This window comes from Mycolicibacterium wolinskyi (assembly GCF_002101965.1).
In the GTDB taxonomy this organism is placed as follows: Bacteria; Actinomycetota; Actinomycetes; order Mycobacteriales; family Mycobacteriaceae; genus Mycobacterium; species Mycobacterium wolinskyi.
The window spans coordinates 57,172-172,152 of record NZ_LQQA01000009.1 but is presented as its reverse complement, the minus strand read 5'-3'; the positions used below and the strand labels follow the sequence as shown (position 1 = coordinate 172,152).

Below are 114,981 nucleotides of genomic sequence, written 5' to 3'. Positions count from 1 at the left end.
CTTGACGAGCTGGATATAGGCCGCGCCGCTGTCGAGCACGCGGGGCTGCTTCCACACCTCGACCGGGAAGCTCACCATCACGATCGATTGCCCGAGATGCACCAGGGCCTTGGCGTCTGCGGGCATGCCCTTGAGCGGAAACCGCGCGTCGACATAGACCATGATGTCCTCGAGCCGTGCCATGCCTGCGTCGTAGAGGTCCTGCATCTCCTCCATCGTGGAGTTGAGACGCTTCTGATAGCGCTCCTCTTCGGTGGGCAGGCACCAGTCGCTGAACCGCTCCAGGTCGGCGAATTCTTCGGGCAGCTTAGACATTTGCGGGATCCTTCGTGGTCTTCGTGTGGGCCGCACCGTTGGCGGAACCGTTCCCGTTGGCCAGTGATTCTTTGTACCGGTCGACGTACTTGTGCGCGGTGTGGTGCAGGTGGCGCAGCAGGATCTCCTGGTCGCACAGCGGGAAGTCGAGGACGGCGCGGGTGCCGATCTGCGTCTGCGTGGCCTCCAGCGTGTTGGCGTCCTGAAACGCGTACTCCTTGAACGTCACCGCGGCAAGTTCCTGAGAAAGCCGCTCGCGCAGGTTCTTCGGCGGTACGAAGTACAGGTCGGCCTCGAAGATGTGGGTGTCCACACCGGTAGGCCAGTAGTTGTAGGTCAGATACCAGCCCGGCACCCAGAAGAGCAGGGTGAAGTTCGGGAAGAACTCGAATGAGTCCTGGCCCCAGGTCTTGTGCCGACCCGGATTGATCGCCGGCGGCAGCTCATCGGGCAAGATGCCCTTGATGTCGGGGCGATCCCACGGTCCGAACAGGCCACTGTGCAGGATGCGCTCGATGGGCTTGACCATCTTGAGGTCCTTCGGCGGGCTCATGCCGCCCCAGGACGAGATCATCGAGTGATCGCCCTTGATGTCGTAGTGCAGCGCCTCGAAGCCGAACTTGGCCAGCTTCTCGGCCTCCTCCTTCTCCGCTTGCTTCATGTGCAGGATCGGCGCGTGGTAGAACTCGACGAACGCATCGATGAACAGCTTCCAGTTGGCTTTGATCTCCGAGCGGTAGCTGTAGTGCTCGGTCATCTCGTGGAACGGATAACCCTTGAGGCCTTGGCCGAACTCGCCCAGGTACTCCTCGAGCGACACCGCGTCGTCGTCGAAGTTGACGAAGATGAAGCCCTCCCACACCTCGCAGCGCACCGGCTTGAGCGGGTAGTCGGCCTTGTCGACATCGAAGAACTCCTGCTCCTGCTGGATGAAGGTCAGGTCTCCCTTGAGGTTGTAGCGCCAGGCGTGGTACTTGCAGACGAACTGGCGGCAGCTGCCCGAAACCTCCTCGCCCGGGTAGTCGTTCCACACCAGTTTGTTGCCGCGATGGCGGCACAGGTTGTAGAAGGCCCGGATCTGGTCGCCGTCGTTGACGATGATGATCGACGTGCCCGGGCCGACCGACGGCAGCTCACGGGTGATGTAGCTGCCCTTCTTGGGAATCAGCTCCACACGGCCCATTTGCAGCCAGGTCTTTCGGAAGATGGCCTGCTGCTCCAGCTTCCAGTGTTCGGGATCGATCGAATCCTCGTAGTTGACTGGCCCGGTGCCCAATTCGGGCCAGTTCTCGGTCCAGCTGCCGGCGGCCGGCTTCGGGAAAAACGCCACGGGATTTACCTACTTTCTTTCCGAGATTAGTGGCCGGACTCCGGCGCGATTCCAAAAGTGTTGTAAGCCATGGCCATCAGGCCATAGCCGCCGACGGTGAAAACCAGGTCCATGCGCTGGCGGTCGTCCAGTTTGTCGCCGAGGGCTGCCCAGGTCTCGTCCGAGATGCGTGACTGCTCGTCGAGTTCGTCGACCGCATCGAGCACGATCTGGTCGAATGCGTCGACGGCCGTGCCTTGCGCGACGCCTGCGATGTCGTCGTCGGTGAGACCTTCGGCCTTGCCGATGAAGGCGTGGTGGGCCCACTCGTACTCGCAGTGCCTGCGGTGGGCGATCCGCAGGATCGCCAGCTCGCGAAGCCTGGGGTCCAGGGTCGAGCGGAACAAGAGGTGGTTGCTGAACCGAAGAAACGCCTTGGTCAGTGCCGGATGACGGGCCAGCGTCGACAACGCGACCCCCGCTCCCTGGGGGTTCAGTCGTTCCTCGGGCAGCATGACCGACAGCGCGCGACGGACGTCGTCATCCCACTCGTCGGCGGGTAATGGGGCCAGGCCCACGGACGCTTCTCCTCTCGGCGGCGCTCCGATGACTCTCACGGGCGAGAATCAGGTTCTCATTTCCGACTAACAGGTTTCCATCTTTTCTCGAAGCGGTCAATGGGAAGTCCTCGTGGCGGGTCATGACCAGCGTGTATCCGCTCGTCAACAATGGCAGACATTGATTCTCTCTACGCGAGAAGCTAGTTTTCTGTACTAGAGAACCTGGTGAGCACACGGGAACGGAGCACCGCCATGCAAAAAGACGACATGATCTTGATCAGCGTGGACGACCACATCATCGAGCCGCCGAACATGTTCAAGAACCATCTGCCTGCGAAATACCGCGATGAGGCGCCACGGCTCGTGCACAATCCCGATGGCAGCGATACCTGGCAGTTCCGCGACACCGTGATCCCCAACGTGGCGCTCAACGCCGTGGCGGGCCGGCCGAAGGAGGAGTACGGCCTGGAGCCGCAAGGTCTCGACGAGATCCGTAAGGGCTGCTATGACCCCGACGAGCGGGTCAAGGACATGAACGCGGGCGGGGTGCTGGCGACGATGAACTTCCCGTCGTTCCCGGGCTTCGCCGCGCGGCTGTTCGCCACCGAGGATGCCGAGTTCTCGCTGGCGCTCGTGCAGGCCTACAACGACTGGCACATCGACGAATGGTGCGGGTCGAATCCGGGCCGCTTCATACCGATGGCGATTCCGGCGATCTGGGATCCGCAACTGTGCGCCGACGAGGTGCGACGGGTGTCGAAGAAGGGCGTGCACTCGCTGACGTTCACGGAGAACCCGTCGACCCTGGGCTATCCGAGCTTTCACGATCTGGAGTATTGGAAGCCGTTGTGGGAAGCCCTCGTCGAGACCGACACGGTGATGAACGTGCACATCGGGTCCTCGGGCAAGCTCGCGATCACCGCGCCGGACGCGCCGATGGACGTGATGATCACCCTGCAGCCGATGAACATCGTGCAGGCCGCCGCCGATCTGTTGTGGTCGGCACCGATCAAGGCCTACCCCGACCTCAAGATCGCGCTGTCCGAAGGCGGCACCGGGTGGATCCCGTACTTCCTGGACCGGGTGGACCGCACCTACGAGATGCACTCGACCTGGACGCATCAGGACTTCGGCGGCAAGCTGCCGTCCGACGTGTTCCGTGAGCACTTCATGACGTGCTTCATCTCCGATCCGGTCGGCGTCAAGAACCGGCACCTGATCGGCATCGACAACATCTGCTGGGAGATGGACTACCCGCACTCAGATTCGATGTGGCCCGGTGCGCCCGAGGAACTGTGGGCGGTGTTCGACACCTATGACGTGCCCGCCGACGAGATCAACAAGATCACGCACGAGAACGCCATGCGGCTCTACCATTTCGACCCGTTCAAGGACGTTCCCAAGGACCAGGCCACGGTCGGCGCTCTGCGAAAGTCCGCCGAGGGCCATGATGTGTCCATCCGGGCCCTGAGCAACAAGGAGAAGACGGGCACGAGCTTCGCCGACTTCCAGGCGAACGCCAAAGCCGTGTCCGGCGCCAAAGACTGACGAGGAGACCGCGAGTGTCGGGTGGTATGAACTTCGAGCTGACCGAGGACCAGGAGCTCATCCGGAAGTCCGTGGCCGAGCTCGCGGGCAAATTCGATGACCACTACTGGATGACCAAGGACCAGGCGCACGAGTTCCCGCAGGAGTTCTACGACGCCATCGCCGGCGGCGGCTGGCTCGGGATGACGATCCCCGAGGAGTACGGCGGACACGGTCTGGGGATCACCGAGGCCACGATCCTCGCCGAGGAAGTGGCCCGATCCGGCGGCGGCATGAACGCCGCGAGCGCCATCCACATGTCGATCTTCGGTATGCAGCCGGTCGTGGTCTTCGGCTCGGATGCGATGAAGGCCGAGACGTTACCGCGGATCGTCAACGGGGACCTTCATGTGTGCTTCGGTGTCACCGAACCCGGTGCGGGCCTGGACACGTCGCGTATCACGACATTCGCCAAGCGAGACGGCGACAGTTACCTGGTCAACGGACGCAAGGTGTGGATCTCCAAAGCCCTTGAGTCGGAGAAGATCTTGCTTCTCACGCGGACGACACCCAGGGACGAGGCGGCCAAACCGACCGACGGGCTGACGCTGTTTTTCACCGACCTCGACCGCGACCACGTCGACATCCGCCCCATCAACAAGATGGGGCGCAACGCCGTTTCGTCCAACGAGTTGTTCATCGACGACCTCCGCGTCCCGGCCGAGCACCGGATCGGCGAGGAGGGCAAGGGGTTCAAGTACATCCTGCACGGGCTCAACCCCGAGCGGATGTTGATCGCCGCCGAAGCGCTGGGCATCGGCCGGGTCGCGCTCGACCGGGCGGTCAAGTACGCCAACGAGCGAGTGGTGTTCGACCGGCCGATCGGCATGAACCAGGGCATCCAGTTCCCGCTGGCCGACTCGCTGGCCCGCCTCGACGCCGCCGAACTGATCCTGCGCAAGGCCACGTGGCTCTACGACAACGGCAAGCCGTGCGGCCGAGAGGCCAACATGGCGAAATACCTCTGTGCCGACGCGGGATTCGCGGCCGCCGACCGTGCCCTCCAAACACATGGCGGGATGGGCTATTCGGAGGAATACAACATCTCGCGGTTCTTCCGGGAATCGCGATTGATGAAGATCGCCCCGGTGAGCCAGGAGATGATCCTAAACTTCCTGGGCGCCAACGTTCTCGGCCTGCCCAAGAGCTACTAGAGGAAGCGTTACGAATGAGGACCTATTTCGACCTGACCGGGCGTTCGGCCCTCGTCACGGGGGCAGGTGCCGGCATCGGCGCCGCCGTGTCCGAGGCGCTGGCCGCCGCGGGCGCCGCCGTACTGGTCACCGATATCAGCGGTGACGCGGCAGCGCGGGTTGCGGAGCGCATCAACGCCGCGGGCGGGAAGGCCGACAGCGCACCGCTCGACGTCAGTGACCGCGACGCCGCCGTCGCGGCCACCGAGCGTGCGGCGGGGCTCGGCGAGGGCAAGCTGCACATCCTGGTCAACAACGCCGGCGTCACCTCGCCTGCGATGTTCCCCAAACTCACTGACGAGACGTTCCGGCTCACCTTCGACATCCACGTCATGGGGACGTTCCACGTCACGCAGGCCGCACTGCCGCACATTCCGACCGACGGCACCGGACGCGTCATCAACGTCACCTCGTCGGCAGGCATCACCGGGACCCTCGGTCAGGTCAACTACTCGGCGGCCAAGGCCGGTCTCATCGGGTTCACCAAGTCGCTCGCGCGGGAACTCGCGCCCAAGAACATCATGGTCAACGCCTTGGCGCCGTTGGCCGCGACGCCGATGACCGAGACCATCCGCACCAACGAGAAATTCGCGGCCAACATGATGAACCGCATCCCGCTCAAGCGTTGGGCCGAAGCCGACGAAGTTGCGGGCGCGTTCGTCTTCCTGGCCTCCGATGCCGCGTCGTACATCACCGGCCAGGTGCTGCCGGTCGACGGCGGCATGGTTATGTGACGGGCATGCCCCACGACACACCAGGTAGTGCAGGTCCGCTGGCCGGGATCACCATCGTCGCGCTCGAGCAGGCGGTATCCGCGCCGATGTGCACGCGGGTGCTGGCCGACTTCGGCGCCCGCGTCATCAAAGTGGAAAACCCCAAGGGCGGGGATTTCGCGCGGGATTACGACGAAGTTGTCAACGGCCTTGCGGCGCATTTTGTCTGGGCCAACCGCGGCAAGGAATCCATCACGCTCGACCTGAAGTCGACCGGTGGCATCGATGTGCTGCACCGGTTGCTGGACCGGGCCGACGCTCTGGTGTCGAACCTCGCACCCGGTGCGATGGCGCGGATGGGGCTGTCTCCGGCCGAGCTCTCGCAACGCCATCCACAGGTGATCCCGGTCGAGATCGACGGGTACGGCACCGGCGGACCGCTGTCGCACAAGCGTGCCTACGACCTGCTGGTCCAGGCCGAATCGGGGGCCTGCGCGGTCACCGGCTATCCGGACATGCCGGCCAAACCCGGCCCGCCCGTTGCCGACATCTCGACCGGCCTGTACGCCGCGCTGTCGATCATGGCGCTGTTGATCGGCCGAGCCCGGCAACCGTCCGATGCCCCGGCGCCCGCGGTGGCCGTGAGCCTGTTCGACACCATGACCGACATCATGGGCTATCCGCTCACCTACACCCAGCATTCGGGCATCGACCAACAACCCCTTGGCATGAGCTCGCCCGCGGTGTCGCCGTACGGCGCGTTCCCCACCCGCGACGGCCAGACGGTCGTGCTCGGCACCACCAACGACCGGGAATGGCAGCGGCTGGCCCGGGAGATCATCGACCGGCCCGATCTGGCCGACGACCCGCGCTTCGCGACCAACTCCGACCGCTGCGCGAGCCGCGACGTGCTCAACGACGCGATCGGAACCTGGTGTGCGCAGCACGATCTCGCCGAGATCCAGCAGATCGCCGACGAGGCGGGCATCGGGAACTCGCGGTACAACCGGCCCAGCGAGGTGATCGCACACCAGCACCTCAAAGACCGGGACCGGTGGCGGACCGTCGCCACGCCCAACGGCGACATCTCGGCGCTGCTGCCGCCGCCGGTGATCTCCGGCCACGAACTGCCGATGGGCGCAGTTCCCGGCCTCGGCGAACACACCGATGCCATCCTGGGCGATATGGGCCTGTCAGCCGAGGACATCGCAGCCTTGCGGGAGCAGGGCGCGATCGGCCCGGCCTACCCGACGTCCCAGATACCGAGAGCGGAGCAGTCCAATGCGTGAAACCGTCATCGTCGAAGCCGTCCGCACCCCCGTGGGCAAACGTAACGGCGGACTGTCCGGCATGCATGCCGCCGATCTGTCCGCGCTGGTGCTCAACGCTCTGGTGGAGCGGGCGGGCATCAGTCCCGAGATCGTCGACGATGTCGTCTGGGGGTGTGTGTCCCAGGTCGGCGACCAGTCCAGCAACATCGGCCGGTACTCGGTGCTCGCCGCGGGCTGGCCCGAGCACATACCGGGCACCACGGTCAATCGAGCCTGCGGTTCGAGCCAGCAGGCCCTGGACTTCGCGGTGCAGGCCGTGATGTCGGGGCAACAGGATGTCGTCGTGGCCGGGGGAGTCGAGGTGATGAGCCGCGTGCCGCTGGGCGCGGCCCGCGCGACCGGACAGCCGTATGGCCCGAAAGTGCTTGACCGGTACCGGGATTTCTCGTTCAACCAGGGCATCTCGGCCGAATTGATCTCGCAGAAGTGGGGATTCGACCGGACCCGGCTCGACGAGTACTCGGCCGGCTCGCACGAGCGTGCCGCGGCCGCGCAGGACGCGGGCGCGTTCGAGACACAGATGATCACGGTGTTTCCCGATGACGGTGACCCCGTGATCGCCGATGAGGGCGTGCGGCGGGGAACCACCGTCGAGAAGCTCGCGGGGTTGAAGCCGGCTTTCACCGAGGACGGCGTGATCCACGCGGGCAACTCGTCGCAGATCTCCGACGGAGCGGCCGCGCTTCTGGTCATGACCGCGGAAAACGCTGTGACGATGGGCCTTTCGCCGATTGTGCGCTATCGCGCGGGTGCGGTCACCGGTGCCGATCCGGTGCTCATGCTGACCGGCCCGATTCCGGCCACCGAAAAGGTGCTGCGTAAGGCCGGTGTGGGTCTCGACGAAATCGGCGTCTTCGAGGTCAATGAGGCGTTTGCGCCGGTGCCGCTGGCGTGGCTGGCCGAAACCGGTGCGGACGAAGCCAAACTCAACCCGCTGGGCGGCGCGATCGCGCTGGGTCATCCGCTTGGGGCGTCGGGTGCCGTCCTGATGACCCGAATGATCAATCACATGCGCGACAAGGGAATTCGTTACGGCCTGCAGGCCATGTGTGAAGGCGGGGGCACCGCCAACGCGACGATCGTCGAACTTCTCGCCTAGTAAGGGGCCAACGCATGCAGCGAAACCTTTTCACGGAAGACCACGAGGCATTCCGCACCCTGGCGCGCGACTTCGTCGAGAAGGAAGTCGTGCCGCAGTACCCCGAGTGGGAGAAGGCCGGCCGCATGCCGCGCGACGTCTTCAAGCAGATGGGTGAGCTCGGCATGCTGGGCATGGCGATCCCCGAGGAGTACGGCGGCGCGGGCATCGCCGACTATCGCTACAACGTGGTTTTGCAGGAGGAGGCCGCCCGGGCGCTGGTCACCCTGTCGACCGTACGTACTCAGCTTGAGGTGATCCTGCCGTACTTCCTGCACTACGCGAACGACGAGCAGCGCCAGCGCTGGTTCCCGGGATTGGCGGCCGGGACACTGTTGACGGCGGTCGCGATGACCGAGCCGGGAACCGGCTCCGATCTCGCCGGCATGCGCACGACCGCTGTGCGGGACGGTGACTCCTATGTGCTCAACGGCGCCAAGACATTCATCACCGGTGGCATCCAGGCCGATCTCGTTGTCGTCGTGGCCCGGACCTCCACCGACCCGGACAATCGGCGAAAAGGTTTGACGCTGTTGGTCGTCGAGGACGGCATGCCGGGCTTCGAGCGTGGCCGTGAGCTGGAGAAGATGGGCTGCAAGGTCCAGGACACCGCCGAGCTGTCCTTCACCGACGTCCGGGTCCCCGTGGCCAACGTGCTGGGGGAGGAGGGCGAGGCATTCAGCTATCTGGGGCACAACCTGCCGCAGGAACGGTTGACCGTCGCCGTCGGATCGGTGGCCCAAGCGCGGTCGGCGATCGCCGCGGCGATCGACTACACGAAGGACCGCAAAATATTCGGGGCCTCGGTCTCATCTTTTCAAAACACCAAGTTCGAACTCGCGGCGTGCTCGGCCGAGGTCGAGGCCGCGCAGGCGATGCTGGACCGGGCGGTGGCTCTGCACGTTGACGGCGAGCTGTCGGGGGCCGACGCGGCCCGCGTCAAATTGTTCTGCACCGAGATGCAGGCGCGGGTCATCGATCGTTGCCTACAGCTCTTCGGCGGGTACGGCTACATGATGGAGTACCCCATCGCCCGGCTGTACACCGATGCCCGGGTCGCGCGCATCTACGCGGGCACCAGTGAGGTCATGAAGGTCATCATCGCGAAATCTCTCGGGCTGTGACCTGCGCCATTCACGCCATGTGACGGCTGTCAAGATTTACCCTCTCTGAGACACTTGTCACAGCGCCCAAACCAACCTACTGTGTGTTCACTAGGTTGGTTGGACGAAGGAGTTCGGTGACGCCTCCCGATGGATCGTCTGAGGCCGTAAGGCCCTACGCGACACTGCTCGCCAAAGGGGAAGACCGCAGGCAGCGGATCCTTTCGGTGGCCGAGAGGCTGTTGGCGCGCAACGGGTGGCGAAACACCTCGCTGGCACAGATCGCCAAGGAAGCCGGTGTCACGCCGGCTGGTCTGCTGCATCACTTCGAGTCCAAAGAGCAGTTGCTCAACGCGGTGCTCGATGCCCGTGACGACGACGACGATGCGCACGCCGACCGGTCGGGCGACCTCGCTGACGAGATCAAGCGGGTGGCCGAGCGGTTTGTCCGGGCACCTGAACTCGTCGGCACGTTCACCGTGTTGTTGGTGGAGAACATCCAGCCCGATGCTCCACTGCACGATCGTTTGCTGAAACGTCAGCAGGATGCGCGGGACATCGTCGCTGACATCATCCGCCGCGGTCAGCTCAGTGGCCGCTACCGCACAGATTTCGACCCGGTCACCAAGGCCGTGGAGATACTCGCCTTCGTAAATGGAATGGAGACCTCATGGTTACTCGATCCCTCACTGCCGCTGGCGGACGTGTTCAAGGGGTACGCAGAGATGCTGGCCCGCGAGATCGAGGCGCCGTCCGGCCGCAGCGCAGCGGCCGGCCTGTGAGATTGGAGGACGACATGAGGTATCGGCTCGACGTCGTCGCACCCTGTGTGGTCGACGCGGTGCGGTTCGCGGGTGGCTGGCTCGTCGACCGGGTCATGGCGGGGTGGGATGTCACGGTGCTGATCGGTGCTGACGAAGACGTCCGGCCGCTGGAGATCCTCGGCGTCGACACCATGGACCTGGAGAGCGTGCTGGTGTCCTGGCAGGACCGGCCACACCCCCAGACCGTGGCGGTGGCGGCCGATCTGTTCAACTCTGACGAGCGCGTCCGGCGGGGAGTTCTCGGAGCGCTCGAGCAGGGACGGACCGAGGTGACGCTGTGGGGCGAGCAGTGCCCGGCCGATCTGAGTGTCGATCCCGTGCGTCACGAATTATCGGCTGCTGCACGGGCTTTCAAAGCCCAGGCGCTTGCCGCGGTCAAACACCCCGAGGCCGCGGCCGTCGGCTACACCGAAGCTTTCCGGTGCGGCACGATGATCAGCCGGTCGGTTCCGGCAGATCTCATTCCCGCCAGCTGACGCCTGCCGCTTGCAGTCAAGCGGCAAGTTGTGCCGGATGAAGGCGATCGGGTCGCGACGGCGGAGCCAGCCCGCACCGCCGTGGGCGATCTTCGCCGACCTGTGCGATCCGAACCGGCAACCGGTACGTCCCTGGCTGCATCTGCGCGACGACGAAATGCCACCCGCCATCGTCGAGTCCGTCCGCCCACACCGTGTGGTCTGGTCATCACTGTGGGTCCGAAGGCCGGACGCACAGGTCCGTTTCGACCTTGAAGCCGAGCCCGGCGGAGGCACGTATCTGCGCTGGACGCTCTACGTCGATGACCCGATCCCCGACGCCGAAATGACTCGGCACATGTGTAAGCGGATCGGTGAACTCATCAACGCCAACCTCAGACACACCTACGGGCAGTGAATCTCGATATCGTCAGGCGACAAATGTGGGCATCGCAGCCCAGCCGCGGACCGCGGCGGTTTCCGAGGGTACGGCGTTGGGCCAGTCGACCTCCCACTGTGGGAAGCGTTTGAGGATCTCCTCGAGTGCGATGCGGCCTTCGAGCCGGGCCAGCGCGTTGCCCATGCAGAAGTGTGTGCCGGCGCCAAAGGTCATGTGCGAGCGCTGCTCCCGGTGAATGTCGAAGACGTCACCGTCCGGCGCGAACCGGCGGTGGTCCCGGTTGGCTGCGCCGACGAGCATCAGCATCGCAGACCCCTCGGGCACGGTCTGGCCGTAGTACTCGACGTCACGGGTGACGCATCGGGCGATCTGCAATGCCGGTGGCTCCCAACGTAGGATCTCCTCGATTGCCTGAGGAATCAGGGATGGATCCTCCACCAGCTGCCGGCGCTGATCCGGATAGTCGGCCAGCGTCTTGCCGGCCCAGCCGATCAGCCGGGTGGTGGTCTCAGAACCGGCGGTGGCGATGACCGTCAGATACAGCAGGAGCTCATCGCGGCGAAGCTTGCGGACGGTGCCTGTCTCGTCCGCGAATTCGGCGTTGAGCAGGTCGGTCATGATGTCGTCGGACGGGTGTTCGGCGCGCCAGTCGATGAACTCCGCGAACACCTCACCGGTGGCCAAAGCGTCGACGGTCTGCCCTTGCAGGATTTCCTCACCGTGGTCGGTGATCTGGCGCTGCCGCTCCTCGGGGATACCCAGCAGCATGCCGATGACGCGCATCGGCATCTGCTCGCCGAGATCGTTGACGAAATCGAACTTTTCGGAACCGACCAGTGGATCCAGGCAACGCGCGGTGAACTCGCGGATCTGCGGTTCCAGCGCGAGCACCTTACGCGGGGTGAACATGCGCGACAGCAGGTTGCGGTGGATGTTGTGGATCGGTGGATCCTCGAAAATGAGAGTGCCCGGCGGGATCTCCATGCCGGATTTGATGATCTCCAGCACGGCTCCCCGGCCCGAGATGAACGTCTCGTGGTCGATGACGGCTGCGTTGACGTCGTCGTAGCGGCTCAGCGCGAAGAAATCATGCTGCTCGTTGTAGTACAACGGCGCTTCTTCTCTGATCCTCGCGAAGACCGGGTAGGGGTTCATGTTGAGGTCGACGTTGTACGGGTCGTAGTAGACGTCGGATTCGGTCGGTGCCGTCGGCACGGCCATGGGATCTCCATCCGGTGGGCTTGAGCAAGTCGTGTCGAGTGGGTTCGGGCCAGGGGCACTCAGCGGTTGGTGAGGGCTACTGTGCACCTGCTTAGCAGGTGAGCTGACGCTCGGTCAATGTTTCTCGCTTCGAGGCGGTGAACTGGGTGAAAGGTTCGGTCGCATTTACGATCAGTCGAAAGAATGTAAACATGGTGTCACGCCAGAAGGACAGAGGACAATGACCGCTGAAGAAATCGTCCGCGCCGAGATCGCTGCGTGGGGCAGCAACGACATCGACGAAGTCATGAGCCACTTCGCCGAGGAGGCCACATTCGACATCGGCCCCGACTGGCCGAAACTGTCCGGGCGGGACGCCATCCACGAAATGATGAAGGTGTTTTTCGCCGGCGGTAAGTGCGTCGACCTCGAGATCCGACATCTCGCTGTCGATGGGAATGTCGTGTTGATGGAGCGCCGCGATCACTGGATTGTGGACGGGAAGCAGATGAGCTGGCCGGTCATGGGAGCCTACGAGGTGAAGGGCGAAAAGATCACGGCGTGGCGGGAGTACTTCTATCCGCCGAAGGACCCCAGCGCCGACGGCAGTGCATAGCTCACGTCGATGATCACCTTGCCGATCGCCTGCCCATCGGCGACGTGCCGCAGCGCCGCGGCGGTCTCGGCCAGGGGATAGACCGCGCCGATGTGTGGCTTGACGCCGCCGGTGGCCAACAACTCGCGCAACTCGGACTCGTTGCGCGCGAACTCGTCCGGCGGGATGTCCTGGAACTGGAATCCGACGATCTGGATGCCTTTGACGAGCACTAGGTTCAGCGGGATCTGGGGAATGCTGCCGGATGCGTAGCCGACCGTGACGAACCGGCCACCGCGGCGCAGCGATCGCAACGCGGGTTCGGACAGCTCGCCCCCGACCGGATCGATAACGGCATGTGCACCGGCGGGCAGTGCCTCACGCAGCGTCGTGCGCAGCGGGCCGGTGGCGTGATTGACGAGCTGGGAGGCTCCGTAACGAGCTGCTACGCAGAGCTTTTCGTCGGATGACGCCACGGCCGTCACCCGCGCGCCGAGCGCTACCCCGAGCTGAACCGCGGCGAGCCCCACCCCGCCGCCGGCGCCCAGCACGATCACGTCGTCGCCTGGCCGAACCTGCGCCACCGACCGCAGCGTGTGATAAGCCGTGCGGTGCGCGACGCCGAACGCCGCCGCGGTGCGGTCGTCCACGCCGTCGGGAATCCTGGCCAGCGCTGCGCTGCCGACGCAGACCTCCTCGGCGAACGCGCCGAACATTCCCGTGCCGGTGACGCGGTCACCCACCGCGAAATCGACGGTGTCCGGCGCGACTTCGGTGACCACCCCGGCGAATTCGCTGCCCGGCACAAAGGGCACCGGCACGTTCACCTGGTACTGGTCGGCCACCAGAAGCACGTCGGGGAAGTTGACCGCCGCCGCGCCCACGCGGACACGAAGCCGCCCCGGCGCCAGAACGGGTGAGGGCAATTCCTCGACACGAACCGCCTCGGGTGGCCCGTACTCCCGGCAGACGGCGGCTTTCACCGGTAGTCGGTGGACTCGGCGAGTTCTGCGGCCGAGGCCATCAGGTCGGTCACGACCGGCCCGAAGGCCAGCAGCTTCTCGTCGTCACCGGCGCGCTGGAAACCCTGTTCCAGCACGATCGCAAGCTTCCACTTGGCCAGCACGAGGTAATAGTCCAAATCGTCGACCTGGCGTCCCGAAACGTCGGCATAGTGTGTGACGACCGCGTCACGCGACGGCATGCCGCGCATGTCGACGTAGCTCATCTCAGAGGCGGCCGGCATATCGGTATCGGCGGGCCAACTCTGCACCATCCACGCGAGATCGAGCTTGGGGTCGCCGACCGTGCCCATCTCCCAGTCGACGATCGCCGCCAGACGAGCAGGCGCACCGTGCCGGTACATGACATTGGCGAACTGATAGTCGCCGTGCATCAAGCCCGGGATGAAGTCGAGTGGCCGATGGGCCCGCAGCCAGCCGGTGGCCACCTCTAGCCCCGGCAGCTCGCGCTTCTTGATCCGTTCGAGGAAGCCGATCCAGCGGTCGACTTGCCGCTCGTGATACCCGTCCGGCCGGCCGAGGTCGGCCAGGCCCCGCGCCTTCCAGTCCACTTTCGACAGGAGCGCGATGCCTTCGGCGAGTTGGTAACTCAGGCCGGACCGGGTGCTGACGTCGCTGTCGAACGGTTCGGGCCAGGTGCCGTGCCTGTCCATCGGCGACCAGCCGTCGACGAAGCCCATCAGGTAGAACGGCCGCCCCAGCACTTCGGGATCCGCGCACACGGCCACCGCGGCGGTGTGCGGGACATCGGTCCCGTCGAGCGCCTCGATGATGCGCCACTCCCGCAGGATGCCCTTGTCGCGGTCGGGCGGAGCACCCGGCGGCGGCATCCGAATGACGCACCGCTCCTCGCCGCGGCGCAGCTCGTAGATCACGTTCTGGGTTCCACCCGACAGGAAGCGCGCGGTCAGCGGTTCGCCTTTGCCGGGCAGGCCGGCGTTGTCCATCCAATCGGCAAGCCGCGCAACGTCGATACCGCTCACAGATTGCCGACCTCGGCTTCCAGGTAGTCGGCGAACCGTGCCCGCGCCGCTTCCCGCTTGCGGGGTATCCACTCGGTGGGCCACGTGTCGTCGGTGGGCTCGTAGTCGCGCAACACCTGCCGGGCGACCGTGGTCTTGTGCACCTCCGTCGGCCCGTCGGCCAGGCCCATCACGGCCGCGCCGGTGACCATCCCGAGGAACGGCATCTCATTGGTGACTCCCAGCGCACCGTGCACCTGCATTGCGCGCCAGGCGATGTCGTGCAGAACGGTCGGCATCACGACCTTGACGGCGGCGATGTCCCTGCGAACCTTCTTGTAGTCGTTGTACTTGTCGATCTCCCACGCGGTGTAGAGCACCATCAACCGGAACTGCAACAGCTGTGCATACGAGTCGGCGATGTAGCCCTGCACGAACTGTTTGTCGGACAGGCGGCTGCCCTGTGTCTCGCGGCTCAGCGCACGTTCACACATCATGTCGAGCGCCTTGCGGGCGAGACCGATGGTGCGCATGGCATGGTGGATCCGGCCACCGCCCAGCCGGGTTTGGGCGATGACGAACGCCTGCCCCTCGCCACCCAGCAGCGCCTCGTTCGGTACCCGGACGTTGTCGTAGTGGATCAGCGCATGCGAGCCCTCGTCGTCGCGTTCGCCGTACAGGCCGACATTGCGGACGATCTTGACGCCAGGGGTGTCGGTCGGCACGAGGAACATCGACATGCCCTGATAGGCGCTGACGTCAGGATTGGTCACGACCATCACGATCAGGAACGATGCGGTTGCGGCGTTGGACGAGAAGAACTTCCAGCCGTTAATCACCCAGTCATCCCCGTCGCGCACCGCCCGGGTGGTGAACAGGGTCGGGTCGGCGCCGGCGTGCGGTTCGGTCATCGAGTAGCACGAGAACAGCTCACCGTCGAGCAGCGGCCGAAGATATCTCTGCTTCTGCTCGTCGGTGCCGTAGTGCGCGATGATCTCGGCATTGCCGGTATCCGGTGCCTGGCAACCGAATACGATCGGAGCCCATTGCGAGCGGCCCAGGATCTCGTTGAGCAGCGCGAGCTTGAGCTGACCGTAACCCTGGCCGCCGAGTTCGGGACCCAGGTGCGTGGCCCACAAACCTCTCTGGCGGACTTCGTCTTTCAGCGGGGCGATCGCCTCGCGCCGTTTGCCCTCGAGCGGGGTGAACTGCTGGTGGGGCCAGACGAGGTCGAGGGGTTCGACGCGGTCGCGAACGAACGCATCCGTCCAGTCGAGCAGCTGCTGATACTCGGCGTCGGTCTCGAAATCCCAAGCCATATCGCCTCCTTGCGATCTAGGATCTGATGGTGTTGAAGCCTGCGACCAGCGCGGCGATATCGCCGGTTACCACGTCCGAGAACGACCGGTCGCCGTAGCTGCCACCGGCCCAGTGCCGCACGCCTTCGCTCACGAGGATCTGGGCCAGATGCGACAGGTGAGCCACGTCGACATGGGCCGCGAGCTTGCCGTCGGCCTGCGCCCTGGTGAACAGCTCACCGAACATGTCCGCGCCCAGCGCATCCGGATCGGCGTCGCCGGTCAGGATGCGGTGCTCGTGGCGGTAGCCCTCGAGAATGGTCTCGATGATCAACTCCGGCGGGTTGCGCGCCATCGACCGCTCCAGGTTGCGCAGCGCCTCGGCGATGACCGGCACCACCTCATAGTCGGAGCTCAGCATCGATTGCACGCGCATCTGCGCAGCGCGGGTCGACAGCAGCCCCACCTCGAAGAGGACGTCCTCTTTGCCCGGGAAATAGAAGTAGAACAGCGCGCGGGACACGCCGGCGGCCCGGCAGATGTCGGCGACGGTCGTGCGCGCGTAGCCGTTGGTCCGCCACAACGCCATCGCCGCCTGCACCAAACTGCGTTTGGTCTCGTGAGAGCGGGCCCGCTGATACGACGCGCGACGCTGACCACCGTCAACGGATGGCGGCGCGACAGCCTTGGGCATACGCGAACTGTAACAGCGGTTTTGTCCAGTGGGAATAGTTGACGTTCGTCTAACTAACTTGAACTTCCCCCGCGAACCTCCGCGCGGATACGCACCGCCCGGCGCGGCCGCATTGACGCAATACAGGTGCTATGGAAATCTGATACTCAAGAATGAGAGCCGCATTCTCGCGACGGCGGCTGGAACGGGAGAAACACATGGCGATCGACCCAACCGGTATCGATTTCTTCCGCGATGAACGATTGGTCGACAACCCGTACCCGTTCTTCGAGGCGTTGCGTGACAAGTGCCCGGTCACGCGCGAGGACCACTACAACGTGACGATGGTGACGGGCTGGGACGAAGCCGTCCAGGTCTACAACGACGAGGAGACCTTCTCGTCGTGCATCTCGGTGACCGGCCCGTTCCCGGGGTTCCCGGTACCGCTGGAGGGCCGCAGCGGTGAGGAAGTCACGGCGCTCATCGAAAAGCACCGCGACGAATTGCCGTTCAGTGACCAGCTGCCGACGCTCGATCCGCCGACGCACACCAATCACCGGTCGCTGCTGATGCGGCTGATCACACCGAAGCGCCTCAAAGAGAACGAGGACGCGATGTGGCAGCTTGCCGACGAGGTGCTCGACAACTTCCTCGCGCCCGGCGAGGGCGAGTTCATCAAGGGCTTCGCCGGTCCCTTCACGCTCTTGGTGATCGCCGATCTGCTGGGCATACCCGACGAGGACCGGGAGTCATTCGTCAGCGGCATCAAGCAACATTCCGGCGGCGGTGTCGGCAGCACCAGCAAGGAATCGTTGTCGCACAGTCCGCTGGAGTTTCTCTACGGGCAGTTCGCCGACTACGCGTCGGATCGCCGGGCCAACCCCCGCGATGACGTTCTGACGGGTCTGGCCACCGCGACGTTCCCGGACGGGACGCTTCCCGATGTGGGCGATGTCGCGCGCGTCGCGACGAACGTCTTCTCCGCCGGCCAGGAAACCACGGTCCGACTGCTGAGTACCGCGCTCAAAGTGCTCGGCGAGCAGCCCGAGATCCAGCAGCGCCTGCGCGACGACCGCAGTCTCATACCGAATTTCATCGAAGAGGCCTTGCGCATCGAAAGCCCGGTGAAAGGCGACTTCCGGCTATCGCGCTGCCCGGTAACCGTCGGGGAGACCGAGCTGAGTGCGGGCACCACGGTGATGGTGCTCAACGGGGCGGCCAATCGCGACCCGCGCCGATTCGAAGATCCGGACACGTTCGACCCGGCGCGTAAGAACGCCCGCCAGCACCTCGCGTTCGGCCGCGGCATCCACAGCTGCCCCGGTGCGCCGCTGGCCCGCGCCGAGACTCGCGTCGGCCTCGAGCGTCTGCTCGACCGCACGACCGACATCCGGATCTCCGACGCCAAGCACGGCCCTGCGGGGGAGCGGCGCTACACCTACATCCCGACGTTCATCCTGCGCGGCTTGACCGAACTGCATCTGGAGTTCGACACCTGATGCGGGTCAGGGTCGACGAGGACCGTTGCGCCGGCCACGGTATGTGCCTGACGCTGTGCCCCGAGGTCTTCGAGATGTCAGACGATGGTTGGGCGGTCGCCGACCCAGAAGGCGTGCCCGCCGGACTCGAGGACGCCGCCCGCGAGGCGGTCGAGAACTGCCCAGAACGGGCGATCAGCGAGATCAACGACTAGAGAAGGATATTCGATGGCAAGAGGCTATGTAATCATCACCGAGGACATCAAGGATCCGGCGGGCATGGGCGAGTACGCGAAGCTGGCGCAGCAAGCCATGGCAGGCGCGACCATCGTCGCCGTCGACCAGAAACCGGAAGTCGTCGAGGGCACCTGGCACGGCACCCAGACCGTCGTGCTCGAGTTCGAGTCCGTCGACGCCGCCCGCGAGTGGTACTACTCCGACGCCTACCAGAAGGCGGCCAAGGTCCGCCAGAGCGCGGCTGACTGCAACGGCGTGATCCTCTCCGGCTTCCCCGCCTGACCTCGGCGGCCGCAGTGCGCTACAGCATCACCCACCCGATGCACACCCATCCGTATCATCCGGATCTGGTGAGCGGCAACGGGATCGCGGCGGTGGCGACTGCGGCCGAAGCCGCCGGCTTCGATGGGTTCGGGTTCACCGATCACCCCGCCCCGTCGCAGCGCTGGCTGGACGCGGGCGGCCACGACGCGCTCGATCCCTTCGTGGCGATGGCGTTTGCCGCGGCCGGGACGACGACGCTGCGCCTCGTGCCCAACATCGTCGTTCTGCCGTACCGAAACCCGTTCGTGGTCGCCAAATCCGGCGCCACCCTCGACCTGCTGTCGGGTGGTCGGTTCACCCTTGCGGTCGGCGTGGGCTATCTCAAGCGCGAGTTCGCGGCGCTCGGCGTGGCATTCGACGAGCGCACCGAGCTGTTCGATGAGGCGCTCGAAGTCATCCGTGCCGTGTGGACCACCGACGACCTGACGTTCGAGGGCAAGCACTTCAGCGCTCGGGGCATCACGGCGCACCCGCGCCCGGTGAGCCAGCCGCATCCACCGATCTGGATCGGCGGCAACACCTCCGCCGCGCGGGCACGTGTCGCGAGGCACGGTGACGGTTGGTGCCCGTTCGCCGCGCCGCCGGGCCTGGCGCAGACGGCCGGAACCGCGGCCCTCGATTCCCTGGACAAGTTGGCAGCCGGGATCGACGATCTTCGTGTCCGGTTGGATACGGCCGATCGAGATGCCGCGTCAATCGACATCGTGTTCAACAACTTCGACGGCGGCAATCCGGGTGACGAGGATTTCAATGCCGACGCTTACCTGGCCGGTGTGGAGAAGCTGTCCGCACTCGGGGTGACCTGGCTACATGTGTCGCTCCCGGGCGACAGCTTGGCCCACGCGCTCGAAACCGTCGAAAGTTTCGGGAAATCCGTCATCGCGGCGTAGCTCGCGAGGCGCGTCTCCGGGTGCTGTGTCGGTCGGCCCGCCTAGTAGCGACATTGTCGCTGAAAACGCCTCCTGCGTAACATCCTTCGCCTCCGTACCATGCTGTCGGCAACAGCAAGCACTCTGACCCCTCCAGCCTCCTGCGGATCGCGAATTGTGTTGCCCGCCTTGCAGCGACAATGTCGCTGATAGCCGGGCACGCAACCATCGGGGCTGGTGAGCGCTACGATAGCGGTGTGTCTCTTGTGGTTTCACATTCCGGGACGGGTGCTGCCACTGTGGCGGATGTGGCGGTTTCAGCGACAATGTCGCTGATAGCCGGGCCGACCGTCACCATGCCCGTCCGGCGCCGCGCGGCGTGAAAACCGCCGGGTACGAAGACGAACCGCAACGACTACTCGTCGTCTATCGAGATGGCCTGGCGCGGGCACTGCCGGACGGCCTCGCGGACGGCGGCCTCGTTCTCCGGCGTCACGTCCTCCTGCAGGACGTGCAGATAGTCTTCGTCGTCGAGATCGAACACCTCGGGGATCACGCCCATGCAAACGCCGTTGCTTTCGCACAGGCCGAAATCGACGTGGATTTTCTTGGTCATGAGCGCAATACCCTCACGGGCACATGCGAATAACCCGCCACGTTCTGCATGTGCACGCGCTGTAGCCCGTCCCACTGCACTTCGTAGCGCGGCATGAAGTCGAGGAGTTTCTCCAGGGCGATCGCGCTCTCCATGCGGGCCAGTGCCGCCCCGAGGCAACTGTGAATTCCGTAGCCCAGCCCCAGATTCTGCGCTTCGGTTCGGTTGCGGTCGATGTCGAAGGCGTCGGCATTCGTGAACGCATCGGGGTCACGGTTGGCCGCCGCGCTGATCAGGAATACCGGCTTGCCGGCCGGGATGGTGCCGCTGGGAACGTGTGCCTCCTTGAGCGTGTAGCGCACGTTGTACTGCACCGGGCCCTCGTAGCGCAGGAGTTCCTCGACCGCAGCCGGAACCTTGTCGCGGTCGTCGAGCAGCTTCTGCCACTGTTCGGGGTGACGTGCGAACAACACCATCGCCGTACCGACCAGCTTGGTCACGGTCTCGGCGCCCGCGCCGCCGAGCAGGGTCGCGAAGCCGGTGATCTCGATGTCGTCCAGGCGGCGCATCTGGCCGTCCTCGCCCGGGATCTCGGCGGCGATCAGCCGACTGATCATGTCGTCCTGCGGGTGCTCGCGCCGCTTCTGCACGAGCGAGTAGTAGTAGATCGCGGTGTCGATGTTGGCCTGTATCCCGGCCTCGGAGTAGCCGATCTGGCCCGGTTCGCGCGACAGGCTCGTGTCGATCCAGTGCCGGACCTGCTGACGGTATTCCGGGTCGACGCCGGCCATCCGGGTGATGACCTCGACCGGGAACGGGCCGGAGAAGTCCTGCACGATGTCGAACTCGTCGGAGTCGATCATGGCGAGGTAGTGGTCGATCTGCTCGACGATGGTGTCCTTCTGCGCCTGAATGGCCCGTGGCGTGAAGGCCTTGTTGAGCAGGCTGCGCATGTGCCGATGGTCGGGCGGATCCATGAAGATGATCGATTTCTGCGGCGGCTCATCGCCCTGGACCATCGCCAGATCGCAGCCGCGCGACGACGAGAAGGCCTCGTGGTCCTTCAGTGCCGCCGCGACGTCCTCGTGCCGCGTGAGGGCGTAGAAGTCCTGCTCCGCGCTGTAGTACAGCGGGGCCTCCTCGCGCATCTGCCGGTAGATGTCGAAGGGGTTGTTGAAGTAGTCCTCCGAGAACGGATCGAATATCACCTGAGGCTTGGTCATGGGCTCCTCCTCCACGGCGGGCTGGTGCCGGAAGCGCACTGAGAGGCGTTACGGGAAACTGCTGAACTGTAACGGTAACAGTAATCCGTTTGGGAGTCGTTGAAAAGCACGAAATAGGTGTTGATCAGGTCGCGATCGGCGCGCGGCCTTACTTCAGTGCCGCGCTGACCGTCGCGTCGAGCAGACCCAGATCAGTGCCCAGCTCAGCGGCTGTCGTGCGTACCACGGCGACGTCCTTGCCGATGAACTCGCCGACCCTGGTGATGAACGCATCGGCCGATCCCGTCGCGGCGATGCCGCTGAGCGCGCGGCTGCCCGCACTGCCGTGCGTGAGTGCGGTCAGCAGCGTGGATTCGTCGATGCCGAGCTCACTGCCGAGGCGGACGCCTTCCGCGACCAAGCCGATCTGGGCCGCGAACAACGTGTTGTTGACGAGCTTGACCCGTTGGCCCGCTCCGATCGGGCCGACGTGCAACACCGGATCGGCGTATGCGGCCACGGCCGGCCGGGCTCGCGCGACGGCATCGTGGGAGCCGCCCATGAAGACCGTCACCGTACCGGCGGCGATGTCGTGCGGACCTCCGCTCACCGGGGCGTCGACGACGGCGACGTCGTGTTCGGCTGCCCGGCGCGCGATCTCCTCGGCAGTGCGCGGACTCCCGGTGGTGTGCAGCACGATGACCGATCCGGGCCGCATGGCGCCGACCAGGTCATCGTCGAGGCAGATCGCGCGCACCTGCTGGTCGGTGAAGACGCACACGATCACGACGTCGGCGTCTCGGCCGGCGTCCACGGATCGGGACACCGGATGCGCACCCAATTCGGCTGTGGCGGCGCGTTTGTCGTCGGTGCGGCCCACCGCCTGCACGTCGTGCCCGGCTGCGACGAGGCGTTGCACCATCGGCGTGCCCATCCGGCCGGCACCGATGAAACCGATACGCATCAGCGCGGGTGGTTCATGAGAGCCAGCGCCGCATCCGCCGCGTCGAATACGGCGCCCTGAGGCGCCGATGCGGTGTCGGCAAGACTTGCCGCGTGCCGGCAATCCTTCTGCAGCAGCGCGCCGGCGATGGGTGCCAGGTTGTCGAGCGTGCCGCCGAACATCGCGATGCTGTTCAGCGCCTTGCTGGTCGCCGAGCCTCGCGTGATCACCTCACACAGCGCCGAACGTGGAACACCGAGGGCTTCACCGAGTTCCAGTGCGCTCATCGCCGCACCCAGATTGGCGCTGAACAGCAGATTGTTGAGGATCTTGGCGACCTGGCCCGCGCCGACCCCGCCGAGGTGCACGATGGGATCGGCGTAGGTGGCGAACACCGGGCGGGCGCGTTCGACAACGTCGGCGTCACCGCCGACCATCACGAGCAGCGTGCCCGCCGTGGCCGCGGGTTCGCCACCGCTGACCGGTGCATCAATCACCGAAATACCCTGAGCGGCAGCCTGTTCGGAGATCTCGGCGCACGTGTCGGGATGCACTGTCGAATGGATGGCGATGATCCCGCCGCGCGCCAGGCCGGCCAGGACACCGTTTTCGCCGCCGAGCACCTGCCTGACGTCGTCGTCGCCGACGACGCACAGGCACACGAGGTCACTGGCCGCGGCCAGTTCGGCGGGGGAGCCGGCGACCTTGGCCGCGGTGTCGGCGAACGGTTCGACCGAGGCCGGCCGGCGCGCCCACAGCGTGGTTTCGTAGCCGCCCTCGACGATCCGGCGAGCCATCGGGGCTCCCTGGCTGCCCAATCCGATAAATCCGACTCGCATCAACCTGCCTCCACTTCCGTTGCGGTGCGGGCGGAACCTGCCACGCACTCATCGGCAAACGACAAAACCCTGCGGTGATACGTGCTGGCGGTCAGTCCGACACTCAGGTTGTGACCGCTTTCGGCGACCTCGCCGACATCCACCCGCGGTGCGGCACGAAACAGCGCGGCGATCTTGGCGAGCGCGTCGGCGTCGGACTCCCAGACGTTTTCGTGATCGCCCGCCAGGAACTGCACCGGCACCGTGACCTGCGCCGCAAGCTCCGGAAAGTCGTGGGATGCCCAAGTTTTGACGACATCGGCCTCGTACAGCGTGCCGCCTGCCGACAAGCCGTTGCCCAGCACGTCGCCGGGGTACAGGCGCTCCGGTTGCCACAGCAGGTCGCGCAGCCCGCGCGGACGATGGTCGACGGCCGCGTTCTTGAGGATGTCACGAGCTCCGGACCGATACCGCAGCCCGGTGCCGGCCAACGACACACCAAGAACGGATCCGGTGACCGCCATCCGCACCGCCAGTTCGCACCCCATCGAATGGCCCAGCAGAAACACCGGCTCCGGGCCCGCGATGCGCTCGACCGCACCGAAGGCCAATGCGACACGTTGATCGGGGTGTGCCATCGCGTCGGGATAGGCGGCCGACGCGCCGTAGCCGGGACGATCCACCGCGACCACGGTGAAGCCGCGCTCCACCGCCGCCCGGAGCAATGACAGCTCGGGATGGCCGGGGCAATCGAAATAGGCCGACGTCGTGGCGCCGCCGTGCAGTGCGACGACGACGGCGCGCGAGTCGGCCGCCTCGGCGACCAATGCCGACATCGGCACGCCGTCGACCATGACGACTCTGGGGTGCGGGGCGCTCCTGGCCATGGTCAGTCGTCCGTCCGCAGCAGCAGCACGCCGCTTGGGGTCAGTCCGCCCGAACTCGCCACGGCCACCTTGGCGTTCGCGACCTGCCGGTCGCCGGCCTCGCCGCGCAATTGCGTGACGGCCTCGTGGATCAGGCCCATGCCGTGCGTGCGGCCGTGCGACAACTGACCGCCGTGGGTGTTGAGCGGAATGATGCCGTCGCGCGCGATGTTGTGGCCGCCGTCCAGAAAGTCCTTGGCCTCGCCGATACCGCAGAAACCAAGTCCTTCTAGCCAGGACAGGCAGTTGAAGGTGAAGCCGTCGTAGAGCTCGGCAACGTCGACATCGCTGGGCCGCAACGAGGTTCGCGACCACAGGTGCGCGCTCTGGCCGAGCACCTGTGGTTCGTGGGTCAGTGTGGTCTGGTCCCAGTCGAGGCGTTCGATGATCTGAGTGCCGACCGCCTCGAACCGGATGGGCGGCTTGGCCAGATCGCGCGCGGCGTCTATGGCCGACACGATCACGGCCACCGCGCCGTCGCACGGCACGTCGCAGTCGTAGAGGCCGAACGGCGTCGTGATCGTGCGGGCCGACAGGTAGTCGTCCATCGTCATCGGATCGCGGTAGATCGCGGTGGGGTTCAGCGCGGCGTTGGCTCGCTGGTTGAGCGCGATCCAGCCGAGTGTTTCGCGGGTGGTGCCGTATCGGTCGAAATGCCTTCCCGCGTTCTGCGCCAACGTGTGTGCGGCCGAGGTGGCGCCGTATGGGTGTTGCCAGCTGTTGGTGCGGCCGCTCATGGGCGGCGACATCTTGCCTTCCTTGACGAGCTGGCCGAACGTCGCCTCCCACAGCGTGCGGAAGCACAGCACGTGCCGGGCCATGCCGGTCGCGACGGCCATCATCGCGGCGATGACCGAGCCGCCGGGACCGAACGTGTCCATGCCGCCGTTGATCCACGTCGGCCGCAGTCCGAGCGCGCCCTCCAGCGCGCTGACGCCGCCCTCGCCCATGCCGGCCATGTCGAGGCCGGGATAGGTCGACAGCCCGTCGATGTCGTCGAACGTCAGGCCGGCGTCGGCGACCGCCTCCGCGGCGGCTTCGATGGTCAGCGACAGCGGCGGGACCATCAGCCGGCGGCCGATCGTCGACATCCCGATGCCGGTGATCGCGGAGTGGTCCTCGAACTTCTTCTCGGTCAGCATCGGCCGGACGTACTTGCCGATGTCCTGGGGCGCGATCTCGTCGACCGGGGACGGAACGGGGGTGGTGTCGGCGGACGGTTTGAACACCGGCAGCCAGACGTCCTCGACGTGCTGGAAGTCGACCTCCACCGGCTGCCCGAGCTTCAGGGTCTCGGGGTCGCAGTCGACGATGTTGGTGGTCAACCGGACTCGCGGATCCTCGGCGACGGCGACCTCGGCGACCACATACGGCGGTGGCAGGTCTGGGAAGCCGAACCGGTGGTTGATCGTGAACCCCGCCAGCGAACCGCGTCCCGACACCTCGCGCACACCCAGGTCACGACCGCGGCAGTAACGGCACACCGGCTGCGGTGGATGGATGAGCGCATTGCAGTCCTGGCACTCCTGCAGCCGCAGCACGCCGTCCGCACCTGCGGTCCAGTAATACTCGTTCAGCGCGGTGACGGATGGGAGTGGACGCCCGGGTATCTCTGCCAAGTCGGCCTATCCCTTCTCGCCGGCGGGGCGCCGCCGCTTGTCTTTCAACTCGATGATCGCGTGCACCGGGCAATCCAGTAGCGCCCGCTTGACGGCATCCTCGTCCTCCGCAGGCACCGCGCCGGTGCCTTCCAGCGACGCGTATCCCCAATCGTCGAGCGGGAAGTACTCCGGTGCGTGTTTCGCGCACAATCCGAAGCCGTCACACATCGTGCGGTCGAGCTTGACCTTCATACCGCCATCACCGCCTCCAGTCGCTCCACCTCGTACGGTCGCATCGCCGTGAATGCCGCGGATTTGCAAGTACGGCAAGAGTTATCAAGGTGGCGTTGCACCACATCCGGGAACTGTGCGAGCAGGCTCGCAGCGACGTTGGCCGCCCCGTCGAGAGTCGCGCAGGCCCCGCGGCCGCGCAGCACGACAGACCACCGGCGCAGCCGCGCCACGTCGTCCTCGGTGGCCTCGCCGTCCCGCAATGCCGTCGCGACCGCGGCCATGGCCGCCGTGCCGTTGAAACAGGATCCGCACTGGCCGGCGTTCTCACGGTCGAAGTAGGCCAGCACGGCCGCGGCGACGGCCACCGGGCAGTCGTCGGTGAGAATGCTGATGGCGCCGCACCCCAGGCCGCTGCCGAGCCCGCGGACGGTCTCGTGATCGAGGGTGGCGCCGAGGATGTCGCGATTGAGCAGGCCGGCGAAGTAGCCGCCCATGAGCGCACCGCTGACCTTGGCGGGCGATACACCGTGCAAGGTCAGAAGATCGGCGAATGCGACACCGTGCGGCAACTCGTACAGAGCTGGCGGGCGCCCGGCTCCGGTGATCGTGGCGAGGAAGGTTCCCGGTGAATCACCGGTTCCCACCGAGCGGAATTCGGCGGCACCATGCTGATGGAGATAGGCGAGGTGGGTCAACGTCTCGACGTTGCTGATCAGGGTGGGCAGGCCGTCGACGCCCTCCTCGAACGGCCGCGGCGGCTTGTCGGTGGGTTTGGCCGGCCCGCCGTTCACGACGTGCACGGCAGCGGTCTCCTCACCGGCGACATAACCCGGGGCGACCGTGACCAGTTCGACTGCGGTGGAGCCGAATTCGTCGCTCAGCTCACCGAGGGCATGCTGCACGCAATGCGCGGCCGCGGCGTCGGACACGTACACCACAGCACGATCGGCAGCGATGATACCGGCGGCCAACCGCAACCCGTCGAGGACGGCGTGCGGGCGGTTCCGCAGCAGCCACCGGTCCTTGACCGATGCCGGCTCACCTTCCTCACCGTTGGCGATCACGACGGCCCCGCCCGCATCATGGCCGTTGTCACGCACTGTACGCAGCTTCACCGCAAGGGGAAACGCCGCACCGCCACGCCCGAGCAGCCCACTGGCGGTCACGGTGTCGAGAAGCTCGTGCGGGTCGTCAAGGGGGCCATAGCCTCCCGCCGTCGTGTAATCGGCGAGGGTCTCGGCCTCGGTGCGCAGCAGCCGCGGCGTCAACCCGGGCCAGGCCGCCACCGTCAGATCGGTCGTCATGGTCACATCCCGTCCCCGGCTAGGCTTACCGGCATGAGAACTGCGGTGGTGCGAGTCGGAGTGGACCCGGCGGGGGAGCTCGGGCCGCAGCAGCTAGCCGACGGCATGGCGGTGCTCCGGGAACTGCTCGTCGAGCGTGGTGCCGACGTGCTGGACAACCAGCTGGCCGGCCTTCCGGCGCACCGACGGGAAGTGGAGGTCCTCATCGCCGGAGACGATGCGCGGCAGCTGCAGACTGTCGCGATCGATCTGTGCGCCAAGGCCTTCGGTACGACGCCCGCGGCCGGCGTGGTGACTTTCGTCAGCCGCGGTACCGACGAGGATGCCCGCGGGGTGCTCGCCGGGTTCGGGCTGTCCGGCGAGATCGCCCGGTCGGTCGATCCGGACGGCTGGGACGTCGTGAGCGTGACGCTGCGCAAGGCCGACCTGGAACGCATCCCGGAAAGCCGCATCCACACCGCACTGGAAGCCTCGCTCAACTGCGAGGTGCACATCCGAACGGTCTGAGGCCGTCACGACTTCAGGAATTCCAGAATCGCGGGTGCGGCCTGCACCCACGTGTCGAACATGTTGAAGCGCTTGACCTTCCCGGATGCGCGTGCCTCGCCGGCCCGCTCCCAGGCGTCCTCGGGCCACGGCGGATCGATCAGCTTGGAGCCCTTGATCAGGCAGCTCACCTCCAGTGAGGTGCGCTTGGGATGGTCGAGGTCGTTCTCGCCGCCCCGGATGATCAGCGTCGGAACCTTGATGTTGTCGAACATCTCGTCTTCGACGCCGGGGATGGTCTGACCCGGTTTCGGTACGAAGGCATTGAGCCAGCGCAGCATCAGCTTGAGGAACTCGTCGGAGTCCTGGGCCAGGATCCGGTCGCGGTTCGCCGGGTTCTCGGCGATCCGTTCCTTCCATTCGTCAATGTTGGCAACGGCTTTCATTCCGGCGCCGCGTACCGCGAGGATGCTCGGCACGATGTAGTAGGAGCCCAGGACGAACGAGCCGTACACGCCTCCGACGATGTTCCACACCACGAGCTTGGTGACGATTTCGGGATAGAGCATCGTCGTCAGCATCGAGTCGCGAGCGCCGCCCGAGCCGCCGGCGATGATGCACGGCCCGATACCGAGTTTCGAGATCAGCGTGTAGAGCGTCTCGGCCCGCATGTGGGATTCGCTCTGGCCGTAGAACTGCACGTCGGACTTGCCGCAGTTGGGGCGGTCCCACAACAGCACGCGATAGCCGCCTTTGACGAGCGCCTGCGCCAGCGGCCGCAGCCCCGGGATGTCCTTGCTGAACCGACCGCCCGGGGTGAGCGCGATGAAGTCACCCTCTTTGCCGAGGATCTCATAGACGACGTTGCCGCCGTTGATCTCTATGGACTTCTCGCCCCGCTTGAGGTCCGGGGTGCCAAGGATCGTCGCCGTATCGCTCATGCCATCACCAACACTTCATCACCCACGACCCGCACCGGGTAGGTACGGATGCTCCATTCCGGCTTGACCGCGGTGGTGCCGGTTGCCAATTCGAAACCCCATTGATGCCAGGGGCAGTAGATGTACTCCATGTCGCGCACCATGACCGCATCGCCTGGTGCGGTCTCGTCGACGACGGTGCGTCCCCGCGCCCGGCCCGCGCACAACGGACCGCCCTCGTGCGGGCAGTAGTTCGCGATGGCGTAGAACGTGCCGTTGACGTTGTACACGCCGACACCGTGGCGGCCGATCGGCACCAGTTTATGTGTGCCGGGCGGGATTTCGTCGACGGTGGCGACGACGTGCTCGCGTCCCTGTGCGAGCCGGGGCGGTTTCTGCTCGGCCAATTTCAGAACACCCGCACCTGGCCCTCGAGGACCGGAACGGTCTCGGGCAATTTGTAGGTCTCAATCCCGTTGCGGAACATGATGGCCTCGCGGGCGTGGTCGGGGAGATGTTTGACGAGCCAGCGCGGATCGTCGAACGTCCAGTGCGGGTAGTCGCTGCTGTAGAGCAGGATCTTCTCGCACTCCATCCATTCGAAGGCGCGCGACAGTTCGGTCTTGTCCTCGGGATAGTCGAGAGGCTGGGTGGTGAACTTGATGTGGTCCTTGACGTACTCGCTGGGTTTGCGCTTGATGTCCATCCACGACTTGCGCGCTTCGTAGATCGCGTCCATGCGCCACATGAGCGGCAGGATCCAGGTGAACGCGTGCTCGACGAACACGATCCGCAGCGTGGGGAACCGGTCGAACACGCCGTCGAAGATCAGGCTCATCACCTGATTGGCCGCCAGCAGCGAGTAGGTGACCATGAAGTCGTGGTTGTAGCTCGGCAGCCCCACCGGCGGAATCGGGAGTGTCTCGTATTCGCCGCGCGACAGGTGGCAGCTGACGGTGATGTCGTGTTTGGTGGCCGCGGCCCAGATCGGGTCGTATTTCGGATCGCCCCAGGATGGGCGCGGTTCAGCCTTCATGAGAACCTGCGCCATATAGGGATGTTCGGCCCACTTCTCGATCTCGGCCACTGCGGTGTGTGGTTCCTCGATCGCGACACAGATCGAACCCCGCCACCGCTCATGCCAGTTGTTGTGGCTGTCGAGCCAGTGGTTGGCCAGCCATTGGTTGATCGCGGTGCAGTACGCCGCGGTGGCCTCACCCAGCCTCGCCTCGGAATGGGTGGGCTCCAGGATCGCGATGTCCGAGCCGGCCTCCATGACGAGCTGGCGTAGGGCCATATCCGGGTCACTGCAGGCGAATTCGCCGTCCGGCGGGAATGCGTCGACGCGCATCGCGTAGGCGTGCGCGTAATCCGGTGCGTCGTAGTAGATCTGTTCGCCGACGGGGTGGCTGCGGAAGTACTTGCTGCGCCAGGGTTCGGGAATGTACTCGAGCAGTTCGCCACGCTTGGGCATGGGGTGGACGTCGGAATCCACGCACCGCACCGCGATTCGCTCGGCCGCGGGCACCCGCGGGTTCGCCGTAATCGTCATCTCACAAGCCTCCCTCTACTGTGCCGCCACGGCCGACGATGTGAGTGCGCTCTGCAGGCCGTAGAGCTCGGCGGCGTTGCGCCACAACAACTTTTCGCGTTGTTCGGTGGTGAATGCGGCCGGTACGCGGGGTTCGTTGAGCTGCCAGTGCGGGTAGCTCGACCCGAACATCACCATGTCTTCCTTGCCGGTGAACCCGAACCATTCGCCGGCGAACTCGACATCTCCGGGCCCGTCGAGCGCGCCTTGCACGAAGTAGACGTGCCCGGGCAGGTAATCGCTCGGCATTTTCGGCGCCCACGGCGTTTGCTCAAGGTGGGGACGGCCGAAGCAGTCCATGCGCCACATGAACGGCGTCAGCAGATCGGCGGCGCCGTCGGCCCACACGAATCTGAGCGTCGGTGTCCGTTCGAACACGCCCTCGGCGATCATGTTCATCAGGTGGTAGAGGTAGTTGAGCGCCATGAAGCCGAGGTACTGCTCGTAGGTGCGCGTCTTGCCCGACGGCGTCGGCGCGAACTGGATGCCCGCACCGCCTTCGATGTGGACGGCCACCGGCAGTCCGGCGTCGGCGGCAGCGTCCCACAGCGGCCAGAATTGCGGCTTGCCGTACAGCTCGCGCGATTGCATCGGAATGCCGATCTGCACGACGCGCGGATGGTCCTGGTACTTCTTGATTTCGCGCAGCGCCCCGGTGATGTCGTCGGGGTTGACGCGGATCGTGCCGCGGAACTTCTCGCCGTGCTCGTCGTGTTCGAGCCAGCGCGCCACCATCATCTCGTTGTGCGCCGCGGCCAGCGCCGTGCCCAGATGACGGTCCGGCATGATGCCGCGCGTCATCGGGTGCAGGATCGCGATGTCGACGCCGCGGTCGTCGAACAGGTGCTGAGCCGCCAGATCCGGGTCCGATCCGGGGTACTGGCGGTCCGGTCCCTTGGTGCCCTTGGCGTACTCGCCGCCGGGCGCGCCATACCAGTTCATCTCATAGTCGGGAAAACCGCGGCTGGCGAACGGTTCTCGCAGGAAGTTCTGCCGCAAGTCCTTGTTGGACCCGAAGAAGATGTGCACGCTGGTGTCGATGACGGGGGATTGGGTTCCGTCGCTGTGCTGGATCACCAGGGCTGCCTCCAATGACGGTGTGCCGACGACACCGGATCTCTTTGCAGTTTAGATCGATATTCTTCAATAGCAAGAACATAGTTCTCACTCAAGCCGGCGGATCCGTCGCTGGTGAACGCTACTGCTGACCAGCTGCATAGCGTCGGCCCAGGGAGAACCGGTGTTTGCTTGGCGAGAACGACAGATCATCTAAAGAGAATGCTATTCTCATCGCGACGTGACAGTGCAGCAGGAGGCGGCGGGTGCTACTCGAATTCGATGCCGATCAGCGGCTATGGCAGGAGACCGTGCGCGATGCGGTCACCAAGCAGTGCCCGGCCACGCTGGTCCGTGAAGTTGCCGAACAGGATGTCGATCCGACGCCCCTGTGGAAGAGCTATATCGACCAGGGCTGGACGGAGCTCACCGATCCGGAGAACGCCGTCGAGCTCGCGATCGTCCTGGAAGAACTCGGTCGCGCCACCGATCTGACGCCCTATCTCGCGACGATGACGCAGTTCGCGCCGCTGGCGGGGGACCGGTTCGACGCCGCGCATGCCGGCACTGCCGTCTACAGCGGGGTGGCCGCCCACCGCGACGCCTCGGGCTGGGTGCTGACCGGCACCGCCCATCACGTCCTCGACGGTGACCGTGCCGAGTCGCTCGCGGTCGTCACCGACGCCGGTGTGTTCCTGATCGACGCGGGCAAGGCCGTCGTCCGCCGCAGCCCGATATTCGATCCGGTACTGCATGTCGCGGAGGTGTCGTTCGACGACGTCCACGTGCCGGACACCGACCGTGTGCACGCCGACACCGACAAGGCTCGGCATCTGGCGTTGACCGGGATGGCGGTGACCACCGTCGGCGCCTGCCAACGGGTCCTCGACCTCGCGCTCGAGCACGTCAAACAGCGTCAGCAGTTCGGGGTGGCGATCGGGTCGTTCCAGGCCGTGCAGCACAAGGCCGTCGACATGCACGTCGCGATCGAACGTGCCCGCGCCCTTTCGTACTTCGCCGCACTGACCATCGCGGCCGACGATCCCCGGCGCCGGCTGGCTTCGGCGATGGCCAAGGCCGCGGCGGGGGAGTGCCAGGCCATCGTGTTCCGTCACGGCCTGCAGTTGTTCGGGGCCATGGGCTTCACGTGGGAGAACGACGTGCAGTTCGCGTTGAAGCGGGCCAAGGCGGGCGAGCTGCTGTTGGGCGGCGCGGCCGAACACCGCGCGGTGATCGCCGCCGAGTACCGCACGAGCTACAGGGGTCTGTAAATGCAGCTGACATTCGATTCCGACGTCGAGGAGTTTCGCGCCGAGTTCGCCGCGTTCCTCGATGCCAACCTGCCCTCCGAGGCGCAGACCTTGGAGCGGCCCCGGTCGGTGTCGCACATGCCGCAGTGGGCACGCGACTGGCAGCGGCTGCTGTTCGACAACGGCTGGCTGCTGCCGGCCCAGCCGCCCGAGTTCGGCGGACGCAACGCCAGCGTGGTGCAGACTTTCGTCCACCTCGATGAGCTGTGCCGGCGGCGGATCTACCACAGCTTCAATCCGCAGGGCGTCAATATCATTGCGGCGTCGCTGCTTACGTTCGGCTCGGACGAGCAGAAGCGCCGCTGGGCGGTGCCGGTGCTGCGTGGTGAGCAGACGGCGTCCCTGGGCATGAGCGAACCGAGCGCCGGCTCCGACCTGGCGTCGCTGCGGACCCGCGCGGTGCTGGACGGCGATGAGTTCGTGGTCAACGGACAAAAAGTGTGGACGTCTGGCGCGCACGACGCGGACTTCCTGCTGACCTTCGTCCGTACCGACCCGGATGCACCGAAGCACAAGGGAATCAGTGCGCTGATCATCCCGACCGACACCCCTGGTGTGGTGTGCCGGCCGTTCGCCGACATGACCGGTCAGGAGAACCTCGACTTCAACGAGGTCTTCTTCACCGATGCCAGGGTGCCCGCCGAGAACCTCGTCGGGCCGCTCAACGGCGGCTGGGGTGTGGCCAACGGATCGCTCGGCCATGAGCGCACCATGATGTGGCTGGGTTTTGCCGACCGCATCGACAACATGCTCGCCGATTTCGAGCCGCGTACGGAGCTCGAGCGTGACCAGTACGCCACCACGATCATGGACTACCAGGCGTTGCGGGCCATGGGTTCGGCCGCACTGGCGAAGGCGTCGCGTGGCGAGGCGGACACCGCGTCGGTGTCGGTGCTGAAGCTGTTCGGCTCTGAGGCTGAGCGCAACGCATTCGAAAACGCCTTGACCGCAGCCGGTCCCGACGGGTTGATCCATCCTTCGACCACCGGCCCGTACGAACACATGAACCTCGACCACTATTTCGCGAGCTGGTTCGAGCGCTACGCCCGCAGCTTCGGCGGCACCATCGCCGGTGGCACGTCGGAGATTCAGCGCAACATCATCGCGACCCAGGTTCTCGGCCTGCCGCGGCGCTGACTTTCGCTCCATTGTCACGCTGGAGTGGCTCTCGACGCCGGGAGCCACTCCAGCGTGACAATCGGGTGTGGCGAGAGTGCCACGAGTCGGCTCGTGACGCGGAACAAAACTTAGGTTACTGTCGGCGTGATGTTCACGCTGCGGTTCGACATGCGAGCTCCCGGCGGACCTGCCACCACTGGTGACCTGTATGCCGCGGCAATTGAGATGTGCGCATGGGCTGAGACGCGCGGTGCCGTACTGGCGGTGCTGTCAGAGCACCACGGTACTGCCGACGGACACCTGGCCGCCCCACACATCCTCGCCTCCGCCATCGCGGCCCGCACCGACGATCTGCGTATTCTCCTTGCGGCAGTTCCGATCCCGTTCTGGGACCCGGTTCGCCTGGCCGAGGAGATCTGTGCCCTCGACACCATCAGCCGGGGCCGGATCTCGTACGCATTCGGCGTCGGCCACCGGGCCGAGGAGTACGAACATTTCGGGCTCGATATGCGGGCGCGCGGGAAGCTGGCCGACGAGCGGCTGTCACTACTGCTGCAGCTGCTCACCGGCGAAACCGTCGACTATGACGGCAGGCGGATCTGCGTGTCGCCGGGTTGCGCGGCGCGTCCGTACCTACTTGTCGCCGGGGGTAGCCGCGCGGCCGCACGGCGGGCCGCTCGACACGGGCTCGGGCTCATCTCGCAGACCGCCGCACCGGGGTTGAGGGAGTACTACGAATCCGAATGCCGGGCCCATGGCCACGAACCTGGTTTGGCGCAATTTCCCGTGGCGGGCTCACCCACCGCGGTGTTCGTCGCCGACAACGTAGACCGGGCCTGGGATGAGTTGGGCGCCCATCTGCTTCACGACGCGATCACTGCGGCGTCGTATCGCCACGGCGATGACACGGTCGCCAGCATCTCCCGTGCCGACGCTGTCGCAGCACTGCGACAGGCGGGCGGACCGTATCGCATCCTGACGATCGATGAGGCAGCCGACTACATCCGCGCCGGAATGCCGTTGCCTCTGCATCCGCTGTGCGGCGGGATACCTCACGAGACTGCGTGGCCCTATCTGGAACGGGCCGTCATGGCCGCCGAACGTGTGTGAGGAGATTGTGTGACAACGCCTTTGCGTGTGGTCGTCTGGTCAACGGGTGGTGTCGGGTCGATCGTGATCGATGCGATAGCCCGGCGGCCGGACCTGGAACTGGCGGGTGTGTGGGTGCACTCTGAGGCAAAGGTCGGTCAGGATGCCGGCACGCTCGCCGGGGGTGCGCCGCTGGGTGTTTTGGCCACGAACAACGCCGACGCCCTGATCGCACTGCAGCCCGACTGTGTCGTGTATGCCGCGAGCGGGCCCGACCGTGATGCCGCCGCGGTGCCAGACTACCTGCGACTGCTCGATTCGGGAATCAACGTGGTGTCAACAACTTCCACGGGACTGATCTATCCACCGGCGTACTATTCGACGGACTGGCGGAATCAGTTGGAGGCGGCAACCAAGACCGGGAACGCCTCGTTCTACGCGTCAGGTGTCTTTCCCGGGTTCGGATCCGATCACTTGGCGCTTGTATTGGCAACGCAGTCCAAGAAGATCGACCGCATCACGGTCTCCGAGGTTTCCCTCAATGACCACTATCCGGTGGCGGACGTGATGATGGACGGCATGGGATTCGGCCGTTCACTCGATTTCGAGCCGATGCTCAAAACGCCAGGGTTCATCGAGATGGCATGGAAAGCACCGATCTACCTCATGGCCGATGCGCTCGGCGCCGAGGTGTCGGAGATCCGTGGAACGCTCGACCGGTGCATCACCGACCGCGGCATCGAGGTGGCGTTCGGAACCATCCCGGCGGGCACGTGCGGCGCGGTACGCACCCGCGCGGCCGGTGTTCTCGACGGCCGTGAGGCGATCGTGATCGAACACATCATCCGGATGTCGCGCGACGTCGCACCGGACTGGCCGACCTCGGAGTTCGACGCGGCCTACCGGGTGGACGTCGAAGGCGACCCCGACATCCACTGCGCGATGAACCTGGGTGACGCGGCAGGACACGGCGCCGGCCGGGCTGCCATGGCCGCCACGGCGATGCGCGTGGTCAACGCAGTTCCGCTCGTGGTGGATGCGCCTGCGGGCCTGCTGAGCTCGCTGGACATTCCGATCACATTGCCGCGGTACGTATTCGCTTGACCGGCGAGCAGACGCGCAGGTACCCAATGGGACGCGATTTCGGGTACCTACGCGTCTGTTCGCGCTCATGAGGTCAGCGGCGGACGGCGATGCCCCGGAGTACGGTGTCGCGAGCCAGGATCAGCGCATTGCGTGTGCCTATCTGCTGAAGGATGTTCTCGGGGATCCACTGCTCACCGATGATGCACCGGGTCAACATGTCCGCGGTCGGGCTGTCGACATGTATCTCGCCGGCGCGAATCCCTTCGCCCAGCAGAGCTTTCATCTGACGGATTCGGGTGGTGAAGGACCATGCGGGGTTGGCCGTGTCGGGCGGGGAGTGACGCAGCCACGCCAGTTGGATGCGGAATTCGTCGGGAAACTGGTCGAGCGCGTTGATGTTCAGCCAGCTGAGGGCATCGAGCTTCTGCACCGTCGTGGAGTTCGACCGGACGATGTCGGTCCAGGCCCCGCCGACCTTGTGGCCGAACTCCAGCATGATCGACATCAGCAGCTCGTCTTTCGAGCCGATGATGCGGTAGACGGTCCCGGTACCTAATCCCGCCGCGGACGCGATGTCGCGGATCGTCGTCATCTCATAGCCACGGCGACCGAACTCCGTGCGCGCCACTGCACGCAGATGGGCGGCCTTGAGGTCGGTGTCGTCCTCGGTGCCGTCCCAACTGTCGATGACGGCTTGCGCCGCGGCGAAGGCCTCCGACCGATCGAGCTCGGTATCCGACGGAGGATCGACGGCGAGACCTTGCAGGGCGATCCGGCTTTTCAGCGTGGCCACCTGGTCGGGGGAGGCCTTGTGCCGGATGACGTCGAGGCCGACATGCAGCATGCTCTGGCACAGTCGGTCGGCCAGGGTCTGAAGGTCGACGTCGGACCGGATGTCACCGCTCCAGCGGCCGGCACGTAGGGCCTGCAACATCGCCGCCTGGATCTTCGACGGTCGGCGGGCAGTCAGTTCGATGAGTTCGGGGTCTGCGCTCGGCCCCTCGAAGAACGACATCTGCAACGCGGCCCGATGTTCGACCGCGCACCGGGCGATGGCGCATCCGAGCGCCGTGATCTGTTCGGTTGCGGGACCGGTGTCAGGCTCGTCGAGGCGTTCCAGCGCGAAGTCGCCGATGCGATCCAGATCGGCATGATAGAGCCGGATCAGCTCGACGAGGATCGCTTCCTTTGATTCGAAGTGGTGATAGAGGCTGCCCGCGAGAATGCCTGCCGCATCGGCGATCTGCTGCAGCGAGCTGCGCAGTCCGGTGGTGGCGATGACGGAGTTCGCCGTCTTGAGGATCTCGGTACGTCGCGTGGGATCGGCCGCGGCGGCGTCGGGAACGGCGGTGAGCTTGGCCGCGACCGCGCTCTTCCTGGTCGACGGACGGCCGCGTTTGGGGTTTCGCCCTGCAGCCACGGCCATCGCCCCTCCTTCGTGTGCGCCGACAGAGACCGGAACTCGATCCTACCGATCGGCCACCGAACTGCGGGGTTTCGGGAACGCGATGTCGGCGTTGTCGGGCATGGCACTGATGCCGCGTCGGTCACACACCTGCAATACCTCGTCGACGATGGAATCCGGCACGATGAAGGCGTCGGTGGAGGACAGTTCGTCCAAGTGTTTCTCGATGTCTTCGGCCGAGGGCTCACTGTTCGCGTCGGCCAGCCAGCCGTCGCTCAGGCCGACGAACACCCGAGCGTAGCGGCCGGCGCACGCCGAGTAATTGCGGTGCGTGAAGGAGCAGCTTCCGCTTGCCAGGAACGTCACCAGCGGCACGACCAACTCGGGACGAATGGCACGCATGAAGCCGGACTCCGCGAGGAACCTCTCGTCTCCGACCGTCTCGGTGACCATTCGTGAAAAGCCCGTCGGTAGAACGGTATTTGAACTGATTCCGTACGCTGCCCCTTCGATCGCGATGACGTTGGACAGGCCGACGAGCCCGGTCTTGGCTGCGGCGTAGTGGGCCTCCATCGGTTGTCCGAAATTGCCTGCCGACGATGAGATGAACACGAATCGCCCGTAGCGCTGCTTCATCATCACCCGGTATGCGGGTTGGCTCAGATAGAAACCGCCGTCGAGATGCACCCGAAGCATGCGCCGCCAGTCGTCCACGCTGAGTTGTTCGAACGGAATGCTGTTGAAGATGCCTGCGTTGCTGATCACGGCATCGAGCCGGCCGAAGTTCTCGATGGCCGAGTCGACGATCGCCTGTCCACCTTGGGCAGTGTCCACCGACTCGTACGACGCAACCGCCCGACCGCCGGCTTTCGTTATCTCCTCCACGACTTGGCCGGCGACGCTGGTATCCGAGCCTTCGCCGTGCATGGTGCCACCGATGTCGTTGACGACCACCGACGCGCCGCGGCGAGCCAGATCGATGGCATAGAGCCGGCCCAGCCCGCGTCCCGCGCCGGTCACCACGGCAACCTGGCCGGTGAAGTCGATCATGTTGCACTCCTCGCTCATTCGCGTTCCGCAGGCCTGATGATTGACTTCCGGTCGGGCCGAACTCTACGGTGGAACAGATATTTGGTCAACGTCTTGGTGGAGGTGGTCGGTGCCCGGCGAACACTCCGGCCTCGGCATGCTGGCCTCTGCTCTCGCCGGCCGCCCGGTGGCGGTGGCCCCACTTGAGCCAGGTGAACCGCCGTGGACCGACGGTCAAACCATCTACGTCGCCCCCTCGGAGCCCGCGCGTGACCAACTCGAATCGGTGGCGGTGCAGGCGTCGCTGATCGCCGCGGGGAGCCTGGCCCCAGAGGTCGTCGGCGCCATGGTTCGCCATCCACGTCTGACGAAGCGTTATCTGGCCGTGGAAGGCCATCGCGCGCTGCTGGCCAACGGTTCGCTGCTGCCGGGCATTCTCGGGTCTCTGGCCGACCACGAGATCGGCAGCCGAAGTGATTCGGCCACAACGTCACTGGCGATCGCCTCGGGCAAGGACGCGCTCGACGATCCACCCGCGGTGTTCGGTGTCCTCCGGCCGAAGAAGGTGCTGGCGGCGAGCAGTCGTGCGGACCGCCATCCCGATCACGAGACGCCCGGACACGTGCCGCGCGGACGCGACAGCAAGCAGGCGCTCGAGGAACTCGACGACGGCGAGGTCGACGACACCGACGAACCCGATTTGTTCACCAGCCCCGTCGGCGGCGGGGGCGCGATCGGCACATGGCTCAAGAAGCTGTTGTCCTCGGCGCGCAAGACCGGCAAGGGCGGCGGACCGCCCGGCGCCGATTCGCCGACGCATCGCGTCAACTCGGCCAAGCGTGGCTCGAACGCAGTGGCGTCGTTGGCATCTGCGCCTACCGAGGAGACCTCCGATGTCGAAGCGGACGGCTTCACGTATCCCGAATGGGACGTCAACCGAAAGAGCTACCGTCCGGACTGGTGCACGGTGCGTGAGGTCGAGCCGCGGGCGAAGGCGTCCGCCCCGCAGGCCATCGACGCCGCCATCGGGGTGCGACGACCGCTCGCGCGCCTGGGGATGGGCCTGCACCGACGTCACCGTCAGTCCCAAGGCGACGACATCGACATCGATGCCGCGATCGAGGCACGAGTGGAAGCGCGGGCGCGGTCGGTGCCGGACGAGGACGTCTATCTCGACAGCCTGCGCCGTCGTCGCGATCTGTCGGTGCTCGTGCTGCTCGACGTGTCGGGTTCCACGGCGGAGCCGGGCACCGCCGGACGCACGGTGCATCAGCAGCAGCGGGAGGCGGTGGTCAATTTGACGGTCGCGCTGCACGACCTCGGCGACCGGGTCGCGCTGTACGCCTACTGTTCGCAGGGCCGCAAGGATGTGACGATGGTGCCGGTCAAGCGGTTCGACGACCACCTCGACGCCCGGACCATCGGGCGGCTCAACAGCCTTGAGCCCGGGGCGTATTCGCGCTTGGGCGCTGCGATTCGCCACGGCTCGGCGATGTTGGAGTCCCGTGGTGGCACCTCCCGGCGACTTCTCGTGGTGGTGTCCGACGGCCTGGCCTACGACCACGGCTACGAGCGGGCCTATGGCGCCGCCGACGCGCGCCGGGCGCTGACCGAGGCGCGGCGACGGGGAACCGGCTGTGTGTGCCTGACCGTGGGGGCGAGCACCGACGTCGTATCGCTGCGCAAGGTGTTCGGCAGCGCGGCCCACGCGACGGTCGGCCGCCCCGACCAGCTCGCGGGCGTGATCGGCCCGCTGTTTCGTTCGGCCCTGCACGCAGCTGAGATCCGACGGAGGGCGGCTTGATGGCACTGTCCCGCAATGGAGTTGAAGAAGTGAACATTGCACCGCTTCAGGCTGAAACGGCACGGCCCTATTACACGCCGGTCGGGAACGAGGAGTCGGTCTTCAAGGCCGCCTACCGTCAAGGGCTTTCGATCGTCCTGAAGGGTCCGACCGGCTGCGGCAAGACTCGTTTCGTCGAGGCGATGGCCCACGACCTCGGTCGGCCGCTGATCACGGTCGCATGCCACGACGATCTCACTACCGCCGACCTCGTCGGCCGCTACCTGCTACGCGGCGATGAGACGGTGTGGGTGGACGGTCCGCTGACCCGTGCCGTGCGGGACGGTGCGATCTGCTATTTGGACGAGGTGGTTGAAGCCCGCCAGGACACGACCGTGGTGCTACATCCGCTCGCCGATCACAGGCGGCAACTGCCCATCGAACGCCTCGGTGTCACGCTGGCCGCCGCGCCGGGTTTCGGCCTGGTGGTGTCCTATAACCCGGGCTACCAAAGCGTTCTCAAGGATCTCAAGGACTCGACGCGCCAGCGGATGGTCGCGATCGAGTTCGGTTTCCCAGCAGTCGACGTCGAGGAGAAGATCGTCGCACACGAAGCGGGTGTCGATTCCGCCACCGCCGCCGAGCTGGTGCGCTTCGGTCAGGCGATCCGGCGGCTGGAGACCGGGGGACTGCGCGAAGTCGCGTCGACTCGGGTGCTGATCGCTGCGGGCCGGCTGACCGCCGAGGGTTTGTCCTTGCGTGAGGCGGCCCAGGCGGCGATCGCGGGCCCGCTCACCGACGATGCCTCGGTGAGTCGCGGTTTGGCGGAGATGATCGAGGTCTACCTCGGCGCGGCCGGTCATTGACGCTGCACAGCAGCGCCGTTAGTGTCTGAACAAATATTAGGTTTCTCGATCCACAACCGAACCCGCCCAGGAGGTTGGATGTCGTACGAGAGCACCGCGGAGCCCATCAAGGTCGGCTACCTGATGGACTTCAAGCTGCCGCCGGGGTTCCCGGAGGAACTGCGGGCCTCATTTACCCAGACTTTCGACCTCGTATTCGCCGAGGCCGTCGAGCAGGGCCTGATGGACCGTCCGGTGCAGATGGTCTACCGCGAGGTGGAGGGGCTGCCGAAGGGCTCGGTCAAGGCGGTCATCGATGCCTACGGCGAACTCGTCGACGAAGGCTGCCTGGTGGTGTTCGGACCCAATATCACCGACAACTGCGTGCCGGTGCGCGAGGCGATCGAGGAGCGTTTCAAGGTGCCGGCGATCAGCGTCACGGGAACCGACGATTGGCTCGGGGAATGGACGTTCGCCTTCCCTCAAGGGTCGATGACCGACGAACCGATCTTCATCGCCGACCTCGTCGCCAAGCGGGGCCTTACCGATGTCGGGGTGCTCGTCGAGCAGAACCTGATCGGTGACAGCTATCTGAAGAATCTGCGAACTGCCTGTGCCCGCAAGGGTATTCGCATCGTCGCCGAAGCCGCGATCGCGCAGACGGCGCAGGACATCAACGCCGCGGTGAGCACACTGCACGAAGCCAAGGCCGAGGCGATCGTGCATCTCGGCTTCGGTTTCGGAATCGTCTTCATCAACCCGGCACTTGAGGCCGTCGACTGGGATCCACCGCGCTTCACCACCACCGCATTTCAGAACGCGTGGGTCAATCCGATCATGTGGCAGGCGTTCCTCGGCTGGGTCGGAGTCGACCAGTACGACGAGGGCAACCCGATCGGGCAGGCCTGGCTCGACCGATATGCGAAGAGATACAACGGAAGCCGCCCCGAGTACTGCGTGTCCGTCGTCAACCATGACGTCGCCGCCACGCTGGTGCGCGCCTTCACCGACGCGCATCCGCTGAGCCCGCGCGGGGTCAAAGAGGCGCTCGAGCGCGTCAAGATGATGCTCGCCGCTTCCGGGGCGCCCGGAACCCGGGTGTCCCTGGGCAAGTGGACCCGACGTGCCTGGATGGGCTCGGGATATCTGGTCGCCCGCACGCTGGACCCGGACGGGGTCAATTCGCATCTCGTTGACCGCTTCGGTGCGGAGTGACGGCATGACCGTCCAAGAAGAGCACGCGCCGGCGCCGGCCAGGAACCGCGGCAGCCTGGGTTCGTGGCTGGCGGGCATCGGGTTGCTCGCGTTCGTCGGGCTGTTCCTGGCCGTTTCGCGCACCGAACTCGACCCGCGCGTGGCCAATCCGAATGTGGAAGGCAGACCGCGTCCGGTCGAGTATCTGTTCGGGTTCGACCATTGGATGTGGATCGTCCAAATCGGAACTGCCCTGTTACTCGTGACGCTCGTCGTCATCTTCATCATCGGCTGGCGACGCAACCCGGGCAGTCCCGTGATGCTGATGGTCATCGTCACCACGTTGATCGTGTGGCAGGACCCGATCATGAACTGGGCGCCGTTCGCGGTGTACAACCCCGATCTGCTGCACTGGCCGGAATCGTGGCTGCTGATCATGATGTCGCCGACCGTCGAACCGTTCATCGTGTTCGGCTACGTGACGTTCTACTTCGGCCCCTACTTCGTCGCGGTGTGGATCCTGCGCAAGCTGCAGGCGAAGCGGGATCCCGCGGCGTTCGTCTGGCGTCATCCGTTGATCAGCCTCGGGCTGTTGATCCTGGTGATCGGTTTCGTGTTCGACGCGGCACTCGAGATCGGTTCGATCCGCACCGGCATGTACATCTATTCGCAGGTAATTCCGTTCGGGTCGATCTTCGTCGGCACGCCATTCCAGTTCCCACTGATCTGGGAGTCCCTCGCGGTCACCTTCGTGATGATCCCCGCGGGCATCCTGGTCTACCGCGACGACACCGGAAAGTCGGTCGCGGAGAAGCTCGCGGCCAAAGCGAGAATTTTCCCCACGAAGCCCGTGCTCGGCACGTTCCTGGTGATGTTCGCGATCATCAACGTCGCCTACTTCACCTACGGCGCGTGGTTCTGGGCCATCAAGGCCAGCGGGCAGGCCACGGCGGTTGCCTGCCCCTGGCCGTATCCCGAGGCGAAAGTCTATGACCCGCAAGGGTATTACCGGGCGAATGGCGCAGAAGGACCGTACTCGGTTGGCAAGTGGTCCACGTGGCAGCAAGGGCCGTTCGGCAACGTCGACGTCGAGCTGGGTTCGACGAGCGATCGGTGCGCACCGGAGCACGCTCATGGCTGAGCTTCGCAGTGTCGTCATCACCGGCGCCTCTCGCGGGCTCGGTTTCGCCTCGGCCACGCGCCTGTATGGCGAGGGGTGGCGCGTGGTCGCGGCGATGCGGAACCCCGACCGGGGCATGCCACTGTTGCGCGAGGTGACCGGAGCCGTCGAGGACGACGACCGCCTGATCGGGGTCCAATTGGACCTCACCGATGCCGCGTCCGTCACCGCGGCGGCCAAGTCGATCGAAGCGGCCGTCGGCGCGCCGTACGCCGTCGTGCACAATGCCGGAATCTCCGCCGCGGGGATGGTGGAGGAGACGCCGGCCGATGTGTGGGAGCGGATGTTCGCGACGAACATCTTCGGCCCGGTCCAGTTGACCAAGGAGCTGTTGCCGTCGATGCGGGCCGCCGGGACCGGTCGCATCGTGCTGGTGTCCAGCCAGGGTGGTGTGCGGGGAATGCCTGCGACCGCACCGTATTCCGCAGTCAAGGGCGCGCTCGAGCGGTGGGGCGAGTCGATGGCCGGAGAGGTCGCACCGTTCGGGATCGGGGTGACGGTGATCGTCACGGGTACCTACGACACCGAGATCATCACCGACGCCGGCACCACCGACTGCCGTCAACTCGACGGACCGTATGCCCGCCATCACCAGACCATGGACAAGCGCGGCCGTGCGGCGATGCGGATGGCAGCGCGCTCTCCCGACAAGTTCGCCGCCGGGCTGGCGAAAGCGCTCGACAGCTCGAAACCGTTCGTCAAGACCGCAATCGGACCCGATGCACGAATGTTGTTGATTGCCAGCCGGTTACTCCCTTCAGCGGGACTGCACCAGATGACACGGGTGATGATGGGGATTCCGCGGTTCGGTGCTCTGCGACCGCAAGGCAGGAGCGATGACTGAATCGAGGATGTTGATCGACGGCAAGCTCGTCGACGGCGAGGCCGGGACGTTCACCAACATCAACCCGGCCAATGAACAAGTGCTGGGCGAGGTGTCGGATGCCTCAAAGGCCGACGTGCACCGGGCCGTCGACGCCGCCCGGCGGGCGTTCGACGAGACCGACTGGTCCACCAACCACGGGTTCCGCAAGCAGTGCCTCGAACAGTTGCACTACGCGATCGAGGGCGAAATCGAGGAGCTCCGTGAGGAACTCATCGCCGAGGTCGGTGCTCCACGAGCCGTCACACACGGCCCGCAACTCGACGCCCCACTGGTCGACGGACTCAAGTACCCCGCCCGGCTCATCGAAACTTTCCCGTGGGAAACCGATCTAGGCGACACCGTGGTCTCGGTCACCGGCGTCAACACCACCCGCAAGGTGTGGCGCGAGCCGGTCGGCGTGGTCGGCGCCATCACGCCCTGGAACTTCCCGTTCGAGGTGACGATCAACAAACTGGGTCAGGCCCTGGCGACCGGCAACACCGTCGTGCTCAAGCCCGCGCCCGACACTCCGTTCAACGCCACGCGACTCGGCAGGCTCATCGCCGACAACACCGACATCCCAGCGGGTGTGGTGAATGTCGTGACCGCTTCCGACCACCTCGTCGGCGAGGAACTCACGTTGTCTCCCAAGGTGGACATGATCTCGTTCACCGGCTCCACGGCCGTCGGCAAGCGGATCATGGAGAAGGGTGCGGCAACGATGAAGCGGCTGTTCCTCGAACTCGGCGGCAAGTCGGCGACCATCGTGCTGGACGATGCCGATTTCAACACCGCCTGCCTGATCGGCATCGGCCCGCTGATGCATGCCGGGCAGGGCTGCGCGGCGCCCACCCGGATGCTGCTGCCGCGGTCCCGCTACGACGAGGGTGTCGCGATCCTCACGACCATATACGAGAACGTTTCCGCCGGCGACCCGCAGGATCCCGGCACCATCTGCGGCCCGGTGATCTCGGCCAAGCAGCAGGCCCGCATCCTCGGCTACATCCGCAAAGGTGTCGACGAAGGCGCCACGATGCTCGTCGGCAGCACCGAACCACCGAAGCGGTTCGACAAGGGATTCTGGGTCAACCCAACGCTTTTCACCGACGTCGACAACGCGATGACCATCGCGCAAGAGGAGATCTTCGGTCCGGTCCTGGTTGTCATCCCGTACGAGGACGACGACGACGCGGTCCGCATCGCCAACGACAGCCCGTACGGGCTCGCCGGCAACGTCATGTCGGGCTCACTGGAGCGTTCGCTTGCCGTGGCACGCCGGCTGCGTGCCGGGTTCATCGGCCTCAACGGCACTGCAGGGTACGGCGCGGATACCCCGTTCGGCGGCTACAAGGAGAGCGGCGTAGGACGCCAGAACGGTGTCGCCGGATTCGAGCAGTACACCGAGATCAAATCCGTCGCGTATCCGGCCGGCTAGGAGCAGCATGGAACAACTTTTTGACGACCTGGAGGACTTCGGGTCCTTCGACGATGCCGTCTCCGGTGATGTCCGGGACCCCTACCCGGAACTCGCCAGGCTGCGGCGCGAGGAACCGATCCAGCGGATCGACATGTCCGCGATGCCCGGGGAAGAGGGCAAACCCGTCTTCATCGTGTACCGCTACGAGGACGCCCAGCAGATGCTGCGGGACAACGTGACGTTCTCGTCGTCCGGCGTCATCGCCGCCTTCGGCCCGGTGCTCGGTGAGCGCGTGATGCTGGGCATGGACGAACCGGTACACGGCCGGCTCCGCTCGCTGGTATCGAAGGCGTTCTCGCAAAAGGCCTTGGCGCGCTGGGAAGACGAACTGGTCGGGCGCGTCGGCAACGAACTCATCGACAGGTTCGCGGACAACGGCAAGGCCGACCTGGTCAAGGAGTTCACATTCGACTATCCGAGCCGGATCATCGCGGGCCTGCTGGGGCTGCCGGAAGAGGACTATCCGCAATTCCAACGGTGGTCCATATCGCTGCTGAGTTGGATCATGAACCCGGAACGCGGACTGGCTGCGTCGGCTGCGCTGTGCGAGTACTTCGCACCGATCCTCGAGGCCCGTCGCGCCGAGCCGAAGGAAGACATGATCAGCCTGCTCGCCGAGGCCGAGATCGTCGGTGAGAAGCTCACCGACGAGGAGATCTTCTCGTTCCTCCGGCTCCTGCTGCCCGCGGGCGTGGAGACCACGTACCGCTCACTGGGGAACCTGCTCTTCGGATTGTTTTCGGACACAACGCAGCTGGACGCGGTCCGCGCCGACCGGTCGCTGCTGCCGCAGGCCATCGAGGAAGCAGTGCGTTGGAATCCGCCGCTGCTGACCATCACCCGCACCACCACCCGCGATACCGAACTCGGCGGCGTTCACATTCCTGCGGGGTGTTCGGTGCTTCCGATGCTCGGTTCGACGAACAGACAGGAAGATCGATGGGAAGACCCCGACGAGTTCGACATCTTCCGCACTCCGAAGGGCAACCTCGGCTGGGGACACGGTGTGCACGTGTGCCTGGGTATGCATCTCGCGCGCCTCGAAATGCGCACTGCCGTCAACCTTCTGCTGGACCGATTACCCAACCTGCGGCTGGACCCGGACGGCGACGACCCCCATATCCGCGGGCAGGTGTTCCGTTCCCCGACGTCGCTGCCCGTCCTGTTCGACCCGCGAGCAGACGCGTGTGTACCCGGGTAAGCGTTTTCCAGGGTACCTGCGCTGGGGGCACCTCCCGCTTGCGGGGGACTGCTCGCGCTGAGAAAGTGACCAGGAGAGAAACGTGACCGACTTCGACAACGTGGATTTCTTCACCGACGCGGCGCTCATACCCGACCCGTACCCGTACTTCGATCACCTGCGCTCGAAATGCCCTGTAACCCAAGCCACCCCGTTCAACGTGCTGGCGGTCACCGGCTACGACGAGGCCCTGGCCGTCTACAAGGACCCGGCTTTCTCGTCGTGCGTCTCGGTCGCAGGACCGTTCTCGGGATTGCCTTTCGGGCCGGGGGACAGCGACGACGTCTCGGACCTGATCGAGCAGCACCGCGGTCAGGTTCCGATGGCCGAGCACATCACCTCGCAGGACCCTCCGCTGCACACCCGAACTCGCGGCCTGCTCAGCAGGCTCATCACGCCCAAGCGCCTCAAGGAGAACGAAGACTTCATGTGGCGGCTGGCCGACCAACAGCTCGATACCTTCATAGAAAAGGGTGGCTGCGAGTTCCTCGCCGACTACGCCAAACCCTTCTCGTTACTGGTGATCGCCGACCTCCTGGGTGTGCCGCACGACGATCACGACGAGTTCAAGTCGGTCTTTGCGCTCGAGACGGTCGGGGAGTTGGGCAAGGACGCACCGACATCGCACAACCCGTTGGAGTGGCTCAATGACAAGTTCTACGCCTATATCGAAGACCGACGGCGCTCACCGCGCGAGGACGTGCTGACCGAACTGGCGCAAGCCAAACACGAGGACGGATCGACGCCCGACGTCGAAGACGTGATGAACCTGTCGACGTTTCTGTTCGCCGCGGGCACCGAGACGACGACGAAGCTGGTCAGTTCGGCGGTCAGATTCATCGGCGACAACCCGGGATTCGAGAAAGAGCTTCGTGATGACCGCAGCAAGATCCCCGCTTTCCTGGAGGAGACGCTGCGGCTGGAGAGCCCGGTCAAGTCGCATTTCCGGATGGCGCGCACCACCACGAAGATCGGGGAAGTCGAGGTGCCGGCGGGGACCACCGTCATGCTGCTTCCCGGGGCATGCAATCGGGATGAACGAAAGTTCGACGATCCCAATATGTTCCGCCCGGACCGGCCCAACGTGCGTGAGCAGATCGCGTTCATCCGCGGGGCCCACTCCTGCCCGGGTGCGCCGCTCGCGCGTACCGAGGGCCGGATCTCGCTGAACCGGATCCTCGACCGCATGAGCGATATCACCATCTCCGAAGAGCACCACGGCCCACCCGGCAACCGTGACTACACCTACGAGCCCACCTTCATCATGCGCGGGCTGAGCGAACTGCACATCACGTTCACCCCGATCACCTGAACCGGCGAGCAGACGCAGACTCGCACAGAACCGTCGCTGATTGTGCGACTCCGCGTCTGCTCGCGAGAAGAAAAGGAGCACAATGACCGGAAAACTCGACGGCAAGGTCGCGTTCATCACCGGCGCGGCCCGCGGGCAGGGACGCGCCCATGCGATCGCGATGGCGCGGGAGGGTGCTGACATCATCGCGGTCGACATCTGCCGCGACATCCCTTCCAACCCTTACCCGTTGGCCACACCGGAGGACCTTGCCGAGACCGAACGGGCGGTCAAAGAACTCGGGCGTCGCATCGTCGCGCGGGTGGCCGACGTTCGTGAGCGCCACGAGTTGCGCGATGCCGTCGAGGCGGGGATCGCGGATCTCGGCGGGGTCGACATCGTCGTCGCCAACGCCGGCATCCTGCCTATGGCGATGGGCAATCCTGATCCGATGGGATTCGTCGATGCGTCGGACGTCGATCTGGTGGGCGTGATGAACACCGTCGCGGTGGCGATCCCGCACCTGCCCGACGGTGCGTCGATCATCGTCACCGGGTCCACCGCCGGGATGATCCGCGGCACGACCACCAGTCCGGACATGGGCCCCGGCGGTGCCGGCTACGGTTGGAGCAAGCGCATCGTCATGGAGTACGTCGACGAGATGTGTCTTCACCTGGCGCCGCGGATGATTCGCGTCAATGCCATCCATCCGACCAACTGCAACACTCACCTGCTGCAGAACGAGGGCATGTACGGCGTGTTCCGGCCCGACCTCAAAGCCGAGGGCAAGACGCCGACCCGCGAGGACGCCGAACCGCTGTTCTCGCTTTTCCAGGCCATGCCGATCCCCTACATCGAACCTGAGGACACGGCCAAGCTCGGTGTGTTCCTGGCCAGCGACGACAGCCGCTACATCACCGGGCAGCACATCCGCGTCGATGCCGGCTCACTTCTCAAGTGGCCCAACGGACCTGGGGGCTAGCGGTCAGTCGGGTCGGTGCAGGAACCCGTGCAGGACCGCTTGAACGAGTTCATCGACGATCGCCTCGCGCGACGGGGGTGTGTTCCCGAAGAACGTCGACCGCAGTGCCACCATGCCGACGATCATCGCGACCGTCGAATGGGCGGGCAGATCGGGCTGGCCCGAATGCAATCCGCGCAGGCGCATGCCCTCGGTGCTGATCTGGCCGAGCACCTGCAGCGCTCGCCGGATGTCGGCGATGCCGGCGCTCTCGATCTCGTCCTCGCTGAGTCCGTCCGACGCGACGAGTGTCAGCAGGAGCCCTTTGTGGTCGACGAGAACGTCGTAGAGCCGGCCGACGAACTGTCGGGACAACTCTTGTTCGTCGGTCTCCGCGGGGTCGATGGCGCGCCAGGTCTCACCGAACTCGTCGACGAACTGGGTGAACGGCAGCACCAGAGCTTCCCGGAAAAGCCCGGCTTTCGAGCCGAAGTGGCGAAACAACAGGTACTCGGTGACGCCGGCGGCCTCGGCGATCTCGCGGGTTGTCGTCGCGCGGTAATCCTGGCGGGCGAACCGCTCGCGAGCGGCGTCCAACAGGAGTCGGCGCACTTCGCCGCGCGGCCGCCGGACGGCCTCGACCTCGACGGCGGTCTGCTTCTTCGACGTACTTCGCTGGGACACCGACATTCACCATAGTCCGGCCTTGACCGTGCCGTTCGTAATAGTGTCCACTATTAAAGTTGGGTTCGGCGTCCGAAGGAGGCAGGTGTGGGCGCAATCATCATGCTCGGCACCCTTTTTGGTTTGATCGCCCTGATCGTCGGCCTGGTGCTGTATTTCGATCCCGAGGCGCGTCGTGCCGACTCGGAGGAGGATCGGTGAACGTCCAGTTCCTGATCAACGCCGGTGTCGCATTCGCCTACGTCACCGGTTTGGGATTTCTCGCGACCGGTATCTACTTGAGCTACCGGCGCGGACGGCTGCATCCCTTGCTCCTGCTGTGCATTTCGGCGCTCTCGTTCTCCTGGATCGAGGCGCCGTACGACTGGGCGATGTATGCGCAGTTCCCGCCGGCGCTCCCGCGCATGCCGTCGTGGTGGCCACTCAACATGACGTGGGGCGGGCTGCCTTCGGCGGTACCCGTCGGCTACATGGGCTACTTCGTGCTGCCCGCCATCATCGGTGCGGCACTGGGGCGCTGGGTGTGTCGGACACGGCAGTGGCGTCGTCCGCAGACACTACTGGTGGTGGGCTTCGCGGTCGGGTTCTGCTGGGCGTTGTTCTTCAACGCGATCATCGGGGCACGGCTCGGCCTGTTCTACTACGGCTATGTGATCGAGGGGCTGGCGCTGTGGGAGGGCACCAAGCACCAGTACCCGGTCTACGACGCCATCGCGATGGGTGTGCAGATGATGGTGTTCACCTATCTGCTGGGCCGCACCGACTCCGACGGCCGCAACGTCATCGAGATGTGGGCGGACAAGGTCTCCAAAACCCGCCTGCAATCGGCGCTGGTGTCCGTTCTCGCGGCGATCGTCGTCGGACACGCCGTCTACGCATCGGTCTTCGCGCCGCATCTGGTGACGAAGCTCGGTGGGTGGGTCACCGAAGGTCCCACCGAGCAACTGTTCCCCGGCGTCCCCAATCAACCCAGATAGCGAGCAGGCTGTGTCAGTCGACCCGACGACCGAGTTGTATTACGACCCATTCGATTACGACATCGACGATGATCCCTATCCGGTGTGGAAGCGGATGCGGGCGCACGCCCCGTTGTACTTCAACGACAAGTACGGCTTCTACGCGCTGAGCCGCTACGACGACGTCGCGCGCGCCCTGCCGGATTGGGAGACCTATCGGTCGGGTCGCGGCACGACCGCCGACATCTTGTTCAGCGGCATCGACGTGCCGCCCGGGATCCTGCTGTTCGAGGACCCGCCGCTGCATGATCTGCACCGGCGCCTGTTGTCGCGCGTGTTCACTCCTCGCCGGATGCTGGCCGTCGAGGACCTGGTACGCGGATTCTGTTCGCGCGCATTGGATCCGCTACGCGATGCCGATGGCTTCGATTTCGTCAGCGACCTGGGCGCCATCATGCCGATGCGCACCATCGGCTACCTGTTGGGCATTCCCGAAGACGGCCAACAACAAATTCGCGATCTCACCGACCGCAGCATCACCTATGAGTCCGGCGATGTCAGCGCGACGGTGTTCGCCGATTCGCTCGCGATGTTCGCCGACTACATCGAGTGGCGTGCGACCCATCCCTCCGACGACTTGATGACAGAGCTGCTCAATGCGGAAGTGGAGGAATCGGATGGAAGCCGGCGTCGGCTCGAGCGCACCGAGGTGCTCGCGTACACCGCGATGATCGCCGGCGCCGGAAACGAGACCACCGCGCGGCTGATCGGGTTCATGGGCCAACTGCTCGGCGAACATGCCGAGCAACGGCATGAACTCGTCGCGGATCCGTCGTTGATCCCGGCGGCGGTGGAGGAGACGCTGCGGTATGAGCCGCCGTCACCGGTACAGGCCCGGTATGTGGCCCGCGATGTCGAACTCTACGGACACACGGTCGCCGAAGGGTCGTACATGCTGCTGCTCAACGGGTCGGCCAATCGCGATGACTCGCGGTATACCGACCCGGACCGCTTCGACATCCAGCGCAAAGGCGGTCATCTCAGCTTCGGGCAGGGGCTGCACTTCTGCCTCGGTTCGGCTCTCGCCCGGTTGGAAGCGGGCGTGGCATTCGAGGAAGTCTTCAACCGCTGGACCGATTGGGATGTCGACTACGGCAACGCGCGCCGAGCGCGCACGTCGAGTGTGCGAGGGTGGGCGCAACTGCCGGTCAAGACCCGGTGAAACAGATGTCCCCGGAATCAGGCGATCCCGGGGACATCTGAAAATGCACGGCTCAGTAGTTGTTACAGCTACCCGCGATGGACTGGATCGGGCCGAAGTACTGCGCAGCCATGGGGCTGCCCTGCAGCTGTGTCACAGTCCGCTGGCGTTCCGCGGGTCCCGAGGCGAGGAAGCTGCGCAGCGCACTCTGTGCGAACGGCGACGCGTTGAACTGCTGGGCGAGCGCGGGCTCTTGCGCGTTGAGCGCGGCCATGACCTGTTCGTACGTGCAAGTCGTGTTGACGACCGCCCCGAAGTCGGGCTCCGCGGATGCGACACCGACCGAGAAGGGCAGGGCCGCCAAGGCGAACCCACCTGCCGCGATTGCCAGTTTCATGCGTGACAGCTTCACCATGTGTCGCCACCCCCATTCCGTCCGCCCGCAGGCGGTGAGTTTGCTCAGACGTCTACGAGACCCGACCTCGTTCGAGGTTAACAGGCCGTTGTGACAATCCGCTGACTCTCGATCTTGACCAGGGAGTATGGACTCAGTCGATGACGGCGCGGTCCTTGCGTTCGGTGATCGGCCGAGCGAGTTCCTGCTCGTCGCAGATCCGCTGAAGCTTCTCCAGCGTCTCGTCGAGGCCGGGTCCGAGCGGCTTGCTGGGGGTGAAGGTGGCAGGCAGATTGCGCATGCCCTGTATGACGCCGATGGTGTCGTAGTGCACCGTGCCCTCGGGGTCGCACACGTAGTCGGGCATCCGGTCGAGTACCGCGGTGAGCATGGATTTGAACACCGTGCGGGCCACATTGGAACCCACGCAGCGGTGCACACCGATGCCGAAGCTGAAGTGCCGATTGCCCTTGCGATCCATCACGATCTCGTTGGGCTTTTCGAACACCGACGGGTCCCGGTTGGCCATGGCCCACGACAGCCACAGGCGTTCGTACTTCTTGAATTTGTGCCCCTCGACCTCGACGTCCTCGGCGAACGTGCGGCCGTCGCCCGGGGCGGGGGTGAAGAAGCGCAGGAATTCCTCGGTGGCGGGATGTAACAGCGTGTCCCGTTCCCGGCTGAGCCGTTCCCGTTCGTCGGGATGCTCGCCGAGCCATTCCAGGGCATGTGCCGTGAGTGCGGTGGTCGTGTCGAATCCGCCGCCGATGATCAATCCGAGGTTGCCCAGGATCTCCATGTCGGGCGCGGGCTCACCGTCGATGCGCAACTGCAGCAGGGCGTTCACCAGACCCGGACGCGGGTTCTGGCGGATCTCCATCATGTTGTTGATGAGATCGATGCCCATCTCGCGGTGCTGCTCGTTGATCTTCTCGCGTTCGGGCGCGTGCTCCGGGGTGTACACCGAGGCATGGGTGGGCTCGCTGTAGACGTTCCACTTCTTGAGTTCGATGCCCATCATCGCCAGGGTGAACACCGCGGGCACCACGTTCGCGAGGTGCTCGACGAAGTCGATGTGACCCGACTCGATGTGCTCATCGAGTGCGGCGCGCGTGATCTCGTCGACGAACGGTTCCCACCGTTTGATCGCCGCGGGGGACAGGTACGGGTTCAGCGCACCCCGGTAGGCACTGTGTTCGGGCTCGTCCATCTCCAGGATGCCGCCGCGAACCACCGTGGCGCGGCTGGCCTTCGGGATGGTGATGCCCTGGAAGGGCGTCTCGCCGCTGATGTCGTGGTGATTGGAAACCACGGGACAGCGCGCCAACTCGAACACGTGCTTGCTGTCGGCGGCGACCCAGTGCCCGTTGTACGCATCGGTCCACGCCATCGGGCACCGGGACTGCATCTCCTCGGTGATCTTCTCGAACTGCAACCGGTATTCCGGCGTGTGCCGGTCGAAGTGATAGGTGTTCTTCTTACGGTCGTCGTCGGTCGTGACATCCTGGATGCTCACGGCGTTGTCTCCCTTGGTATTCGGGCGGGCATAGGACGGCGATCTGTTGCCCTCGGCTATTCGAGGACGATGGCCTGCTCCGGGCAGGAGTGTGCGGCTTCCTTGACGGCGTCTTCCTGATCGGCCGGCACCACCTCGGAAACGGGGGAGGCGTGGCCGTCGACGTCGTCGAGCTCGAACGAATCAGGCGCGATCATCGAGCACAGAGTGTGGCCCTGGCAGCGTTGTCCGTCAACTGAGACCTTCACAATCGTCAACTCCTTCTACACCGGTGAAATCCGTTGCGGCGCATCACACGTGGTAGTCGTACCACTTGAGATAGCCGCCGGCGTCGACCCGCAGCTGCATGCCGGTGACATACCGCGACTCATCCGAGGCCAGCCACAGCACCGCGTTGCTGATGTCCTGCGGCTCGATCCACGGCACCTTCATGGCCTGCTGGACGTAGAACACCGGCTCGGCGTCGGCCTTCGTCGGGTGCTCCAAGTCCGGCCGGAACGAGCGGTACATCGGTTCGCTCTGCAGCATGTCGGTGTTGCAGTTGGTCGGATGGATGACGTTGGCCCGGATACCGCGCACCGCCACCTCGGTGGCCAGGTAGTGCACGTATTCGGAGATCATCCGCTTGGAGACCATGTAGCCCATGCCTCCGGGATCGCCGCCCGGGTTGGGCTTGTTGTGCGCGTCCATCAGGGCAGCAGCCGACGCGGTCGCGATGATCGACGCGCCCTCGTTCAGGTGGGGCAGCGCGACCTGGATGGCGTTGATGGTTCCCACCAGGTTGGTGTTGATGCCATCGGTCCAGGCCTGCAGCGGGGGCTGGCCCTTCATCGCCGCGACACCGGCCTGGGCGACCACGATGTCGACCTTGCCGAATTCGGCGAGCCCGGCGTCGAGCGCTTCCTTCAGTTGGTTCTCGACCCGCACGTCGGCCTGCGCGGTGACGATGCGGCGGCCCGTCTTCTCGACGAACCGGGCGGTTTCCTCGAGGTCCTCGGGTTTGGCCATCGGATAGCCGACCGTGTCGACGTCCTTGCACATGTCGACGGCGATGATGTCGGCGCCCTCTTCGGCCAGCCGGATCGCGTGGCTGCGGCCCTGGCCACGCGCGGCCCCGGTGATGAACGCGACCTTGCCTTCTACACGTCCCATGTAAATGTCCTCCCTGCCTGTCGGTTAGGTGTTGCGGCCGCCGTTGACGCCCAGAATCTGCCCGGTGATGTATCCGGCTTCCTCGGAGATCAAGAAGGCGCATGCGGCGGCGATGTCTTCTGGCCTGCCGATCCGGCGCACCGGTGTCTGTTGGATCTGCTGCTCGGTGTCACCGAGGAATCCACGCTCCTCGGCTTTCCGCAGCATCGGGGTGTCGATGAAGCCGGGCGGTACGGCGTTGACCGTGATGCCGTTGGGCCCGTATTCGAGCGCAAGGCTCTTGGTCAGCCCGTTGACCGCAGATTTGGCCGCGACGTACGGCGACATGAAGGGCTGGCCGGAATGCGTGCTGGAGGACGAGATGTTGACGATGCGGCCCCAACCGGCCTCGATCATGTCCGGCAGTACTGCCTGGACGCAGTGGTAGACGCCGTTGAGGTTGACGTCGATCACGCGCTGCCATTTCTCGAACGAGATGTCGGTGAAGCGTTTGAAGCAGTCCAGCCCGGCCGCGTTGACCAGTACCGAGATCGGGCCCAATTGCGCACGGACCGCGTTGAGCGCGGTATCGACCGCGGCGCGATCGGTGACGTCGGCGACATGGGCGAACTCGTCGTCTGACGGCTGCAGATCCAATGTCGCCACATGAAGGCCGTCGGCGCGCAGGCGCGCTGCGATGGCCGCGCCGATCCCCGATCCCCCTCCGGTCACGACGGCGTTCTTCACGACAAACCTCCGGGCGCCGGGGGGAACCCGGGTCTCTCAAGCATCAAGAATCATCCTTCCGATTATGAGAACCGTACTCTCGGTGTCGTAGGTCTCGCAAGATCCGACCCCGTCCCGCATGGCACCTGGATATGGGCGGGAATGGCTGCGAATAGGGCATGACTAGCCGGTCTAGCTTTCACTTGTGTTCTCATGTGGCGAATGTATGATTCGCCGGTGATGAGAATGAAGTTTCCATCACACTCGCTGATCGGTTGAGGAGGATGATGCAGGAAACGCCGACGATCGCGGACGTACGCCAGGCTGACCGGAGGCTGTTGATCGGCGGTGAGCTGCGGGATACGCCGCGGACGTTCCCCTCGATCAACCCGGCAACCGGAGACGTTCTCGGTTACGCGCCGGACGCGACCGTCGCCGACGCCGAGGCCGCGGTCGCCGCGGCACGCGACGCCTTCGACAACACGGACTGGTCGACCAACACCGAACTGCGCATCCGCTGTCTCGAGCAGTTCCATCAGGCGCTGATCGACCATCGCGACGAACTGGCCGCACTGACCATCGCCGAAGTGGGGGCCACCGCCGCGCTGTGCGCGGGTGCGCAACTCGATCAGCCGGTCGACATCGTCCGGTACTACGCCGAGCTGCTCAAGACCTATCCAATGACCGAGGATCTCGGCAACATCGAGAGCCGGGGCGCTCAGCACCACCGCTGGGTAGAGAAAGAAGCAGGCGGCGTCGTGGCCGCGATCATCGCCTACAACTACCCGAATCAACTCGCGCTCGCCAAACTCGCTCCGGCATTGGCCGCGGGATGCACGGTGGTGCTCAAGAGCGCCCCCGACACCCCGCTGATCACGCTGGCGCTCGGTGAGCTGATCGCCAACCACACCGACATCCCGGCGGGCGTCGTCAACGTCCTGTCCGGAGCGGACCCAGAGGTCGGCGCCGTCCTGACCACGAGCCCCGACGTCGACATGGTCACCTTCACCGGTTCGACGCCGACCGGCCGCCGGATCATGGCCGCCGCGAGCGAAACGCTCAAAAAGGTGTTCCTGGAGTTGGGCGGCAAGTCGGCCGCGATCGTGCTCGACGACGCCGACTTCAACACCGCCGCACTGTTTTCCGCGTTCAGCATGGTCACGCACGCCGGCCAGGGCTGCGCACTGACCTCGCGGCTGCTCGTCCCGGCCAAGCACAAGGACGAGATCGTCGAGCTGATCAAGAACAACTTCGGCCTGGTCCGATACGGGGATCCGGCCGATCCCAAGACGTACATGGGCCCGCTCATCAGTGAGAAGCAGCGCGACAAGGTCGACGGGATGGTCAAACGCGCGGTCGAGGCCGGCGCGACGCTCGTGACCGGAGGCGAGAAGGTCGAACCCGGGTTCTTCTACACACCAACGCTTCTCGCGGACGTGGATCCCGACAGCGAGATCGCGCAGGAGGAGGTCTTCGGGCCGGTCCTCGCGGTCATCGCCTACGAGGACGACGACGACGCGGTCCGGATCGCCAACAATTCGATCTACGGGCTCTCGGGTGCGGTGTTCGGCAGTGAGGACCGCGCACTCGCGGTGGCTCGCCGGATCCGGACGGGAACGTTCTCGATCAACGGCGGGAATTATTTCAGTCCGGACAGTCCGTTCGGCGGCTACAAGCAGTCGGGCATCGGGCGGGAGATGGGCAAGGCCGGTCTCGAAGAGTTCCTGGAGACCAAGACGTTCGCACGGGTGGTGTCGTGACCGCGCCGCTGGAAGGCATCCGCGTCCTCGAGGTCGCGATGTACGGTTTCGTACCGTCGGCCGGAGCAGTTCTCGGTGAGTGGGGAGCCGACGTCATCAAGGTCGAGCATGCCGTCACCGGCGACCCCCAGCGCGGCCTGCGCCAGACGGGTCCGCTGCGGGTGGAGGGCGATCCCAACCCCAACATCGAACATGCGAACCGCGGCAAACGCAGCATCGGACTGGACATGTCGGTGCCAGAGGGACGTGAGGTCCTGCTTGAACTCGCGCGGCGCGCCGACGTGTTCCTCACGAGCTTCCTGCCCGGGCACCGGCAGAAGTTCGGCATCGACGTCGACGACATTCGCGCCGTCAACCCGAACATCATCTACGCCAGGGGCAGTGCGCTCGGCCCGCGCGGCGAGGAATCGGTCAAGGGTGGCTACGACATGACCGCCTTCTGGTGCCGGGCCGGCACCGCGGCGACCATCACCCCGGCCGGGATGGAGGGGATGATCGCGCCGCCGGGACCGGCGTACGGCGACACCATCTCGGGAACCAACCTGGCCGGCGGCATCGCCGCGGCCCTGCTCAAGCGCGAACGGACCGGTGAACCTTCAGTCGTCGACGTGTCGCTGCTCGGCAGCGGCCTTTGGTCGATGGGCCACACCGTGGCGCTGACCCAGCACCTGAACCAGTTGATGGTCACACCGCCACCCGGCGTGCACGGCTCGCCGATCAACCCGCTCGTCGGGCTCTACGGGACCGCTGACGACCGCTACATCTCGTTCGTGATGATGCAGCCGACCAAGTTCTGGGCCGACGTGTGCAAACACATGGATCTCGAGCGCTACATCGACGATCCGCGGTTCGCGACGGCGGAATCCTTCGCCGAAAACACTCCGGCCGCAGTCGAGATCCTCACCGAGGCGATGAAGAAGCGGACTTTGCCGGAGTGGAGCGAGCGATTCGCGACACTGGCCGGGCCGTGGGCACCCGTGCAGGACACCTTGCAGGCCGGGCAGGACGCCCAGATCCGGGCCAACGAATATCTCGTGCAGGCAGGCGAACTCGAACTGGTGGCCAACCCGGTGCAGTTCGACGTCACCGCGCCGCGCACGGGACCGGCGCCGGGATTCGCCGAGCAGACCGACGACATCCTGGTCGAACTCGGACTGGATTGGGACCGCATCATCGAGCTCAAGACGGCCGGCGCCGTCACCTAGTCCAGGTTCGATCATGCCGTACATCACGTCCATCGGGACTTACCTGCCGTGCTGGGGCACCCGGCACCGGCGGTCAGCCGGCGATGACGAAGACGCCATCACCCTGGCCGTCGAGGCCGGCCGGGCGGCGTTGAGCCCGGGTGGTGCCGTCGAGCGGGTGGTGCTGGTCAGCCGTGATCTTCCGCTGGTGGAGAGCAGTAACGCGGCCGTGCTGCTCGCCGGTCTCGGCCTCGATCCGGAGCTCGAGGTGAACGAACGTCTCGGCGGTGCGCCGGCCACCCTCGACGCGGTGAGCTCGGCGCGACCGCGCACGCTGATCATCGGCGTCGACCTCGACCCGGCGGGGGCGGCGGCGATCCTCACCGCGGAGGACGGACTGCGGGTGCGGACCGCGGCACGGGTAGCGCGCAGCCTGCCGGTGCGAACCCGCAATGTGGGCGGCGTCGTGCACGATTACGGCGATCCGCGACTGCTGCACGAGCGCGGCCTGTTGACCTCACTGGCGGCGGCCTGGCTGGACACGCCGGTGCAACTGGCCGGGGTCGATCACGACAAGGCCGCGGAGTTGTGTCAGGGCACTCCGCGTCAATTACCAACTACCGGAGCAAGTTCTGGCTTATTTGCCCTCGCGTCATTGGCCGAGTCGGATACCATCGGCCCCTTGGTTGCGGTCGAGCAGGCCAGCCTGTCAGGTGTCACCGTCGCGGGTGGCACGGCACAGGTGATCCGGATGGAGCGGGAGGTGCGCCAGATGCCCGAGGGCACGGTTACTCCCGGTGCGGACCTGCAGATCTCGCTTGCGGCGTACGAGCGTGCCTTCGAAGCCAAAGTTCGTTGGGAGGCAGGGCAATACGCCGGATCGCCGGGTGATCTGGACTTCCCGCCCCGCTTCCGGGTCGGCGCGGACGGGTCGCTGAACACCGAGTACGAGCTCGTACCGCTGCCACGGACGGGGACGGTCTATACGGAGGTGACCGTCCAGATCCCGGTTCCCGGTCTGCGCACGCCGTACTCGCTCGTCATCGTCGAACTCGACGGTGTCGGCGTCCGCGCACTCGTGAAAGTCACGGGGGCCGAGCCCGGCTCGGTCGACATCGGCGACCGGGGCCGAATGGTGTTGCGTCGCATCGCCGTCCGGTCCGGCGTGCCCGACTACGGTTATGCCTTCGAGCCGGAGGCCGCGGCGTGAGGCGCGTCGCCGTCGTCGGCGCCGGGATGACGCCCTTCGCCGAGCATTTCGCACTCGGCATCAAAGACCTTTTGCCCGTGGCGTTCTCGGAGTGTGCTGCCAGTGTCGACAAGGGCATCGACCGGGACGACATCGACGCGGCGTGGTTCGGGGCGATGGGAACGACGGACGGGTTTCCGGCCGGTGTCCTCGCCGACACGCTCGGGCTGACCGACATCCCGGTCACCCACATCGAGAATTCCTGTGCCACCGGCAATGATGCGGTGCGCAACGCGTTGTACGGCATCGCGTCGGGTGCGGCGGACGTCGCGTTGGTGATGGGTGCCGACAAGCTCCGTGAGGTTGCGACCAACAGCATGCTGTGGGGCTGGGAGGCCCAGACCCGCGACATGGCGTGGGACTACCCGCTCGGGCTGGTCGCCCCGGCCGGCTTCGCCATGCATGTCCGGCGCTATCTGCACGAGTCGCCGGCCACCCGCGAACATCTCGCGATGATCGCGGTCAAGAACCACCGCAACGCGGTCGACAATCCGAAGGCGCGGTTGCGTTTCGAGATCACCGTCGAGCAGGCGCTGTCCGCCCCGATCGTGGTGAACCCGTTCGGGCTGTATGACTGTGCGCCACAGAGTGACGGTGCGGCGGCCCTGGTGCTCGCCGCCGAGGACGTCGTCGACCGGTTCACCGACCGCCCGGTGTGGGTCCGCGGCGTCGGACTCGGCCTCGACTCGGTGATGTATCCGCACAAGCCCGACATGACGACGTTTCCGGCCACCGTCCGTGCGGCCAAGCGGGCGTTCGGCATGGCCGGTCTGACACCGGGCGACATCGACGTCGCCGAGGTGCACGACTACTTCACCGGTATCGAGCTGATGAGCTACGAAGATCTCGGATTCGCCGACCGCTTCGAGGCGCACAAGCTCGTCGAGGCCGAGGTCACCAGCATGGGCGGAGCGCTACCGGTGAATACCAGCGGTGGGCTCAAGGCCAAGGGTCACCCGCCTGGTGCGACGGGGGTCGCGCAGTGCGTCGAACTGTTCGAGCAGTTGCGCGGGGAGGCGGCCAACCAGGTCGACGGGGCACGAATCGGCTTGGCCCACAACATCGGCGGACCGACAGCGGTGTCGGCGGTCACCATCTTGGAAGGACCAAACGCCAATGGCAGATAGATGGTCGATCGGCGTGCCACTGGTGCGTAACATGTCCGGGCCGATGCAGGCCGTCGGGGCCCTGTTCGCGATGTCGCTCGACGCGATCCGGTTCGCGTTCCGGCGGCCGTTCCAGGGCCGGGAGTTCCTGGACCAGTGCTGGTTTGTCGCGCGGGTTTCGATGGCGCCGACACTTCTGGTGGCGATCCCGTTCACGGTGCTCGTGTCGTTCACATTGAACATCCTCTTGCGCGAGCTCGGCGCGGCCGACCTGTCCGGCGCGGGTGCGGCATTCGGCGCCGTCACCCAGCTGGGGCCGATGGTGACGGTGCTGATCGTGGCGGGCGCCGGCGCGACCGCCATGTGCGCCGACCTGGGGTCGCGCACCATCCGCGAGGAGATCGACGCCATGGAGGTGCTCGGCATCAATCCGGTGCAGCGGTTGGTGACACCGCGGATCCTCGCCTCCGGCTTAGTCGCGTTGCTGCTGAACAGCTTGGTCGTGATCATCGGGATCTTGGGTGGCTACGTGTTCTCGGTGTTCATCCAGGATGTGAACCCGGGAGCGTTCGCGGCGGGAATCACACTGCTGACCGGCGTGCCCGAGGTGATCATCTCCTGTGTCAAGGCCGCGTTGTTCGGGCTGATCGCGGGTCTGGTCGCGTGCTATCGAGGTCTGACGATCGTCGGTGGCGGCGCGAAGGCGGTGGGCAACGCGGTCAACGAGACGGTGGTGTATGCGTTCATGGCGCTGTTCGTCATCAACGTGGTGGTCACGGCCATCGGCATCCGGATGACGGCGAGCTAGCGCATGGGAACGACGACGATTCTGCGGAGCACCTACCCGCGGCTGGCCCGGCAGTTCACCAAGCCGGTTTCGACGTTGAGCCGGGTCGGCGACCACACCCTGTTCTATGTCAAGGCGCTTGCCGGCACGCCGCACGCCGCGATCCACTACCGCAAGGAACTCGTGCGGTTGATCGCCGAGATCTCCATGGGTGCTGGCACATTGGCGATGATCGGCGGCACCGTCGTGATCGTGGGGTTCTTGACGCTCGCGACCGGTGGCGTCCTGGCGATCCAGGGTTACTCGTCGCTCGGCAACATCGGCATCGAGGCACTGACCGGCTTCCTCGCGGCATTCATCAACGTCCGGATCGCAGCCCCCGTGGTGGCCGGCATCGGCCTGGCCGCGACATTCGGTGCGGGCGTGACCGCGCAGCTCGGTGCGATGCGGATCAACGAGGAGATCGATGCGCTCGAATCGATGGCGATCCGGCCGGTCGAGTATCTCGTGAGTACGCGCATCGTGGCCGGGATGATCGCGATCACCCCGCTGTACGCGATCGCGGTGATCTTGTCGTTCCTCGCATCGCAGTTCACGACAGTGGTGCTGCTCGGCCAATCCGGTGGCCTCTACGACCACTACTTCAACACCTTCCTGAACCCGATCGACCTGTTGTGGTCGTTCCTGCAGGCGGTGCTGATGGCTCTCACAATTCTTCTGATACATACCTATTTCGGGTACTTCGCCTCGGGCGGACCCTCCGGTGTGGGCGTGGCCGTGGGTAACGCGGTGCGCACGTCGCTGATCGTCGTGGTGTCGGTGACGCTTCTGGTGTCACTGTCGGTGTACGGCTCCAACGGAAACTTCAACCTGAGCGGCTAGCGGGCAGGGAGAACACAGTGACACGTAACATCGGCCCGGGCCCGGCCCACCGGTCCGAAACCACCAGCGCGGCAGCGCCGGTCGCGGCGCGGCCCGGCCGCAGCTTCGGAGCGAGCGGTTACGCCCGTCCGCTGGCAGGTCTGGGCACGGTTCTCGTGGTCGGCCTGATCATCGCTCTGGCGGTCGCCCTTTTCCGCGGGAGCTTCACCAAAACCGAACCCATCACCGTGATCTCGGATCGTGCCGGTCTGGTGATGAACCCGGACGCCAAGGTCAAGATGCGCGGCGTGCAGGTGGGCACGGTGTCCTCTATCGAGTCGTTGCCGGACGGCCGGGCGGCGCTGCACCTGGAGATGAATCCGTCGCAGTTGCGCCTGATACCGGGAAACGTCCAGGCCGACATCGCGTCGTCGACCGTATTCGGTGCGAAGTTCGTCAATCTCGTCGCACCCGAGAATCCGTCCGGGACCATGCAGCCGGGGCAGGTGCTTGAGGGCCAGCACGTCACCGTCGAGATCAACACGGTGTTTCAACAGCTCACCCGGGTGTTGGACAAGATCGACCCGGTCAAACTGAACGAGACTCTCGGCGCCATGTCGGCCGCATTCTCCGGACGCGGCGAACAGATGGGGCAGACCCTGACGGATTTCGAGGCCCTGCTGGAGAAACTCGAACCGAGCCTGCCGAACCTGAGCCGTGACATCGAATCGATGGCGGCGGTGTCCAACGCCTACGGCGACGCCGCACCCGATCTGCTCAAGACCGTCGACAACACGAACCGCATCAGCGACAGCATCGTGGCCGAGCAGCAGAACCTCGATACGTTCCTCGTCAGTTCGATCGGCCTGGCCGACGTCGGCAACGACGTCGTCGGCAGCAACCGGCAGGCGTTGAGTACTGTGCTGGATCTGTTGGTGCCCACCACCAATCTGCTCAATGAGTACGCACCCGGGCTCAACTGTGCCCTTGAGGGCATGGTGGTGGCGAAAAACCAGCCGCCTGCTCCCGATCCCGGTGTGCTCGTCAACGTCGCGTTCACGCTCGGAATCGAGCGTTACCGCTACCCGTCGAATCTGCCCAAGGTGGCGGCCAAAGGCGGGCCACACTGCATGGGCCTGCCCAACGTCGGCTTCGGCAACAAGGCCAAGTACCTCGTCACCGACACCGACGCCAACCCGTGGCAATACGGCAATCAGGGCATCCTGCTGAACTCCGACGGCCTCAAGCAGCTGCTGTTCGGTCCGCTGGACGGTCCGCCGCGTAACACCACACAGATCGGACAGCCCGGATGAGCCGCATCGCAAGCACGTTCATCAAGTTCGGGGTGTTCGCCACGGTCATGGCGGTGCTCACCGCGTTCCTGTTCATGACGTTCTCCGAGTACCGCGGCGGCTCCTACTCGAGTTACTCGGCGGTGTTCGGTGACGCATCGCGGCTGAAGGCCGGTGATTCGGTGCGAGTGGCCGGTGTTCGGGTCGGCACTGTCAAAGGTGTCTCGCTGCAATCGGACAAGTCCGTCTTGGTCGAATTCGACGCCGACCGCAACATCGCACTGACGACCGGTACGAAGGCCGCAGTGCGCTATCTGAACCTGGTCGGCGACCGTTACCTCGAACTGATCGACGGCCCAGGATCGACCAGGCTGCTTCCCGCCGGATCGCAGATCCCCAAGGACCGCACCGCAAGCGCGCTCGACCTCGATCTGCTGCTGGGCGGCCTGCGGCCGGTGATCCAAGGACTCAACCCGCAGGATGTCAATGCGTTGACGTCCTCGTTGATCCAGATCCTCCAGGGCCAGGGCAACACCCTTGACTCGCTGCTCTCCAAGACGTCCTCGTTCTCGAACACGTTGGCGGACAACGATCAAGTGATCCAGCAGCTGATCGACAGCCTCAACACCGTGGTCGAAACGATCGCCAAGGACGGCGAAAAGTTCGACGGAACCGTCGACCGCCTCGAGCAACTGATCAGTGGCTTGTCGCAGGATCGGGATCCGATCGGGACCGCGATCACGGCCCTGGACAACGGAACCGCATCGATCGCAAGCCTGCTGACCGAAGCCCGACCGCCGCTCAAGGGCACGATCGCCGAACTCAACCGAACGGCAACGCTGCTCGACGACCATCAGATCGTGCTGGACCGGGGGTTGCAGAAAGCCCCAGACAACTTCCGCAAGCTCGCCCGGCTGGGCTCCTACGGCAGCTGGATCATGTACTACGTCTGCGGTATCTCGCTTCGCGTCACCGATCTGCAGGGCCGGACCGCGGTCTTCCCCATGATCAAACAAGAAGGCGGGAGGTGCGCGGAGCCCTGATGCTCAAGTACCGCGAATCGAATCTGATCAAGGCCGGTTTCATCGGCGTCGTGCTGATGATTCTCGTCATCGCCGTCGGGCTGCAACCCGAGCGGTTGGTGCAGTGGGCCACCTCCGTCCGCCACCAGGCGTTGTTCACCGAGGCCGGCGGCATCGCCGTCGGCAACGACGTCACGCTGTCCGGCATCAAGATCGGCTCTGTCACCGGTGTGTCCCTGGAGAACGGCGACGCGCTCGTCACGTTCACCACCGAGGGCAGGTATCCGCTGGGATCGCTGACCACAGCGCACATCCGGACCGGGTCGCTGCTCGGTGAGCGTGTGCTCACGCTCGAATCGGATGGCAATGGAACGCTCCGAAGCACCGATGTGATCCCGACATCTCGGACGTCTTCGCCGTATTCGCTCACTGATGCGGTGAGCGACTTGACCACGAACACGGCGGGCACCGATACGGCGTCGTTGAACCAGTCCCTGGACACGCTCTCGGCGACTATCGATCAACTCGCGCCCAGGCTCGGGCCGACGTTCGACGGGCTGAGCCGACTGTCGCGTTCGATCAACGGCCGCAACGAGAGCCTGGCCGATCTGCTGAAGAGCGCCAGCGACGTAACCGTCGTGCTGTCGCAGCGCAGTCAGCAGCTGAACACGTTGATCCTCAACGCCAATGACTTGCTCGGGGTGCTGAACGACCGACGTGAGGCGATCGTCGACCTCCTGGCCAACACGGCCGCGGTCTCGGAACAGCTCACCGGACTCGTCGCCGACAACGAAGCGCAGCTGGCACCGACACTGAAGCGGCTCAACTCGGTCACCGCGATGCTCGAACGCAACCGGGACAACATCACAAAGGCTTTGCCCGACATGAAGAAGTTCCAGCTGAGTCAGGCCGAGACTCTGGCCAACGGTCCGTACTACAACGCCTACGTGCCCAACCTGCAACCCGCGCAGCTGCTGCAGCCGTTCTTCGACTACGCATTGGGATTCCGGCGCGGGGAGAACGCGGGCCAGCCGCCGGACAATGCCGGGCCGCGCGCTGAATTGCCATTGCCCTACAACGGGATTCCGGGAGGTTCGCGCTGATGACCCGCACACGACTGGCGAAGTGGTTGGCCGTGGCGTTGGCGGCGCTGCTTCTTGTCGGTGCGGTGGTGCTGGTCCGTCAGATGTACTTCGCGCCGAAGACCATCTCGGCGTTGTTCACCTCCGCGACCGGTGTCTACCCGGGTGATGACGTGCGTGTCTCCGGGGTCAAGGTCGGCAGAATCGAGTCGATCAATCCGGAGGGCACCCATACCAGGGTGACCCTCAAGGTCGATCACGATGTGCCGATCCCGGCCGACGCCAAGGCGGTGATCGTCGCGCAGAACCTCGTTGCCGCACGCTATGTGCAGCTGGCACCGGCTTATCGGTCGGAAGGGCCGACGCTGCCCGACGACGCGGTGATCGGCCTGGACCGCACCGCGATTCCGGTCGAGTGGGATCAGGTCAAGGAACAGTTGATGCGCCTGGCCACCGATCTCGGACCGCAGAGCGGGGTCGATGGCACCTCGGTGTCGCGGTTCATCGACAGAACCGCCAACGCGATGGCAGGCAACGGTGACAAGCTTCGCGAGACCATCTCGCAGTTGTCCGGGGTGGCCCGCGTTCTGGCTGAGGGCAGCGGCAACATCGTCGACATCATCAAGAACCTGCAGACGTTCGTCACCGCGCTGCGCGACAGCAATGAGCAGGTGGTGTCGTTCCAGGACCGGTTTGCGACGCTGACGAGCGTGGTCGATGGCAGCCGGTCAGACCTCGATGCGGCGTTGACGAACTTGTCGGTGGCCGTCGGCGAGGTGCAGCGGTTTGTCGCTGGATCGCGCGATCAGACCTCCGAGCAGGTGCAGAGATTGGCCAATGTCACCCAGATTCTGGTGGACAACAAGCTGAACATCGAGAATCTCCTGCACATCGCACCCAACGCGTTCATGAACGGGTACAACATCTACAACCCGGACACCGGAAGTGCTGTGGGCCAGTTCGTGTTCCACAATTTCTCCAACCCGTTGGACTTCATCTGCGGTTCGATCGGTGCGATCGAGAACACCACGGCACCGGAAACAGCGAAGCTCTGCGCGCAGTACCTGGGCCCGGCGTTACGTCTGTTGAACTTCAACTATCTGCCGTTTCCCATTGCGCCCTACCTCATGCCGTCGGCCAATCCGGAGAACATCGTCTACTCGGAACCGGGTCTGGCGCCAGGTGGCGTGGGTGGGTCGCCCGAACCGCCGGAACAAGCCCCATCGATCTCGGCATACAACCCGGGGCCGCCGCCGCCGGCTCCGTACACCGGACGGCCGCCGGGCACGCCGCCGCCAGGTGCCCAACAGATGCTTCCGGGTGGCGGGTACGCACCGCCCAACATGCCGAACACCGTGTCGGACATGCTGAATCCGGCGAGCGTGGAACCCGGCCCATCACCTGGGCCGCCACCTGGCCCGCTTGCCGCTGAGGCTCCTGCTCCTCCCGGACCGCCGCCGAATCCGGCTCTGCCCGCGGAAGCACCTGCACCACAGCCCGCAGAAGGGACGCCACCAGCATGATGAGGGGTAAGCCGCTGCGGTTGGCGATCGCGGTCGGGTCCTGCGTTGCGGTCACGACCAGTGGTTGCGCGTTTCAGGGTGTCAATTCCCTGCCTCTGCCGGGCGCCGTCGGGCGGGGTTCTGAGGCCAGCGTCTACCACGTCGAGATCGCGAACGTGGCCACTCTGGAACCGAATTCGCCGGTGATGATGAACGACGTCGTGGTCGGCAGCATACGTACGCTCGCGGTCAAGGACTGGCACGCCGACGTGGAGTTTTCGGTGCAACCCGGTGTCGTGGTGCCGGCCAATGCCGTCGCGAGCATCGGCCAGACGAGCCTGCTGGGCTCGATGCACCTGGCGATCAACCCACCGGCCGGCGAAGCCCCGAGCGGATCACTGCCACCCGGAGGGACGATCCCACTCAACAACGCATCGACCTATCCGACCACCGAACAGACTCTTTCCTCGCTCGCGGCCGTCGTGAACGGCGGCGGGCTCGGACAGATCGGTGATGTGATCCACAACTTCAGTGCCGCGCTCAACGGGCGCGAAGCTGACTTCCGCGACCTGATCACGCGCCTGGACACGTTCGTCGGCACGCTGGATGCCCAGCGCGACAACATCGTTGCGTCCATCCACGCACTGAATCGGTTGTCGTCGACCTTCGCCGCACAGCGGGACGTCATCACCCGCGCGCTGGAGAAGATCCCGCCGGCACTGGACGTGTTGATAAAGGAACGCCCCAGGTTCACCACCGCCCTACAGAAGCTGGGCACGTTCAGTAACACCGCCACCCAGCTCGTCAACGAGTCACAGGCCGATCTGGTGACCAACCTGCGCAACATGGAGCCCGCACTCAAGGCGCTCGCGGACGTGGGACCCGAACTTGCCGGGGTACTTGAGTACGCCACGCATTTCCCGTTCACCCAGAGCTTCCTGGACCGCGTGATCCGCGGCGATTATTACAACCTGTTCGCGACCATCGATCTCACCATTCCGCGGCTCAAGCGCAGCCTGATGCTGGGTACCCGGTGGGAACAGGAAGACGCACAACTGGTTCCGACCTACGGTGACCCGCCTTATCTGAACTACACCTACGATCCGCTCAAGACCGGGGTTAACCCGCCGCCGCCGGACGCATTCCCGCCCGCGCCGGAAGCACCGCCCGGAGCGGCGCCCCCGCCGGCTTTCGCGGGCCCCGTCCTTCCTGTGACGCCTCCTGCACCGCTCACGATGCCGGGCAACACCGTCCAGCAGAATGCTCCCGCACCGGCGCCTGAGTCGCCCATCTTCGCGGGACCCTATGCGGCCCAAGCGCCCTCGTCAGCGCCCCCACCAGTAACCGAGCCGGTATCGCCGGTTCCACCGGCGACAGGGAGTGGCGGATAATGCTCACACGTTTCGTCCGAACCCAGCTGATCCTCTTCACGATCGCCTCGATCGTCGGCGTGGCGGTAATGCTGTTCGCGTACATGCAGGTGCCGACGCTGCTGGGCGTGGGTCGCATCACCGTGAAGGTGGAACTGCCCGCCACCGGAGGCCTCTACCAGTTCAGCAATGTGACCTATCGCGGCTCACAGATCGGCAAGGTCACATCGGTGGACCTCACGGAGAAGGGGGCCGAGGCAACGTTGTCTCTGGATCGCTCGCCGAAGGTCCCCGCCGATCTCGAAGCACAGGTGCGGAGCATGTCAGCGGTGGGTGAGCAGTATGTGGAGTTGCTGCCACGCACTGATGCGGGGCCGTATCTTGAGAACGGGTCGGTGATCGCGATGGCGAACACCAGTGTGCCGCAACAGGTCGGTCCGATGCTGGATCAGCTGAGTGCGCTGGTGGACACGATTCCCAAGGACAAACTGAGCCAGTTGTTGGACGAGTCGTACAACGCGTTCAACGGCACCGGCTATGACTTCGGTTCGCTGCTGGACTCGGCGTCGACGATCACCAAGGACGCCAACGCGATCTCGGATCAGACGCGCGCGCTGATCGACGATTCGGGCCCCTTCCTCGACGCTCAGGCTCAGACGACGGACTCCATCCGGACGTGGGCGGCGAGCTTGGCCGGCATCACCGGCCAGGTCTCCGAGAACGATCCGGAGGTCCGGTCGCTGTTGCGCAACGGCCCGGGCTTCGCTCAGGAGACCGCGAAGCTGCTCGAACAGATCAAACCGACATTGCCGGTCCTTCTGGCGAATCTGACCACCTTCGGTCAGATCGGCGTCACTTACAACCCGTCGCTCGAGCAGTTGCTGGTCTTGCTGCCGCCGTATGTGGCGCAGATCCAGACGTACCTGCCGATCAACAATCCGACGGGTCTGCCCAATGGCGAGTTCTCTCTCGGACTTGGTGATCCGCCGTCGTGTACGGTCGGGTTTCTGCCACCGTCGTCGTGGCGGTCCCCGGCCGATACCACCATCATCGACACACCGGACAATCTCTACTGCAAGCTGCCCCAGGACTCCCCGATCGCAGTGCGCGGCGCACGGAACTACCCCTGCATGGGCCATCCCGGCAAGCGCGCCCCGACGGTCGAATTGTGCAACGACCCCGTCGGATACCAACCGCTCGCGCAGCGCCAGCATGCGACGGGTCCGTACCCGCTCGACCCGAACCTGATTTCCCAGGGCGTGCCTCCGGATTCGCGCGTGCGGCCGGATGCCAACATCTTCGGGCCGCTACAGGGCACTCCGTTGCCACCGGGGGTGACTGCACCGCCGCCGGAAATTCAGCAGCCGCCGCAGCCGCCGCCGGACTTCTCGGGAACGGGACCGGGGCCGTTGCTGCCGGGGCAACCGCTCTACCTGGAGCCACCGGTACCGGGCCAACCGCCCGCGCCCATTCGGAACCCAGAAGCGGTGCCGTTGCCGCCTGCCGACGTGCCCCAGCTGGGGGTGCCGCACGGCACCGGAGCACCACCGGGACCGACAGATGTTTCCCCGGGAGTCGTACCTCAAGCGGCGCCGAGCGCCTTCAACGGTGCCGACAAGTCGGGGCCTTCGGTGGCCTTCGCCAAGTACAACCCGCGGACGGGGGAGTACATGGGCCCTGACGGAAAGCTGTACCAGCAGGCGAGTCTCGTGACGACGCCGAAGTCGTGGCAAGACCTGATGCCGACGTAGCCGCGAGCGGCAGAAGAACGGAGAAAAGCCACGGCAACCCGTGGCTTTTCTTCGTGTTGTCTTCGGTTTTCGCTTCGCCTGGTGCTTGGTCCGGCGGTCAGGCCTAGATGGGCTTCATGTAGAAGGGCATGCGGATGGCCGGCCACTGGTTGCGTCCGCACGAGCCGCTCGGCCCAGTGGTCTGATCTTCTCCGGTGTATTCGGTGGCATTGACGTCGTAGCGACCATCCCAGCCGACCGGATAAATCTTGATGATCTTCAGGCCTTCGACAGGTGTGCCGTCGGCACAGAACCGCCAATTGGGCACCCGACGCTTGACGTAATACAGCCCGTTCGTCGTATAGATCGGCGCCGTCCACCCCTCGTCGCTGTTCACCGTCCCGGTGCACTCGGTGGGGGAGATGCACTGGGTGCTGATGGTCCAGGTGCTGCGCGTAGATGGTTGATCTTCATACCGCTCGTTGACTTTCGCCCAGTCCCCATTGGAGGAGGTGGCGAACGTGCCGTTGATGCCCCACTGCTCGGTGGCGCCGGCGGGGCCGGCGCAGCTCAGACCGACCATTGCCAGGCCCGCAAGAATTGCTGCGCTGGCGTGCGCCTTGGACGCCGACATGTAGCTTCTCCTTCTGGCCACCGGCATTGCCATTCTCAATAGCGGAGAATATCACTATCGCCTGGCTGTTGGACCGAAATCAGCCTGATCAGGCCGGGTATCAAGCATTCTCGAAGCGACTTTCATAGTGAAATTCTCGGAAATGGAGAGTTTCGTTACCGCCTGTGCGAAAGTAGTGACGTGCGTGTGACCGTGCTGGCGGCCACTTCGATGATTGTGGCCGGATTGTTGAGTGCTCCGCAGGCGAATGCGGGACCGCAGACATGCAACGACGCCTTCTGCGTACCTGGGATCAACCCGAACGCGATCCTGGGCGCGCCGTGCGGCAACACGTCCTACTACGTGTTCGGTGTCGATGCCCGAAACAACTGGGGCAGGCTGGTCTTCTGCGGATCACCGCGCCGCTACGAGCCGAGGTGGTTCCGTTCTCCGCCGATGGCGGGCATTCGTGACGAGAACAGCTTGTGCCTGGACCAGCAATACATGGTGGCCCAAGCGCCCGACGGGTTGTTCCTGAGTTGCGTGCCGATGAACGGTGAGAGCCGCTGGCGCCGCGGTGATGCCTGAGACGCATCACGAGTAAACGCCTGAGGCGGAACGAGCGCACCTCGGGCGCCTGGACATTGCGACTTCGACGCGGCCTCGCAGCGGCTACCAATTACGGATCGAGCACAGGGCGCCCTTCGGGCCGCTGTTGGTCTTGACGACGACTCCGTCGACTGCGAGTTCGCAATTGAATCCCGGCGTCGGGAAACCCGGTGATTCCCCGCTTTGCACCAACACCATCGCCCAGAGGTCCGGATTCGCCAGATTGGTCTCCAGTACCCACGGCTTGTCTGGCGCGATGTCAACGTCGGCGCGCGGGCTGAACTGGTACGGATTGTGGCTGTAGTCCGAGAATATGGCCGGTTCGGTGTCGCGGTAGTAGATGTGGGCCCAGAACGGGGCGTTCGCGGTCACCGTGTAGCGCACGTGGTGCAGCGGCGGCTCGGCGAATCCCGGTGCAGCCGTGGCGATTGCGCCTGCCACGAGCGTCGTGGCCGTTGTGATTGTCAGGCTCGTCAGGTAGCGCATCGATCACATCCTCGTCAGGGTGAACGGGTAAGTGAACGAACCCCCAGGCGCGCCGTCACATCCCGCGGCGAACGACGAAACCATCTGGCCGGCGAGCGTATTCGCGTCCCAGGTGTAGACGTCATGGGTCGGAATCGTGGGTCCGTAGTAGATGTCGCCACACCGCAGGCCGAACGGGTCGTCGATCGTCATGGTGTACCGACCGTCCACCAGGTTCGCATCGGCATTGATGTAGGCGGCCTTGGCGATGGGCTGCGGGATGGTGAGGATGGTGATGCAATCGCGGCGCTTGGAGTTGTCCGGGCCCGTGCACGGCGTGATCGCCGACCAGACCCAGGTGTGGAAGTCGCGGCGATCGGGCATGTGGAGGTTGTAGTTGCCGAAATACATGGCCTGCGACGGCGGTGCCAGTGCCATCGCTGTTCCCAACCCGAGGACGACGGTCATCGCAACGCGTATCAAGCTGGATTTCACAGGCACCTCCACGGGCTCGGCACTGCTGGGCTGACTATAGAACGGGATCAGCCTCCGCCGTGCCGAAACCGGAATCTCGTCATCACCAAGCGAGATTGTCATTCTCGCAATCGGAGAATACATCGGCGTGGCGAGATCCCGGGCCGGTGGCTTCCGCGTTTCAGCGAACCTGATCGAACGTGATGTGCAGGTCGGTGAGGCCGCGGAGGATGAAGGTCGGCTCGTACGTGTAGCGACGGTCGTCGGCCGGACCGTGGTACTCCTCGTCGATCGAGATGTCGGCCATGCGGTCGAGGATGCGTTCGATCGAAACCCGGCCCTCGACCCGGGCCAGGGGTCCGCCCGGGCAGCTGTGTACACCGCGGCCGAAGGCGATGTGCTCCCGGACGTTCTTGCGATCCAGGCTGAAGGTGTGCGGGTCCTCAAAGCGGACGGGGTCACGGTTGACCGCGCCGGGGCACACCATCAACGTCGTCCCGGCAGGCACGTCGACCCCGCCGAGTTGGGTGTGCTTCTTGGCCAGCCGGAACTGGCTTTTGACCGGGGCATCCATCCTTAAGGCCTCCTCGACGAACGTCGGGATGCGGCTGCGGTCCTGCCGCAGGGCCTCCTGGACGTCGGGGCGGTCGCCGAGCACCCGCAGCGACGCCGACAGCAGTTTGGTCGTGGTCTCCTGACCGGCCGCGAAGAGGAATGTCGCAGACCGAACGACCTCGATTACGGGCGGTACGGAACCGTCCGGGTAGTTCGCCGTGGCGAGTGCGGTGAGCACGTCGTCGCGGGGTGTCTTCCGACGGTCCTCGAGGTAACCGATGAACTTCTCGTCTAGCCATTCCAACGGGTTGCTCGACACGAGGTCGCCGTCGAGGGAACCGACCTGAGCCCCGGGCCGGGGCGCGCCCAGCACCGCGCGGAACTCCTCGTGATCTTCCTCCGGGACGCCCAGCATGTCGGCGATCACCAGCAGCGAGAAGGGCTTTGCGTAGGCGCTGAGGAATTCACACTTGCCGTCGGCGATGAAGTCGTCGAGACACTGGTCGGCCAGTCGCCACATGAAGTCCTCGTTCTCCTTCAACCGCCGCGGTGTGAGCAGCCGATTGAGCAGGGAGCGGGCGTTGGTGTGGTCGGGCGGATCCATCGTCACCATGTGTTCGAACATCGGCATCTGTGGGCGATGCTCGGCGATCTGCTCGGTGATGTCGTCGCCCTCGGGGGTGAAAGGCAGCGGTGGGAAGGGGCCGGCCACCGCGATGCAGGACGAGAACGTGTCGGTGTCCTTGAGTACGTGGGTGGCTTCTTCGAAGCTGGTGATCGCGAGGACACCGTAGTTGGGCTCGCGCACCACGGGGCATTTGCTGCGCAGATGGTCGAAGTACGGATGTGGATCGGGCACCAACGACGGGTCGGTGAAGTAATCGATCGAGTCGTAGTCGGGCGTCGCGGCCTCGGTCATGATGCACTGCCTCCGAATTCAATATGCGCTGCGGCGTTTTCGCGGCGGGCTGCACCGCGCGAACGGAAAAACACGAAAAGTGCTGAGCACCTGCTTAGCATGGCGCTAGAGTCGTGGTCAAGATCACTCGGCGCGCCGAAGTTACGATCTGGCTGAGGCATCGTTCGAGTTGCGAGGAGAGGGGCCGGGGTATGGCATCGGCGCGAAGGATCGGGGCGCCGGACGCGAAGAACCGCATCGTCCTGCTCGACGCCGCCGAGAAGTTGATGATCGAAGAGGGCTATGCCGCGGTGACGTCGCGCCGCGTCGCCGAGCACGCCGGTCTCAAGCCCCAGCTGGTGCACTACTACTTCCGGACGATGGACGACCTGTTCCTCGCAGTGTTCCGCAGGCGTGCCGAGGAGGGCCTCGTCGAACAGGCGCGCGCACTGGATTCGGCGCAACCGCTGTGGGCGTTGTGGCGGTTCGGCACCGACCCTGGCGCCACGCGTCTGACGATGGAGATCATGGGTCTGGCCAATCATCGGAAGGCGCTGCGCACCGAGATCGCGCACTACGCCGAGAAATTCCGCGTGGAGCAGACCAAGGCGATGACGGCTGCGCTTCGGCGGTACGGCGTCGACTCCTCCGACGTGCCGCCTATCGTCTGGACGATCTTCGCGACGAGCGTCTCGCGCGTGATGGTCATGGAGCAGGCCCTGGGCATGTCCGCCGGTCACGCCGAGGTCCTGGAGTTCTGCGAAAGCTGGCTGCGCCGCCTGGAGGGCGAACCGCAGCCGATCGAAGTGTCTGCCTGAGCCGCTCATCCCGCCGGCGCGGCAGCGTGCGGAAACATCATTTTCGTATTGTAGAACGTCATTTCCGTACGGCGTTACGGTAAGGCCGATTTTTATCCGCCGAGACGTTGACTCCCGGGTAGCCGTGCGGCTACGGTCGCCGAGAGTAGCCGATCGGCTAGGGTCCTGCCGACGCGAAGGGACGTGGTGCACCGATGAACACCACCGCGCAGCGAATCAGCCTGTGGATCACCCCGTTCTTCGGTGGTGTCCTGCTCATCGCGGTCCTCGCCTTTCCTGGCTTCTGGCCCCCGATGTCGCCGCAACTGACCGCCGAGCAGGTCGCCGAGTTCTACCGGCAGAACAGCACGATGATCCGGTTCAGCATGATCACGCTCAACCTGTGCGCCATCATGCTGGTCCCGTTCTTCATGGTGATCGTGGTGCAGATGAAGCGGATGGCGACGCCGAGCACGGTGCTGGCCTACAGCTATCTGGCCGCGGTCTCCACCGGTGCCACCATGTTTGCGATCGCCGACATCTTCTGGCTCGTCGCCGCATTCCGGCCGGAGCGGGATCCGCAACTGACCATGCTGCTCAACGATTTCGCCTGGTTCGTATTCGTCGCGCCGGTCGGATTCGTCGTCGTCTCCAATCTCATTCTGGCGCTGGCGGTCTGGCTCGATTCCCGGCCTGAGCCGGTGTTCGCCCGGTGGGTGGTCGTTGTCAATCTCGTTGCGGCGGCTGCGATGACGCCCGCAGTCGGCTCGGTGATCGTGCAGTCCGGTCCGTTCGCCTGGGACGGAGTGGTCTCGTTCTGGCTGCGGTGGGGCGCGTTCGTCGTCTATCTGGTGCTGATGTTCGTCGCCGTGCACGGCGCGATCCGCCGACAGCGTGCCGAGGAAACCTTGCCGGACAAGGCATCCGCGGTGGTTGCGTCGTGAGTGCCACGCTGGCGCTGTCCACCGGGAACGCCCGCTCGGACCGGGCCGACCGGCCCAAGCTCGACCTGTGGATCTGCTGGTGGACACTGCCGGTGTTCTACAACCTGTTCGGGCTCATCTTCTGCGTCCTCACCCGCGTGATGCCGCCCCCGCGGCCCGACATCGGCCCGGATCAGATCGCCGGCTTCTTCGATGACCATTCGCTGACGATCCGGATCGGCTTTGCGCTGTTGATGTTCCTCATCGGATTCACCGGCGTGGCCAACGGCCTCATCGCCTATCAGATCAAACGGATGTCGGTCGCACCGGTCTTCGCCTACGGCTACATTGCCGCGCTCGTCGTCGGAGCGGTACCCGGGTGCCTGATCCCCGCGTTCGCATTCCTTGTGGCGGCGTTCCGGCCGGATCGCGACCCGCAGATCATCGCGATGCTCTACGACTTGGCACTGCTGTCCTTCGTTGGGTCGCTCGGCTGCTTCGCCACGCAGAACATGGTGCTCGCCCTGGCGATCTTCTCAGACCGCAACGGGATCTTCCCGAAGTGGTTCGGCTACATGTGCATCTGGATGATCGTGACCGAGATCCTGGCCGGCCCGGTGTTCATCTTCAAGGCCGGACCGCTGGCGTGGAACGGCTCGATCAGCTTCTGGATGGGCACCGCGGTGTTCGTGCTCTGGGAGATCTGCATCATCCGGTTGCTCTACTCCGCGATCAAGACCCAGCCCGTCGATGAACAGGTTCAGGACTAGCCATGACGGACACCCAAACGCCCGAACTGCACCAACAGTCGACGGGCACCCGTACGCCACATGTGCCGGGCGGCAAGGACATCTGGGTCTTCGTCCTCGGCGACCTCGTGATCTTCTCGGGCTACCTCGTCGTCTTCATGGTTTACCGGGCCCAGCATCCCGAGCTCTTCCTGCAATCCCAGCAGCATCTCGATCTCACCGTCGGCGCCGTCAACACCCTTGTGCTGCTGACCAGTTCATGGTTTGTTGCGCGCAGTGTGATGGCCGCCCGCGACGGCGACATCGCCCGTGCGACACGCCTCACGGTCTACTGCGGTCTGTGCGGCGTGTTGTTCCTGGCGGTCAAGGCCTTCGAGTGGTCGACGAAGATCGCCGAGGGATATACGTTCCCCAGCAACGACTTCTTCATGTTCTATTACCTGCTGACCGGAATCCATGGTTTCCATGTGGCGCTCGGCCTGGTGTTCCTCGGGGTCAGCTGGTATCAGCTGCGAACCTCGGCGCGCAATCGGATGTCGGTGATCGAGACCGGCGCGACCTACTGGCACATGGTCGATCTGCTGTGGGTCGTCATCTTCGCGCTCGTCTACGTAATGAGGTGACCGATGAACGTGATTCGGCGTATCACCGTCGTCTGGGCAATCCTGTGCGCGGTCACCGTGGTCTCGTGGTGGCTCGGTCACGGCGCGGCAGTGGCCAGCATCCCGATCACCGTGTCGGTCGTGGCGCTCGCGGCGATCAAATGCCGCTTGATCATTCGCGAGTTCATGGAGGTGCGCACCGCACCGGCATGGCTGCGATTCGGTACCGACGCCTGGCTCGCGGCGCTGTCTGCGACCGTGCTCGCCATCTACTTGTGGTGACGCTCTTTCCGCGAGCAGACGCGCCGGTACCCCGTAACGCGCATTTCGGGGTACCGGCGCGTCCGCTCGCGCCAAGGAATTACAGCGACAGGATCGTGGCCGACGCGGTGCCGGGCGCCCCGTACACCTGAGCCAGGCCGACACGCGGATTGCCGGGCACCTGGCGGTCGCCGGCTTCGCCGCGCAGTTGGCGCACCAGCTCGTGCATCTGGCGCAGGCCCGACGCGCCGATCGGTTCGCCGTTGGCGATGAGCCCGCCGTCGGAGTTGACCGGGATCGACCCGTGGATCTCGGTGGCGCCGTCGGCCAGAAGTTTCTCTTGTTCGCCGTCGGCGCACAGTCCGGTCTCGGCCATGTGGATGACCTCGGCGCCGGCGTCGGTGTCCTGTAACTGGGCGATGTCGACGTCCTCGGGCCCGATCCCCGCGGCCTCGTAGGCGGCCTTGGCGGCGTACACGGTCGGTGACGCGTCTTCGTCGAGCGGGGCCGAGGTGGCGTGCACCTCGTAGGCGCCGAACGTCCGGGTGCGGATCTCACTGGCCCGCACGTACACCGGTTTGTCGGTGTAACGATGCGCGATGTCGGCACGGCACATGATCACCGCGGCGGCGCCTTCGTCAGGTGCGCAGAACATGTACTGCGTCAGCGGATAGTTCAGCACGGTCGAGTTCAGGATCTCGTCGACCGAAATCTCCTTGCGGCGGAACGCATTCGGATTCAGTGCGCCATTGCGGAAGTTCTTGTTGGCCACGCGCGCCAGCGTCTCCTGCGAGATGTTGTGCTTGTGGAGGTAGTGGTTGGCTTTCATCCCGAAGAACTTCGTGGTGACGAACTGGCCGTTCTCGGCATACCACTGGGGGAGCGCCAGCTTGGCCGGATCGTCGGTGAACGCCCCGCGGGGGTGCTTGTCGAGACCGATCGCGATGCCGATGTCGTACTTGCCCAGCCGGATCGTGTCGGCGGTCTGCTGGATCGCGCTGGCGGCCGTGGCGCACGCGTTGAACACGTTGGTGAAGGTGATGCCGGTCAGACCGACCAGCCGGGTGACCGCGTCAGGGTTGGACACCTCGTAGCTGCCGCCGAATCCGAACTGGATGTCCTTCCACTCCAGCTTGGCGTCGGCGAGCGCGCTCTCGATGGCCTCCGCGCCCATCTGCATCGCGGTCTTGTCGAATCGGCCGAAAGGGTGGATGCCGACTCCGATGATGGCAACATCGTTGGTCATTGGGAGACCTCCGGGGTGAAGGCGAAGGTGATGATCTCGTTGCCGTCGTCGTCGGTGGTGAACGGGATCATGGTGAGCTCGACCTCTTGGCCGAACTGCAGTTTGGCGGGGTCGTTTTCGGTGAGCCGGCCTTCGACGCGGACCATGTCACCGAGTTGCACCAGCCCGACCCCGAACGGGACGAAGTCCTTTCCGGTGGGGCCTTTGTAGGGCGGTCCGGGTGGGAAGCCCTGGGTGGTCCAGGCGATGAGGGTGCCGCGGCGGGGCAGCAGGGTCTCGGTGGTGTTGGCACTGCTGCAGCGGGGGCAGCGGGCCTGGGCGGGGAAGGTGGTGGCCGAGCAGTCGGCGCAGCGGCTGCCGATGAGCTGGGGGTTCTCCTCGGGCCAGGTGGAGATCTCCGGCGCCAGAGCTTTCTGTGTTGACACGTCGCTGACGATAATGGGAAATGCAATTCTCGTCTAGTGAGAATCGACTACCAATTAGGCTGCCCGCATGGGTTTCGACAAGTCCGTCCTACCCGGGACGGTCTGCCAGATCGGCTATGTGGTGCCCGATCTCGATGACGCCATCTCCGGTTGGCTCCAGATGGGCGTCGGCCCGTGGTTCGTCATCCGCGGGCTGCCGCAACGGGTCACCTTCCGCGGCGAGCCCTGTGCGGTGACGCTGTCGATGGCGCTGTCCAACAGTGGCGATCTCCAGATCGAGCTCATCCAACAGCTCGACGACACCAGGAGTGTCTTCACCGAGTTCCTCGACACCACGGGCGGTGGGTTTCACCAACTCGCCTATTGGGCACCGGATTTCGACGGCGCGATGGCCAAGCTCGACGACGCGGGCTGGCCAAAGGTGTGGTGGGGCGGCGAAGCGGACGGGGTGCGTTTCGCTTACTTCGAGCCGCCGGCCGGGGCGGCCATCGTCGAGATCATGGAACTGACCGACGCCTCCCAGGGCATGGCCACATTCGTGCGTCAGGCCGCGGCGCGGTGGGACGGCAGCGACCCGGTCCGCGAACTGACCGCCGGCTGACGCGCGAGTGGCCACTCATGACACGCGAATCCCGAAAGCGCGTGTCATAAGTGGCCACTCGGCGGAGGTCTGTCACTTCCCGCGGTTCATCACCTTGTAGGCGGCCGCCCAATGCTCGTCGGCGACCCACAGGCGCGCGAACGCGGCGACGGCCTCGGTGGTCGGCACACCGGCCATGACGCGCTTGATCTCCCCGGCCGGCCTGCTCGCGAGCGAGCGTGCGATGGCTCGCCAGCCGTCGGCGAACTCGGCGCGCGGCAACACCTGGTCGATCAGGCCGAGGCGCTCGGCCTCGGCGGCGCCCAGTATGCGCCCGGTGCCGGCGAGCAACAGCGCCCGGCTACCGCCGACCAACTTGGTCAGGCGCTCCGCGCCGCCCCAGGCCGGCATGATCTCCAACGCGACCTGATTGAAGCCGATCTTGATGTCGTCGGCGGCGATCCGGATGTCGGCTGCCACCGCCACTTCGGCGCCGCCACCCAGGGCGTGGCCGTTGAGGGCCGCGATCACCGGTCCAGGAAACCCGGCGATGCGGTCGCAGATCGCGCGCATGCGCCACGCCATCGACGCCGCCTCGAGCTCGGTGCGCAGGGCGGCAAGTTCCTTGAGGTCGCCTCCGGAGACGAAGGCCCGGTCGCCGGCGCCGGTGATCGCCAGCGCGCGCGATCCGACGGCGCCGTCCAGCGCCTTGTTCAACTCGTCCATGGTGTCGAGCGAGATGGCGTTGCGGGCATGGGGCCGGTCGATGGTGACGACCGCCAATTCACCGTCGAGTTCCAGGTCGACCATCAATCGTTCTCCAGTTCCGTTATTGGCATTCTCGCTGGCTGAGAATAGCATCACCGTCGTGCGCGACATCCCCGTTGAGCTGACCAAACGGTACGTCGAAGAAGGATGGTGGACGCCGGAGACGCTCGGCCAGGTACTGGCCGACGGCTTGGCGGCCAACCCCGACGCCGCGTTTCACGTCCACTCCGACGTGCGGCCGTACGCCGGGACCTTCCACGATGTCGAGCTGATCGGCCGCCGACTCGCCGCCGGACTGCGGGACCGGGGCGTCGGACCCGGCGACGTGGTGGCGTTGCAGCTGCCGAACTGGATGGAGGCGGCGGCCGCGTTCTGGGCCTCGGCCTTCCTCGGTGCCGTGACGGTGCCGATCGTGCATTTCTACGGGCGCAAGGAACTCGGCCACATCCTGGCGACCGCCAAGCCGAAGGTCTTCCTCACCACTGAGCGATTCGGCCGCATGACTTTTCCCGCCGACCTGTGTGCCGAGGTGCCGATCGTCGGGCTCGTGGGCCAATCGTCGTTCGACGTGCTGCTCGCCGACGAACCCATGGCAGGCACCGTCGCCACCGACCCGGCCGCCCCGGCGCTCATCGCATTCACCTCCGGTACTACGCGCGACCCCAAAGGCGTTGTGCACAGCCATCAGACGCTCGGCTTCGAGACGCGCCAGCTGCTGGAGAACTACCCGCCGGACCGGGGCAGGCAGCTCACCGCGACGCCCGTCGGACACTTCATCGGCATGCTGGGTGCCTTTCTGATCCCCGTGCTCGAAGGCGCGCCCATCGACCTGTGCGACGTATGGGATCCCGGCAAGGTCCTCAAGCTGATCGAGTCCGACGGCTTGTCGATCGGTGGCGGGCCACCGTATTTCGTCACCAGCCTGTTGGACCACCCGGATTGCACACCCGAGCACATGGCGCATTTCAAGACCGTCGGCCTGGGCGGGTCCACCGTACCCACGGCGGTCACCCGGCGCCTGGCCGATCTCGGGATCTTCGTGTTCCGGTCCTACGGCAGCACCGAACACCCGTCGATCACCGGCTCGTCCCCGTCCGCACCCGAGGCCAAACGGCTGTACACGGACGGCAATCCGCGTCCGGGAGTCGAGATCCGGCTGGGCCCTGACGGCGAGATCTTCAGCCGCGGACCGGATCTGTGCCTCGGCTATACCGATGACGCGCTGACCGCCAAGGTGTTCGACGACGAAGGCTGGTACCGCACAGGCGATGTCGGGATTCTCGACGACGACGGCTACCTGACGATCACCGATCGCGCCGGCGATCTCATCATCCGCGGCGGCGAGAACATCAGCGCGCTCGAGGTCGAGGAGGTGCTGCTGGCCATGCCGCAGGTTATCGAGGCGATCGTGGTCGCCGCCCCGGACGCGCGCCTCGGCGAACGCGTCGCCGCGGTGCTGAGGATCAAGTCCGGTCAGGCCATGCCCACGCTGGATCAGGTGCGGGCGCACTTCGAGAACACCGGGGTCGCCCGGCAGAAATGGCCGGAGGAACTGCACGAGGTGCCGGAGGGTCAGGACTTCCCGCGGACGGCCAGCGGCAAGGTGCAGAAATTCCGCGTCCGCCAGGCCGTACGGGAGTCGGCCGCCGCGGGGGATATTGCGACATCCGTACAATGAGAATACGATTCTCGTATAAGAAAAGGAGTGTTTCATGGGGCAACTGTCGCATCGGGTTGACATCCCGTTCCCGCTGTTCGACGCGGACAACCACCTGTACGAGCCGCCGGAGGCGATGACCAAGTACCTGCCCAAGGAGTACAAGGACGTCGTCCAGTACGTCGAGGTCAACGGCCGCACCAAGATTGCGCTCAAGGGCCAGATCAGCAACTACATCCCCAACCCCACGTTCTCGGTGGTCGCCAAGCCAGGAGCCTGGGAGGAGTACTTCAAGTACGGCAACCCGGACGGCAAGAGCAAGCGAGAACTGTTCGGTGAGCCGATGAAGGCCATCCCGGCATTCTTCGAGCCCGAGCCGCGCATCAAGGTCATGGACGAACTCGGTGTCGACCGCAGCCTCATGTTCCCGACACTGGCCAGCTTGATCGAGGAACGCCTCTCCGACGATCCGGTAGCCATCCATGTGCTCATCCACGCCCTCAATCAGTGGCTGGACGAGGTGTGGGGCTTCAACTACCAGAACCGCATCTTCACCACCCCGGTGATCACCCTGCCCATCGTCGAGAAGGCGATCGAAGAGCTGGAATGGTGCGTCAAGCGCGGCGCCCGTGCCATCCTGATCCGTCCCGCGCCGGTGCCGGGCTTCCGCGGGCCGCGCTCGTTCGCGCTGCCCGAGTTCGACCCGTTCTGGGAGCGGGTCGTCCACCACGACGTGTTCGTCGGCATGCACTCCTCGGACAGCGGCTACTCCCGGTACACGTCCGAGTGGGACGGCGCCGCGCAGGAGATGCTGCCGTTCCAGACCAACGCGATGGCGATCCTGAACGAGTGGCGGCCGATCCAGGACGCGGTGGCCTCGTGGGTGATCCACGGCGCGCTGTTCCGGCATCCGAAGCTCAAGGTGGGCATCGTCGAAGCCGGGTCCAAATGGATGTTCCCGCTGCTCGACTCCATGGCCGAGGTGTGGAAGAAGGCACCGGAAGCGTTCTTGGGCAACCCGATCGAGGAGATCAAGAACCGCATCTACGTCAGCCCGTTCTATGAGGAGGGCATCGACGATCTGATCAACCTGATCGGCGTCGATCAGGTGCTGTACGGCTCGGACTGGCCGCATCCCGAAGGCCTGGCCGAACCGACGCATTACGTGACCGCGCTCGAGCACCTGTCCGTCGAAGATCAGGCCAAGATCATGGGTGGCAACCTGGGTCGTCTCGTCACGACGTGACCGGCGTTCCTTGGCAGACCATCCCCGAGATGGTCCTGAGCGCAGCGGACCGGTTCGGCGACGCCGAAGCCGTCGTCGACGGTCCGCTGCGCTTGACCTTCAGCCAGCTCACCGAGCGGGTCCGCCGCGCGGCGGGCGCGTTCCATGGACTCGGCATCGACCGGGGCGATCGAATCGCCATCTGGGCGCCGAACTCGGCGGAGTGGATGATCGCCGCGTTCGGGGCAGTGACCGCCGGTGCGGTAGTGGTACCCGTCAACACCCGGTTCAAGGCCGAGGAGGCCGGCGATGTGATCCGGCGCAGCGGCGCGAAAGCCGTTCTGCGTCAACAAGGTTTTCTCGGCCAGGAGTTCGAGGTGCCGGCCGGGGTACCGGCGATCGAGTTGAAGTCGGACTTCCTCGGAAGCGGGCCCGCGTATGAAGCGCCGGACCTGAGCGGCACCGACATCGCCGACATCATCTACACCTCGGGAACCACCGGCCGCCCCAAGGGCGTCATGATGAACCATCGGCAGACGCTGCGGCTCTACGCCGAATGGTGCGATCTCGCCGATCTGCGCGAGGGCGACCGCTACCTCATCGTGAACCCGTTCTTTCACACGTTCGGCTACAAGGCCGGCTGCATCGCCTCGCTCATCCGCGGCGCCACGGTGCTGCCCGTGCCGGTGTTCGACGTCGACGCCGTGGTGGAACTGATCGCGGCCGAACGCATCACGATGCTGCCGGGCCCGCCGACGTTGTATCACTCGCTGCTTGCGGTTGCGGACAAGGCCAAGCTCGCCACTCTGCGGGCCGGCGTGACGGGGGCCGCCGACATACCCGTCGAGCTCGTCCGCCGCATCCATGAGGAGCTGCCGTTCCAAACTCTGGCGACCGGATACGGCCTGACCGAGGCCGGAACCGCGACCCTGTCGCGGCCGGGGGATTCGTTCGAGGACATCGCCACCACGGTCGGCACCGCGTGCGACGGCGTCGAGGTCACCGTGGCCGACGACGGTGAGGTACTGGTCCGCGGCTACAGCGTGATGCAGGGCTACTTCGACGATCCGGCGGCCACGGCCGAAGCCGTCGATGGCGACGGCTGGCTGCACACCGGAGACCTCGGCACGCTCGACGACAACGGTCGGCTGCGCATCGTCGGACGCAAGAAGGACATGTTCATCGTCGGCGGTTTCAATGCCTACCCCGCGGAGATCGAAGGGTTCCTGCTGGAGCATCCGGACGTTGCGCAAGTCGCCGTCATCGGCGTCGACGACGAACGGCTCGGCCAAGTCGGCAAGGCCTTCGTGGTCGTCAAGCAACGGCCGGGTGCGACGCGGGATTCCGTTTCGGCCGAGGATCTGATTGCCTGGAGCCGTGAACGCATGGCCGGCTACAAGGTTCCGCGGTATGTGGAGTTTCTCGACGAGTTGCCCCTCAACGCCACGGGCAAGGTCATGAAGGATCAGCTGCAGACCCGGTTACGGACGGACGACCGATCAGAATCGGCTGAGCATTCGCACAGCATGTAAACATCATTTCCGCAGTAAGAACGGCATATCCGCGCCCTTTGTGAATGATGTATGGTCGGGACACTGTCAAAAACTGATAACGTGATTCTCATTAAGCAGGCTGCTGAACGGACAGGAGGTCGACATGCCGTCCCGCAAGCCTTCGTCGCCGGTACTCGATACCGGAGACGACATCGATGCCGACGCGGCGTCGCCGAGCGACATGCTCGCGCTGGCCGAGCAGGCCGAGGCCGAAGCGGCAGAGGCCGAGGCGGTGGCCGCCGCCGCGCGGGCCAGGGCGCGCGCCATCCGGTTGCGTAACCAGGCCGCAGCCGAGAGGTTGCTGAAATCCGACGAGGACGCCGAAAAGGATGGCTCCGGAAGCGCAGACGACACCGTAGACGAGATCGCGGCCGAGTCGGATGACGATTCCGAGGACGACGCGACATCGACCGACGACAGCGCGTCCGCCGAGGGCACGACTGAGCTCACCGAGTCGGCCGCAGCGGAGCTGACCGCCGAGGAACCGGCCGAATCCAAGCGCCGGCTGCCCACCGTCTCGCGACTGTTCTGGAAAGTGCTCGCGTCATGTCTGACGATCCTTGCCATCTGCGCGCTACTGGCGGCAAGCGGCTGGATGATCTGGCAGCACCGGCAGGCCGAGCATCGCCAGCAGCTCGTCGCCGAGTACACCGCCGCGGCGCGGCAGAGTGTGGTGACGCTGATGTCGCTGGACTTCAACCACGCCCAGGACGATGTGAAGCGCATCCTCGACAACTCGACCGGTGAGTTCAAGGCCGACTTCGAAGGCCAGGCACAGGATTTCGTCAAGCTCGCAACCGGCGCGAAGGTCGTCACCGAGGCCACGGCCAACGCCGCCGCGGTGGACACGATGACCGATGACACCGCCACGGTGCTCGTGGCCGTCACCACCCGCGTCACCAACACCACGGGCGCCAACCAGGAGCCCCGACCCTGGCGGGTCGCGGTCGACCTGGTCCGCGAAGGTGATCAGATCAAGCTGTCGAAAGTCGAGTTCGTGCCGTGACCGTTGATCAGGATTCCAAGACGACCGACGTCGACGACGCGACGGAGGCTGCCGACGAGAGCGATGCTGTCGAAACCGCTGACGATGCGGATAGCACGAAAACCACCGAGACCGAAGGTAAGCGCCGCTGGTGGCAGCCGCTCGCGCGTCGGTGGTTCCCGCTCACGCTTGCGGTCGCGCTCGTCGTGTCGGCAGCGCTGGCCGGATGGCTGTACTTCGCGCAATACCGCGTCGACCAGCAGACGGGTGCGGCGGCAGCGCAGACAGTCCTCAAAGCGGCGACCGACGGCACCGTCGCCCTGCTGTCGTACGCACCGGAGAGCCTCGACCGGGATTTCTCGGCCGCGAAGTCGCATCTGACGGGCGATTTCCTGTCGTACTACAACCAGTTCACGCAAGAGATCGTGACCCCTGCGGCCAAAGAGAAGTCGGTGAAGACATCAGCGGCCGTGGTTCGCGCGGCGGTCGCCGAGATCCATCCGGATTCGGCTGTGGTGCTCGTGTTCGTCAATCAGGCGACCACCAGTGCGCAGAACCCGAACGGCAGTTTCGCGGCCAGCAGCGTGAAAGTCGGCTTGAGCAGGATCGACGGCAACTGGTTGATCTCGACGTTCGACCCGGTATAGGGCCGGATCGCCGCTCAGTCCTCGGCGTGGCGTTCGTACTCCCAACGCTCGAGCCGGGCCTGCAGTTCATGTAGTCCGAACGCGATGAGCGGGACGCCGAGAATGGCCATGGCGACGAGTAACGCGGTCATGGCATCGCTCCGCAATTCGGATGTCGTATCGCGGGTGACGCCAGTGCCGCCTGCTTGAGCGCGCGGAAACGAGCGCGTTCGGTCACACACCACGGTTCCGTCCAGCCGTCGAGCAGATCGCCGGCGCCCAGCAGGCGGCGCAGTCGCGGATCCGAATCCGGGCTCATGTGTTCGGCCAGGTGCAGCGCCTCATGCCAGTCCACCCACACGTGCGGTGCGAGCGCCAGGTGATGGCGATTCACCACCAGCAACGGGTCGGCGCCCAGTGGGCGCAGGCGCCACAGCGCCGAACGCAACGACGCGACCGCTTTGGCCGGCGGACTGTACGGCCACAGCGTGGCGCACACCCAGCTACGGTGCAACTCTCGGCGTTTCACGGCGGCCAAAGCCACCACCCGGCGACATGACGGTGGTAACACCAACGGCTTCATGTCACGGTATACGGCGAACTCACCCACGAGGTTCAGCGCGAACTGCTTGGACACGCGCTCAATCGTCGAGCGCGGCAGTCGCTGTGACACCAGTAGTGCACTACTCGTTTTTCGTCTGCGGGACCCGTGCGGCGGCAACCGTGTGCGCGCGGCAACTATGCGGTGAAATGGAGCGGTTGCGGGGGGCCTGACGGCTGAGGGCGGCCGCCTTCCCGCGGGCGAACAGAAAAGGGACGGACCAGGTGAACGACAGCGAACCCAAGCTCCCCGTGCGTGTGCACCGGCTGAACCGGATGGCCGGACGCGATCCACACGAGCAGCACCGCGTGGCCACTCCGTTGGAGCTGCTGTTCGACCTGACGTTCGTGATCGCCTTCGGCGTCGCCGCGTCGCAGTTGGCCCATTTGATGGCCGAAGGGCATGTCGGCGCCGGGTTGGTGGCGTTCGGGTTCGCGTCGTTCGCGATCTGGTGGGCGTGGATGAACTTCACCTGGTTCGCGTCGGCCTTCGACACCGACGACTGGGTGTACCGGGCGATGACCATGCTGCAGATGGTCGGCGTCATCATCCTCGCGCTCGGTCTGCCCCAGATGTTCGCCTCCGTCGAGCACGGCGGGCACGTCGACAACACCGTGTTGGTGGCCGGCTATGTGGTGATGCGTGTCGCCCTGGTGGGGCAGTGGTTACGCGCGGCCAAACAGGATCCGGAACATCGGTCGGCGTGCCTGACCTATGCGGCCGCGGTGGTCGTGGCGCAGATCGGCTGGATTGTTCAGATCTTCGCCCACACGTCGGTTCTGGTGTTCTTCCTGTCCGCGGCCGTCCTCGTCGTGGTGGAGGTGTCGGGTCCGTTCCTGGCCGAGCGGCGCATGGGCGGCACGCCGTGGCATGCCCATCACATCGCCGAACGGTACGGGTTGCTCGCGATCATCGCGCTCGGCGAGGGTGTGGTCGGCACGGTCGCCTCGTTGACGGCCGCGGTCGGGGAACAAGGCTGGTCCACCGATGCGATCCTGCTCGTGATCGCCGGAACCGGCCTCACGTTCGGCATGTGGTGGGTCTACTTCCTGGTGCCGGCCGCGGAACTTCTGCATGCGCACCGGAGACTGTCGTTCTGGTACGGCTACCTGCATCTGGTGGTGTTCGGGTCGATCGTGGCGACCGGCGCCGGCCTGCACGTGGCCGCCTATTACATCGAGGATCATTCCGAGCTGGATTCGGTTGCCACGGTGCTCGCGGTCGCGATACCGGTCGGGATCTACCTCGTGGGGATGTTCGTCATCTACTCGGTGCTGGTCGGCGAAATCGATGTCTTGCACACCGGGCTGCTGGTGCTGGCCGGCGTGGCGTTGGGGGCAGCGGTCGCGATGGCCTCGGCCGGCATTTCAATGGCCCTGTGTCTGCTCGTGGTGACGGGTGCGCCGGTGGTGGTCGTCCTCGGTTACGAGTTGATCGGCCATCGGCATGCCCGGCGAATCGTCGCCAGGCGGCTGGCGGATCAACGTGAGGGGTGAGCCTCGAACCCCTCCAGCAGCATGCGTTCCTGCTCGGCCTTCATCAGTCGGCGGGCCTTCATCCGCGTGATGAGAATGCCGATCGTGGCCAAGACCCACACCGCGTACTGCACGGTCCAGGCCACGCGGAACGACTCGAACGAGTAACTGCCGGCGTGGGACAGGATCACGCCCATCGCCTGCATCACCAGCAGCGCGGCCAGAAATCCGCCCATGTTCACCATGCCCTGAGCGGTGCCGAGGGTCGCGCTCGGATTGAACGTGCGGGCGAAGTCGAATCCGACCATCGAACCGGGGCCACCGACGGAGATGACGACGATGAGCACCAGCAGCAGCCACAGCGGAGCCGGGCCCGGCAGGGCCAACACCACAGTCCAGGCCAGTGCGTTGCTGGCGATGATCGCGAGCACCAGGCGGGATCTGCGGTGCGGATGGCGGCCGGTGAAGATCCCGATGGCGATGCCCGCGGAAATCGCCGTGACCACGGAGATGGTCAGCAACGTGCCGGCCGCGGTTGTCGAAAGTCCCTGCGCGACGGTCAGATACGGCACACCCCACATGAGCGCGAACACCGTGACCGAAAACTGGGTGCCCATGTGGGTGAAGAAGCCCAGCCGGGTTCCGGGGCGCAGCCACACGGTCCGCACGCTGGCCAACGTGTCGCGCACGGTGGTGGTCTCAGCAGCCACCACGGAGCCGTGCGGGGTGTTGCGCACCAACGCGAACGCCAACGCCATCGCCAGCAATCCGAACGCGCCCACCGACAGGTACGCGGGGGTCCAACCGGCCGCGGTGAGCAGCGCCAGGAACGGCACCGCCGAGAGCACCTGGCCGAGTTGTCCGCAGATGCCGGTCAGCTGGGTCAGCAACGGCACCTGGGAGGGTTTGAACCAGTGCGGTACGAGGCGCAACACCGAGATGAAGGTGACCGCGTCGCCCAGGCCGACGATCGCGCGCGCAGCGAGCGCGGCCGGCAGTGACTCACTGAGTGCCAGGACCAGTTGGCCGGAGGCCATCAACGCCGCACCGGAGACGATGAGCACTCGCGAACCGAACCGGTCCAGCAGTACCCCGGCGGGTACCTGGGCGCAGGCGTAGACCACGACCTGGAGAACGACGAACGTCGACAGCACACTCGGGTTGGCGGCAAACCTGTCGGCGGCCTGCAGGCCGGAAACGCCGAGAGTGGTCCGGTCGAGCACGGCGACGATGTAGGCGAGTAGTCCGGTGGTCCAAACGATCCAGGGACGCACACGGAGCCTTTCGCCGAGCAGATTTGTCTTAATGTCCTGATCCATCGTCGCCCAGGACCGGCCCGGGATTCCAATTCGATCGGGGTGAATTCACTCACCGTGCTCGAGCGAATCACTTCACGAGTTGGCTGGAATTGCACAACGATGTGGAGCTAGGTGCGGATAAATCTACATTCGTGCAGATAAAAGCTTTGCCTATTGGTCAGCGAGGGGATGGCCTAGAGTGGTTGCAAATTCGCTCGCAACGTTCGGCCGAAGGTAGGGTGTCGGTATGAATTGCTGTTCAAGTCGGCGTGGGCGGCGTCGGGTTGGCTGAGTATCGCCTGGAGGACCTGGCGCGTTTGTCCGGCGTCAGCCCCCGCAATATCCGGGCATACCGGGAGCGCGGGTTACTCGATCCGCCGCGTCGCGTCGGACGCTCGGCATATTACGGCGAACCGCACCTGGCGCAGTTGAACGCGATCAGTCAGCTACTGGGCAAGGGATACAACTCCGCTCACATCGCCGAGTTCTTCGACAGTCTGCGCCGCGGCCAGGACCTCGCCGACATCCTCGGGATCGAGCGCACCGAGCTCGGCACACAGACGGTCACGCTTGAGATGGACCCGGCCGGAGACGACGCCCGCGCGCTCGTCGACTGCGGACTGGCCGAGGTCTCCGATGGTTCGGTGGTGCTGACCGATCCGGCATTGGGTGACCTCATCGAGCATGCGAGCGATCGGCGGTCGTATGTCCGCACGATGGTCCAGGTCGCCAAATCGACCGTCGCCGCGGTCAACGGCCTGGCCGACCTGACCGCGACAGCACTCACGCAAAGCGCGACACCGCCCGGCAGTCGCGAGCTCGCGAAGACCGTCGTCGCCGACAGTCTCGACCGAGCCCTGAAACAGCGGCTCGCCGCGGCCGAATAACCCCGCAGATTCGGTTCGGGTATCTGCCGAACGGTCTACGCGCCCCGCGTGCCGGGGTCGCCGCCGAACCGTCCGGCAAGCCACACCGGAATGATCGCCAGCACAGTGAGCGCGGCCGCCACCACATTGATCACCGGAGCCTGGTTCGGCCGGAACAAATTCGAGAAGATCCAGATCGGCAGGGTCTGCACGGTAGGTCCCGCGGTGAACGTCGTCACCACGATTTCGTCGAACGACAAGGCGAACGCCAGGATGGCGCCGGCCACCAGCGCGCCACGCGCCATCGGCAACGTGACGAACCGGAACGTCTGCCAGGACGACGCGCCCAGATCGGCAGACGCGTCCTGCAGGCTCGTGCCCATCTGACGCAGCCGGGCCGCGATGTTGTTGAATACGATGACGATGCAGAACGTGGCATGGCCGATGATCACGGTGGCCAAACCCAGTGTCATCGCCAGCGCCGAGGTGAACGTCGCGTTGAGCGCGATACCCGTGACGATGCCGGGGAGCGTGATGGGAAGCACCACGAGGAAACTCACCACGCTGCGGCCGAAGAACCGGTAGCGCTGCACCGCGAACGCGATCATCGTCCCGAGCACCAGGGCGATGGCGGTCGCACCCAACCCGACCACGACGGAATTGGCCAGCGCCTTCCACATCCCGGTGCTGCGCGCGGCATCGGCCCACCACACCCACGTGAAGCCGGTCGGCGGAAAGGCGAAAGTCCGGGATGCGTTGAACGCATTGACCAGAACCAACAGCAGCGGCGTGTAGAGGAACATCAGGACCACCGCGGTCCAGATCCGCAACGCCCGGCGCCCGGTCGGCGAGAACATCAGACGTTCTCCATCGCGCCGGTGCGGCGCATCGCCAGCAGGTAGGCCACGATCGCCACGAGCGGGATGATCGACAGCGCCGCCGCAAGCGGCTGGTTGTTGGCGGTGACGAGTTGTCCGTAGATGATGTTGCCGATCAACTGGGTCTTGCCTCCGACGATGGTCACGGCGATGTAGTCACCCAGCGACAACGAGAAGGTGAAGATCGACCCGGCGGCGATGCCGGGAAACACCAATGGCGCCAGCACCATTCGGAGCGTTGCGAAGTCCGATGCGCCCAGGTCGGCGCTCGCGTCGGCGAGAGTGTCCGGTATGCGTTCGAATGCGGCGTAGACCGGAATCACCATGTAGGGCAGCCACAGGTAGGTGAGGGTGATGACGGTGGCGATCAAACCGTAGCCGGGGGTGTAGCCCGTCGCCCACGTCAGCGGCCCTTCCGGGGACAGCAGCATGCGCCACGCGTAGGCCTTCACCAGGTAGCTCGCCCACAGCGGCGTGGTTACGGCGATCACCAGCATCAGCCGCAGCCTCGGCGTGGCGACCTTGGCCATGTACAGCGCGATCGGCACCGCGAGCACCGCGCAGACGACGGTGACCGTCAACGCCACGCCGACGGTGCGAAGCGCCGCGGTGCGGAACACGTCGTCGGTGAGGACTCGCACGATGTTGTCGCCGGTGAACGTGCGGACCACGGCGCCGGTGAACTCATCGGTGCTCCAGAAAGCCGAAACCAGGAGAACCGCAAGCGATCCGAGGTAGGCCACGACGAGCCAGGCGAGTGGCGGCGTCAACAGCAACGCGAGCCGCACGCGGCGGGTCACCCCTTGATCTGCTGCCACTTGTCGACCCACTCGCTGTAGGCCGTGCAGTCGTCGCCGCTGCCGTCGACGCACTGCGTCTGCGGGGTGGTCCAGTAGTGGATCCGGGACGCGAACTCGGCGTCGGTCGCGTGGTAGATGTCGCAGAAGTCCTTCTGCGTGGTGTGTTCACAGGCCTTGGTCTGGGCCGGCGCCTCGCCGAAGTACTCTGCGACCTGGGCGTTGATCTCCGGCGACGAGATCCAGTTCATCCACTTGTACATGCAGTTCGGATGGGCGGCCTTCGCCGACACCATCCAGGTGTCAGACCAGCCCGTGGATCCTTCCTTGGGCAGCACGGTGTTGACCTGGACCTTGTTGTCGGCGCCGATCGTGTTGGCGATCACCTGCCAGCTCGTGCCGATGACCGAGGTCCCGGATTCGAACGCCTGCACCTCCTTCGTGTAATCCGACCAGTACTCGCCGATGTTCTCCCGCTGGGCCTTGAGCAATTCGGTTGCGGCATCGAGTTGTTCGGAGGTCAGCGAGTACGGGTCGGTGATACCGAGTTCGGGTTTGGTCTTCGACAGGTACAGCGCCGCGTCGGCGATGTAGATCGGCGAGTCGTAGGCGGTGACCTTGCCCTTGTACTTGCTCGCATCGTCGAACACCGCCGCCCACGAGCTCGGTGCATCGCGCACCACGTTGACGTTGTACATCAACAGGTTTGCGCCCCAGCCGTGCGGGATGCCGTACATCTGCCCGTCGACCGAGTTCCACGGCTGGTCTTTCAAGAACGACGAGATCGTCTCGTAGTTGGGCACCAGATCAGTGTTGACCGGTGCCACGTCACCGGCATAGATGAGCCGGAGCGTGGCGTCGCCCGATGCCGATACCCCGTCGTACTGACCGCTGCGCATCAGCTGCACCATCTCGTCGGAGGTGTTGCCGATCTTGACGTTGACCTGACAGCCCGTCTGCTGCTCGAACGGCGTCACCCAGTCGACGGCCCTGTCGTTGGAACCGTCCTCGGCATAGCCCGCCCACGCCACCAGGTTGAGCTGTCCCTCTCCGTCGCCGACGGCGCTCAGCGGTTCCATCTCCGGGGGAGCTCCGCTCTCACCGCCTGGGCCCTGCGATCCCGCGCACGCGACCACCAGGGTCGCGCAGGTCGCGAGAACCAGACCGGTGTGCAGGGCAGGCCATTTCATCGTCGGATCCTTTTTCGTCGTCGATCAATCGTCAAGGTGGTGAACGGCAGATTCCGGCCACGACAGCGTGATCGGTGAGCCGTGGGCGAGGCCGGCCGGAAGCGCGGTGTTCGCCGTGAGCACGCTCGCGCTGAGCGCGATGCCGCCGGTGGTGGCGGCGACGACGCGGGTGAGCGGGCCGGCGTAGATGATCTCGGTGACCGTCGCCGCAACGGCCCGGCAACCGACGGCAGGCGGAGTTTCGTTGTCCAGCACGGCAATCCGCTCGGGACGCACTGCCAGCGTGCCGGACCGGCCGAACACCGCCGCGGCGTCTGCACCGTCGAGCACGTTGGACGTGCCGACGAAATCGGCCACGAAGCGGTTGGCTGGGTGCTCGTAGACGTCACGTGCCCTGCCGACCTGTTCGATGCGTCCGTTGTTGAACACCGCCAAGCGGTCACACAAGGTCAGCGCCTCGTCCTGGTCGTGGGTGACGATGACGAACGTGATCCCGACCTCGCGCTGGATCGACTTGAGTTCAACCTGCATCTGCTCGCGGAGTTTGAGATCGAGTGCGCCGAGGGGCTCGTCGAGCAGCAGCACGCGAGGGCGGCCGATCAGCGCCCTGGCCAGTGCGACGCGCTGGCGCTGACCGCCCGACAGCTGCGCCGGTCGCCGTGCCGCCTGATCGGCCAGTCGCACCATGTCGAGGGCGTCGGCTGTGCGGCGTCTGCGCTCGGCCTTCGCGACGCCCCGCACCCGTAGGCCGTACTCGACGTTCTGCGCGACCGTCATGTGCGGGAACAGCGCGTACTCCTGGAACACCGTATTGACGTCGCGGTGGCGGGCGGGAGTCGTCGTCACGTCCTGTCCGCCCAATCTGATCGTGCCCGCGGTGGGTGCTTCGAAACCGGCGATCATGCGCAGCACCGTGGTCTTGCCCGAACCGGACGGCCCGAGGATCGCGAACAGTTCGCCGTCGTCGACCGCGAGGTCTGCGTGATCGATGGCGACCACGGGGTGCCGGTGCTCGCCGAACACCTTCCGGACGCCGAGCAGTTCGATGCCGGGTGTCGTGTGCGTGGTCTCGGCGGCCGGGTCGAGTGGTGAGCTGACCGTCCCCGAGGGCATGGCTCATCGTATGAATCCCGCGGTCGGTCCGTATGCCATTGACGATCAATTGTGACCTGTGGCGTTGATGTGGTGGTTGGACGACCGTCGTAACCAGCGTCGCTGGACATCAACCACATCCTGAACCCGCGCCATGGGCGATGGGACTGAAAAACTTACCGACGAGTAAGGCTTGCCAGCAAACTATGGCTGAGAACCAGTACGGTTCGCTAGACAGTTCGAGCCCGAATGTTGACCCGTCACGGCCGTCTTCCAGGCGTTCTGCCGAGGGAAAAATTTAGATAACGATTCGATAACAATACTGCTTTGATCTGCGCTGTTGTGGCTACTCGACCGTAACCACCTGCATGCAGGACGTTTGTCCCGAATGGCTTCGATCCCCACTCGGCGCGGTGTTACGTTACCGGCGGTTACCCATGCGTAGAACTCGCCAGTAACCAATCTGGGCGGAAAAAGCCCGTGTGCTCTTATGCCACTCTTAGTACGGCGGGAATGCGAGCGGAACCCACCCACGCCCGGGCGGACCTCGCCCCGCCGGATTCGACGCTGAATCGCCGTTGGCCTGACGCCCGGGGAGCAAGGCCGCCCCCTGAGACAACGCCGCAGACACACGCAGACACGCGACAAGGCAGACGCGACAAAACGAGAGCAGCACGAGGAGATAGCGCCAGTGACGATCTACGAACACGACCGGGTGTCCGCCGGTTGGAGCGACGAGTCCGGATCTGACGGTTCGCAGACCGAAGCCACCCACGCACTCGTCGATCGGCTCAGTGCCGGCGAGCCGTATGCCGTCGCATTCGGCGGCCAGGGCAGCGCCTGGCTGGAGACGCTTGAGGAACTCGTGTCCTCGGCAGGCATCGAAGCCGAGCTGGCCACCCTGGCCGGTGAGGCCGAACTGCTGCTCGAGCCGGTGGCCAAGGAGCTCGTCGTCGTCCGGCCCATCGGGTTCGAGCCGCTGCAGTGGGTTCGCGCGCATGCGGCCGAGGAGCCGGTGCCGTCCGACAAGCAACTGACCTCGGCCGCCGTGTCGGTGCCGGGCGTGCTGCTGACCCAGATCGCCGCCGTGCGCGCGCTCGCGCGCCAGGGCATGGATCTGGTCGCCACCCCGCCGGTCGCCGTCGCAGGACACTCTCAGGGCGTGCTGGGGGTCGAGGCGCTCGCCGCCAAGGGTGCCAAGGACGTCGAGCTGCTCGCGCTGGCTCAACTGATCGGCGCCGCGGGCACCCTCGTGGCCCGGCGCCGCGGAATCACGGTGCTCGGCGACCGGCCGCCCATGGTGTCGGTCACCAACGCCGAGCCCGAGCGAATCTACGAACTGCTCGAGGAATTCTCCGCCGACGTCCGCACCGTGCTGCCCCCGGTGCTGTCGATCCGCAACGGCCGCCGCTCGGTAGTGATCACGGGCACACCCGAGCAGCTGTCGCGCTTCGAGCTCTACTGCAACCAGATCGCTGAGAAAGAAGAGGCCGAGCGCAAGAGCAAAGTTCGCGGCGGGGCCGTTTTCGCCCCGGTCTTCGATCCGGTTCAGGTCGAGGTCGGGTTCCACACCCCGCGGCTGTCCGACGGCATCGACATCGTCGGCCGCTGGGCCGAGGCGGTCGGCATCGACGTCGAGCTCGCCCGGCAGATGACCGAGGCGATCCTGGTCAGCCAGGTCGACTGGGTCGACGAGATCACCGAACTGCACGAGGCCGGCGCCCGCTGGATTCTGGATCTGGGCCCCGGCGACATCCTGACCCGTCTGACGGCCCCGGTGATCCGCGGCCTCGGGATCGGCATCGTGCCCGCCGCGACCCGCGGCGGCCAGCGCAACCTGTTCACCGTCGGTGCGGTGCCCGAGGTGGCCCGCCCGTGGTCGAGCTACGCCCCGACCGTGGTGTCGTTGCCCGACGGCTCGGTGAAGCTCGCCACGAAGTTCACGCGACTCACCGGACGGTCCCCGATCCTGCTCGCCGGCATGACGCCGACGACCGTCGACGCCAAGATCGTGGCCGCGGCGGCCAACGCCGGTCACTGGGCCGAGCTGGCCGGCGGCGGTCAGGTCACCGAGCAGATCTTCAACGACCGCATCGCCGAGCTGGGCACCCTGCTGGAGCCCGGCCGCGCCATCCAGTTCAACACCCTGTTCCTCGACCCGTACCTGTGGAAGCTGCAGGTCGGCGGCAAGCGCCTGGTGCAGCGGGCCCGCCAGTCCGGCGCCCCGATCGACGGTGTCGTTGTCAGCGCGGGCATCCCGGACCTCGAAGAGGCCGTCGAGCTGATCGACGAGCTCAACGAGATCGGCATCAGCCACGTCGTGTTCAAGCCCGGCACCGTCGAGCAGATCCGTTCGGTCATCCGCATCGCGGCCGAGGTGCCCACCAAGCCGGTGATCGTGCACATCGAGGGTGGCCGCGCCGGTGGCCACCACTCGTGGGAGGACCTCGACGACCTGCTGCTCGCCACCTATTCGGAGCTGCGGTCGCGGTCCAACATCACGATCTGCGTCGGCGGCGGCATCGGCACGCCCGAACGTTCCGCGGAGTACCTGTCCGGCCGCTGGTCGGCCACGCACGGCTACCCGCTGATGCCGATCGACGGCATCCTGGTCGGAACGGCCGCCATGGCCACGCTCGAAGCCACCACGAGCCCGCAGGTCAAGCAGCTCCTGGTGGAGACCCAGGGCACCGAGGCGTGGGTGGGTGCCGGAAAAGCCGCCAACGGCATGGCATCCGGCCGCAGTCAGCTCGGCGCCGACATCCACGAGATCGACAACACCGCATCGCGGTGCGGTCGGCTGCTCGACGAGGTCGCCGGTGACGCCGACGCGGTCGCCGCACGGCGCGACGAGATCATCGCGGCGATGGCCAACACGGCCAAGCCGTACTTCGGCGACGTCGCCGAGATGACCTACCTGCAGTGGCTGCGCCGCTACGTCGAGCTGGCCATCGGCGACGGCAGCAGCACCGCCGACACCAAGCGCGCCGACTCGCCGTGGCTCGACATCACCTGGCGCGACCGCTTCGAGCAGATGCTCAAGCGCGCCGAAGCACGTTTGCACGCACAGGATTTCGGTCCGATCGACACCCTCTTCGACGACGAGCGGCTGCTCGAGGACCCGAAGGCCGCGCTGACCGCACTGGTGGGCGCCTACCCCGACGCCGCATCGGTCCAGCTGCACCCGGCCGACGTGCCGTTCTTCGTCGAGCTCTGCAAGACGCTCGGCAAGCCGGTCAACTTCGTCCCGGTCATCGACAAGGACGTGCGCCGGTGGTGGCGCAGCGACTCGCTGTGGCAGGCCCACGACGCCCGCTACGACGCCGACCAGGTCTGCATCATCCCGGGTACCGCTGCCGTCGCGGGCATCACCCGTGTCGACGAGCCCGTCGGCGAGCTGCTCGACCGGTTCGAGCAGGCCGCGATCGACGAGGTGCTGTCAACCAACGGTGATCCCCAGCCGGTGATCTCGCGCCGCCAGGGCCGCACCGATGTGACCGGGCCGCTGGCCGTGCTGCTCGACGCCCCAGATGTGTTGTGGGCCGGGCGGATGGCCGTCAACCCGGTGCACCGGATCGCTGCGCCGGGTGAGTGGCAGGTGAACGAGAACCGTTCGGCCACCAATGCTTCCACCGGTGCCCGGCTCGAGGTCGCCGACGATTCACACGTCGTACTGAGCGTGCCGCTTTCGGGAACGTGGATCGAGATCCGGTTCACCCTCACCGACGCGATCCGCAGCGGCGGTGCCCCGATCGTCGAGGTCGACGACGCCGCGCAGGCGATGCGTGCGGTGTTGGCGATCGCGGCGGGAGTCGACGGACCGGACGCGCTGCCGCCGGTTGCCGACGGCACCGCCAAGGTCACCGTGGCGTGGGATCCCGAGCAGGTCGCCGACCACACCGGTGTCACCGCGACGTTCGGCGCCCCGCTGGCGCCGACGCTGACCGTGGTTCCCGACGCGCTCGTCGGCCGCTGCTGGCCTGCGGTCTTCGCCGCGATCGGGTCGGCCGTGACCGAAAGCGGTTTCCCCGTCGTCGAGGGCCTGCTGAGCCTGGTGCACCTCGACCACGCCGCCCACCTGCTCGCGGCGCTGCCGACCGAGCCGGCCGAATTGACCGTCACCGCAACGGCTTCGGCCGCCACCGACACCGAGGTGGGACGCGTGGTCCCAGTTTCGGTGACCGTGGCTTCCGCTGACGGCACCGAGCTCGCCAAGCTCGAGGAGCGGTTCGCGATCCGCGGCCGCACCGGCGAGGCCGAGCTCACCGACCCCGTCCGGGCCGGTGGCGCGATCTCCGACAACGCGACCGACACCCCGCGCCGCCGCCGGCGTGACGTCACGATCGGTGCCCCCGTCGACATGCGGCCGTTCGCCGTCGTGTCCGGTGACCACAACCCGATCCACACCGACCGTGCGGCCGCACTGCTGGCCGGTCTGGAATCGCCGATCGTGCACGGCATGTGGCTGTCCGCAGCCGCACAGCACGTCGTCACCGCCACCGACGGCAAGCCGATCCCGCCGGCCAAGCTGGTCGGCTGGACCGCCCGGTTCCTCGGCATGGTCAAGCCGGGCGATGACGTGGACTTCCGCGTCGACCGCGTCGGAATCGACGTCGGCGCAGAGGTTTTGGAGGTCGCCGCGAAGGTCAACGGCGAACTCGTGATGGCTGCGACCGCACGGCTGGCTGCGCCGAAGACCGTCTACGCCTTCCCCGGACAGGGGATTCAGCACAAGGGCATGGGCATGGAGGTCCGCGCCCGGTCCAAGGCTGCCCGCAAGGTCTGGGACAGCGCCGACAAATTCACTCGCGAGACCCTCGGGTTCTCCGTGCTGCACGTCGTGCGTGACAACCCGACGAGCCTCATCGCATCCGGTGTGCACTACCAGCACCCCGAGGGCGTGCTCTACCTGACGCAGTTCACCCAGGTCGCGATGGCCACCGTGGCGGCGGCGCAGGTTGCCGAGATGCGCGAGCAGGGCGCCTTTGTCGAGGGCGCGATCGCGTGCGGCCACTCCGTCGGCGAGTACACCGCGCTGGCGTGTGTGTCGGGCGTGTACGAGCTTGAGGCACTGCTCGAGGTCGTGTTCGCGCGCGGCGGCAAGATGCACGACATCGTCCCGCGCGACGAGCTCGGGCGCTCCAACTACCGGCTGGCCGCGATCCGGCCGAGCCAGATCGACCTCGACGACGCTGACGTCAAGAGCTTCGTCGCCGAGATCTCCGAGCGCACCGGCGAATTCTTGGAAATCGTGAACTTCAACCTGCGCGGTTCGCAGTACGCGATCGCCGGTACCGTCCGCGGCCTTGAGGCTCTCGAGGAGGAGATCGAGCGTCGTCGCGAAATCACCGGCGGCAAGCGGTCGTTCATCCTCGTGCCGGGTATCGACGTGCCGTTCCACTCCTCGGTGCTGCGGGTCGGTGTTGCCGACTTCCGCCGCAGCCTGGAGCGGGTCATGCCGCGGGACAAGGATCCCGAGCTGATCATCGGCAAGTACATCCCGAACCTGGTGCCGCGGCCGTTCACGCTGGACAAGGATTTCATCCAGGAGATCCGGGACCTCGTGCCCGCCGAACCGCTCGACGAGATCCTCGCCGACTACGACACCTGGCGGAACGAGAAGCCGGCCGAGCTGTGCCGCAAGATCGTGATCGAGCTGCTGGCCTGGCAGTTCGCCAGCCCGGTGCGCTGGATCGAGACGCAGGATCTGCTGTTCATCGAAGAGGCCGCAGGCGGTCTCGGTGTCGAGCGGTTCGTCGAGATCGGCGTGAAGTCGGCGCCCACCGTGGCCGGTCTCGCGACCAACACGCTCAAGCTGCCCGAGTACTCGCACAGCACGGTCGAGGTGCTCAACAGCGAGCGCGACGCCGCGGTGCTGTTCGCGACGGACACCGATCCCGAGCCTGAGCCGGAGGTATCCGAAGAGCCGGCAAGCCCGTCCGCGGAAGCCGCCCCGGCTGCCGAGGCAGCACCGGCTCCCGCGGCGGCCCCGGCCGCCCCGTCCGGAGGCCCGCGCCCCGACGACATCGCGTTCGACGCAGCCGATGCCACGGTCGGACTCATCGCGCTGAGCGCCAAGATGCGCATCGATCAGATCGAGGCGCTGGACTCCATCGAGTCCATCACCGACGGTGCGTCGTCACGGCGTAATCAGCTCCTGGTCGACCTGGGCTCCGAGCTGAACCTCGGCGCGATCGACGGTGCGGCCGAAGCCGATCTCGGCGCGCTCAAGGGACAGGTGAGCAAGCTCGCCCGCACCTACAAGCCGTTCGGTCCGGTGCTGTCCGACGCGATCAACGATCAGCTGCGCACGGTCCTCGGGCCGTCCGGCAAGCGCCCGGCATACATCACCGAGCGCGTCACCAAGACGTGGGAGCTCGGTCCGGGCTGGGCCAAGCACGTGACCGTCGAGGTCGCGCTGGGCACCCGTGAGGGCAGCAGCGTGCGCGGCGGCGATCTGGGCGGCCTGCACGCCGGCGCGTTGCCGGACGCGGCAGGTGTCGACAAGGTCATCGACGCCGCGGTCGCAGCCGTTGCTGCGCGGCGCGGGGTGTCGGTGTCGCTGCCGTCGGCGGGCGGTGCCGGTGGCGGTGTGGTCGATTCGGCCGCGCTCGGCGAGTTCGCCGAGAAGGTCACCGGACGCGACGGTGTGCTGGCTTCGGCGGCCCGGCTGGTGCTCGGCCAGCTCGGCCTGGACGACGTCGTCAGCGCGCCGGAAGCCGCGACGGACGCCGAGCTCGTCGACCTGGTCACCGCCGAACTCGGTTCGGACTGGCCGCGTCTGGTCGCACCCGCGTTCGACGCCAAGAAGGCCGTCGTGTTCGACGACCGCTGGGCCAGCGCCCGCGAGGACCTCGTGAAGCTGTGGCTCGCCGACGAAAACGAGATCGACGAGCAGTGGCCGCAGCTGTCGGAGCGCTTCGAAGGTGCCGGGCATGTCGTTGCGACGCAGGCCAACTGGTGGCAGGGCAAGTCGCTGGCGGCCGGCCGCAACGTCCACGCGTCGCTGTTCGGCCGGATCGCGGCCGGCGCTGAAAACCCCGGCAGCGGTCGGTATTCCGACGAGGTCGCGGTGGTGACCGGTGCGTCGAAGGGGTCGATCGCGTCGGCGGTCGTCGGGCAGTTGCTCGACGGCGGCGCGACCGTGATCGCCACGACGTCGCGCCTGGACGACGACCGGTTGGCGTTCTACAAGAAGCTCTACCGCGACAACGCCCGCTTCGGCGCGACGCTGTGGGTGGTGCCCGCCAACATGGCGTCGTACTCCGACATCGACGCGCTGGTCGACTGGATCGGCAGTGAGCAGATCGAAAGCCTTGGGCCGCAATCGATCCACCTCAAGGACGCGCAGACCCCGACCCTGCTGTTCCCGTTCGCCGCGCCGCGCGTGGCCGGGGACCTCTCGGAGGTGGGTTCGCGTTCCGAGATGGAGATGAAGGTTCTGCTGTGGGCCGTGCAGCGGCTCATCGGCGGGCTGTCCACGATCGGCGCCGAGCGCGACATCGCGTCGCGTCTGCACGTGGTGCTGCCCGGCTCGCCCAACCGCGGCATGTTCGGCGGTGACGGCGCTTACGGCGAGTCCAAGTCTGCGCTCGACGCACTGGTGAACCGGTGGAGCGCCGAGGCCTCGTGGGCCGAGCGGGTCAGCCTCGCGCATGCGCTGATCGGCTGGACCAAGGGCACCGGCCTGATGGGTCACAACGACGCCATCGTCAGTGCGGTCGAAGAGGCCGGCGTGACCACCTACACCTCCGCGGAGATGGCGGCCATGCTGCTGGACCTGTGCACGGTGGAATCCAAGGTGGCCGCGGCGAATTCGCCGATCAAGGCCGATCTGACCGGCGGTCTGGGTGACATCAAGATCGACATGGCCGAGCTGGCTGCCAAGGCCCGCGAGGAATTGTCGGGGTCCGCAGCGGTCGAGGATGAGGACGACGCAAGCGGAACGATTGCCGCGCTGCCGTCCCCGCCGCGCGGCTACGATCCGGCTCCGCCGCCGGTCTGGGACGATCTCGACGTCGACCCGGCCGATCTGGTGGTCATCGTCGGCGGCGCCGAGCTCGGCCCGTACGGTTCGTCGCGCACGCGCTTCGAGATGGAGGTCTCGGGCGAGTTGTCGGCGGCCGGTGTGCTGGAGCTGGCGTGGACGACGGGTCTGGTCAAGTGGGAGGACGATCCCAAGGCCGGCTGGTACGACACCGAAACCGGTGAGCTGGTTCCCGAGTCGGAGATCGTGGAGCGCTACCACGACGCCGTCGTGGAGCGGTGCGGTATCCGCGAGTTCGTCGACGACGGCGCGATCGATCCCGATCACGCGTCGCCGCTGCTGGTGAGCGTGTTCCTGGACAAGGACTTCTCGTTCGTGGTCTCCAGCGAGGCCGACGCACGGGCGTTCGTGTCCTTCGATCCCGAGCACACCGTCGCGCGGCCGGTGCCGGACTCCAGCGACTGGCAGGTGATCCGCAAGGCGGGCACCGAGATTCGGGTTCCGCGCAAGACCAAGCTGTCGCGCACGGTCGGCGCCCAGATCCCGACGGGCTTCGACCCGACGGTGTGGGGCATCACCCCGGACATGGCCAATTCCATTGACCGCGTTGCGCTGTGGAACATCGTGGCGACCGTCGACGCGTTCCTGTCGTCGGGCTTCACGCCGACCGAGCTGATGCGCTGGGTGCACCCGAGTTCGGTGGCCTCGACGCAGGGCACCGGCATGGGCGGCATGACCTCGATGCAGACCATGTACCACGGCAACCTGCTGGGCCGGGCCAAGCCGAACGACATCCTGCAGGAGGTGTTGCCGAACGTCGTTGCGGCACACGTCATGCAGAGCTATGTCGGTGGCTACGGCGCGATGGTCCACCCGGTCGGCGCGTGCGCCACCGCGGCGGTCTCGGTCGAGGAGGGTGTGGACAAGATCCGCCTCGGCAAGGCCGACCTCGTGGTCGCAGGCGGCTTCGACGATCTGACGCTGGAGGCCATCATCGGCTTCGGTGACATGGCGGCCACCGCCGACACCGAGATGATGCGGGCCAAGGGCATCAGCGACTCGAAGTTCTCCCGTGCCAACGATCGTCGCCGGCTCGGCTTCCTCGAGGCACAGGGTGGTGGCACCATCCTGCTGGCCCGTGGTGACCTGGCCGCGAAGATGGGTCTGCCGGTGCTGGCCGTGGTCGGCTATGCGCAGAGCTTCGCCGACGGTGTGCACACCTCGATCCCGGCCCCCGGCCTCGGTGCCCTCGGCGCCGGTCGCGGCGGCAAGGATTCGGTGCTGGCCCGGTCGCTGGCCAAGCTGGGCGTCGGAGCCGACGACATCGCGGTCATCTCCAAGCACGACACCTCGACGTTGGCCAACGATCCCAACGAGACTGAGCTGCACGAGCGGCTCGCCGACTCGATGGGTCGTTCACCGGGCGCGCCGATGTTCATCGTCAGCCAGAAGACGCTGACCGGGCACGCCAAGGGCGGCGCGGCGGTGTTCCAGATGATGGGTCTGTGCCAGATCCTGCGCGACGGCGTCATCCCGCCGAACCGCAGCCTGGACTGCGTCGACGACGAGCTGGCCACCTCCGGCCACTTCGTCTGGGTGCGCGAGACCCTGGACCTGCGCGGCAAGTTCCCGCTCAAGGCCGGTCTGGTGACGAGCCTCGGCTTCGGTCACGTGTCGGGTCTGATCGCACTGGTGCACCCGGAGGCGTTCATCGCGGCACTGGATCCGGCGGAGCGCGACGACTACCGCAAGCGGGCCGAGCAGCGCACGCTGGCCGGTCAGCGCCGGTTGGCCTCGGCCATCGCCGGTGGGCGCCCGATGTACGAGAAGCCCGCCGATCGCCGGTTCGATCACGACGTGCCGGAGAAGCGCCAGGAAGCAGCGATGTTGCTGAACGTCGACGCCCGCCTCGGCGAAGACGACCTGTATGTCGGCTAGGGTCGGTGCGTGGCGATAGTCGGAGTAGGTATCGATCTGGTTTCCATACCGGATTTCGCCGAGCAGGTGGATCGGCCGGGAACGGTTTTCGCCGAGACGTTCACGCCAGGTGAGCGCCGGGACGCCGCGGACAAGAGTTCGTCGGCGGCCCGGCACTTGGCGGCTCGGTGGGCAGCCAAAGAGGCTGTCATCAAGGCCTGGTCGAGTTCGCGGTTCTCCAAGCGTCCGGCGTTGCCGGAAGGGATCCATCGCGACATCGAGGTGGTGACCGACATGTGGGGACGCCCGAAGGTGCGGTTGTCCGGCGACATCGCCAAGCACCTGGAAAGCGTCACCATCCACGTGTCGCTCACCCACGAGGCCGACACCGCCGCCGCGGTCGCCATCATCGAGGAGCCCTAACCCCCCTCCGCGAGCGACCGTGTCTGTACACCGACACGCCGCATTTTCCGGCACTTTGCGGTCGCTCGCGGCGAACGAGGAACCCACTACGCTCGACACCATGAGCGATGTCGTGGAACGGGTGCAGCGAGTACTGCCGTCGGTGCGATCCGATCTGGAGGATCTGGTCCGCATTCAATCGGTGTGGGCCGACCCGGCCAGGCGCGACGAGGTGCACCGCAGCGCCGAAGCGGTGGCGAAGCTGTTGTCCGAGGCCGGTTTTCCCGACGTCCGGATCGTCAGCGAAGGCGGCGCTCCGGCCGTCATCGCGCACCACCCGGCACCGGACGGGGCACCGACCGTGCTGCTGTATGCCCATCACGATGTACAGCCCGAAGGCGACCCGACCCAGTGGAACTCCGCGCCGTTCGAACCCACGGAACGCGACGGCAGGCTCTACGGCCGCGGCACCGCCGATGACAAGGCCGGTATCGCAACACACCTCGCCGCGATCCGGGCCTTCGACGGCAAGCCGCCGGTCGGCGTGACGGTCTTCGTCGAAGGCGAAGAGGAATCCGGCTCACCCTCATTGGGCGCCCTGCTGGCCGCGCACAAAGAGGCGCTGCGCGCCGATGTCATCGTCATCGCGGATTCCGACAACTGGAGCACCGACATCCCGGCCCTGACGGTATCGCTGCGCGGCTTGGCCGACTGCGTGGTCGAGGTCGCCACGCTCGACCACGGCCTGCACTCGGGACTGTGGGGTGGCGTGGTGCCCGACGCGTTGAGCGTGCTCGTGCGTCTGCTGGCAAGCCTGCACGATGACGACGGCAACGTCGCCGTCGCCGGCCTGCACCAGGGGACCGCGGCCGACGTCGATCGTGGTGACGACTGGGTGCGCGACGAGTCCGGTCTTCTGGACGGCGTCGCCCAGATCGGTTCCGGCTCGGTGGTGCAACGACTTTGGGCCAAGCCCGCCATCACCGTCATCGGCATCGACACCACGCCGATCGACAAGTCGTCGAACACTCTCATCCCGCGAGCCCGGGCGAAGGTCAGCATGCGGGTGGCGCCTGGCGGCGACGCTCGCGCACATCTGGAAGCGCTGACCCGCCACCTCGAACAGCACGCCCCGTGGGGTGCTCAGGTGACGGTCACCCCCGGCGATGTCGGCCAGCCCTACGCGATCGATGCGACGGGCCCGGTGTACGAGGCTGCGCGCGCGGCGTTTCGCGAGTCGTGGGGCACCGATCCGGTGGACATGGGGACGGGCGGCTCGATCCCGTTCATCGCCGAGTTCGCGACCGCTTTCCCACAGGCCACGATCCTGGTTACCGGGGTGGAAGACCCCGGCACCCAGGCACACAGCATCAACGAGAGCCTGCACCTCGGCGTGCTGGAGCGGGCGGCGACCGCGGAGGCGCTCCTGTTGGAGAAACTGGGCGCGCGCTGACCGTGGCCGGCAACGCGGGCTGGTTTCTGGTGGGCCTCATCGCGCTGGCCTTCGGCGCGGAGGTGATGGTCCGTGGTGGCGCACAACTCGCGTCGCGGCTCGGGATCAGCCCGATGATGGTCGGACTGACGGTGGTTTCCATCGGGACGAGCCTGCCTGAGCTTGCCGTTGGAATCACCGCGGCGCTCGAGGGCAGTGGCGAGTTGGCAGTCGGCAACATTGCCGGCACAAACGTCGTCAACGTCCTCTTCATTCTCGGCTTGAGTGCCCTGCTGCGGCCATTGGCGATCGAACGCCGGACGCTGCGCTTCGATCTGCCTGCCATGGCCGCAGCTGCGGTGCTGTTGTGGGCGCTCTCGGCAGATGGCGTGTTGTCTCGTCTCGACGGCACCATGCTCGTCGTGGGTGCGCTGGTGTACACGGCGATCCTGGCCTACCTGTCGAGGCAGGAGAGCCGCGATGCCGAAATTCCGTCTGTGCGAGCACATCTCGGCGAGGCCAACGCGGTGAACGCTAATCAGTCGACATCGGTTTCCGGAGCAAGCACCGCACGCCTCATTGGGATGACGGTGGCCGGGATTGCCGTCGTGGTCCTCGGTGCCGAGTGGCTTGTCGACGGCGCAGTCGGATTGGCACGGGGTTTGGGCGTATCGGACGCCCTCATCGGTCTCACCATCGTCGCGATCGGCACCTCGGCGCCTGAGTTGGTGACGATGCTCGTCTCCACCATGCGTGGCGAACGCGACATCGCGCTCGGTAACCTGCTGGGCAGCAGTGTTTACAACGTTTTGCTCATCCTGGGCGTCACGTGCCTGGTGCCCGCGTACGGCTTGACCCTGAGTCCGGCCCTGGTGTGGATAGACATCCCGATCATGATGGCGGCCGCCTTGGTTTGCATACCGATCTTCTTCTCGGGACGTCGAGTACACCGCGCCGAGGGTTTCGGAATGGTCGTGGCCTACCTGCTTTACCTGGCGTTCCTACTGAGCACGCAGGCGTGACGTGACAAAGCCGCCTAGACCGACAGGTCCCGACGAAGCTTGGCAACGTGACCGGTGGCGCGCACGTTGTACTGTGCGACCTCGATCTTGCCTTTCTCGTCGACGACGAACGTCGAGCGGATCACGCCCTGAACGGTTTTCCCGTACATCGTCTTTTCTCCGTACGCACCCCAGGCCGTCAACACCTCGCGATCGGGATCGGACAGCAACGGAAAGGTGAGGCCCTCCGCGTCGCGGAACTTGGCCAGTTTGGCGGGCTTGTCGGGAGAAATCCCGACGACGTCGAGCCCGGCGCCGTTGAGTTCGGCGAGACTGTCCCGAAAGTCGCAGGCCTGCTTGGTGCAACCCGGGGTGGACGCGGCCGGGTAGAAGTACACGATGACCTTGCGGCCCTTGTAGTCGGCGAGCTTGACGGTGTTGCCATCGGCGTCGGGCAGACTGAACGCGGGGGCGGTGTCACCCACCTGCAGGCGGGGGGTTGGCGGCATGCGCGGTTATCCCTTCTTGTCGGCCGGTGCCGTCGACACGGTGCCGGCTGATCTAGGGTAGTGCGGCAGGGCAGCACGACATGGAGCGGCTTAGAGGAGCAAACAGTGGCGAACCGCGATCCGGAGACCATCAAGCAGGAGATCGACAAGGCTCGCGATCAATTGGCGTTGACTGTCGACTCGCTGGCCGAGCGTGCCAACCCGCAGCGGTTGGCTGACGACGTCAAAGCGGCGGTGATCAGGTTCGTCAAGAAACCTGTTGTCGCGGCCTCGCTCGCGGGTGTCGGAGCTCTGGTCGTCGTCGTGGCGATCCGACGGGTCAAACGCTGACGATCTTTCAATCAGCAGTTAGCCCAACGGCCGGTGCGGTGTGATCCGCCACCGGCCGTTGCCGTTATTGACGATCTTGTCTCAGCGCCGTCGGCCGAGCAGCAGCCAGTCGGTCAGCGAGAAACTCGGGGGATTGGCGACGCGTCCGAGGCGCCGGCAGCTGTGCACCATGAGCGGCTGGCCTGCAGCAACAAAGGAGGAGGTTGACGACGGCGTGGGGTCGGCGCCCCCGGCGGTGGTCATCAGCTAATACCTCGTATCTCGGCATCACTGCCGCGCAGTGCCGAATCGTCAGGACTCAGCTAACTTGATCTTAGCAGCTTGCCTGGTGGCTGACCAGCGTATGTAATCCGCTTCGCATTGTATGCAGTAACTTACGTAACCGTCAACGAATTGGTTGTCGTAAAACCTCGTCTTGCCGCATCCCGGTTAATAGCACATTCCATGGCGTGTCAACGGCTGTCTGGCGGAATGTAACCAAAGGCGTCCTCTGCAAATGAGGCGGACGCGTTGGGCGAGGCGGCGCACCCGGTTGCTTTGCCGGTGGTTGAGGCGGACGCCAGCGAACCCGTGGTATTTGAGAGTCGGGCAGTGCACCCACACCCTCCCTGCGGGCCGCCCGGTGCGACCCGCTAGGGTGATCTGCGAGTCCGGGTGCCCGGTGAGAAGTTTGCTGGGTGCGAGCCGCAGGCCTGCGGTGAAGCGGTTTGGCCAATTTATTGACACAGACATCAATCCATTGGCAAACCGGTGTTCGTCTGGTATGCACGGCTTTTCCGTCGATACGTGGCGAAGCGGCGGCGAGTCTAAGATTCGTCGCAGAATATTGTGTGAACGGCTCTTATTCCGAGATCGGTTGCTACCCCATAGGTGTACAGCTAAGGTCGGGATCAGGTCTGGGTCGGGGAGTCGGGCCGAGATCTGATCGGAACCGCAACACGAATGAATCGTGTGACTAGGGGGATTTTGCCGTGCAGCAAACGATCTGCGAATTTGCCGCCGTAATCACTGGTGCGACCACAGGCGAAGCCGGGCTCAACGTTCGCCGGCAGTAGACGGGCTGTTCGCAGCGGGTACCCAATGCGAGACGCCTTTCACACGATCCTGGAGGTCATATGGCACACGTGAGCGATGAAACCCTCAACGATTTGCGTAGGGAACTCGACCGCTTCAAGAGCGAGCAGTACCGCGATCGCGGCTACGCGGCGGCCCACCTGGCCGGCGCGGTGGAGATGTTGTTGGAAGAAGCCGAACAGAGCGTCGGCGACCATTATCGGGCCGGCTGAGCCGGCCGACGCCGTGCCTGGCCCGGAAACACCGAAGGCCAGGCATCGCATGCCTGACCTTCGGTATGTGGTGCGCCGTCAGGGTTTCGAACCCCGGACCCGCTGATTAAGAGTCAGCTGCTCTACCAACTGAGCTAACGGCGCGCGTGTGAGACAATAACAGGACTCGTGGCCAAGCGTGAAATCCGCTGGCCACGCGCCGTTAAGAGACGCTGTTGTCGGACTCTGGTCGCCGTAGCCCTTAGACTATTGCCAAGAATTGGTTGTTCGACAGCCAACGTTATGAGGGGTGGAGCAAAAATGGGGCAGGTGCAGACGGTGGCCCGTCCGCACCGGAATCTCTTCCGGTGGGCGATTGTCGCCATGGTGCCCGCTGTGATGGCTGGTCTTGTGGCCTGTGGGCGGGACGAGCCGGAGGGGCCGCCGCCGGTGATCACGGACAAGGGCACGCCGTTCGGCGATCTTCTCGTGCCTCGGGTGAACGCGTCGGTGACCGATGGGGCGGTCGGCGTGACCGTCGAATCTCCGGTCACCGTCACCGCGGAGAACGGTGTGCTCGGCGCCGTGTCGATGACCGACGAAGACGGTAACCCCATTGCGGGCAAGGTCAGCCCTGACGGCTTGACCTGGTCGACCACCGACCCGTTGGACTACAACGAGCAGTACACGCTCAACGCGTCCTCGCTCGGCCTCGGAGGCGTGGCCAACCGCAGGCTGACGTTCGAGACACACTCGCCCGAGAACCTCACCATGCCGTACGTGTTGCCCAACGACGGCGAGGTCGTCGGCGTCGGACAGCCGCTCGCGATCCGCTTCGACGAGAACATCACCGATCGGGTCGCCGCGCAGCGCGCCATCACCGTCAAGACGACTCCGGCTGTCGAAGGGGCCTTCTACTGGCTCAACAATCGCGAAGTCCGTTGGCGCCCCGCGCAGTACTGGAAGCCCGGCACGCGCGTGGACGTGACGGTGAACACCTACGGCGTCGAACTGGGTGACGGGCTGTTCGGCCAGGGCAACGTCGAAACTCACTTCACGATCGGTGACGAGGTCATCGCCACCGCTGATGACAACACCAAGACGCTGACCGTGCGCCGCAACGGTGAAGTCATCAAGACCATGCCGATCTCGATGGGCAAGAACAGCACGCCCACCAACAACGGCACCTACATCATCGGTGACCGCTACGAGCACCTGGTGATGGATTCGTCCACCTACGGCGTTCCGGTCAACTCGCCCAACGGTTATCGCACCGAGGTCGACTACGCCACCCAGATGTCCTACAGCGGCATCTACGTCCACGGTGCGCCGTGGTCGGTCGGCAGCCAGGGCTACAGCAACGTCAGCCACGGATGCCTCAACGTGAGCACCTCCAACGCGCGTTGGTTCTACGAGAACACCAAGCGTGGCGACATCGTCGAGGTGATCAACACCGTTGGCACGGTTTTGCCCGGCACCGACGGGCTGGGGGACTGGAACATCCCGTGGGAACAGTGGCGGGCCGGTAACGCCAGCACCTGATCGGGCCGCGTTCAACTACCTGTGCGGTAATCGACACACGTACCTTTCGCGGCGAATCTGGTTCTGTACCAGTTCGATACCGCGAAAGAGGCGACATGCCCGAACTCAATGACACCGTCACGGCCTACCTGAACACGTGGAACGCCACCGACGAAACCGACCGAAAGCAGTTACTGCACCAACACTGGTCACCGGACGCCACCTATGTCGATCCGCTGGCCGAGGTCAGCGGGCACGACGAGATCTCCGGGACCATCGCAGCTGTGCATACGCAGTTCCCGGGATTCGTGTTCACCCTTGTGGGTGAACCAGACGGTCACCATCGGCAGGTCCGCTTCCGGTGGGGCCTCGGTCCGCGCGGCGCCGATCCGCTGGTGATCGGATTCGATGTGCTGACCACCGATGGTGACGGCCGGATCCACACCGTGTTGGGGTTCCTCGACAAGGTTCCGACGTGACCGCTAGCGCACTGAACGGTCCAGGGCCGCAAGCGATTCAACGATGAACTCCTCCGGGAACGGTGGCATGCCACCGATCTGATCGGCGAAGCTCTGCGGCGTGTTGGTCCAGTCGTAGGTGAGGGTCACGTCGGTGCCCGAGTCGTTCGGCGACAGGTCGTAACGCCAAGTCCAGCCGCCCGGATCGTGATTGCCCGATTCGTCGAGTTGACCGGGCAGCCACTCGATGGCGCGGTCCTTCTCGAAATCGGTGACCAGATTGTGCATCACGTAGTGGCCACCGGCCGCGTCGAGGAACATGTTGATCGCGAAGATCTGGCCGGTCCCGGTGATGGGTTGCGGGTCGATGGCGTCGCGCACCCAATCACCGGGCTCGGTGTCCTGGTGGCGGGCCGGGTCGGCCAGGACTGCGAACACTTCGCTGGGCGGTGCGGCGATCGTGCGGGTGACGACGTAACGGGTGTCGGTCATGCGGTGTCCTCTCCGTAAAGGCGGGCGATGTCGGGGCTGTCGAGCCAGCCCGAATAGGTCGGTCGTTTCGGCCAACCCTCGGGCGAATCGAGCCACTCTTCCTGCCGGCCCCAGGGCAGCAGGTCGATGAGTGCGAATGTGTGGCTGAGCTGTTCGGTGCCGCGGCCGTTGGTGTGCCATGTCCGGTACACGGTGCCGCCGTCCCTGAGAAAGACGTTCACCGCGAAACCCTCATTGGGTGGGGCGTCGACGTCGGCTCCGAACGAGCTCTCCGACGACGAATACCAGTCCATCTTGTTGCCGACCTTGGCGCGGTAGGCCAGTGCCTCGTCGATCGGACCGTTGGTGACGACGACGAAACGCGCGTCGTAGTTGTCCAAGAAGTCGAGCCGGGTGAACTGCGATGTGAACCCCGTGCAGCCACCGCACTGCCATTCGGCGCCGTCGGTCCACATGTGGTGGTAGGTGATCAGCTGCGACCGGCCCGCGAACACGTCGACCAACCGCACGGGCCCGTCGGCCCCGATCAGCGTGTAATCCGGCAGTTCCACCATCGGGAGCTGCCGCCGGGCGGCCGCGATCGCATCGAGTTCCCTTGTGGCGGCCTTCTCGCGCTTGCGTAGCTCGTCGAGTGCGGCCCGCCAGGTCGCCTGGTCGACCACCGGGGGCATTCCCGTCGTCATCCCTACCTCCTCATCCCGCGGAGTCAACTGTCGTTCCCCTGTACTGACCCGCCACGCGACCGAAACTCATCGCGCACGGTACTGTCCGACGCACGAAGGGTGGCCTAACACTTTCACGAGAAAATGGAAAGCAGGTGGATCCAGAATGAGCGGCCAACGCACCGACGCCGCAGGATTGCGGCTCCTCGTCATCGGGGCTTCGTCGGGTATCGGACATGCGGTGGCGACGAGTGCTGCTCAGCGCGGCGCCAAGGTCGCGGTGGCGGCGCGTCGAATCGATCTGCTGAAGTCTTTGGCCGACGCTGTCGGAGGTTCGGCATTCGAACTCGACGTCGAGGATGCCGCTGCCATCAACCGGGTGGTCGGCGCGGCCGCAGACGCGCTCGGCGGTCTGGACGCGGTGGTGTTCACGAGCACGGTGGTTCCGTTCGCGTACATCGAGGACACCGACGTGGCGACATGGCTGCACGCGTTCAGCGTCAACGCCGTCGGCGCCAACAACGTGTTGCGTGCCGCGCTGCCGCACCTGACCGACAACGGCGTGGTGCTGATCGCCTCGAGTCACGATGTCGGCCGTCCGCGAGCGGGTGTGGCCGCGTACAGCGCCAGTAAGGCCGCGCTCGACGAGATTCTGCACTCGTGGCGCAGCGAGCATCCCGAGCTCTCGATCCTGCGCGTCGGTATCGGACCCACCGAAGACACCGAGATTTTGCGCGGCGCCGACCGTGACCTGCTGGCCCAGCTGTTCGAATCGTGGGTCGAGCACGGCCAGCTGCCCGCGCGGATGTCGGCACTCGACGACGTCGCCAACACGCTGGTGTCGTTGGTGACGAGCGCGCACGAAAATCCCAGTGTCGTCGCGGAATTCGTGCAACTCGCGCCGCGCATCAAGAAACCGTCGGCCGAGACGTCGTAGTTGAGGAGCGCTGTGCGAGGCCGACGCAATGGTCGGTCTACGCAACGGATTTCGACCATAACGTCGGTTTCAACGCTCGGGCTGCAGGCGGGCGACGCCGTCGCCGGTCAACTCGTCGGCGACCGCCGCGATCCGCCCCGTCATGGCCAGCAACAGCGCCTCGCCGCATCCCCGTATCTCGGCACCGCGTCCGCCGGCCCAATCGACATCCGTGGTGATCAGCCGCAATCCCCGCGTACGCCGGGCTCCGCCGATCACCGGACTGACCCGGGCGTAGGTCAGCGATGTCCGCAGCGCGTCGGTCGGGATGGTGCGGGTGAGGCCGAGCGGACGCCGGATGTCTTGCTGGTGGACCAGGCATTCGATCACCGCCACCCGCCCGCCGTAGAGCGCGCCCGCCCCGGACGGCTCACTGTCTCGCATGAGCGCGACGAGCCGTGCGGGGTCGACATCAGAGAGTGCCTCGAGGGCGCGGGCGTTGAGCTTGTCGACGTCGCCCCGGCACACGGTCATGTTCAGCACCAGCCGAGGGAGACTCTGCCCCAGGTAGGCGATCGTGTGGGCGGCCACGTCCCGCACGGTCCACCCGCCGCAGAGCGTGGAGGACTGCCACTGCGCAGGCGAAAGCCCGGCCAATAGTTCGGCGAACGCATCGCGTTCGGCACGCGCCAGGCTCCGGACGTCGTATGGCATGGGGTCAGTGTGCCTGATCGTGGAACGACCATCAGTTCGCGGCGTTTCAACGCATTCGGTCGACACGGCACTAGTTCCTGGCAAACAACAAGTGCGCTGTCGGTCTTCGGTTGAGGTAGGAGACGGTCGATACGCCGTGAGGAGGGATGTTCACAGCAAATGCCGGTAGGCTGCCGTCCAAAGAGTGGCCAGTTGGGGGATTGGCATGGCAAACGAGCTCGAAGTCAACGTTGATGGTCTGCGTATCGCGGCAGCCGCTAGTGAGATCGACGCAGCGACGATAGCGTCCGCCACTACCTACCGAAACACCTCGGTGCGACCAAGCAGCGCTGGTATCTCCGCTATCGAAGCAGCGGTAGCCTCCGTCCGACGCCGCCAAATCAGGTGGATTTCCGGGCAGGCCATCGACCTGCGCGAAGGTGCTGATAGTTACGACAGCGCGGACGAGGTCGGCGCTGACGCCATCACGAAAACCGTG

112 protein-coding genes and 1 tRNA gene (3 of these 113 running past the window's edge) are annotated in these 114,981 nt (G+C 65.6%); 67 read left to right on the top strand and 46 right to left on the bottom strand.

Features of this window, described 5'->3' with window-relative positions; genetic code table 11:
* The 3 genes in view from AWC31_RS08210 to AWC31_RS08200 are tightly spaced (at most 26 nt apart) and all read right to left on the bottom strand, a layout consistent with a single transcriptional unit that may run on beyond the window.
* Positions 1–315 carry the 5' portion of a hypothetical protein gene (locus tag AWC31_RS08210; protein WP_085143771.1) on the bottom strand. The gene continues 15 nt to the left of window position 1, outside the view, so the window shows 315 of its 330 coding nt (coding positions 1–315); it begins with the start codon at positions 313–315; its stop codon lies beyond the left edge, outside the window.
* On the bottom strand, positions 308–1,645 hold the full coding sequence (locus AWC31_RS08205) for an aromatic ring-hydroxylating oxygenase subunit alpha (protein WP_067847795.1): 1,338 nt from the start codon (positions 1,643–1,645) through the stop codon (positions 308–310). Before AWC31_RS08205 ends, AWC31_RS08210 begins: the two co-directional genes overlap by 8 nt.
* Positions 1,646–1,671: 26 nt before the next feature.
* Positions 1,672–2,202 carry a carboxymuconolactone decarboxylase family protein gene (locus AWC31_RS08200; RefSeq protein ID WP_067847792.1) on the bottom strand — a complete coding sequence of 177 codons (531 nt, stop codon included), beginning with the start codon at positions 2,200–2,202 and terminating at the stop codon, positions 1,672–1,674.
* Positions 2,203–2,436: 234 nt separating this feature from the next.
* Between AWC31_RS08200 and AWC31_RS08195 the strand changes: the two genes are divergently transcribed.
* The 9 genes from AWC31_RS08195 (at position 2,437) to AWC31_RS08155 (ending at position 10,946) form a co-directional block, all read left to right on the top strand.
* Positions 2,437–3,732 (top strand): amidohydrolase family protein, encoded by a 1,296-nt coding sequence (locus AWC31_RS08195; RefSeq protein ID WP_067847789.1) that lies wholly within the window; start codon positions 2,437–2,439, stop codon positions 3,730–3,732.
* A gap of 26 nt (positions 3,733–3,758) precedes the next feature.
* Positions 3,759–4,925 carry an acyl-CoA dehydrogenase family protein gene (locus AWC31_RS08190; RefSeq protein ID WP_085143770.1) on the top strand — a complete coding sequence of 389 codons (1,167 nt, stop codon included), beginning with the start codon at positions 3,759–3,761 and terminating at the stop codon, positions 4,923–4,925.
* 14 nt (positions 4,926–4,939) lie between these two features.
* Positions 4,940–5,698 (top strand): SDR family NAD(P)-dependent oxidoreductase, encoded by a 759-nt coding sequence (locus AWC31_RS08185; RefSeq protein ID WP_085143769.1) that lies wholly within the window; start codon positions 4,940–4,942, stop codon positions 5,696–5,698.
* A 5-nt stretch (positions 5,699–5,703) separates the two neighbouring features.
* Positions 5,704–6,966 (top strand): CaiB/BaiF CoA transferase family protein, encoded by a 1,263-nt coding sequence (locus AWC31_RS08180; RefSeq protein WP_085143866.1) that lies wholly within the window; start codon positions 5,704–5,706, stop codon positions 6,964–6,966.
* On the top strand, positions 6,959–8,107 hold the full coding sequence (locus AWC31_RS08175) for a thiolase family protein (RefSeq protein WP_085143768.1): 1,149 nt from the start codon (positions 6,959–6,961) through the stop codon (positions 8,105–8,107). Before AWC31_RS08180 ends, AWC31_RS08175 begins: the two co-directional genes overlap by 8 nt.
* Positions 8,108–8,121: 14 nt before the next feature.
* On the top strand, positions 8,122–9,270 hold the full coding sequence (locus AWC31_RS08170) for an acyl-CoA dehydrogenase family protein (protein ID WP_085143767.1): 1,149 nt from the start codon (positions 8,122–8,124) through the stop codon (positions 9,268–9,270).
* A 116-nt stretch (positions 9,271–9,386) separates the two neighbouring features.
* Entirely contained in the window at positions 9,387–10,031 is a 645-nt protein-coding gene (locus AWC31_RS08165) for a TetR/AcrR family transcriptional regulator (protein ID WP_067847774.1), read from the top strand.
* A gap of 14 nt (positions 10,032–10,045) precedes the next feature.
* On the top strand, positions 10,046–10,549 hold the full coding sequence (locus tag AWC31_RS08160; protein WP_085143865.1) for a hypothetical protein: 504 nt from the start codon (positions 10,046–10,048) through the stop codon (positions 10,547–10,549).
* Positions 10,550–10,586: 37 nt separating this feature from the next.
* A complete protein-coding gene (locus AWC31_RS08155) occupies positions 10,587–10,946 on the top strand; it encodes a hypothetical protein (RefSeq protein ID WP_085143766.1) in 360 nt (119 codons plus the stop codon).
* Positions 10,947–10,958: 12 nt separating this feature from the next.
* Here AWC31_RS08155 and AWC31_RS08150 read toward each other — a convergent pair whose 3' ends face one another.
* A complete protein-coding gene (locus AWC31_RS08150; protein ID WP_085143765.1) occupies positions 10,959–12,149 on the bottom strand; it encodes a cytochrome P450 in 1,191 nt (396 codons plus the stop codon).
* Between the two features lie 220 nt (positions 12,150–12,369).
* On the opposite strand from AWC31_RS08150, the gene AWC31_RS08145 reads away from it, so the two are divergent.
* Positions 12,370–12,744, top strand: a complete 375-nt coding sequence (locus tag AWC31_RS08145; protein WP_085143764.1) for a limonene-1,2-epoxide hydrolase family protein — start codon at positions 12,370–12,372, stop codon at positions 12,742–12,744.
* Here AWC31_RS08145 and AWC31_RS08140 read toward each other — a convergent pair.
* Genes AWC31_RS08140 through AWC31_RS08125 form a run of 4 tightly spaced genes read right to left on the bottom strand, consistent with a single transcriptional unit; the run spans position 12,705 to position 16,699 of the window.
* Positions 12,705–13,706 carry an NADPH:quinone oxidoreductase family protein gene (locus AWC31_RS08140; protein ID WP_085143763.1) on the bottom strand — a complete coding sequence of 334 codons (1,002 nt, stop codon included), beginning with the start codon at positions 13,704–13,706 and terminating at the stop codon, positions 12,705–12,707. The two genes, AWC31_RS08145 and AWC31_RS08140, sit on opposite strands and share 40 nt — an antisense overlap.
* Entirely contained in the window at positions 13,703–14,692 is a 990-nt protein-coding gene (locus AWC31_RS08135; protein ID WP_085143864.1) for a phosphotransferase family protein, read from the bottom strand. The genes AWC31_RS08140 and AWC31_RS08135 overlap by 4 nt, the downstream gene beginning before the upstream one ends.
* 32 nt (positions 14,693–14,724) lie before the next feature.
* Positions 14,725–16,026 (bottom strand): acyl-CoA dehydrogenase family protein, encoded by a 1,302-nt coding sequence (locus AWC31_RS08130; RefSeq protein ID WP_085143762.1) that lies wholly within the window; start codon positions 16,024–16,026, stop codon positions 14,725–14,727.
* A gap of 16 nt (positions 16,027–16,042) precedes the next feature.
* Positions 16,043–16,699, bottom strand: a complete 657-nt coding sequence (locus AWC31_RS08125) for a TetR/AcrR family transcriptional regulator (RefSeq protein ID WP_085143761.1) — start codon at positions 16,697–16,699, stop codon at positions 16,043–16,045.
* 197 nt (positions 16,700–16,896) lie between these two features.
* Between AWC31_RS08125 and AWC31_RS08120 the strand changes: the two genes are divergently transcribed.
* The 4 genes from AWC31_RS08120 to AWC31_RS08105 are packed head-to-tail and all read left to right on the top strand — an operon-like array spanning position 16,897 to position 19,607.
* Positions 16,897–18,177: a cytochrome P450 gene (locus tag AWC31_RS08120; protein WP_067847756.1), complete on the top strand. Its 1,281-nt coding sequence runs from the start codon at positions 16,897–16,899 to the stop codon at positions 18,175–18,177.
* Positions 18,177–18,371, top strand: a complete 195-nt coding sequence (locus AWC31_RS08115) for a ferredoxin (RefSeq protein WP_085143760.1) — start codon at positions 18,177–18,179, stop codon at positions 18,369–18,371. The genes AWC31_RS08120 and AWC31_RS08115 overlap by 1 nt, the downstream gene beginning before the upstream one ends.
* A 13-nt stretch (positions 18,372–18,384) precedes the next feature.
* Complete coding sequence (locus tag AWC31_RS08110) at positions 18,385–18,675, top strand: DUF1330 domain-containing protein (protein ID WP_085143759.1); 291 nt, start codon at positions 18,385–18,387, stop codon at positions 18,673–18,675.
* Positions 18,676–18,689: 14 nt separating this feature from the next.
* Positions 18,690–19,607, top strand: a complete 918-nt coding sequence (locus AWC31_RS08105) for an LLM class F420-dependent oxidoreductase (RefSeq protein ID WP_085143758.1) — start codon at positions 18,690–18,692, stop codon at positions 19,605–19,607.
* A 394-nt stretch (positions 19,608–20,001) separates the two neighbouring features.
* Here AWC31_RS08105 and AWC31_RS08100 read toward each other — a convergent pair whose 3' ends face one another.
* The 8 genes from AWC31_RS08100 to AWC31_RS08065 all read right to left on the bottom strand — a co-directional run bounded on the left by AWC31_RS08100 (position 20,002) and on the right by AWC31_RS08065 (position 27,215).
* Positions 20,002–20,202, bottom strand: a complete 201-nt coding sequence (locus AWC31_RS08100) for a ferredoxin (protein WP_067847745.1) — start codon at positions 20,200–20,202, stop codon at positions 20,002–20,004.
* Entirely contained in the window at positions 20,199–21,404 is a 1,206-nt protein-coding gene (locus AWC31_RS08095) for a cytochrome P450 (RefSeq protein ID WP_085143863.1), read from the bottom strand. Before AWC31_RS08095 ends, AWC31_RS08100 begins: the two co-directional genes overlap by 4 nt.
* Positions 21,405–21,552: 148 nt before the next feature.
* The gene (locus tag AWC31_RS08090) at positions 21,553–22,347 is read right to left on the bottom strand and encodes an NAD(P)-dependent oxidoreductase (protein ID WP_085143757.1); all 795 of its coding nucleotides are present in this window, start codon (positions 22,345–22,347) and stop codon (positions 21,553–21,555) included.
* Positions 22,347–23,165: an NAD(P)-dependent oxidoreductase gene (locus tag AWC31_RS08085; RefSeq protein WP_085143756.1), complete on the bottom strand. Its 819-nt coding sequence runs from the start codon at positions 23,163–23,165 to the stop codon at positions 22,347–22,349. The genes AWC31_RS08090 and AWC31_RS08085 overlap by 1 nt, the downstream gene beginning before the upstream one ends.
* Positions 23,165–24,031: an alpha/beta fold hydrolase gene (locus AWC31_RS08080; RefSeq protein WP_085143755.1), complete on the bottom strand. Its 867-nt coding sequence runs from the start codon at positions 24,029–24,031 to the stop codon at positions 23,165–23,167. Before AWC31_RS08080 ends, AWC31_RS08085 begins: the two co-directional genes overlap by 1 nt.
* 2 nt (positions 24,032–24,033) lie before the next feature.
* Positions 24,034–25,689, bottom strand: coding sequence for a thiolase C-terminal domain-containing protein (locus AWC31_RS08075; protein WP_085143754.1), 1,656 nt, complete (start codon positions 25,687–25,689; stop codon positions 24,034–24,036).
* A gap of 6 nt (positions 25,690–25,695) precedes the next feature.
* On the bottom strand, positions 25,696–25,923 hold the full coding sequence (locus tag AWC31_RS08070; protein ID WP_067847726.1) for a ferredoxin: 228 nt from the start codon (positions 25,921–25,923) through the stop codon (positions 25,696–25,698).
* Entirely contained in the window at positions 25,920–27,215 is a 1,296-nt protein-coding gene (locus tag AWC31_RS08065) for an NADH-ubiquinone oxidoreductase-F iron-sulfur binding region domain-containing protein (RefSeq protein ID WP_085143753.1), read from the bottom strand. The genes AWC31_RS08070 and AWC31_RS08065 overlap by 4 nt, the downstream gene beginning before the upstream one ends.
* 27 nt (positions 27,216–27,242) lie before the next feature.
* Here AWC31_RS08065 and AWC31_RS08060 point away from each other — a divergent pair, with 27 nt between their 5' ends.
* Positions 27,243–27,716: a hypothetical protein gene (locus AWC31_RS08060; RefSeq protein ID WP_067847720.1), complete on the top strand. Its 474-nt coding sequence runs from the start codon at positions 27,243–27,245 to the stop codon at positions 27,714–27,716.
* A gap of 5 nt (positions 27,717–27,721) precedes the next feature.
* Here the strand turns inward: AWC31_RS08060 and AWC31_RS08055 are convergent, their stop codons facing one another.
* Genes AWC31_RS08055 through AWC31_RS08040 form a run of 4 tightly spaced genes read right to left on the bottom strand, consistent with a single transcriptional unit; the run spans position 27,722 to position 31,286 of the window.
* Positions 27,722–28,636: an alpha/beta fold hydrolase gene (locus AWC31_RS08055; protein ID WP_085143752.1), complete on the bottom strand. Its 915-nt coding sequence runs from the start codon at positions 28,634–28,636 to the stop codon at positions 27,722–27,724.
* Positions 28,633–29,022 (bottom strand): Rieske (2Fe-2S) protein, encoded by a 390-nt coding sequence (locus AWC31_RS08050; protein ID WP_085143751.1) that lies wholly within the window; start codon positions 29,020–29,022, stop codon positions 28,633–28,635. The genes AWC31_RS08055 and AWC31_RS08050 overlap by 4 nt, the downstream gene beginning before the upstream one ends.
* 2 nt (positions 29,023–29,024) lie before the next feature.
* On the bottom strand, positions 29,025–30,167 hold the full coding sequence (locus AWC31_RS08045; protein WP_085143750.1) for an amidohydrolase family protein: 1,143 nt from the start codon (positions 30,165–30,167) through the stop codon (positions 29,025–29,027).
* Positions 30,168–30,182: 15 nt separating this feature from the next.
* Positions 30,183–31,286: an amidohydrolase family protein gene (locus AWC31_RS08040; protein WP_085143862.1), complete on the bottom strand. Its 1,104-nt coding sequence runs from the start codon at positions 31,284–31,286 to the stop codon at positions 30,183–30,185.
* A 242-nt stretch (positions 31,287–31,528) separates the two neighbouring features.
* Between AWC31_RS08040 and AWC31_RS08035 the strand changes: the two genes are divergently transcribed.
* The 4 genes from AWC31_RS08035 (at position 31,529) to AWC31_RS08020 (ending at position 35,884) form a co-directional block, all read left to right on the top strand.
* A complete protein-coding gene (locus tag AWC31_RS08035; RefSeq protein ID WP_085143749.1) occupies positions 31,529–32,533 on the top strand; it encodes an acyl-CoA dehydrogenase family protein in 1,005 nt (334 codons plus the stop codon).
* Positions 32,534–33,709, top strand: a complete 1,176-nt coding sequence (locus AWC31_RS08030; protein ID WP_067847709.1) for an acyl-CoA dehydrogenase family protein — start codon at positions 32,534–32,536, stop codon at positions 33,707–33,709.
* Between the two features lie 129 nt (positions 33,710–33,838).
* Positions 33,839–34,801 carry an LLM class flavin-dependent oxidoreductase gene (locus AWC31_RS08025; RefSeq protein WP_085143748.1) on the top strand — a complete coding sequence of 321 codons (963 nt, stop codon included), beginning with the start codon at positions 33,839–33,841 and terminating at the stop codon, positions 34,799–34,801.
* A 9-nt stretch (positions 34,802–34,810) separates the two neighbouring features.
* On the top strand, positions 34,811–35,884 hold the full coding sequence (locus tag AWC31_RS08020; protein WP_085143747.1) for an NAD(P)H-dependent amine dehydrogenase family protein: 1,074 nt from the start codon (positions 34,811–34,813) through the stop codon (positions 35,882–35,884).
* Positions 35,885–35,957: 73 nt separating this feature from the next.
* Here the strand turns inward: AWC31_RS08020 and AWC31_RS08015 are convergent, their stop codons facing one another.
* Entirely contained in the window at positions 35,958–37,292 is a 1,335-nt protein-coding gene (locus AWC31_RS08015) for a TetR/AcrR family transcriptional regulator (protein ID WP_085143746.1), read from the bottom strand.
* 42 nt (positions 37,293–37,334) lie between these two features.
* On the bottom strand, positions 37,335–38,321 hold the full coding sequence (locus tag AWC31_RS08010; protein WP_085143861.1) for an SDR family NAD(P)-dependent oxidoreductase: 987 nt from the start codon (positions 38,319–38,321) through the stop codon (positions 37,335–37,337).
* Positions 38,322–38,457: 136 nt separating this feature from the next.
* Between AWC31_RS08010 and AWC31_RS08005 the strand changes: the two genes are divergently transcribed.
* The 9 genes from AWC31_RS08005 (at position 38,458) to AWC31_RS07965 (ending at position 49,157) form a co-directional block, all read left to right on the top strand.
* Positions 38,458–40,104, top strand: coding sequence for a nitric oxide reductase activation protein NorD (locus AWC31_RS08005; protein WP_085143860.1), 1,647 nt, complete (start codon positions 38,458–38,460; stop codon positions 40,102–40,104).
* 29 nt (positions 40,105–40,133) lie between these two features.
* Positions 40,134–40,949 carry a CbbQ/NirQ/NorQ/GpvN family protein gene (locus AWC31_RS08000; protein WP_234816764.1) on the top strand — a complete coding sequence of 272 codons (816 nt, stop codon included), beginning with the start codon at positions 40,134–40,136 and terminating at the stop codon, positions 40,947–40,949.
* A 78-nt stretch (positions 40,950–41,027) separates the two neighbouring features.
* Positions 41,028–42,143, top strand: coding sequence for an ABC transporter substrate-binding protein (locus tag AWC31_RS07995; RefSeq protein WP_085143745.1), 1,116 nt, complete (start codon positions 41,028–41,030; stop codon positions 42,141–42,143).
* 4 nt (positions 42,144–42,147) lie between these two features.
* Entirely contained in the window at positions 42,148–43,263 is a 1,116-nt protein-coding gene (locus AWC31_RS07990) for a spirocyclase AveC family protein (RefSeq protein ID WP_085143744.1), read from the top strand.
* Positions 43,256–44,146: an SDR family oxidoreductase gene (locus AWC31_RS07985; RefSeq protein WP_085143743.1), complete on the top strand. Its 891-nt coding sequence runs from the start codon at positions 43,256–43,258 to the stop codon at positions 44,144–44,146. The genes AWC31_RS07990 and AWC31_RS07985 overlap by 8 nt, the downstream gene beginning before the upstream one ends.
* On the top strand, positions 44,139–45,602 hold the full coding sequence (locus tag AWC31_RS07980) for an aldehyde dehydrogenase family protein (RefSeq protein WP_085143742.1): 1,464 nt from the start codon (positions 44,139–44,141) through the stop codon (positions 45,600–45,602). Before AWC31_RS07985 ends, AWC31_RS07980 begins: the two co-directional genes overlap by 8 nt.
* Before the next feature lie 7 nt (positions 45,603–45,609).
* Positions 45,610–46,845, top strand: a complete 1,236-nt coding sequence (locus tag AWC31_RS07975; protein WP_085143741.1) for a cytochrome P450 — start codon at positions 45,610–45,612, stop codon at positions 46,843–46,845.
* A gap of 82 nt (positions 46,846–46,927) precedes the next feature.
* A complete protein-coding gene (locus tag AWC31_RS07970; RefSeq protein WP_085143740.1) occupies positions 46,928–48,196 on the top strand; it encodes a cytochrome P450 in 1,269 nt (422 codons plus the stop codon).
* An 82-nt stretch (positions 48,197–48,278) separates the two neighbouring features.
* Positions 48,279–49,157, top strand: coding sequence for a mycofactocin-coupled SDR family oxidoreductase (locus AWC31_RS07965; protein ID WP_085143739.1), 879 nt, complete (start codon positions 48,279–48,281; stop codon positions 49,155–49,157).
* A 3-nt stretch (positions 49,158–49,160) separates the two neighbouring features.
* On the opposite strand, the gene AWC31_RS07960 is transcribed toward AWC31_RS07965, so the two are convergent.
* On the bottom strand, positions 49,161–49,826 hold the full coding sequence (locus AWC31_RS07960) for a TetR/AcrR family transcriptional regulator (RefSeq protein WP_085143738.1): 666 nt from the start codon (positions 49,824–49,826) through the stop codon (positions 49,161–49,163).
* A 191-nt stretch (positions 49,827–50,017) separates the two neighbouring features.
* Here AWC31_RS07960 and AWC31_RS07955 point away from each other — a divergent pair, with 191 nt between their 5' ends.
* Together AWC31_RS07955 and AWC31_RS07950 are read left to right on the top strand one after the other, a co-directional pair.
* Positions 50,018–50,797, top strand: a complete 780-nt coding sequence (locus AWC31_RS07955) for a spirocyclase AveC family protein (protein WP_085143737.1) — start codon at positions 50,018–50,020, stop codon at positions 50,795–50,797.
* Positions 50,798–50,807: 10 nt separating this feature from the next.
* Positions 50,808–51,998, top strand: coding sequence for a cytochrome P450 (locus AWC31_RS07950; protein WP_085143736.1), 1,191 nt, complete (start codon positions 50,808–50,810; stop codon positions 51,996–51,998).
* A 52-nt stretch (positions 51,999–52,050) separates the two neighbouring features.
* Here the strand turns inward: AWC31_RS07950 and AWC31_RS07945 are convergent, their stop codons facing one another.
* The 5 genes from AWC31_RS07945 to AWC31_RS07925 form a co-directional block, all read right to left on the bottom strand.
* Positions 52,051–52,392, bottom strand: coding sequence for a hemophore-related protein (locus tag AWC31_RS07945; RefSeq protein ID WP_085143735.1), 342 nt, complete (start codon positions 52,390–52,392; stop codon positions 52,051–52,053).
* A 133-nt stretch (positions 52,393–52,525) separates the two neighbouring features.
* The gene (locus AWC31_RS07940) at positions 52,526–53,887 is read right to left on the bottom strand and encodes a cytochrome P450 (RefSeq protein WP_085143734.1); all 1,362 of its coding nucleotides are present in this window, start codon (positions 53,885–53,887) and stop codon (positions 52,526–52,528) included.
* Positions 53,888–53,943: 56 nt separating this feature from the next.
* Positions 53,944–54,135, bottom strand: a complete 192-nt coding sequence (locus AWC31_RS07935) for a ferredoxin (RefSeq protein WP_085143733.1) — start codon at positions 54,133–54,135, stop codon at positions 53,944–53,946.
* A 43-nt stretch (positions 54,136–54,178) separates the two neighbouring features.
* Positions 54,179–55,039: a mycofactocin-coupled SDR family oxidoreductase gene (locus tag AWC31_RS07930; protein WP_085143732.1), complete on the bottom strand. Its 861-nt coding sequence runs from the start codon at positions 55,037–55,039 to the stop codon at positions 54,179–54,181.
* Positions 55,040–55,063: 24 nt separating this feature from the next.
* A complete protein-coding gene (locus tag AWC31_RS07925; protein WP_085143731.1) occupies positions 55,064–55,765 on the bottom strand; it encodes an SDR family NAD(P)-dependent oxidoreductase in 702 nt (233 codons plus the stop codon).
* Positions 55,766–56,031: 266 nt separating this feature from the next.
* On the opposite strand from AWC31_RS07925, the gene AWC31_RS07920 reads away from it, so the two are divergent.
* Genes AWC31_RS07920 through AWC31_RS07865 form a run of 12 tightly spaced genes read left to right on the top strand, consistent with a single transcriptional unit; the run spans position 56,032 to position 70,710 of the window.
* On the top strand, positions 56,032–57,504 hold the full coding sequence (locus tag AWC31_RS07920; protein WP_085143858.1) for an aldehyde dehydrogenase family protein: 1,473 nt from the start codon (positions 56,032–56,034) through the stop codon (positions 57,502–57,504).
* A complete protein-coding gene (locus AWC31_RS07915) occupies positions 57,501–58,709 on the top strand; it encodes a CaiB/BaiF CoA transferase family protein (RefSeq protein WP_085143730.1) in 1,209 nt (402 codons plus the stop codon). Before AWC31_RS07920 ends, AWC31_RS07915 begins: the two co-directional genes overlap by 4 nt.
* 13 nt (positions 58,710–58,722) lie before the next feature.
* Positions 58,723–59,898, top strand: coding sequence for an OB-fold domain-containing protein (locus AWC31_RS07910; protein ID WP_085143729.1), 1,176 nt, complete (start codon positions 58,723–58,725; stop codon positions 59,896–59,898).
* A complete protein-coding gene (locus tag AWC31_RS07905) occupies positions 59,895–61,064 on the top strand; it encodes a thiolase C-terminal domain-containing protein (RefSeq protein WP_085143728.1) in 1,170 nt (389 codons plus the stop codon). Before AWC31_RS07910 ends, AWC31_RS07905 begins: the two co-directional genes overlap by 4 nt.
* Positions 61,054–61,851, top strand: coding sequence for an MlaE family ABC transporter permease (locus AWC31_RS07900; protein WP_085143727.1), 798 nt, complete (start codon positions 61,054–61,056; stop codon positions 61,849–61,851). Before AWC31_RS07905 ends, AWC31_RS07900 begins: the two co-directional genes overlap by 11 nt.
* A gap of 3 nt (positions 61,852–61,854) precedes the next feature.
* Positions 61,855–62,712 carry an MlaE family ABC transporter permease gene (locus AWC31_RS07895; RefSeq protein ID WP_067847678.1) on the top strand — a complete coding sequence of 286 codons (858 nt, stop codon included), beginning with the start codon at positions 61,855–61,857 and terminating at the stop codon, positions 62,710–62,712.
* A 17-nt stretch (positions 62,713–62,729) separates the two neighbouring features.
* A complete protein-coding gene (locus tag AWC31_RS07890; protein WP_085143726.1) occupies positions 62,730–64,004 on the top strand; it encodes an MCE family protein in 1,275 nt (424 codons plus the stop codon).
* On the top strand, positions 64,001–65,026 hold the full coding sequence (locus AWC31_RS07885) for an MCE family protein (RefSeq protein ID WP_085143725.1): 1,026 nt from the start codon (positions 64,001–64,003) through the stop codon (positions 65,024–65,026). The genes AWC31_RS07890 and AWC31_RS07885 overlap by 4 nt, the downstream gene beginning before the upstream one ends.
* Positions 65,026–66,108: an MCE family protein gene (locus AWC31_RS07880; RefSeq protein ID WP_085143857.1), complete on the top strand. Its 1,083-nt coding sequence runs from the start codon at positions 65,026–65,028 to the stop codon at positions 66,106–66,108. The genes AWC31_RS07885 and AWC31_RS07880 overlap by 1 nt, the downstream gene beginning before the upstream one ends.
* Positions 66,108–67,610, top strand: coding sequence for an MCE family protein (locus AWC31_RS07875; protein WP_085143724.1), 1,503 nt, complete (start codon positions 66,108–66,110; stop codon positions 67,608–67,610). Before AWC31_RS07880 ends, AWC31_RS07875 begins: the two co-directional genes overlap by 1 nt.
* Positions 67,607–68,980 (top strand): MCE family protein, encoded by a 1,374-nt coding sequence (locus AWC31_RS07870; protein ID WP_085143723.1) that lies wholly within the window; start codon positions 67,607–67,609, stop codon positions 68,978–68,980. The genes AWC31_RS07875 and AWC31_RS07870 overlap by 4 nt, the downstream gene beginning before the upstream one ends.
* Entirely contained in the window at positions 68,980–70,710 is a 1,731-nt protein-coding gene (locus AWC31_RS07865; RefSeq protein WP_085143722.1) for an MCE family protein, read from the top strand. Before AWC31_RS07870 ends, AWC31_RS07865 begins: the two co-directional genes overlap by 1 nt.
* 103 nt (positions 70,711–70,813) lie before the next feature.
* On the opposite strand, the gene AWC31_RS07860 is transcribed toward AWC31_RS07865, so the two are convergent.
* Positions 70,814–71,323, bottom strand: a complete 510-nt coding sequence (locus AWC31_RS07860; RefSeq protein ID WP_085143721.1) for an Rv2253/PknI dimerization domain-containing protein — start codon at positions 71,321–71,323, stop codon at positions 70,814–70,816.
* 210 nt (positions 71,324–71,533) lie between these two features.
* Here AWC31_RS07860 and AWC31_RS07855 point away from each other — a divergent pair, with 210 nt between their 5' ends.
* On the top strand, positions 71,534–71,890 hold the full coding sequence (locus AWC31_RS07855) for a hypothetical protein (protein WP_207626326.1): 357 nt from the start codon (positions 71,534–71,536) through the stop codon (positions 71,888–71,890).
* Between the two features lie 84 nt (positions 71,891–71,974).
* Here the strand turns inward: AWC31_RS07855 and AWC31_RS07850 are convergent, their stop codons facing one another.
* From AWC31_RS07850 to AWC31_RS07840, 3 genes are all read right to left on the bottom strand, one after another.
* Positions 71,975–72,397: an Rv2576c family protein gene (locus AWC31_RS07850; protein WP_085143719.1), complete on the bottom strand. Its 423-nt coding sequence runs from the start codon at positions 72,395–72,397 to the stop codon at positions 71,975–71,977.
* A gap of 3 nt (positions 72,398–72,400) precedes the next feature.
* Entirely contained in the window at positions 72,401–72,844 is a 444-nt protein-coding gene (locus tag AWC31_RS07845; RefSeq protein WP_234816772.1) for a hypothetical protein, read from the bottom strand.
* A 187-nt stretch (positions 72,845–73,031) separates the two neighbouring features.
* Positions 73,032–74,324: a cytochrome P450 gene (locus tag AWC31_RS07840; protein ID WP_085143718.1), complete on the bottom strand. Its 1,293-nt coding sequence runs from the start codon at positions 74,322–74,324 to the stop codon at positions 73,032–73,034.
* Between the two features lie 191 nt (positions 74,325–74,515).
* Here AWC31_RS07840 and AWC31_RS07835 point away from each other — a divergent pair, with 191 nt between their 5' ends.
* The 5 genes from AWC31_RS07835 (at position 74,516) to AWC31_RS07815 (ending at position 77,656) form a co-directional block, all read left to right on the top strand.
* Entirely contained in the window at positions 74,516–75,121 is a 606-nt protein-coding gene (locus AWC31_RS07835) for a TetR/AcrR family transcriptional regulator (RefSeq protein ID WP_085143717.1), read from the top strand.
* 194 nt (positions 75,122–75,315) lie between these two features.
* Positions 75,316–76,044, top strand: coding sequence for a hypothetical protein (locus tag AWC31_RS07830; protein ID WP_085143716.1), 729 nt, complete (start codon positions 75,316–75,318; stop codon positions 76,042–76,044).
* Positions 76,041–76,793, top strand: a complete 753-nt coding sequence (locus AWC31_RS07825; RefSeq protein WP_234816763.1) for a hypothetical protein — start codon at positions 76,041–76,043, stop codon at positions 76,791–76,793. The genes AWC31_RS07830 and AWC31_RS07825 overlap by 4 nt, the downstream gene beginning before the upstream one ends.
* 2 nt (positions 76,794–76,795) lie before the next feature.
* Complete coding sequence (locus AWC31_RS07820) at positions 76,796–77,395, top strand: cytochrome c oxidase subunit 3 family protein (protein ID WP_085143715.1); 600 nt, start codon at positions 76,796–76,798, stop codon at positions 77,393–77,395.
* A 3-nt stretch (positions 77,396–77,398) separates the two neighbouring features.
* The gene (locus tag AWC31_RS07815; RefSeq protein WP_085143714.1) at positions 77,399–77,656 is read left to right on the top strand and encodes a cytochrome C oxidase subunit IV family protein; all 258 of its coding nucleotides are present in this window, start codon (positions 77,399–77,401) and stop codon (positions 77,654–77,656) included.
* 79 nt (positions 77,657–77,735) lie between these two features.
* Here AWC31_RS07815 and AWC31_RS07810 read toward each other — a convergent pair whose 3' ends face one another.
* Both AWC31_RS07810 and AWC31_RS07805 read right to left on the bottom strand, forming a co-directional pair.
* Positions 77,736–78,881, bottom strand: coding sequence for a thiolase family protein (locus AWC31_RS07810; RefSeq protein WP_085143713.1), 1,146 nt, complete (start codon positions 78,879–78,881; stop codon positions 77,736–77,738).
* Positions 78,878–79,318 (bottom strand): Zn-ribbon domain-containing OB-fold protein, encoded by a 441-nt coding sequence (locus AWC31_RS07805; protein ID WP_085143712.1) that lies wholly within the window; start codon positions 79,316–79,318, stop codon positions 78,878–78,880. The genes AWC31_RS07810 and AWC31_RS07805 overlap by 4 nt, the downstream gene beginning before the upstream one ends.
* 55 nt (positions 79,319–79,373) lie before the next feature.
* On the opposite strand from AWC31_RS07805, the gene AWC31_RS07800 reads away from it, so the two are divergent.
* The gene (locus AWC31_RS07800; RefSeq protein ID WP_085143711.1) at positions 79,374–79,907 is read left to right on the top strand and encodes a VOC family protein; all 534 of its coding nucleotides are present in this window, start codon (positions 79,374–79,376) and stop codon (positions 79,905–79,907) included.
* Between the two features lie 72 nt (positions 79,908–79,979).
* Here the strand turns inward: AWC31_RS07800 and AWC31_RS07795 are convergent, their stop codons facing one another.
* Positions 79,980–80,696, bottom strand: coding sequence for an enoyl-CoA hydratase/isomerase family protein (locus AWC31_RS07795; protein ID WP_085143710.1), 717 nt, complete (start codon positions 80,694–80,696; stop codon positions 79,980–79,982).
* A 58-nt stretch (positions 80,697–80,754) separates the two neighbouring features.
* On the opposite strand from AWC31_RS07795, the gene AWC31_RS07790 reads away from it, so the two are divergent.
* From AWC31_RS07790 to AWC31_RS07770, 5 genes are all read left to right on the top strand, one after another.
* Positions 80,755–82,332 (top strand): AMP-binding protein, encoded by a 1,578-nt coding sequence (locus AWC31_RS07790; protein WP_085143854.1) that lies wholly within the window; start codon positions 80,755–80,757, stop codon positions 82,330–82,332.
* A gap of 34 nt (positions 82,333–82,366) precedes the next feature.
* The gene (locus AWC31_RS07785) at positions 82,367–83,557 is read left to right on the top strand and encodes an amidohydrolase family protein (RefSeq protein WP_067847621.1); all 1,191 of its coding nucleotides are present in this window, start codon (positions 82,367–82,369) and stop codon (positions 83,555–83,557) included.
* Entirely contained in the window at positions 83,554–85,068 is a 1,515-nt protein-coding gene (locus AWC31_RS07780) for a FadD3 family acyl-CoA ligase (RefSeq protein WP_085143709.1), read from the top strand. The genes AWC31_RS07785 and AWC31_RS07780 overlap by 4 nt, the downstream gene beginning before the upstream one ends.
* A gap of 124 nt (positions 85,069–85,192) precedes the next feature.
* Positions 85,193–86,095 (top strand): Rv1363c family protein, encoded by a 903-nt coding sequence (locus AWC31_RS07775; protein ID WP_085143708.1) that lies wholly within the window; start codon positions 85,193–85,195, stop codon positions 86,093–86,095.
* Positions 86,092–86,721, top strand: coding sequence for a tetratricopeptide repeat protein (locus tag AWC31_RS07770; RefSeq protein WP_085143707.1), 630 nt, complete (start codon positions 86,092–86,094; stop codon positions 86,719–86,721). Before AWC31_RS07775 ends, AWC31_RS07770 begins: the two co-directional genes overlap by 4 nt.
* A gap of 127 nt (positions 86,722–86,848) precedes the next feature.
* On the opposite strand, the gene AWC31_RS07765 is transcribed toward AWC31_RS07770, so the two are convergent.
* Entirely contained in the window at positions 86,849–87,337 is a 489-nt protein-coding gene (locus AWC31_RS07765) for an AfsR/SARP family transcriptional regulator (RefSeq protein WP_085143706.1), read from the bottom strand.
* Positions 87,338–87,576: 239 nt separating this feature from the next.
* Between AWC31_RS07765 and AWC31_RS07760 the strand changes: the two genes are divergently transcribed.
* Positions 87,577–88,797: a low temperature requirement protein A gene (locus tag AWC31_RS07760; RefSeq protein ID WP_085143852.1), complete on the top strand. Its 1,221-nt coding sequence runs from the start codon at positions 87,577–87,579 to the stop codon at positions 88,795–88,797.
* Here the strand turns inward: AWC31_RS07760 and AWC31_RS07755 are convergent.
* Positions 88,782–90,050: an MFS transporter gene (locus tag AWC31_RS07755; RefSeq protein WP_085143853.1), complete on the bottom strand. Its 1,269-nt coding sequence runs from the start codon at positions 90,048–90,050 to the stop codon at positions 88,782–88,784. The genes AWC31_RS07760 and AWC31_RS07755 overlap by 16 nt on opposite strands.
* A 308-nt stretch (positions 90,051–90,358) precedes the next feature.
* Here AWC31_RS07755 and AWC31_RS07750 point away from each other — a divergent pair, with 308 nt between their 5' ends.
* On the top strand, positions 90,359–90,961 hold the full coding sequence (locus AWC31_RS07750) for a MerR family transcriptional regulator (RefSeq protein WP_085143851.1): 603 nt from the start codon (positions 90,359–90,361) through the stop codon (positions 90,959–90,961).
* Positions 90,962–90,996: 35 nt separating this feature from the next.
* Here AWC31_RS07750 and AWC31_RS07745 read toward each other — a convergent pair whose 3' ends face one another.
* The 4 genes from AWC31_RS07745 to AWC31_RS07730 are packed head-to-tail and all read right to left on the bottom strand — an operon-like array spanning position 90,997 to position 94,918.
* A complete protein-coding gene (locus AWC31_RS07745; protein ID WP_085143705.1) occupies positions 90,997–91,797 on the bottom strand; it encodes an ABC transporter permease in 801 nt (266 codons plus the stop codon).
* Positions 91,797–92,636, bottom strand: a complete 840-nt coding sequence (locus AWC31_RS07740; RefSeq protein ID WP_085143704.1) for an ABC transporter permease — start codon at positions 92,634–92,636, stop codon at positions 91,797–91,799. The genes AWC31_RS07745 and AWC31_RS07740 overlap by 1 nt, the downstream gene beginning before the upstream one ends.
* Positions 92,615–93,805 (bottom strand): ABC transporter substrate-binding protein, encoded by a 1,191-nt coding sequence (locus AWC31_RS07735; RefSeq protein ID WP_085143703.1) that lies wholly within the window; start codon positions 93,803–93,805, stop codon positions 92,615–92,617. Before AWC31_RS07735 ends, AWC31_RS07740 begins: the two co-directional genes overlap by 22 nt.
* Positions 93,806–93,829: 24 nt before the next feature.
* Positions 93,830–94,918: an ABC transporter ATP-binding protein gene (locus AWC31_RS07730; protein WP_085143702.1), complete on the bottom strand. Its 1,089-nt coding sequence runs from the start codon at positions 94,916–94,918 to the stop codon at positions 93,830–93,832.
* Positions 94,919–95,588: 670 nt separating this feature from the next.
* Between AWC31_RS07730 and AWC31_RS07725 the strand changes: the two genes are divergently transcribed.
* From AWC31_RS07725 to AWC31_RS07710, 4 genes are all read left to right on the top strand, one after another.
* On the top strand, positions 95,589–104,822 hold the full coding sequence (locus AWC31_RS07725) for a type I polyketide synthase (RefSeq protein ID WP_085143701.1): 9,234 nt from the start codon (positions 95,589–95,591) through the stop codon (positions 104,820–104,822).
* A 9-nt stretch (positions 104,823–104,831) separates the two neighbouring features.
* On the top strand, positions 104,832–105,224 hold the full coding sequence (gene acpS, locus AWC31_RS07720; protein WP_067847591.1) for a holo-ACP synthase AcpS: 393 nt from the start codon (positions 104,832–104,834) through the stop codon (positions 105,222–105,224).
* 100 nt (positions 105,225–105,324) lie between these two features.
* The gene (locus AWC31_RS07715; RefSeq protein WP_085143850.1) at positions 105,325–106,656 is read left to right on the top strand and encodes a dipeptidase; all 1,332 of its coding nucleotides are present in this window, start codon (positions 105,325–105,327) and stop codon (positions 106,654–106,656) included.
* Positions 106,657–106,658: 2 nt separating this feature from the next.
* Positions 106,659–107,657 (top strand): calcium/sodium antiporter, encoded by a 999-nt coding sequence (locus AWC31_RS07710; protein WP_085143700.1) that lies wholly within the window; start codon positions 106,659–106,661, stop codon positions 107,655–107,657.
* A 14-nt stretch (positions 107,658–107,671) separates the two neighbouring features.
* Here the strand turns inward: AWC31_RS07710 and bcp are convergent, their stop codons facing one another.
* Positions 107,672–108,145 carry a thioredoxin-dependent thiol peroxidase gene (gene bcp / locus AWC31_RS07705; protein ID WP_085143699.1) on the bottom strand — a complete coding sequence of 158 codons (474 nt, stop codon included), beginning with the start codon at positions 108,143–108,145 and terminating at the stop codon, positions 107,672–107,674.
* 105 nt (positions 108,146–108,250) lie between these two features.
* Here bcp and AWC31_RS07700 point away from each other — a divergent pair, with 105 nt between their 5' ends.
* Positions 108,251–108,475: a DUF3618 domain-containing protein gene (locus AWC31_RS07700; RefSeq protein WP_067847584.1), complete on the top strand. Its 225-nt coding sequence runs from the start codon at positions 108,251–108,253 to the stop codon at positions 108,473–108,475.
* A 1,124-nt stretch (positions 108,476–109,599) separates the two neighbouring features.
* Entirely contained in the window at positions 109,600–109,761 is a 162-nt protein-coding gene (locus AWC31_RS36755; protein WP_110774982.1) for a hypothetical protein, read from the top strand.
* 68 nt (positions 109,762–109,829) lie between these two features.
* On the opposite strand, the gene AWC31_RS07695 is transcribed toward AWC31_RS36755, so the two are convergent.
* Positions 109,830–109,905, bottom strand: a tRNA-Lys gene (locus AWC31_RS07695).
* A 156-nt stretch (positions 109,906–110,061) separates the two neighbouring features.
* Here AWC31_RS07695 and AWC31_RS07690 point away from each other — a divergent pair.
* Both AWC31_RS07690 and AWC31_RS07685 read left to right on the top strand, forming a co-directional pair.
* The gene (locus AWC31_RS07690) at positions 110,062–111,282 is read left to right on the top strand and encodes a L,D-transpeptidase (protein WP_067847581.1); all 1,221 of its coding nucleotides are present in this window, start codon (positions 110,062–110,064) and stop codon (positions 111,280–111,282) included.
* A 95-nt stretch (positions 111,283–111,377) separates the two neighbouring features.
* Positions 111,378–111,740, top strand: coding sequence for a nuclear transport factor 2 family protein (locus AWC31_RS07685; RefSeq protein WP_085143698.1), 363 nt, complete (start codon positions 111,378–111,380; stop codon positions 111,738–111,740).
* 3 nt (positions 111,741–111,743) lie between these two features.
* Here AWC31_RS07685 and AWC31_RS07680 read toward each other — a convergent pair whose 3' ends face one another.
* Positions 111,744–112,211, bottom strand: a complete 468-nt coding sequence (locus AWC31_RS07680; protein WP_067847575.1) for an SRPBCC family protein — start codon at positions 112,209–112,211, stop codon at positions 111,744–111,746.
* Positions 112,208–112,894 (bottom strand): DUF899 domain-containing protein, encoded by a 687-nt coding sequence (locus AWC31_RS07675; RefSeq protein WP_085143697.1) that lies wholly within the window; start codon positions 112,892–112,894, stop codon positions 112,208–112,210. Before AWC31_RS07675 ends, AWC31_RS07680 begins: the two co-directional genes overlap by 4 nt.
* Before the next feature lie 145 nt (positions 112,895–113,039).
* Between AWC31_RS07675 and AWC31_RS07670 the strand changes: the two genes are divergently transcribed.
* Positions 113,040–113,810, top strand: a complete 771-nt coding sequence (locus AWC31_RS07670; protein WP_085143696.1) for an SDR family oxidoreductase — start codon at positions 113,040–113,042, stop codon at positions 113,808–113,810.
* A 69-nt stretch (positions 113,811–113,879) separates the two neighbouring features.
* Here AWC31_RS07670 and AWC31_RS07665 read toward each other — a convergent pair whose 3' ends face one another.
* A complete protein-coding gene (locus AWC31_RS07665; RefSeq protein WP_085143695.1) occupies positions 113,880–114,503 on the bottom strand; it encodes a maleylpyruvate isomerase family mycothiol-dependent enzyme in 624 nt (207 codons plus the stop codon).
* A 205-nt stretch (positions 114,504–114,708) separates the two neighbouring features.
* On the opposite strand from AWC31_RS07665, the gene AWC31_RS07660 reads away from it, so the two are divergent.
* Positions 114,709–114,981 carry the 5' portion of a hypothetical protein gene (locus AWC31_RS07660; RefSeq protein ID WP_085143694.1) on the top strand. 3 nt of this gene lie beyond the right edge of the window, so 273 of the gene's 276 nt are visible here — the first part of the coding sequence; the start codon lies at positions 114,709–114,711; the stop codon falls past the right edge of the window.
* Position 114,981 carries a 1-nt sliver of a hypothetical protein gene (locus tag AWC31_RS07655; RefSeq protein WP_207626319.1) on the top strand. The gene runs 740 nt beyond the window's last position, so only 1 of the gene's 741 nt is visible here; the start codon is cut by the window's right edge — 1 of its three bases falls inside, at position 114,981; its stop codon lies off the right edge, out of view. The genes AWC31_RS07660 and AWC31_RS07655 overlap by 4 nt, the downstream gene beginning before the upstream one ends.

Coding starts and splice junctions, on each gene's coding strand:
- AWC31_RS08160 (WP_085143865.1), top strand. CDS start 10,046: ATGAGGTATCGGCTCGACGTCGTCGCACCCTGTGTGGTCGACGCGGTG.
- AWC31_RS08080 (WP_085143755.1), bottom strand. CDS start 24,031: ATGGCCAGGAGCGCCCCGCACCCCAGAGTCGTCATGGTCGACGGCGTG.
- AWC31_RS07930 (WP_085143732.1), bottom strand. CDS start 55,039: ATGGGACGTGTAGAAGGCAAGGTCGCGTTCATCACCGGGGCCGCGCGT.
- AWC31_RS07840 (WP_085143718.1), bottom strand. CDS start 74,324: ATGACCGAGGCCGCGACGCCCGACTACGACTCGATCGATTACTTCACC.
- AWC31_RS07900 (WP_085143727.1), top strand. CDS start 61,054: ATGGCAGATAGATGGTCGATCGGCGTGCCACTGGTGCGTAACATGTCC.
- AWC31_RS08110 (WP_085143759.1), top strand. CDS start 18,385: ATGGCAAGAGGCTATGTAATCATCACCGAGGACATCAAGGATCCGGCG.
- AWC31_RS07830 (WP_085143716.1), top strand. CDS start 75,316: ATGAACACCACCGCGCAGCGAATCAGCCTGTGGATCACCCCGTTCTTC.
- AWC31_RS08195 (WP_067847789.1), top strand. CDS start 2,437: ATGCAAAAAGACGACATGATCTTGATCAGCGTGGACGACCACATCATC.
- AWC31_RS07670 (WP_085143696.1), top strand. CDS start 113,040: ATGAGCGGCCAACGCACCGACGCCGCAGGATTGCGGCTCCTCGTCATC.
- AWC31_RS08145 (WP_085143764.1), top strand. CDS start 12,370: ATGACCGCTGAAGAAATCGTCCGCGCCGAGATCGCTGCGTGGGGCAGC.
- AWC31_RS07920 (WP_085143858.1), top strand. CDS start 56,032: ATGCAGGAAACGCCGACGATCGCGGACGTACGCCAGGCTGACCGGAGG.
- AWC31_RS08120 (WP_067847756.1), top strand. CDS start 16,897: ATGGCGATCGACCCAACCGGTATCGATTTCTTCCGCGATGAACGATTG.
- AWC31_RS07880 (WP_085143857.1), top strand. CDS start 65,026: ATGCTCAAGTACCGCGAATCGAATCTGATCAAGGCCGGTTTCATCGGC.
- AWC31_RS07735 (WP_085143703.1), bottom strand. CDS start 93,805: ATGAAATGGCCTGCCCTGCACACCGGTCTGGTTCTCGCGACCTGCGCG.
- bcp (WP_085143699.1), bottom strand. CDS start 108,145: ATGCCGCCAACCCCCCGCCTGCAGGTGGGTGACACCGCCCCCGCGTTC.
- AWC31_RS07865 (WP_085143722.1), top strand. CDS start 68,980: ATGCTCACACGTTTCGTCCGAACCCAGCTGATCCTCTTCACGATCGCC.
- AWC31_RS07850 (WP_085143719.1), bottom strand. CDS start 72,397: ATGCGCTACCTGACGAGCCTGACAATCACAACGGCCACGACGCTCGTG.
- AWC31_RS07895 (WP_067847678.1), top strand. CDS start 61,855: ATGGGAACGACGACGATTCTGCGGAGCACCTACCCGCGGCTGGCCCGG.
- AWC31_RS08175 (WP_085143768.1), top strand. CDS start 6,959: ATGCGTGAAACCGTCATCGTCGAAGCCGTCCGCACCCCCGTGGGCAAA.
- AWC31_RS07835 (WP_085143717.1), top strand. CDS start 74,516: ATGGCATCGGCGCGAAGGATCGGGGCGCCGGACGCGAAGAACCGCATC.
- AWC31_RS08100 (WP_067847745.1), bottom strand. CDS start 20,202: ATGACCAAGAAAATCCACGTCGATTTCGGCCTGTGCGAAAGCAACGGC.
- AWC31_RS08025 (WP_085143748.1), top strand. CDS start 33,839: ATGTTCACGCTGCGGTTCGACATGCGAGCTCCCGGCGGACCTGCCACC.
- AWC31_RS08010 (WP_085143861.1), bottom strand. CDS start 38,321: ATGATCGACTTCACCGGCCAGGTTGCCGTGGTGACCGGCGCGGGACGC.
- AWC31_RS07870 (WP_085143723.1), top strand. CDS start 67,607: ATGATGAGGGGTAAGCCGCTGCGGTTGGCGATCGCGGTCGGGTCCTGC.
- AWC31_RS07960 (WP_085143738.1), bottom strand. CDS start 49,826: ATGTCGGTGTCCCAGCGAAGTACGTCGAAGAAGCAGACCGCCGTCGAG.
- AWC31_RS07800 (WP_085143711.1), top strand. CDS start 79,374: ATGGGTTTCGACAAGTCCGTCCTACCCGGGACGGTCTGCCAGATCGGC.
- AWC31_RS07715 (WP_085143850.1), top strand. CDS start 105,325: ATGAGCGATGTCGTGGAACGGGTGCAGCGAGTACTGCCGTCGGTGCGA.
- AWC31_RS08130 (WP_085143762.1), bottom strand. CDS start 16,026: ATGGCTTGGGATTTCGAGACCGACGCCGAGTATCAGCAGCTGCTCGAC.
- AWC31_RS08095 (WP_085143863.1), bottom strand. CDS start 21,404: ATGACCAAGCCTCAGGTGATATTCGATCCGTTCTCGGAGGACTACTTC.
- AWC31_RS07745 (WP_085143705.1), bottom strand. CDS start 91,797: ATGTTCTCGCCGACCGGGCGCCGGGCGTTGCGGATCTGGACCGCGGTG.
- AWC31_RS07685 (WP_085143698.1), top strand. CDS start 111,378: ATGCCCGAACTCAATGACACCGTCACGGCCTACCTGAACACGTGGAAC.
- AWC31_RS08135 (WP_085143864.1), bottom strand. CDS start 14,692: ATGGACAACGCCGGCCTGCCCGGCAAAGGCGAACCGCTGACCGCGCGC.
- AWC31_RS07985 (WP_085143743.1), top strand. CDS start 43,256: ATGGCTGAGCTTCGCAGTGTCGTCATCACCGGCGCCTCTCGCGGGCTC.
- AWC31_RS07665 (WP_085143695.1), bottom strand. CDS start 114,503: ATGCCATACGACGTCCGGAGCCTGGCGCGTGCCGAACGCGATGCGTTC.
- AWC31_RS07785 (WP_067847621.1), top strand. CDS start 82,367: ATGGGGCAACTGTCGCATCGGGTTGACATCCCGTTCCCGCTGTTCGAC.
- AWC31_RS07990 (WP_085143744.1), top strand. CDS start 42,148: ATGACCGTCCAAGAAGAGCACGCGCCGGCGCCGGCCAGGAACCGCGGC.
- AWC31_RS07675 (WP_085143697.1), bottom strand. CDS start 112,894: ATGACGACGGGAATGCCCCCGGTGGTCGACCAGGCGACCTGGCGGGCC.
- AWC31_RS08190 (WP_085143770.1), top strand. CDS start 3,759: ATGAACTTCGAGCTGACCGAGGACCAGGAGCTCATCCGGAAGTCCGTG.
- AWC31_RS08090 (WP_085143757.1), bottom strand. CDS start 22,347: ATGCGTATCGGTTTCATCGGTGCCGGCCGGATGGGCACGCCGATGGTG.
- AWC31_RS07860 (WP_085143721.1), bottom strand. CDS start 71,323: ATGTCGGCGTCCAAGGCGCACGCCAGCGCAGCAATTCTTGCGGGCCTG.
- AWC31_RS07775 (WP_085143708.1), top strand. CDS start 85,193: ATGCCGTCCCGCAAGCCTTCGTCGCCGGTACTCGATACCGGAGACGAC.
- AWC31_RS08085 (WP_085143756.1), bottom strand. CDS start 23,165: ATGCGAGTCGGATTTATCGGATTGGGCAGCCAGGGAGCCCCGATGGCT.
- AWC31_RS08180 (WP_085143866.1), top strand. CDS start 5,704: ATGCCCCACGACACACCAGGTAGTGCAGGTCCGCTGGCCGGGATCACC.
- AWC31_RS07845 (WP_234816772.1), bottom strand. CDS start 72,844: ATGACCGTCGTCCTCGGGTTGGGAACAGCGATGGCACTGGCACCGCCG.
- AWC31_RS07885 (WP_085143725.1), top strand. CDS start 64,001: ATGAGCCGCATCGCAAGCACGTTCATCAAGTTCGGGGTGTTCGCCACG.
- AWC31_RS07815 (WP_085143714.1), top strand. CDS start 77,399: ATGAACGTGATTCGGCGTATCACCGTCGTCTGGGCAATCCTGTGCGCG.
- AWC31_RS08055 (WP_085143752.1), bottom strand. CDS start 28,636: ATGAGCGATACGGCGACGATCCTTGGCACCCCGGACCTCAAGCGGGGC.
- AWC31_RS07730 (WP_085143702.1), bottom strand. CDS start 94,918: ATGCCCTCGGGGACGGTCAGCTCACCACTCGACCCGGCCGCCGAGACC.
- AWC31_RS07975 (WP_085143741.1), top strand. CDS start 45,610: ATGGAACAACTTTTTGACGACCTGGAGGACTTCGGGTCCTTCGACGAT.
- AWC31_RS07760 (WP_085143852.1), top strand. CDS start 87,577: ATGGCCGGACGCGATCCACACGAGCAGCACCGCGTGGCCACTCCGTTG.
- AWC31_RS08060 (WP_067847720.1), top strand. CDS start 27,243: ATGAGAACTGCGGTGGTGCGAGTCGGAGTGGACCCGGCGGGGGAGCTC.
- AWC31_RS07810 (WP_085143713.1), bottom strand. CDS start 78,881: ATGACCAACGATGTTGCCATCATCGGAGTCGGCATCCACCCTTTCGGC.
- AWC31_RS08170 (WP_085143767.1), top strand. CDS start 8,122: ATGCAGCGAAACCTTTTCACGGAAGACCACGAGGCATTCCGCACCCTG.
- AWC31_RS07945 (WP_085143735.1), bottom strand. CDS start 52,392: ATGGTGAAGCTGTCACGCATGAAACTGGCAATCGCGGCAGGTGGGTTC.
- AWC31_RS07980 (WP_085143742.1), top strand. CDS start 44,139: ATGACTGAATCGAGGATGTTGATCGACGGCAAGCTCGTCGACGGCGAG.
- AWC31_RS08015 (WP_085143746.1), bottom strand. CDS start 37,292: ATGGCCGTGGCTGCAGGGCGAAACCCCAAACGCGGCCGTCCGTCGACC.
- AWC31_RS07680 (WP_067847575.1), bottom strand. CDS start 112,211: ATGACCGACACCCGTTACGTCGTCACCCGCACGATCGCCGCACCGCCC.
- AWC31_RS07855 (WP_207626326.1), top strand. CDS start 71,534: ATGATTGTGGCCGGATTGTTGAGTGCTCCGCAGGCGAATGCGGGACCG.
- AWC31_RS08185 (WP_085143769.1), top strand. CDS start 4,940: ATGAGGACCTATTTCGACCTGACCGGGCGTTCGGCCCTCGTCACGGGG.
- AWC31_RS07820 (WP_085143715.1), top strand. CDS start 76,796: ATGACGGACACCCAAACGCCCGAACTGCACCAACAGTCGACGGGCACC.
- AWC31_RS08070 (WP_067847726.1), bottom strand. CDS start 25,923: ATGAAGGTCAAGCTCGACCGCACGATGTGTGACGGCTTCGGATTGTGC.
- AWC31_RS07965 (WP_085143739.1), top strand. CDS start 48,279: ATGACCGGAAAACTCGACGGCAAGGTCGCGTTCATCACCGGCGCGGCC.
- AWC31_RS07910 (WP_085143729.1), top strand. CDS start 58,723: ATGCCGTACATCACGTCCATCGGGACTTACCTGCCGTGCTGGGGCACC.
- AWC31_RS07795 (WP_085143710.1), bottom strand. CDS start 80,696: ATGGTCGACCTGGAACTCGACGGTGAATTGGCGGTCGTCACCATCGAC.
- AWC31_RS08150 (WP_085143765.1), bottom strand. CDS start 12,149: ATGGCCGTGCCGACGGCACCGACCGAATCCGACGTCTACTACGACCCG.
- AWC31_RS08030 (WP_067847709.1), top strand. CDS start 32,534: ATGCAGCTGACATTCGATTCCGACGTCGAGGAGTTTCGCGCCGAGTTC.
- AWC31_RS08005 (WP_085143860.1), top strand. CDS start 38,458: ATGCTGGCCTCTGCTCTCGCCGGCCGCCCGGTGGCGGTGGCCCCACTT.
- AWC31_RS07690 (WP_067847581.1), top strand. CDS start 110,062: ATGGGGCAGGTGCAGACGGTGGCCCGTCCGCACCGGAATCTCTTCCGG.
- AWC31_RS08155 (WP_085143766.1), top strand. CDS start 10,587: ATGAAGGCGATCGGGTCGCGACGGCGGAGCCAGCCCGCACCGCCGTGG.
- AWC31_RS08045 (WP_085143750.1), bottom strand. CDS start 30,167: ATGACGATTACGGCGAACCCGCGGGTGCCCGCGGCCGAGCGAATCGCG.
- AWC31_RS07995 (WP_085143745.1), top strand. CDS start 41,028: ATGTCGTACGAGAGCACCGCGGAGCCCATCAAGGTCGGCTACCTGATG.
- AWC31_RS08125 (WP_085143761.1), bottom strand. CDS start 16,699: ATGCCCAAGGCTGTCGCGCCGCCATCCGTTGACGGTGGTCAGCGTCGC.
- AWC31_RS07875 (WP_085143724.1), top strand. CDS start 66,108: ATGACCCGCACACGACTGGCGAAGTGGTTGGCCGTGGCGTTGGCGGCG.
- AWC31_RS08115 (WP_085143760.1), top strand. CDS start 18,177: ATGCGGGTCAGGGTCGACGAGGACCGTTGCGCCGGCCACGGTATGTGC.